The sequence below is a fragment of the Erythrobacter sp. A6_0 genome, assembly GCF_017744235.1.
GTDB lineage: Bacteria > Pseudomonadota > Alphaproteobacteria > Sphingomonadales > Sphingomonadaceae > Qipengyuania.
Genome location: NZ_JAGHQR010000004.1, coordinates 167,304 through 277,946 on the forward strand (window position 1 = coordinate 167,304; position 110,643 = coordinate 277,946).

The 110,643-nt window shown below is 64.8% G+C and carries 117 protein-coding genes and 1 tRNA gene (1 of these 118 cut by a window edge); 61 read left to right on the forward strand and 57 right to left on the reverse strand.

Annotation, left to right across the window (positions count from 1 at the left end):
• Window positions 1–24: 24 nt before the first annotated feature.
• Complete coding sequence (locus J7347_RS11985) at window positions 25–1,347, reverse strand: methyl-accepting chemotaxis protein (RefSeq protein ID WP_245174057.1); 1,323 nt, start codon at window positions 1,345–1,347, stop codon at window positions 25–27.
• 464 nt (window positions 1,348–1,811) lie between these two features.
• On the opposite strand from J7347_RS11985, the gene J7347_RS11990 reads away from it, so the two are divergent.
• The 10 genes from J7347_RS11990 (at window position 1,812) to J7347_RS12035 (ending at window position 11,225) form a co-directional block, all read left to right on the forward strand.
• Window positions 1,812–4,652 (forward strand): monovalent cation/H+ antiporter subunit A, encoded by a 2,841-nt coding sequence (locus tag J7347_RS11990; RefSeq protein ID WP_245174058.1) that lies wholly within the window; start codon window positions 1,812–1,814, stop codon window positions 4,650–4,652.
• Window positions 4,649–5,011 carry a Na+/H+ antiporter subunit C gene (locus J7347_RS11995; protein WP_067679166.1) on the forward strand — a complete coding sequence of 121 codons (363 nt, stop codon included), beginning with the start codon at window positions 4,649–4,651 and terminating at the stop codon, window positions 5,009–5,011. The genes J7347_RS11990 and J7347_RS11995 overlap by 4 nt, the downstream gene beginning before the upstream one ends.
• Window positions 5,008–6,540 (forward strand): monovalent cation/H+ antiporter subunit D, encoded by a 1,533-nt coding sequence (locus J7347_RS12000; protein WP_209162308.1) that lies wholly within the window; start codon window positions 5,008–5,010, stop codon window positions 6,538–6,540. The genes J7347_RS11995 and J7347_RS12000 overlap by 4 nt, the downstream gene beginning before the upstream one ends.
• A gap of 4 nt (window positions 6,541–6,544) precedes the next feature.
• On the forward strand, window positions 6,545–7,030 hold the full coding sequence (locus J7347_RS12005) for a Na+/H+ antiporter subunit E (RefSeq protein ID WP_348521622.1): 486 nt from the start codon (window positions 6,545–6,547) through the stop codon (window positions 7,028–7,030).
• Complete coding sequence (locus tag J7347_RS12010; RefSeq protein WP_209162310.1) at window positions 7,027–7,296, forward strand: K+/H+ antiporter subunit F; 270 nt, start codon at window positions 7,027–7,029, stop codon at window positions 7,294–7,296. The genes J7347_RS12005 and J7347_RS12010 overlap by 4 nt, the downstream gene beginning before the upstream one ends.
• Window positions 7,293–7,715, forward strand: a complete 423-nt coding sequence (locus J7347_RS12015) for a Na+/H+ antiporter subunit G (RefSeq protein ID WP_209162311.1) — start codon at window positions 7,293–7,295, stop codon at window positions 7,713–7,715. The genes J7347_RS12010 and J7347_RS12015 overlap by 4 nt, the downstream gene beginning before the upstream one ends.
• 75 nt (window positions 7,716–7,790) lie before the next feature.
• The gene (locus tag J7347_RS12020; RefSeq protein WP_209162312.1) at window positions 7,791–8,657 is read left to right on the forward strand and encodes a metal ABC transporter substrate-binding protein; all 867 of its coding nucleotides are present in this window, start codon (window positions 7,791–7,793) and stop codon (window positions 8,655–8,657) included.
• The gene (locus tag J7347_RS12025; RefSeq protein WP_209162313.1) at window positions 8,654–9,538 is read left to right on the forward strand and encodes a manganese/iron ABC transporter ATP-binding protein; all 885 of its coding nucleotides are present in this window, start codon (window positions 8,654–8,656) and stop codon (window positions 9,536–9,538) included. Before J7347_RS12020 ends, J7347_RS12025 begins: the two co-directional genes overlap by 4 nt.
• Window positions 9,535–10,392: a metal ABC transporter permease gene (locus J7347_RS12030; protein ID WP_209162314.1), complete on the forward strand. Its 858-nt coding sequence runs from the start codon at window positions 9,535–9,537 to the stop codon at window positions 10,390–10,392. The genes J7347_RS12025 and J7347_RS12030 overlap by 4 nt, the downstream gene beginning before the upstream one ends.
• Window positions 10,393–10,424: 32 nt before the next feature.
• Window positions 10,425–11,225 (forward strand): metal ABC transporter permease, encoded by an 801-nt coding sequence (locus J7347_RS12035; RefSeq protein ID WP_280635714.1) that lies wholly within the window; start codon window positions 10,425–10,427, stop codon window positions 11,223–11,225.
• 2 nt (window positions 11,226–11,227) lie between these two features.
• Here the strand turns inward: J7347_RS12035 and J7347_RS12040 are convergent, their stop codons facing one another.
• The 4 genes from J7347_RS12040 to J7347_RS12055 all read right to left on the reverse strand — a co-directional run bounded on the left by J7347_RS12040 (window position 11,228) and on the right by J7347_RS12055 (window position 13,826).
• Window positions 11,228–11,953, reverse strand: a complete 726-nt coding sequence (locus J7347_RS12040) for an EcsC family protein (RefSeq protein ID WP_209162315.1) — start codon at window positions 11,951–11,953, stop codon at window positions 11,228–11,230.
• Window positions 11,954–12,025: 72 nt separating this feature from the next.
• On the reverse strand, window positions 12,026–12,433 hold the full coding sequence (locus tag J7347_RS12045) for a DUF6691 family protein (RefSeq protein WP_082851283.1): 408 nt from the start codon (window positions 12,431–12,433) through the stop codon (window positions 12,026–12,028).
• Between the two features lie 2 nt (window positions 12,434–12,435).
• Window positions 12,436–12,879 (reverse strand): YeeE/YedE thiosulfate transporter family protein, encoded by a 444-nt coding sequence (locus tag J7347_RS12050; protein WP_209162316.1) that lies wholly within the window; start codon window positions 12,877–12,879, stop codon window positions 12,436–12,438.
• On the reverse strand, window positions 12,876–13,826 hold the full coding sequence (locus J7347_RS12055) for a calcium/sodium antiporter (protein WP_209162317.1): 951 nt from the start codon (window positions 13,824–13,826) through the stop codon (window positions 12,876–12,878). The genes J7347_RS12050 and J7347_RS12055 overlap by 4 nt, the downstream gene beginning before the upstream one ends.
• Before the next feature lie 173 nt (window positions 13,827–13,999).
• Between J7347_RS12055 and J7347_RS12060 the strand changes: the two genes are divergently transcribed.
• Window positions 14,000–15,424 carry an aldehyde dehydrogenase family protein gene (locus J7347_RS12060; protein ID WP_209162318.1) on the forward strand — a complete coding sequence of 475 codons (1,425 nt, stop codon included), beginning with the start codon at window positions 14,000–14,002 and terminating at the stop codon, window positions 15,422–15,424.
• A 34-nt stretch (window positions 15,425–15,458) separates the two neighbouring features.
• On the opposite strand, the gene J7347_RS12065 is transcribed toward J7347_RS12060, so the two are convergent.
• Both J7347_RS12065 and J7347_RS12070 read right to left on the reverse strand, forming a co-directional pair.
• A complete protein-coding gene (locus tag J7347_RS12065; protein WP_209162319.1) occupies window positions 15,459–16,241 on the reverse strand; it encodes an enoyl-CoA hydratase-related protein in 783 nt (260 codons plus the stop codon).
• A 66-nt stretch (window positions 16,242–16,307) separates the two neighbouring features.
• On the reverse strand, window positions 16,308–16,952 hold the full coding sequence (locus tag J7347_RS12070) for a flavin reductase family protein (RefSeq protein ID WP_209162320.1): 645 nt from the start codon (window positions 16,950–16,952) through the stop codon (window positions 16,308–16,310).
• Window positions 16,953–17,069: 117 nt separating this feature from the next.
• On the opposite strand from J7347_RS12070, the gene J7347_RS12075 reads away from it, so the two are divergent.
• From J7347_RS12075 to J7347_RS12095, 5 genes are all read left to right on the forward strand, one after another.
• Entirely contained in the window at window positions 17,070–18,488 is a 1,419-nt protein-coding gene (locus J7347_RS12075; RefSeq protein WP_209162321.1) for an aldehyde dehydrogenase family protein, read from the forward strand.
• Window positions 18,488–18,943: a MaoC family dehydratase gene (locus J7347_RS12080; RefSeq protein WP_209162322.1), complete on the forward strand. Its 456-nt coding sequence runs from the start codon at window positions 18,488–18,490 to the stop codon at window positions 18,941–18,943. The genes J7347_RS12075 and J7347_RS12080 overlap by 1 nt, the downstream gene beginning before the upstream one ends.
• 10 nt (window positions 18,944–18,953) lie before the next feature.
• Window positions 18,954–19,622, forward strand: coding sequence for an exopolysaccharide biosynthesis protein (locus J7347_RS12085; protein WP_348521623.1), 669 nt, complete (start codon window positions 18,954–18,956; stop codon window positions 19,620–19,622).
• 94 nt (window positions 19,623–19,716) lie between these two features.
• The gene (gene ftsH, locus J7347_RS12090) at window positions 19,717–21,681 is read left to right on the forward strand and encodes an ATP-dependent zinc metalloprotease FtsH (protein WP_209162323.1); all 1,965 of its coding nucleotides are present in this window, start codon (window positions 19,717–19,719) and stop codon (window positions 21,679–21,681) included.
• A gap of 82 nt (window positions 21,682–21,763) precedes the next feature.
• On the forward strand, window positions 21,764–22,147 hold the full coding sequence (locus J7347_RS12095) for a hypothetical protein (RefSeq protein ID WP_209162324.1): 384 nt from the start codon (window positions 21,764–21,766) through the stop codon (window positions 22,145–22,147).
• Between the two features lie 10 nt (window positions 22,148–22,157).
• Here J7347_RS12095 and J7347_RS12100 read toward each other — a convergent pair whose 3' ends face one another.
• A complete protein-coding gene (locus J7347_RS12100) occupies window positions 22,158–23,249 on the reverse strand; it encodes a DUF3667 domain-containing protein (protein WP_209162325.1) in 1,092 nt (363 codons plus the stop codon).
• 95 nt (window positions 23,250–23,344) lie between these two features.
• Here J7347_RS12100 and J7347_RS12105 point away from each other — a divergent pair, with 95 nt between their 5' ends.
• Window positions 23,345–23,578 (forward strand): DUF3072 domain-containing protein, encoded by a 234-nt coding sequence (locus J7347_RS12105; RefSeq protein ID WP_209162326.1) that lies wholly within the window; start codon window positions 23,345–23,347, stop codon window positions 23,576–23,578.
• A gap of 75 nt (window positions 23,579–23,653) precedes the next feature.
• On the opposite strand, the gene rpoZ is transcribed toward J7347_RS12105, so the two are convergent.
• Window positions 23,654–23,998 carry a DNA-directed RNA polymerase subunit omega gene (gene rpoZ / locus J7347_RS12110; protein WP_067679108.1) on the reverse strand — a complete coding sequence of 115 codons (345 nt, stop codon included), beginning with the start codon at window positions 23,996–23,998 and terminating at the stop codon, window positions 23,654–23,656.
• Between the two features lie 108 nt (window positions 23,999–24,106).
• Here rpoZ and J7347_RS12115 point away from each other — a divergent pair, with 108 nt between their 5' ends.
• On the forward strand, window positions 24,107–25,318 hold the full coding sequence (locus J7347_RS12115; protein ID WP_209162327.1) for a phospholipase D-like domain-containing protein: 1,212 nt from the start codon (window positions 24,107–24,109) through the stop codon (window positions 25,316–25,318).
• A 12-nt stretch (window positions 25,319–25,330) separates the two neighbouring features.
• Here the strand turns inward: J7347_RS12115 and J7347_RS12120 are convergent, their stop codons facing one another.
• Window positions 25,331–26,860: a replicative DNA helicase gene (locus tag J7347_RS12120; protein ID WP_067679102.1), complete on the reverse strand. Its 1,530-nt coding sequence runs from the start codon at window positions 26,858–26,860 to the stop codon at window positions 25,331–25,333.
• A gap of 158 nt (window positions 26,861–27,018) precedes the next feature.
• Here J7347_RS12120 and J7347_RS12125 point away from each other — a divergent pair, with 158 nt between their 5' ends.
• The 4 genes from J7347_RS12125 to J7347_RS12140 all read left to right on the forward strand — a co-directional run bounded on the left by J7347_RS12125 (window position 27,019) and on the right by J7347_RS12140 (window position 29,752).
• On the forward strand, window positions 27,019–27,525 hold the full coding sequence (locus tag J7347_RS12125; RefSeq protein ID WP_209162328.1) for a UPF0262 family protein: 507 nt from the start codon (window positions 27,019–27,021) through the stop codon (window positions 27,523–27,525).
• Window positions 27,526–27,531: 6 nt separating this feature from the next.
• The gene (locus J7347_RS12130; RefSeq protein ID WP_209162329.1) at window positions 27,532–28,269 is read left to right on the forward strand and encodes a glycoside hydrolase family 25 protein; all 738 of its coding nucleotides are present in this window, start codon (window positions 27,532–27,534) and stop codon (window positions 28,267–28,269) included.
• Between the two features lie 62 nt (window positions 28,270–28,331).
• Window positions 28,332–28,736 carry a cytidine deaminase gene (locus tag J7347_RS12135; RefSeq protein WP_209162330.1) on the forward strand — a complete coding sequence of 135 codons (405 nt, stop codon included), beginning with the start codon at window positions 28,332–28,334 and terminating at the stop codon, window positions 28,734–28,736.
• Window positions 28,733–29,752 (forward strand): LD-carboxypeptidase, encoded by a 1,020-nt coding sequence (locus J7347_RS12140; RefSeq protein WP_209162331.1) that lies wholly within the window; start codon window positions 28,733–28,735, stop codon window positions 29,750–29,752. The genes J7347_RS12135 and J7347_RS12140 overlap by 4 nt, the downstream gene beginning before the upstream one ends.
• A 5-nt stretch (window positions 29,753–29,757) precedes the next feature.
• Here J7347_RS12140 and J7347_RS12145 read toward each other — a convergent pair whose 3' ends face one another.
• A complete protein-coding gene (locus tag J7347_RS12145; RefSeq protein ID WP_209162332.1) occupies window positions 29,758–30,897 on the reverse strand; it encodes a M14-type cytosolic carboxypeptidase in 1,140 nt (379 codons plus the stop codon).
• A gap of 1 nt (window position 30,898) precedes the next feature.
• Complete coding sequence (locus tag J7347_RS12150) at window positions 30,899–31,513, reverse strand: hypothetical protein (RefSeq protein ID WP_233999197.1); 615 nt, start codon at window positions 31,511–31,513, stop codon at window positions 30,899–30,901.
• A gap of 287 nt (window positions 31,514–31,800) precedes the next feature.
• On the opposite strand from J7347_RS12150, the gene ykgO reads away from it, so the two are divergent.
• A complete protein-coding gene (ykgO, locus tag J7347_RS12155; protein ID WP_007165381.1) occupies window positions 31,801–31,926 on the forward strand; it encodes a type B 50S ribosomal protein L36 in 126 nt (41 codons plus the stop codon).
• Between the two features lie 87 nt (window positions 31,927–32,013).
• Window positions 32,014–32,664 (forward strand): HAD-IA family hydrolase, encoded by a 651-nt coding sequence (locus J7347_RS12160; RefSeq protein WP_245174059.1) that lies wholly within the window; start codon window positions 32,014–32,016, stop codon window positions 32,662–32,664.
• An 85-nt stretch (window positions 32,665–32,749) separates the two neighbouring features.
• Here J7347_RS12160 and J7347_RS12165 read toward each other — a convergent pair whose 3' ends face one another.
• Window positions 32,750–33,112 (reverse strand): hypothetical protein, encoded by a 363-nt coding sequence (locus J7347_RS12165; protein WP_245174060.1) that lies wholly within the window; start codon window positions 33,110–33,112, stop codon window positions 32,750–32,752.
• Between the two features lie 160 nt (window positions 33,113–33,272).
• Between J7347_RS12165 and J7347_RS12170 the strand changes: the two genes are divergently transcribed.
• On the forward strand, window positions 33,273–33,818 hold the full coding sequence (locus tag J7347_RS12170) for a helix-turn-helix domain-containing protein (RefSeq protein ID WP_209162334.1): 546 nt from the start codon (window positions 33,273–33,275) through the stop codon (window positions 33,816–33,818).
• A 56-nt stretch (window positions 33,819–33,874) separates the two neighbouring features.
• The gene (locus J7347_RS12175) at window positions 33,875–34,132 is read left to right on the forward strand and encodes a hypothetical protein (RefSeq protein ID WP_348521624.1); all 258 of its coding nucleotides are present in this window, start codon (window positions 33,875–33,877) and stop codon (window positions 34,130–34,132) included.
• Between the two features lie 17 nt (window positions 34,133–34,149).
• On the opposite strand, the gene J7347_RS12180 is transcribed toward J7347_RS12175, so the two are convergent.
• Window positions 34,150–35,658, reverse strand: a complete 1,509-nt coding sequence (locus J7347_RS12180; protein ID WP_209162335.1) for a YifB family Mg chelatase-like AAA ATPase — start codon at window positions 35,656–35,658, stop codon at window positions 34,150–34,152.
• A gap of 165 nt (window positions 35,659–35,823) precedes the next feature.
• Between J7347_RS12180 and J7347_RS12185 the strand changes: the two genes are divergently transcribed.
• The 7 genes from J7347_RS12185 (at window position 35,824) to J7347_RS12215 (ending at window position 41,782) form a co-directional block, all read left to right on the forward strand.
• A complete protein-coding gene (locus J7347_RS12185) occupies window positions 35,824–36,717 on the forward strand; it encodes an alpha/beta hydrolase (RefSeq protein ID WP_209162336.1) in 894 nt (297 codons plus the stop codon).
• Window positions 36,718–36,849: 132 nt separating this feature from the next.
• Window positions 36,850–36,984 (forward strand): 50S ribosomal protein L34, encoded by a 135-nt coding sequence (rpmH, locus tag J7347_RS12190; RefSeq protein ID WP_067678623.1) that lies wholly within the window; start codon window positions 36,850–36,852, stop codon window positions 36,982–36,984.
• A gap of 279 nt (window positions 36,985–37,263) precedes the next feature.
• Window positions 37,264–37,671, forward strand: a complete 408-nt coding sequence (gene rnpA / locus J7347_RS12195; RefSeq protein WP_209162337.1) for a ribonuclease P protein component — start codon at window positions 37,264–37,266, stop codon at window positions 37,669–37,671.
• Window positions 37,668–37,877, forward strand: coding sequence for a membrane protein insertion efficiency factor YidD (gene yidD / locus J7347_RS12200; protein ID WP_082851260.1), 210 nt, complete (start codon window positions 37,668–37,670; stop codon window positions 37,875–37,877). The genes rnpA and yidD overlap by 4 nt, the downstream gene beginning before the upstream one ends.
• 95 nt (window positions 37,878–37,972) lie before the next feature.
• Entirely contained in the window at window positions 37,973–39,751 is a 1,779-nt protein-coding gene (gene yidC, locus J7347_RS12205) for a membrane protein insertase YidC (RefSeq protein ID WP_245174061.1), read from the forward strand.
• Window positions 39,748–40,404 (forward strand): ribosome biogenesis GTP-binding protein YihA/YsxC, encoded by a 657-nt coding sequence (gene yihA / locus J7347_RS12210; RefSeq protein WP_209162338.1) that lies wholly within the window; start codon window positions 39,748–39,750, stop codon window positions 40,402–40,404. The genes yidC and yihA overlap by 4 nt, the downstream gene beginning before the upstream one ends.
• Before the next feature lie 142 nt (window positions 40,405–40,546).
• Window positions 40,547–41,782, forward strand: a complete 1,236-nt coding sequence (locus J7347_RS12215) for a methyl-accepting chemotaxis protein (protein WP_209162339.1) — start codon at window positions 40,547–40,549, stop codon at window positions 41,780–41,782.
• Window positions 41,783–41,839: 57 nt separating this feature from the next.
• On the opposite strand, the gene J7347_RS12220 is transcribed toward J7347_RS12215, so the two are convergent.
• Window positions 41,840–42,256, reverse strand: coding sequence for a VOC family protein (locus tag J7347_RS12220; RefSeq protein ID WP_209162501.1), 417 nt, complete (start codon window positions 42,254–42,256; stop codon window positions 41,840–41,842).
• Window positions 42,257–42,359: 103 nt separating this feature from the next.
• Here J7347_RS12220 and J7347_RS12225 point away from each other — a divergent pair, with 103 nt between their 5' ends.
• Together J7347_RS12225 and J7347_RS12230 are read left to right on the forward strand one after the other, a co-directional pair.
• Complete coding sequence (locus tag J7347_RS12225) at window positions 42,360–43,028, forward strand: glutathione S-transferase family protein (RefSeq protein WP_209162340.1); 669 nt, start codon at window positions 42,360–42,362, stop codon at window positions 43,026–43,028.
• Entirely contained in the window at window positions 43,028–43,894 is an 867-nt protein-coding gene (locus tag J7347_RS12230) for a S1/P1 nuclease (RefSeq protein ID WP_209162341.1), read from the forward strand. The genes J7347_RS12225 and J7347_RS12230 overlap by 1 nt, the downstream gene beginning before the upstream one ends.
• Here J7347_RS12230 and J7347_RS12235 read toward each other — a convergent pair.
• A complete protein-coding gene (locus J7347_RS12235; protein WP_209162342.1) occupies window positions 43,891–44,358 on the reverse strand; it encodes a cupin domain-containing protein in 468 nt (155 codons plus the stop codon). The genes J7347_RS12230 and J7347_RS12235 overlap by 4 nt on opposite strands.
• Window positions 44,359–44,387: 29 nt before the next feature.
• Here J7347_RS12235 and dapE point away from each other — a divergent pair, with 29 nt between their 5' ends.
• Window positions 44,388–45,521 (forward strand): succinyl-diaminopimelate desuccinylase, encoded by a 1,134-nt coding sequence (gene dapE / locus J7347_RS12240; protein WP_209162343.1) that lies wholly within the window; start codon window positions 44,388–44,390, stop codon window positions 45,519–45,521.
• A 95-nt stretch (window positions 45,522–45,616) separates the two neighbouring features.
• Window positions 45,617–46,873 carry a dicarboxylate/amino acid:cation symporter gene (locus J7347_RS12245; protein WP_209162344.1) on the forward strand — a complete coding sequence of 419 codons (1,257 nt, stop codon included), beginning with the start codon at window positions 45,617–45,619 and terminating at the stop codon, window positions 46,871–46,873.
• Between the two features lie 3 nt (window positions 46,874–46,876).
• Here J7347_RS12245 and J7347_RS12250 read toward each other — a convergent pair whose 3' ends face one another.
• Genes J7347_RS12250 through dapB form a run of 3 tightly spaced genes read right to left on the reverse strand, consistent with a single transcriptional unit; the run spans window position 46,877 to window position 48,737 of the window.
• Complete coding sequence (locus tag J7347_RS12250; RefSeq protein WP_209162345.1) at window positions 46,877–47,299, reverse strand: hypothetical protein; 423 nt, start codon at window positions 47,297–47,299, stop codon at window positions 46,877–46,879.
• A gap of 38 nt (window positions 47,300–47,337) precedes the next feature.
• The gene (nth, locus tag J7347_RS12255) at window positions 47,338–48,003 is read right to left on the reverse strand and encodes an endonuclease III (RefSeq protein ID WP_209162346.1); all 666 of its coding nucleotides are present in this window, start codon (window positions 48,001–48,003) and stop codon (window positions 47,338–47,340) included.
• A gap of 5 nt (window positions 48,004–48,008) precedes the next feature.
• Window positions 48,009–48,737, reverse strand: coding sequence for a 4-hydroxy-tetrahydrodipicolinate reductase (gene dapB, locus J7347_RS12260; RefSeq protein ID WP_067680941.1), 729 nt, complete (start codon window positions 48,735–48,737; stop codon window positions 48,009–48,011).
• Window positions 48,738–48,772: 35 nt separating this feature from the next.
• Between dapB and J7347_RS12265 the strand changes: the two genes are divergently transcribed.
• Complete coding sequence (locus tag J7347_RS12265) at window positions 48,773–49,486, forward strand: NAD-dependent deacylase (RefSeq protein ID WP_209162347.1); 714 nt, start codon at window positions 48,773–48,775, stop codon at window positions 49,484–49,486.
• Here the strand turns inward: J7347_RS12265 and J7347_RS12270 are convergent.
• The 6 genes from J7347_RS12270 to mutM all read right to left on the reverse strand — a co-directional run bounded on the left by J7347_RS12270 (window position 49,483) and on the right by mutM (window position 54,531).
• Entirely contained in the window at window positions 49,483–50,055 is a 573-nt protein-coding gene (locus J7347_RS12270) for a DedA family protein (RefSeq protein ID WP_209162348.1), read from the reverse strand. The genes J7347_RS12265 and J7347_RS12270 overlap by 4 nt on opposite strands.
• Complete coding sequence (locus J7347_RS12275) at window positions 50,052–50,837, reverse strand: HesA/MoeB/ThiF family protein (RefSeq protein ID WP_209162349.1); 786 nt, start codon at window positions 50,835–50,837, stop codon at window positions 50,052–50,054. The genes J7347_RS12270 and J7347_RS12275 overlap by 4 nt, the downstream gene beginning before the upstream one ends.
• Window positions 50,834–51,250, reverse strand: coding sequence for a DUF983 domain-containing protein (locus J7347_RS12280; RefSeq protein ID WP_067680932.1), 417 nt, complete (start codon window positions 51,248–51,250; stop codon window positions 50,834–50,836). The genes J7347_RS12275 and J7347_RS12280 overlap by 4 nt, the downstream gene beginning before the upstream one ends.
• 76 nt (window positions 51,251–51,326) lie before the next feature.
• Window positions 51,327–52,739, reverse strand: coding sequence for a chromosomal replication initiator protein DnaA (dnaA, locus tag J7347_RS12285; protein ID WP_209162502.1), 1,413 nt, complete (start codon window positions 52,737–52,739; stop codon window positions 51,327–51,329).
• 546 nt (window positions 52,740–53,285) lie between these two features.
• On the reverse strand, window positions 53,286–53,546 hold the full coding sequence (rpsT, locus tag J7347_RS12290; RefSeq protein WP_067680929.1) for a 30S ribosomal protein S20: 261 nt from the start codon (window positions 53,544–53,546) through the stop codon (window positions 53,286–53,288).
• A gap of 157 nt (window positions 53,547–53,703) precedes the next feature.
• Window positions 53,704–54,531: a bifunctional DNA-formamidopyrimidine glycosylase/DNA-(apurinic or apyrimidinic site) lyase gene (gene mutM / locus J7347_RS12295; protein ID WP_209162350.1), complete on the reverse strand. Its 828-nt coding sequence runs from the start codon at window positions 54,529–54,531 to the stop codon at window positions 53,704–53,706.
• 56 nt (window positions 54,532–54,587) lie between these two features.
• Between mutM and J7347_RS12300 the strand changes: the two genes are divergently transcribed.
• The 3 genes from J7347_RS12300 to J7347_RS12310 are packed head-to-tail and all read left to right on the forward strand — an operon-like array spanning window position 54,588 to window position 58,001.
• The gene (locus J7347_RS12300; protein WP_209162351.1) at window positions 54,588–55,337 is read left to right on the forward strand and encodes a class I SAM-dependent methyltransferase; all 750 of its coding nucleotides are present in this window, start codon (window positions 54,588–54,590) and stop codon (window positions 55,335–55,337) included.
• Between the two features lie 4 nt (window positions 55,338–55,341).
• Window positions 55,342–56,898 (forward strand): 2-polyprenylphenol 6-hydroxylase, encoded by a 1,557-nt coding sequence (gene ubiB, locus J7347_RS12305; RefSeq protein ID WP_209162352.1) that lies wholly within the window; start codon window positions 55,342–55,344, stop codon window positions 56,896–56,898.
• Window positions 56,865–58,001, forward strand: a complete 1,137-nt coding sequence (locus J7347_RS12310; RefSeq protein ID WP_209162353.1) for a hypothetical protein — start codon at window positions 56,865–56,867, stop codon at window positions 57,999–58,001. Before ubiB ends, J7347_RS12310 begins: the two co-directional genes overlap by 34 nt.
• Here the strand turns inward: J7347_RS12310 and J7347_RS12315 are convergent.
• On the reverse strand, window positions 57,952–58,371 hold the full coding sequence (locus J7347_RS12315; protein ID WP_209162354.1) for a hypothetical protein: 420 nt from the start codon (window positions 58,369–58,371) through the stop codon (window positions 57,952–57,954). The genes J7347_RS12310 and J7347_RS12315 overlap by 50 nt on opposite strands.
• A gap of 175 nt (window positions 58,372–58,546) precedes the next feature.
• Between J7347_RS12315 and J7347_RS12320 the strand changes: the two genes are divergently transcribed.
• A complete protein-coding gene (locus J7347_RS12320; protein ID WP_209162355.1) occupies window positions 58,547–60,169 on the forward strand; it encodes a bifunctional phosphopantothenoylcysteine decarboxylase/phosphopantothenate synthase in 1,623 nt (540 codons plus the stop codon).
• A complete protein-coding gene (gene dut / locus J7347_RS12325) occupies window positions 60,166–60,627 on the forward strand; it encodes a dUTP diphosphatase (protein ID WP_209162356.1) in 462 nt (153 codons plus the stop codon). The genes J7347_RS12320 and dut overlap by 4 nt, the downstream gene beginning before the upstream one ends.
• Here dut and J7347_RS12330 read toward each other — a convergent pair.
• Window positions 60,624–61,178, reverse strand: a complete 555-nt coding sequence (locus J7347_RS12330; protein WP_209162357.1) for a hypothetical protein — start codon at window positions 61,176–61,178, stop codon at window positions 60,624–60,626. The two genes, dut and J7347_RS12330, sit on opposite strands and share 4 nt — an antisense overlap.
• Before the next feature lie 147 nt (window positions 61,179–61,325).
• On the opposite strand from J7347_RS12330, the gene J7347_RS12335 reads away from it, so the two are divergent.
• Complete coding sequence (locus J7347_RS12335) at window positions 61,326–62,384, forward strand: transcriptional regulator (protein ID WP_209162358.1); 1,059 nt, start codon at window positions 61,326–61,328, stop codon at window positions 62,382–62,384.
• 62 nt (window positions 62,385–62,446) lie between these two features.
• Here J7347_RS12335 and J7347_RS12340 read toward each other — a convergent pair whose 3' ends face one another.
• The 4 genes from J7347_RS12340 to secB all read right to left on the reverse strand — a co-directional run bounded on the left by J7347_RS12340 (window position 62,447) and on the right by secB (window position 66,619).
• A complete protein-coding gene (locus tag J7347_RS12340; RefSeq protein ID WP_067680899.1) occupies window positions 62,447–63,133 on the reverse strand; it encodes a DUF4136 domain-containing protein in 687 nt (228 codons plus the stop codon).
• Window positions 63,134–63,338: 205 nt separating this feature from the next.
• On the reverse strand, window positions 63,339–64,424 hold the full coding sequence (gene trpS / locus J7347_RS12345) for a tryptophan--tRNA ligase (protein ID WP_209162359.1): 1,086 nt from the start codon (window positions 64,422–64,424) through the stop codon (window positions 63,339–63,341).
• A gap of 10 nt (window positions 64,425–64,434) precedes the next feature.
• Entirely contained in the window at window positions 64,435–66,021 is a 1,587-nt protein-coding gene (murJ, locus tag J7347_RS12350; RefSeq protein ID WP_209162360.1) for a murein biosynthesis integral membrane protein MurJ, read from the reverse strand.
• A 64-nt stretch (window positions 66,022–66,085) separates the two neighbouring features.
• The gene (gene secB, locus J7347_RS12355; RefSeq protein WP_067680891.1) at window positions 66,086–66,619 is read right to left on the reverse strand and encodes a protein-export chaperone SecB; all 534 of its coding nucleotides are present in this window, start codon (window positions 66,617–66,619) and stop codon (window positions 66,086–66,088) included.
• A 340-nt stretch (window positions 66,620–66,959) separates the two neighbouring features.
• Between secB and J7347_RS12360 the strand changes: the two genes are divergently transcribed.
• From J7347_RS12360 to J7347_RS12370, 3 genes are read left to right on the forward strand one after another with little or no spacing between them, the layout of a single operon-like run.
• Window positions 66,960–67,613, forward strand: a complete 654-nt coding sequence (locus J7347_RS12360) for a Tim44/TimA family putative adaptor protein (RefSeq protein WP_209162361.1) — start codon at window positions 66,960–66,962, stop codon at window positions 67,611–67,613.
• A gap of 41 nt (window positions 67,614–67,654) precedes the next feature.
• Entirely contained in the window at window positions 67,655–68,863 is a 1,209-nt protein-coding gene (locus tag J7347_RS12365) for a murein transglycosylase A (RefSeq protein WP_209162362.1), read from the forward strand.
• On the forward strand, window positions 68,860–69,438 hold the full coding sequence (locus J7347_RS12370; RefSeq protein ID WP_209162363.1) for a Smr/MutS family protein: 579 nt from the start codon (window positions 68,860–68,862) through the stop codon (window positions 69,436–69,438). The genes J7347_RS12365 and J7347_RS12370 overlap by 4 nt, the downstream gene beginning before the upstream one ends.
• 6 nt (window positions 69,439–69,444) lie before the next feature.
• Here the strand turns inward: J7347_RS12370 and J7347_RS12375 are convergent, their stop codons facing one another.
• The 5 genes from J7347_RS12375 to ahpC all read right to left on the reverse strand — a co-directional run bounded on the left by J7347_RS12375 (window position 69,445) and on the right by ahpC (window position 77,401).
• Window positions 69,445–70,926 (reverse strand): aldehyde dehydrogenase family protein, encoded by a 1,482-nt coding sequence (locus tag J7347_RS12375; protein ID WP_245174062.1) that lies wholly within the window; start codon window positions 70,924–70,926, stop codon window positions 69,445–69,447.
• Window positions 70,927–70,934: 8 nt separating this feature from the next.
• Window positions 70,935–72,488 (reverse strand): catalase, encoded by a 1,554-nt coding sequence (locus tag J7347_RS12380; RefSeq protein WP_209162364.1) that lies wholly within the window; start codon window positions 72,486–72,488, stop codon window positions 70,935–70,937.
• A gap of 166 nt (window positions 72,489–72,654) precedes the next feature.
• Window positions 72,655–74,874, reverse strand: coding sequence for a catalase/peroxidase HPI (katG, locus tag J7347_RS12385; protein ID WP_209162365.1), 2,220 nt, complete (start codon window positions 74,872–74,874; stop codon window positions 72,655–72,657).
• 216 nt (window positions 74,875–75,090) lie between these two features.
• Window positions 75,091–76,680 (reverse strand): alkyl hydroperoxide reductase subunit F, encoded by a 1,590-nt coding sequence (gene ahpF / locus J7347_RS12390; RefSeq protein ID WP_209162366.1) that lies wholly within the window; start codon window positions 76,678–76,680, stop codon window positions 75,091–75,093.
• Window positions 76,681–76,834: 154 nt separating this feature from the next.
• Window positions 76,835–77,401 (reverse strand): alkyl hydroperoxide reductase subunit C, encoded by a 567-nt coding sequence (gene ahpC, locus J7347_RS12395; protein WP_209162367.1) that lies wholly within the window; start codon window positions 77,399–77,401, stop codon window positions 76,835–76,837.
• A 252-nt stretch (window positions 77,402–77,653) separates the two neighbouring features.
• Here ahpC and J7347_RS12400 point away from each other — a divergent pair, with 252 nt between their 5' ends.
• Window positions 77,654–78,169 carry a hypothetical protein gene (locus J7347_RS12400; RefSeq protein WP_209162368.1) on the forward strand — a complete coding sequence of 172 codons (516 nt, stop codon included), beginning with the start codon at window positions 77,654–77,656 and terminating at the stop codon, window positions 78,167–78,169.
• Window positions 78,170–78,202: 33 nt separating this feature from the next.
• Here the strand turns inward: J7347_RS12400 and J7347_RS12405 are convergent, their stop codons facing one another.
• Both J7347_RS12405 and aroC read right to left on the reverse strand, forming a co-directional pair.
• Window positions 78,203–78,763 carry a ferric reductase-like transmembrane domain-containing protein gene (locus J7347_RS12405; protein ID WP_209162369.1) on the reverse strand — a complete coding sequence of 187 codons (561 nt, stop codon included), beginning with the start codon at window positions 78,761–78,763 and terminating at the stop codon, window positions 78,203–78,205.
• A 13-nt stretch (window positions 78,764–78,776) separates the two neighbouring features.
• Window positions 78,777–79,844 (reverse strand): chorismate synthase, encoded by a 1,068-nt coding sequence (gene aroC, locus J7347_RS12410; protein WP_209162370.1) that lies wholly within the window; start codon window positions 79,842–79,844, stop codon window positions 78,777–78,779.
• Between the two features lie 113 nt (window positions 79,845–79,957).
• Between aroC and ruvA the strand changes: the two genes are divergently transcribed.
• The 3 genes from ruvA (at window position 79,958) to ruvB (ending at window position 82,255) form a co-directional block, all read left to right on the forward strand.
• Window positions 79,958–80,557 carry a Holliday junction branch migration protein RuvA gene (gene ruvA / locus J7347_RS12415; protein ID WP_209162371.1) on the forward strand — a complete coding sequence of 200 codons (600 nt, stop codon included), beginning with the start codon at window positions 79,958–79,960 and terminating at the stop codon, window positions 80,555–80,557.
• Between the two features lie 11 nt (window positions 80,558–80,568).
• The gene (locus tag J7347_RS12420) at window positions 80,569–81,078 is read left to right on the forward strand and encodes a DsrE family protein (RefSeq protein WP_209162372.1); all 510 of its coding nucleotides are present in this window, start codon (window positions 80,569–80,571) and stop codon (window positions 81,076–81,078) included.
• A gap of 136 nt (window positions 81,079–81,214) precedes the next feature.
• The gene (gene ruvB, locus J7347_RS12425) at window positions 81,215–82,255 is read left to right on the forward strand and encodes a Holliday junction branch migration DNA helicase RuvB (RefSeq protein ID WP_209162373.1); all 1,041 of its coding nucleotides are present in this window, start codon (window positions 81,215–81,217) and stop codon (window positions 82,253–82,255) included.
• Window positions 82,256–82,745: 490 nt separating this feature from the next.
• On the opposite strand, the gene J7347_RS13355 is transcribed toward ruvB, so the two are convergent.
• Window positions 82,746–83,153: a hypothetical protein gene (locus J7347_RS13355; protein ID WP_245174063.1), complete on the reverse strand. Its 408-nt coding sequence runs from the start codon at window positions 83,151–83,153 to the stop codon at window positions 82,746–82,748.
• A gap of 255 nt (window positions 83,154–83,408) precedes the next feature.
• Window positions 83,409–83,657 (reverse strand): hypothetical protein, encoded by a 249-nt coding sequence (locus J7347_RS13360; RefSeq protein WP_233999461.1) that lies wholly within the window; start codon window positions 83,655–83,657, stop codon window positions 83,409–83,411.
• Window positions 83,658–83,697: 40 nt separating this feature from the next.
• On the opposite strand from J7347_RS13360, the gene J7347_RS13365 reads away from it, so the two are divergent.
• On the forward strand, window positions 83,698–83,769 hold the full coding sequence (locus J7347_RS13365; protein WP_233999463.1) for a hypothetical protein: 72 nt from the start codon (window positions 83,698–83,700) through the stop codon (window positions 83,767–83,769).
• Between the two features lie 126 nt (window positions 83,770–83,895).
• Here J7347_RS13365 and acnA read toward each other — a convergent pair whose 3' ends face one another.
• A complete protein-coding gene (acnA, locus tag J7347_RS12435) occupies window positions 83,896–86,571 on the reverse strand; it encodes an aconitate hydratase AcnA (protein WP_209162375.1) in 2,676 nt (891 codons plus the stop codon).
• Window positions 86,572–86,800: 229 nt separating this feature from the next.
• Here acnA and J7347_RS12440 point away from each other — a divergent pair, with 229 nt between their 5' ends.
• A complete protein-coding gene (locus J7347_RS12440; RefSeq protein WP_209162376.1) occupies window positions 86,801–86,989 on the forward strand; it encodes a hypothetical protein in 189 nt (62 codons plus the stop codon).
• A gap of 11 nt (window positions 86,990–87,000) precedes the next feature.
• Here the strand turns inward: J7347_RS12440 and J7347_RS12445 are convergent, their stop codons facing one another.
• Complete coding sequence (locus tag J7347_RS12445) at window positions 87,001–87,882, reverse strand: DMT family transporter (RefSeq protein ID WP_209162377.1); 882 nt, start codon at window positions 87,880–87,882, stop codon at window positions 87,001–87,003.
• A 188-nt stretch (window positions 87,883–88,070) separates the two neighbouring features.
• Between J7347_RS12445 and J7347_RS12450 the strand changes: the two genes are divergently transcribed.
• Window positions 88,071–89,558, forward strand: coding sequence for a L,D-transpeptidase family protein (locus tag J7347_RS12450; RefSeq protein WP_245174064.1), 1,488 nt, complete (start codon window positions 88,071–88,073; stop codon window positions 89,556–89,558).
• Between the two features lie 99 nt (window positions 89,559–89,657).
• On the opposite strand, the gene J7347_RS12455 is transcribed toward J7347_RS12450, so the two are convergent.
• From J7347_RS12455 to ispG, 3 genes are all read right to left on the reverse strand, one after another.
• Window positions 89,658–90,374 (reverse strand): murein L,D-transpeptidase catalytic domain-containing protein, encoded by a 717-nt coding sequence (locus tag J7347_RS12455; RefSeq protein WP_209162378.1) that lies wholly within the window; start codon window positions 90,372–90,374, stop codon window positions 89,658–89,660.
• A 167-nt stretch (window positions 90,375–90,541) separates the two neighbouring features.
• On the reverse strand, window positions 90,542–91,084 hold the full coding sequence (locus J7347_RS12460) for a retropepsin-like aspartic protease (protein WP_209162379.1): 543 nt from the start codon (window positions 91,082–91,084) through the stop codon (window positions 90,542–90,544).
• Window positions 91,085–91,128: 44 nt separating this feature from the next.
• Entirely contained in the window at window positions 91,129–92,280 is a 1,152-nt protein-coding gene (gene ispG / locus J7347_RS12465) for a flavodoxin-dependent (E)-4-hydroxy-3-methylbut-2-enyl-diphosphate synthase (RefSeq protein ID WP_067678843.1), read from the reverse strand.
• 192 nt (window positions 92,281–92,472) lie between these two features.
• On the opposite strand from ispG, the gene J7347_RS12470 reads away from it, so the two are divergent.
• Entirely contained in the window at window positions 92,473–93,258 is a 786-nt protein-coding gene (locus J7347_RS12470; protein ID WP_209162380.1) for a hypothetical protein, read from the forward strand.
• Between the two features lie 44 nt (window positions 93,259–93,302).
• Window positions 93,303–94,304, forward strand: a complete 1,002-nt coding sequence (locus J7347_RS12475; protein WP_067678837.1) for a zinc transporter ZntB — start codon at window positions 93,303–93,305, stop codon at window positions 94,302–94,304.
• Between the two features lie 87 nt (window positions 94,305–94,391).
• On the opposite strand, the gene J7347_RS12480 is transcribed toward J7347_RS12475, so the two are convergent.
• Window positions 94,392–95,672, reverse strand: a complete 1,281-nt coding sequence (locus J7347_RS12480; RefSeq protein ID WP_067678834.1) for a mechanosensitive ion channel — start codon at window positions 95,670–95,672, stop codon at window positions 94,392–94,394.
• Between the two features lie 103 nt (window positions 95,673–95,775).
• Between J7347_RS12480 and J7347_RS12485 the strand changes: the two genes are divergently transcribed.
• Window positions 95,776–96,858 carry an isoaspartyl peptidase/L-asparaginase gene (locus tag J7347_RS12485; protein ID WP_209162381.1) on the forward strand — a complete coding sequence of 361 codons (1,083 nt, stop codon included), beginning with the start codon at window positions 95,776–95,778 and terminating at the stop codon, window positions 96,856–96,858.
• Between the two features lie 18 nt (window positions 96,859–96,876).
• Here the strand turns inward: J7347_RS12485 and bla are convergent, their stop codons facing one another.
• A complete protein-coding gene (bla, locus tag J7347_RS12490) occupies window positions 96,877–97,800 on the reverse strand; it encodes a class A beta-lactamase (RefSeq protein ID WP_209162382.1) in 924 nt (307 codons plus the stop codon).
• Window positions 97,797–98,711, reverse strand: coding sequence for a prephenate dehydratase (locus tag J7347_RS12495; RefSeq protein WP_209162383.1), 915 nt, complete (start codon window positions 98,709–98,711; stop codon window positions 97,797–97,799). The genes bla and J7347_RS12495 overlap by 4 nt, the downstream gene beginning before the upstream one ends.
• 160 nt (window positions 98,712–98,871) lie before the next feature.
• Between J7347_RS12495 and J7347_RS12500 the strand changes: the two genes are divergently transcribed.
• Entirely contained in the window at window positions 98,872–99,579 is a 708-nt protein-coding gene (locus tag J7347_RS12500; protein ID WP_209162384.1) for a cytochrome c family protein, read from the forward strand.
• Window positions 99,580–99,650: 71 nt separating this feature from the next.
• Here the strand turns inward: J7347_RS12500 and J7347_RS12505 are convergent, their stop codons facing one another.
• A complete protein-coding gene (locus J7347_RS12505; RefSeq protein ID WP_209162385.1) occupies window positions 99,651–100,316 on the reverse strand; it encodes an RlmE family RNA methyltransferase in 666 nt (221 codons plus the stop codon).
• The gene (locus J7347_RS12510; RefSeq protein ID WP_209162386.1) at window positions 100,313–101,518 is read right to left on the reverse strand and encodes a Ppx/GppA phosphatase family protein; all 1,206 of its coding nucleotides are present in this window, start codon (window positions 101,516–101,518) and stop codon (window positions 100,313–100,315) included. Before J7347_RS12510 ends, J7347_RS12505 begins: the two co-directional genes overlap by 4 nt.
• 205 nt (window positions 101,519–101,723) lie before the next feature.
• Here J7347_RS12510 and J7347_RS12515 point away from each other — a divergent pair.
• Window positions 101,724–101,797 (forward strand) — tRNA-Gln (locus J7347_RS12515).
• Window positions 101,798–102,147: 350 nt separating this feature from the next.
• Here the strand turns inward: J7347_RS12515 and J7347_RS12520 are convergent.
• From J7347_RS12520 to J7347_RS12550, 7 genes are all read right to left on the reverse strand, one after another.
• Complete coding sequence (locus J7347_RS12520; RefSeq protein WP_209162387.1) at window positions 102,148–102,369, reverse strand: hypothetical protein; 222 nt, start codon at window positions 102,367–102,369, stop codon at window positions 102,148–102,150.
• A gap of 82 nt (window positions 102,370–102,451) precedes the next feature.
• Window positions 102,452–104,626: a prolyl oligopeptidase family serine peptidase gene (locus J7347_RS12525; protein WP_209162388.1), complete on the reverse strand. Its 2,175-nt coding sequence runs from the start codon at window positions 104,624–104,626 to the stop codon at window positions 102,452–102,454.
• Between the two features lie 124 nt (window positions 104,627–104,750).
• Window positions 104,751–106,856 carry a TonB-dependent siderophore receptor gene (locus J7347_RS12530; protein ID WP_209162389.1) on the reverse strand — a complete coding sequence of 702 codons (2,106 nt, stop codon included), beginning with the start codon at window positions 106,854–106,856 and terminating at the stop codon, window positions 104,751–104,753.
• A 14-nt stretch (window positions 106,857–106,870) separates the two neighbouring features.
• Complete coding sequence (locus J7347_RS12535) at window positions 106,871–107,101, reverse strand: hypothetical protein (protein ID WP_209162522.1); 231 nt, start codon at window positions 107,099–107,101, stop codon at window positions 106,871–106,873.
• Complete coding sequence (locus J7347_RS12540) at window positions 107,098–108,255, reverse strand: PepSY-associated TM helix domain-containing protein (RefSeq protein WP_209162390.1); 1,158 nt, start codon at window positions 108,253–108,255, stop codon at window positions 107,098–107,100. Before J7347_RS12540 ends, J7347_RS12535 begins: the two co-directional genes overlap by 4 nt.
• Window positions 108,256–108,322: 67 nt before the next feature.
• Window positions 108,323–108,859, reverse strand: coding sequence for a group 1 truncated hemoglobin (locus J7347_RS12545; RefSeq protein ID WP_209162391.1), 537 nt, complete (start codon window positions 108,857–108,859; stop codon window positions 108,323–108,325).
• Window positions 108,860–108,877: 18 nt separating this feature from the next.
• Entirely contained in the window at window positions 108,878–109,885 is a 1,008-nt protein-coding gene (locus J7347_RS12550; protein WP_348521625.1) for a DUF3034 family protein, read from the reverse strand.
• 141 nt (window positions 109,886–110,026) lie between these two features.
• Between J7347_RS12550 and J7347_RS12555 the strand changes: the two genes are divergently transcribed.
• Both J7347_RS12555 and J7347_RS12560 read left to right on the forward strand, forming a co-directional pair.
• A complete protein-coding gene (locus J7347_RS12555) occupies window positions 110,027–110,638 on the forward strand; it encodes a methylamine utilization protein (protein WP_209162392.1) in 612 nt (203 codons plus the stop codon).
• Window positions 110,635–110,643 carry the beginning of an EAL domain-containing protein gene (locus J7347_RS12560; RefSeq protein ID WP_209162393.1) on the forward strand. The gene runs 2,307 nt beyond the window's last position, so the window shows 9 of its 2,316 coding nt (coding positions 1–9); the start codon lies at window positions 110,635–110,637; the stop codon falls past the right edge of the window. The genes J7347_RS12555 and J7347_RS12560 overlap by 4 nt, the downstream gene beginning before the upstream one ends.

A 110,643-nucleotide genomic window follows, 5' to 3' on the forward strand; every position in this document is an offset into this window, starting at 1 on the left:
AAAGCTTCCTAGTATAGCCGATCCTTAACGCCTGCCTCCGACGACGCGCAGTTCGTGCCCGCTCTGCACTGTCGAAACATTGGTGCGGCGGCTGGTGCGGAAAGTTTCGACGGACTGGATGAGGTGATCGGCCTCCTGAGCGAGGTTTCGAACGGCTGCGGTCGTTTCCTCGACCATCGCGGCATTCTGCTGGGTGATGCCATCCATATCGCCTACCGCCAGGTTGATCTCGCCAAGCGTGACGGCTTGCTGACGGGTGGCCTCGCTGATTTCCGCGATCAGGGCGCCCAGCTCGTTCGTCTGGCCGACGATGCATTTGAACGCCTCGCCCGTTTCGGAAACCAAGGCAACGCCGCGATCGACTTGCTGTACCGATGCCTCGATGCGAGCCTTCACATCCTTGGCTGCATCCGCAGAGCGCTGAGCCAAGGCGCGAACTTCCGAGGCGACCACTGCGAAACCGCGCCCAGCCTCGCCGGCTCGGGCAGCCTCGACACCGGCATTCAGCGCCAGCAGATTTGTCTGAAATGCGATCCCGTCGATCACCGAGATGATCTCGCCGATCTCCCTGGAGGCGCGTTCGATATTGGCCATCGCCTGCGTCGCGTCGTCCACCGTTTTGGTGGACTTGTTCGCATTGTCGTTCGCTTCCTTCACGAGCTTTTCGGTCTGGGAAGCCGTGTCGGCGGAAGCGCGAACGGTCTGTGTGACCTGCTGCATCGCGGCGGCGGATTCTTCGAGGCTGGCAGCCTGCCGCTCCGTGCGGCTCGACAGATCGTCCGATGCTTCGCGGATGTCCCTGCACCCGGATTGGAGCGCGTCCGCAACCTCGGTTACCGACATCACCGATTGCATGATCTTTTCGGCGGCGCTGTTGTAGCTGATCCGCAAGGGCTCGAATTCGGGACTGAAGGCGGTGTCCAGCCGCGCGGTCAGATCGCCCTCTTCCAGGCGGGCCAAGCCGTGTGCGACCGCATCGATCATTCGACCGGTCTCGGAGAAATCCTGACACTGGACGAGCAGGGCGTCCGCGCCTTCCTGAGGAAGCGGGATCAGAGTGACGATCATGCGTACGCGTTCTCCGCCACGCACATTGAACCATTCGAAGCGCGCGAAGCCTTCGGCAAGTGCTTGCTGGACCCGTTCTCCGACGTGCTCCATACTCGGGCGGCCATCCGCCTGGGTTTCGGCGGAAAAGACCGCCGGGTTTTGACCGATCAGTTCAGCGCGCGGGACGCCGTAGACCTGTTCGGCTGCGGCGTTGCATTCGACGAAAGCGCCTTCCTTCATCAGCAGGATGGCATCTGGCGAAAACCGGTAATTCGCAAGCGCGGCACGGGTTTTCAAATCGGGCGTTGGGCGGCGAAAGATCATGTGCGCGAATTCGCATATTACGTTTAAAAAATGGTTTCCGGTATCCGACAAGAGCGCTGACCCCGGCGCATTCTCGATTTGGTGCGGCGGCCTTGGTGAGCCAGCGAATGGAAATCGAAGCATCAATTCGCCCGGAAAGAGCGACCGGGGTTCGCTCCTTGAGGCTCTCCTGTTTTGCGATCCTCGCGCCAGGGAAGCCCGGTTTCGTACGCGCGCTCGGGCGCTGAAAGGGGCTTGGGAAGGTGAATTCGACGCGTTTCTGCTGCGCTTGCTCTTGCGATGGAGCGGTATGCGTGTGTAACGGGGAAAACCACGCTCGCGCTGAATTTCTCTCCGGACGCTTCCGCTGAAAAGCGAGCGGAGAGGCGGCGCACTAACAGTCAAATGCCAGCAATGGGTGATCGCTCCTGCCGATGGTTGTTCCATTGACACTGTTCTTGCTCATCGCGCTCCCTTTCGTGGCTTCGCTGGCGATTGCCGTTCTGGGCGGGCGCGGGCGGGTCTGGCATTCAGGCATCGCCGCGCTGGCGAGCGCGATCGGCCTTGCGGTTATCGTCTCTCTCGCGCCGTCGATCCTGAGCGGACGAACCGCGACGGCTTCGGTCCCCTGGGTGCCCGCTCTCGGCCTCGATCTGTCGCTGATGATCGATCCGCTGGGGTTGATGTTCGCCGGAATGATCCTGGGCATCGGATTGCTGGTGGTAATCTTCGGCCATTTCTACCTCGCCGCGGGCGAAGCGACGGGGCGGTTCTTCGCCAGCCTGATGCTGTTCCAGGGCGCGATGCTGGGGATCGTGATTTCCGGCAACGTTTTGCTGCTCCTGATCTTCTGGGAGCTGACGAGCCTGTCCTCCTTCCTCCTCATCGGGTTCTGGCGCCACAAGGCGGAGGCGCGGCAGGGTGCGCGCATGGCGCTGGCCATTACGGGCGGGGGCGGCCTGTTGCTGATCGCGGGCGTGGTCATGCTGGGCCTGACGGTCGGGTCGTTCGATCTGGCGACGATTTTGGCGAGCGGAGATGCGGTGCAGGGCTCGCCGCTCTACCCCGCGATCCTTATACTGATCCTGCTCGGCTGTTTCACCAAGTCGGCCCAATTCCCGTTCCATTTCTGGCTGCCGCACGCGATGGCCGCGCCCACGCCCGTCAGCGCCTATCTCCATTCCGCCACCATGGTGAAGGCGGGCGTGTTCCTGATCGCGCGTTTCTGGCCGGTGCTGTCGGGCACCGATCTCTACACGATCATCGTAACAAGTGTGGGCCTCGTCACCATGACGTTCGGCGCGTGGGTGGCGCTCTTCAAGCATGATCTGAAGGGCATCCTCGCCTATTCGACCATCAGCCAGCTCGGCCTGCTTGTCATGCTGCTGGGCTTCTCGCTCGAAGCGGCGGCAGCCGTCGCGGTGCTGCACATTCTCAACCACGCGGCGTTCAAGGCCGCCCTGTTCATGTCGGCGGGCATCGTCGATCACGAGACCGGCACGCGCGACATCCGCAGGCTGGGCGGGCTTGCCAAGGTGATGCCGGTCACCGCGACGCTGGCGACGCTCGCCGCCGCCGCGATGGCGGGCCTGCCGCCGCTGGGCGGCTTCATCTCGAAGGAATTGATGCTCGGCGAAACGCTGGAAGTGGGCCTGTTCGGCCTGCCCTGGCTGGTGCCGGTGGTGGCGACGATCGCCGCGACGCTTTCGGTCGCCTATTCGCTGCGTTTCGCCCTGTTCCTGTTCTTCGGGCAGGCGCGCGATCCCGAACCCCATGCCCGCGCGCACGATCCGGGTGGGGGAATGTGGCTGCCCGCCGCTCTGCTGGTGCTGATCGCCGTGCTGCTGGGCCTCATACCCGGCCTGCTCGCCGGATCGCTGGTCGCGTCGGTCAGCGCGGCGGTGGTCGGCGGCGCTGCGCCCTATGTGGGACTGTATCTATGGCACGGCATCAATCCCGCGCTGGGCATGAGCGTGCTGGCCGTGGCGATCGGGCTCATCGTGCTGTGGCGTTATGCGCCGATCCTGCGCCGCTACGAAGCGGTGCGGCATCTCGACGCCAAGACCATTTTCGAAAGCGCTTTGGGGCGGATCAATCGCGCGGTGCGCAGGCTGACCGTGGCGATCCATGCGCCCTCGCTTCAGCGCATGCTGATGCTGGTGGCCGCCGTAATGGTGCTGTTCGCGATCGAGGCTATCGGGGCAGGGGGCGTCTTCACCGGGCCGCGCGAGGGGGTCGAGGCATCGCCTGCGGCGATTCTCGCTTGGGCATTGCTGATCGCGGCGACGGGCGCGGTGCTGCACGCACAGCACCAGCGATTTCGCGTGCTCATCTATATCAGCGTCATCGGCCTCGTCATATCGCTCGCCTTCGTGCACCTGTCCGCGCCCGACCTTGCGCTCACGCAGATCTCGGTCGAGGTGGTGACGATCCTCCTCCTGCTGCTAGCGCTCAATCTTCTTCCCAAGACGCCGCCCGCATTGTCGAGCGTGACGCGCCGCGTGCGCGATGGCGCGCTGGCCGTGATGGGTGGGACGGCCATGGGCGCGATCGCCTGGGCGATGCTGACGCGAAATCCCAACGATCCGATTTCGCAATATCACCTCGCCAACAGCTATTCGGGCGGGGGCGGCACCAATGTGGTCAATGTCACGCTGGTGGATTTCCGTGCCTTCGACACGCTGGGCGAGATCATCGTGCTGGGTATTGCGGGCCTCGCGATCTTCGCGCTGCTGTCCACCACCTCGCGTGGCCATGCCGGCCATCGCCTGCGCACATGGCAGGAGGACATGCCGCATTCGCCCGAAAGCCATCCGGTGATGTTCGTGATGGCCACCCGCATCCTGCTTCCGCTCACGCTGACGGCGGGGATCTACATCTTCCTGCGCGGCCACAACCAGCCCGGCGGCGGCTTCATCGCGGCCCTGGTGGTGGCGATCGCATTCATGCTGCAATATCTCGCTTCGGGATACGACTGGACGACCCGGCGTCGCCGCATATCGGAACACACACTGATCGCCTTCGGGGTCCTGATCGCGATGGCGACGGGATTGGGCTCGCTGCTGTTCGGCGCGAATTTCCTGGCCAGTGCCTTTGATCATTTCACGCTTCCGCTGGTCGGCAAGTTTGAGCTTGCGACGGCCCTGCTGTTCGATATCGGCGTGTTCTCCGTGGTTCTGGGCGCGATCATGCTGGCACTCGCCCAGTTGAGCCACATCGCCAAGCGGGCCGCGCGGGCCCATGCCAAGCGAAGCGATTCAACCGAACGGTCGGGCGATCGTGGGGAGCAGGCGCAATGACGCTCGAATTCCTCATTGCAAGCGCCATCGGCGTCCTCGTCGCCGGCGGGATCTACCTGATCCTGCGCGCGCGGCTCTTCGCGGTCGTTCTGGGGCTGACTCTCTTCTCCTACGCGGTGAACCTGTTCCTGTTCGCGTCGGGCCGGCTGGTCGTCGATGCGCCGCCGATCTGGTCGTATGACGTGGACACCTATACCGATCCGCTGCCTCAGGCGCTGGTGCTGACGGCCATCGTCATCACCTTCGGCATGACCGCTTTCGTCGTGATCCTCGCTCTGCGCAGCTTCCTCGAAACCGGCAGCGACCATGTCGACGGGCATGACGTGCCGACCGACGATCAGGCGGGAGGCGGCGAATGAGTTTCGCGTCCTCTTTGGCCTCCCAACTGGTGCTAGCGCCGATCGCGCTGCCTGCCCTCGCGGCGCCGCTGGCGGTGTTGCTGATGCTGCGCCGCCGTGCTGCCGGAGTGGCGGTCAGCTTCGCGTCCTGCCTCGCCGTTCTCGGGGTGGCGATCGCGCTGCTCGTCCTGTCGGCAGACGGTACGGTCAGGACTTACGAGGTGGGCGACTGGCCCGCGCCGTTCGGCATCGTGCTCGTTCTGGATCGCCTGTCCGCCATCATGCTGACGCTGACGGCGGCGCTGGCGCTGATCGCGCTGGTGCACGCCACTGTCACGCGGGTCGATCGGGACGGCTGGCATTTCCATCCGCTGTTCCAGTTCCAGCTGATGGGCTTGAACGGCGCGTTCCTGACCGGCGACCTGTTCAACCTGTTCGTGTTCTTCGAAGTGCTGCTTATCGCGTCCTACGGCCTGATGCTGCATGGGCAGGGTCCTGCGCGGTTGAAGGCAGGGGTCCAGTACGTCGTCGTCAATCTCGTCGGATCGTCGATCTTCCTGCTCGCATTGGGCCTGCTCTATGCGCTGACGGGTACGCTGAACATGGCGGATATGGGCGTTCGCATTCCGGCTATCGGGGCCGACGATCAATGGCTGCTGCGCATTGCCGCGCTGCTGCTGTTCGTCGTCTTCGCGATCAAGGCGGCGATCGTGCCGCTGCATCTGTGGCTGCCGCGCACCTATGCCGTCGCAACGCCCGCCGTCGCCGCCCTGTTCGCCATCATGACCAAGATCGGCGTCTATTCGATCATCAGGGTCACGCCGCTGATCTTCGGGGACGATGCCGGATCGGCCGCCTGGGCGCCCGCGCCTTATCTGCTGCCCGCCGCGATGGTGACGGCGCTGCTGGGCTTTGGCGGCGTGTTCACCGCCCGCAGCCTGTCCGAACAGGCGGCCTATGCGATCATCGGCTCCACCGGCACGTTGATGATCGCCGTCGCCGGATGGCAGGCCGATACTGTGGGGGCGGCGCTGTATTACCTCGTGCATTCGACGCTGGCCGGAGCCGCGCTGTTTCTGATCGCGGACGTCGTCGCGCGCCGACGCGCGGGCTTCGTCGATCATGCCACGCCCGGCCCGGTCTTCGCGCATCGGCAGAGCGTGGCGATCCTCTTCATGGTCGCCGCGATCGGCGTGACCGGCCTGCCGCCGCTGTCCGGCTTTATCGGCAAGCTGCTGATCCTCGACGCCGTGGCCGACCTGCCGCTATGGGGTTGGGCGTGGACGGTGATCCTGCTGACCACGCTGATCGGAGTGATCGGTTTCGCGCGTGCGGGCAGCACGGTGTTCTGGAAGGACACCCCTCTGGATGAAGGAGACGGCGCCATGGCAGTGCCTTCGCGCGCGGACATGATCGCGCCCGGCGCCCTCCTCGTGCTGCTGGCCGCCCTGTCGGCGGCGGCCGGTCCGGCAACCGCCTATGCGGACGCGGCGGCTGCGCAATTGCTCGATTCCGCCGCGACCGCGCGCGCCGTATTGGACAACGGATAGCATCGTGCGGCGCATCATTCCCCATCCCGGCCTGTCGGTCCTGCTGCTGATCGTATGGATGCTGCTGCAGAACACGCTCAGCTTCGGTGCGCTGGTGGTCGGCATCGTTATCGGCATTCTCGTTCCGATCTTCACCGCGCCGTTCTGGCCCGGCCGCCCGAAGATCGGCTTCCTCCACGGCCTCGCCTATCTGGCGCTGGTGCTGTGGGACATCGTCGTCGCCAATTTCGAAGTCGCCTGGATCATCCTGTTCAAGCGCAATCGCGATCTCAAGTCGGCCTGGCTGGTCATTCCGATCGAGCTGGATACGCCCGAAGCGATCACCGTGCTTGCCGGTACGATCAGCCTGACGCCAGGCACGGTGACGTCAGACGTTTCCGCCTGCGGCGATTTCCTGCTGGTCCACGCGCTCGACAGCGCGGATCCTGCCGCAGATATCCAGCGGATCAAGACCCGCTACGAAGCGCGCCTGAAAAAGGTGTTCCGATGATCCAGTTCGCCATCGTCTTCGGCTTTGTCGCCCTGTCGCTCTCGCTTGCGCTCAATCTGTGGCGCCTGCTGCGCGGGCCTTCGGTGGGGGATCGCATCATCTCGCTCGACACGATGGTGATCAATGCGATCGCCTTCATCGTGCTGATCGGGATCGCTCTGGCGGACGACACCTATTTCGAAGCGGCTCTCCTTCTGGCGATGGTCGGTTTCGTCGGCACGGTGGCCTATTGCAAGTTCATCCTGCGCGGGGACATCGTCGAATGAGCTGGCTGGCACCAATCGCCGAATTCGTGGCTGCGTTCGTGATCGTGCTGGGCGCGGCCTTCGCGCTGATCGGAAGCTGGGGGCTGGTGCGCCTGCCCACGCTGATGGAGCGGTTGCACGGTCCGACCAAGGCGACGACTTTGGGTGTCGGAGGGATATTGGTCGGCTCGATCCTGGTCTCCCGGCTTGAGCAGGGGGCGTGGAGCGGCCATGAATTGCTGATCACGCTCTTCCTTTTCATCACCGCGCCGATCGCCGCCAACATGATGGCTAAAGTGCACCTGCACCGTCTGCGGCTGCGCGACGCGGCGATCTCGCCCGGGCCAGCCGGCGCCCCGCCCGAGCCCGGCGGCGAAGCGGGCTGGGCGACGTACGAAGCGCCCCAGCCGGACACGGCGGTCGCGACGTCGCGGGAATAGGCATTGCAAACACGATCCGGCTCAGATCGAAAAGCCGTTGCGACGCGGCGCAAGGTCCTGGGCCTGGGACTGGGCATGGCCTTTACCGCCGCGCTTCCCGCATGCAGCCGAGAGAGCGGCGATGGCCGCTTCAAAGTGGTCACCAGCTTCACCGTCATTGCGGATATGGCGCGCAACGTGGCGGGCGATGCGGCAGTGGTTGAATCGATCACCAAGGCCGGCGCTGAAATCCACAATTACCAGCCCACGCCGCGCGATCTCGTCGCGGCGCAGGATGCGGATCTGATCCTGTGGAACGGCCTCAATCTGGAACTGTGGTTCGGCCAGTTTCTCGACAATCTCGGCGATATTCCCGATGCGGTGGTGTCCGATGGCGTCGAACCGATCGGGATCGGCACCGGCCCCTATAGCGGCAAGCCCAATCCGCATGCTTGGATGTCGCCCGACGCGGCGCTCGTCTATGTCGACAATATCGCCGCCGCCTTCGCGCGGCATGATCCCGAAAACGCCGCCAGCTATGCCGCCAATGCGGACGCCTACAAGCAGCGCATTCGCGAGGCCATCGACCCGATCCGCGCCCGTTTCCGCGAGATTCCGGCCGAACGCCGCTGGCTCGTCACCAGCGAAGGCGCCTTCAGCTATCTCGCGCGCGATTTCGGCCTTCGGGAACTGTATCTCTGGCCGATCAACGCCGATCAGCAGGGCACGCCGCAGCAGGTGCGCCGCGTGATCGACCGGATGCGCGAAAACGCAATCCCCACCATCTTCAGCGAAAGCACCATCTCGCCCGACCCCGCCAGACAGGTCGCACGCGAGACGGGCGCGCGGTACGGCGGCGTGCTCTATGTGGATTCGCTCAGCGAAGCCGGGGGCCCGGTGCCGACCTTTATCGATCTGTTGCGCGTAACGTCGCAGCGGATCGCGGACGGGCTGACCGGTTGAGCGTCGAGGGAACCGAACCGGGCTCGGGCATCCGGGTCGCCAATGCGAGCGTGACCTATCGCAACGGCCACACGGCCCTCGTCGATGCGAGCTTTGCCATTCCGACGGGATCGATCACTGCGCTGGTCGGCGTGAACGGGGCGGGCAAATCCACTCTGTTCAAGGCGATCATGGGCTTCGTGCCGGTATCGCAGGGATCGGTCGCGGTGCTGGGCCGCCCCGTGCGCCGGGCGCTCAAGGAAGGGCTGGTCGCTTACGTTCCACAAAGTGAGGATGTGGACTGGAACTTTCCGGTTCTCGTCGAAGATGTGGTGATGATGGGCCGCTATGGCCGCATGGGTCCGCTCAGGATCGCGCGCGCAGCCGATCGCGCCAAGGTTGCCGAAGCGCTCGACCGGGTGGGCATGACCGATTTCGCGCGCCGCCAGATCGGCGAGCTTTCGGGCGGACAGAAGAAGCGCGTCTTCCTCGCCCGCGCATTGGCGCAGGATGGGCAGGTGATCCTGCTCGACGAACCCTTCACCGGAGTGGACGTCACCACCGAGGATTCGATCGTCGCGCTGCTCAAGGAATTGCGCGCGGAAGGGCGCGTGATGCTCGTGGCGACGCACAATCTCGGCTCGGTGCCCCGGTTCTGCGACCGGGCGGTGCTGATCGATCGCACCGTGCTCGCCGCCGGGCCAACGGGGGAGGTCTTTACCGAAGACAACCTGCGCCGCACCTTCGGCGGCACGTTGCGGCGGTTCTCCTTGCGGCCGGACGAGGCCGAAGCCGACCGCGCGCAGAGGCCCGCGGCATCGACTCTCCTCTATGACGACGAGCATCCGCTGGTCCTCTACGATGATGACGATGACAGCGAGAACGAGAGCCCCACCCGATGAGCGGCGCGGCTATCGAACCCTTCGCTTACGATTACATGGTCAATGCGATGTGGGTGAGCGCGCTGGTGGGCGGCGTCTGCGCCTTTCTGTCGGCCTTCCTGATGCTCAAGGGCTGGTCGCTGATCGGCGATGCGCTGTCGCATTCGATCGTTCCGGGCGTGGCGGGCGCCTATATGCTCGGCCTGCCGTTTTCGCTCGGCGCTTTCCTGTCCGGCGGGCTGGCCGCGGGCTCCATGCTGTTCCTCAACCGCCGGACGAAGCTGAAGGAAGATGCGATCATCGGCCTGATCTTCACCTCCTTCTTCGGGCTCGGCCTGTTCATGGTCTCGATCTCTCCGACCTCGGTCGATGTGCAGACCATCGTCCTCGGCAATATCCTGGCGGTGACGGCGAGCGATACGGTGCAGCTCGTCATCATCGCGGGCGTCTCGCTCGTGATCCTGACCGCGAAATGGAAGGATCTGATGCTGGCCTTCTTCGACGAGAACCACGCGCGCGCGGTCGGCCTCGATCCCTCGCGGCTGAAACTCCTGTTCTTCACTCTGCTCGCAGCCTGCACGGTCGCGGCCCTGCAGACGGTCGGGGCCTTTCTCGTCATCGCTCTGGTCGTGACGCCGGGGGCGACCGCCTATCTCCTGACCGATCGCTTTCCCCGCCTTATCGCGATCAGCGTGGCGATCGGCGCGGTGTCGAGCTTTTCGGGCGCGTATCTGAGCTATTTCCTCGATGGAGCGACCGGGGGCGTGATCGTGGTGTTGCAGACGAGCCTGTTCCTGCTGGCGTTCGTCTTCGCGCCCAAGCATGGCCTGCTCGCCGCGCGGCGGCGGCGTCTGTCCGCGAGCGCTCCAGCGTGATGGACCCGCTTGCCCCCTTCGCCTTTGGATTCATGCAGCAGGCTTTCGTTATCGGCGTCTGCGTCGCGGTGCCGGCGGCGCTGCTATCCTGTTTTCTGGTTCTGAAGGGCTGGTCGCTGATGGGCGACGCGGTCAGCCACGCGGTCCTGCCCGGCATCGTGCTCGCCTATGTCGCGGGGCTGCCGTTGGCGATCGGGGCGTTCGCGGCGGGGATGAGCTGCGCGCTGGGCGTCGGCTATCTGAAGGAAAACAGCCGGATCAAGGAAGACACGCTGCTCGGCGTGGTTTTTTCCGGCATGTTCGGCCTCGGCATCGTGCTGATGACCAAGATCGAAACCGATGTGCATCTCGACCACATATTGTTCGGCAATATGTTGGGCGTAAGCGATAGCGAGATGATCGAGACGGGGGCCATCGCGCTGGTCGTATGCGGCGCGCTGCTCGCGAAATGGCGCGACCTACTTCTCCACGCCTTCGATCCGCAGCAGGCGCGCGCCATCGGCTTGCGAACCCGCTGGCTGCATTACGGGTTGTTGTGCATCCTCGCGCTGACCATCGTCGGTGCCTTGCGGGCCACCGGCATTATTCTGACCATCGCCATACTGATCGCACCGGGGGCGATCGCCTTTCTGGTGACCGACAGATTCGCCCGCATGCTCCCGATCGCGGTGGTCGTGGCAGTCGGGGCGACGATCCTGGGCGTGTGGCTCAGCTTTTTCCTCGACAGCGCGCCTGCGCCCACCATCGTCCTGCTGCTGACTGCGATCTTTATTGTCGCATTCGTCGCCCAAACCATGCGAGCGTCGCGCACGGCGTCAGCGGCTTCGCCCTAGGGTCAGACCGTTTCCGTTTTCAGGCGACGGGCCTGGAACGCGAAGCGCGCGGCCTTGCCGACATCGTTCTGGAACGAGGAATTGACGATCCCGCCGACCACCGATCCGACCAAGGGCACGATCATGCCCGCCCGGCTGCGGAAGCTGGCGAAGGCGATGGCGCGCGAGATGCGTTCCACCGCCTGGTCGACCATCGGCACGATCTGTTCGTGTTCGGCATCGACGAGGTTGCCGTCCGGCCCGATCGCCGCTTCGAGATCGGCGATGCTGGTGGTCCGCTCTTCGGGATCGTCCAATGCCGCGAGTTCGAGGATCTGGAGGCGGAACAGCTTTTCCGCCGGACCTTCGCCGTCATATCCGTAAGCGCGGCCGGTATCGCGGATCGTGCGCAAGGCGATGCCGATGGTGGCGGGGATATCCGCGCTCATCGACAGCGCGCCGCCGAGGCCCGCCGCCGCGCCGGTGCTGGCGCTGATGGTGCGGGCAGTGCGCGCGACGCTCTTGGCGGCTTCATGGGCGGCGGTGAGATCGCTCGGGTCGTGATTGAAGCGGACGAGCTGCGGCATACCGACCGCGCGGTCCAACCCTTGCAGCACGGCCTCGACCGCGCGTTTGGGAATGACGCTGGCGATCGCCTTGCCGAAGGGGTGGGTCAGCCGCTCGATCCCGCGCCCGAGGCGTGAAGGCTTGGCGGTGCGGAAGCGGCGTTGTTCGCGTTCTATATCCATGGCAATCGAATGGATGGCGGCCCATCGCGTTCCCCGAAACTGTTCGAGGTCAGGGACTTGCGCCCGAGCGACTCAGCGATCGGTCAGCTTGAACAGCCCCATCCCCGCCAGCATCGCGGCCACGAAGATCGCAGCGGGGGCGAGGGCGGTGCCGAGCGAAGCGATCGCAGGGCCGGGGCACAGGCCCGCCAGACCCCAGCCGATCCCGAACAGCACCGCGCCTCCGATCAGGCGGGCATCGACGAGGGCCGTGCCGGGCAAGTGAAAGTCGGATCCAGCCGCTGGTGCGGCCATCCGCCGCTGGACTATCCAGGCGACGGCCATGACCAGCATCGCGCCGCCCATGACGAAGGCAAGCGTCGGGTCCCAATCCCCGAACAGGTCGAGAAAGCCGCGCACCCGCGCCGGATTCATCATGCCTGACAATGCCAACCCTGCGCCGAAGATCGCTCCCGAAACGAGCGCCAGAAACGCCCGCATCATCACCAGCCATATCCCAGTGCATTCACCAGCGCGACGGTCGCGATCCCGCTCGCCATGAACACTCCCGTCGCGACCAGCGATCGCGGGCTCAATCGGCTCATCCCGCACACGCCATGCCCGCTGGTGCAGCCCGATCCCAGCCGCGTGCCGTACCCCACGAACAATCCACCCGCGACAAGCCAGCCCCAATGCGGCGGGAACACCGCCTCGATCGGTTCCACCGCGCCGAACAGGATCGCGCCGAGCACCAGCCCAGCCACGAACAGGATCGCGACAGGCCAGGGCGCGCCGCCGCGTTCGATCAGCATCGCCCGGCTCGCAAGGCCCGACACGCCCGCGATGCGCCCAAGGCCGAGCAGCATGATCGCTGCGGCGAGGCCGATCATCAGGCCGCCGAGAAACCCGTCGAGCGGGGCGGCATCAGGAAATCCGGGCAAGGTCATGAGGCAAGCACCACCAGCGTTGCGAGATAGGCCGCATAGGATAGCACCATCAACGCGCCCATCCACCGGGTCACCCGCTTAGCCGCCCAGGCGAGCACGAGCAGGAGCAGCGCGGCTCCGGTCATCACGCCCAGATCGAGCGGCAGCATTTCGCGCGTGATCGGTTCCGGCGCGAGGACCATGGTCGCGCCGCCGATGAACAGGATGTTGTAGAGGTTGGAGCCCGCGACATTGCCGAAAGCCAGCTCGCTCTCTCCCTTGCGCGCGGCCAGAACCGAAGCGACCAGTTCGGGCAGCGACGTCCCGATCGCGACCACGGTCAATCCGATCACCGTTTCGCTGAGGCCGAAAAGGCGCGCCAGGTCGATCGAACCGCTGACCAGCGCCTGGCCGCCGGCGATCAGGATGGCGAGACCGGCGATCGTCAGCAGGGACGGTTTGGTCCAGCCCGTCGGGGTCAGGTCGGCGCTTTCGGGATCGAATTCGGGATCGACGGGTGCGGTGCGTTCCGATTTCAGCGCCACGACGAGATAGATCGCCAGCGCCACCAGCATCGCGGCGCCGAGCAATGTCCCGGCCCAGGCGAACAGGGTCGCGCCCAGAAGCAGCAGGGCCGCCACCGCGCCCACCAGCGGATCGCGCAGCGCGCCCTTGCCGTCCAATACGAAGGGCGAGACCAGCGCCGCGCCGCCGAGGATCATCAGCGTGTTGGCGATGTTGGAGCCCACGATATTGCCCCAGGCGAGTTGCGGCGAATCCGCCAGCACCGCTTCCACGCTGGTCGCCAGTTCGGGCATCGACGTACCGAAGCCGACCACGACCACGCCGATCGCGAGCGAGGACAGCCGCGCCTTGACCGCCAGCAGGACCGAACCGCGCACCAGCAGCTCGCCGCCGAACACCAGAGCGGCAAGGCCGATCACAACGAGGAAGAGGGCGAATGCCATGGTGCAAGCCTATGAGAACGATTGAACCGGGTGCCGCGTCCGAACCGCTGTTCCGGCCGCGTTCGTCGCTCCTAGCCTCTCGATGCGCGCTGCGCCAGACTGCGGACACGCGCTGGCATCCAAGCCTCGAATGCCCTAATCTTGCGAAAAGAACGACCCGACAGGAGAGAGATATGACCAAGACCTACGCCAATCTGATCGACGGCGAGATGGTGACGAGCGAAGCGACGATCGACGTGCTCAACCCGGCGACGGAAGAGGTCATCGCCAAGGTTCCCGCCTGCGGAAAGGATGAGCTCGACCGCGCGGTCGATGCGGCGCGCGCTGCGTTCAAGAGCTGGCGCAAGACGACGCCGGAAGAACGCCAGAAAGTCGTTCTCGGCATTGCGGCGGCGATCAGGGACAATGCGGACGAATTGTTCCGCCTGCTCACCAGCGAGCAGGGCAAGCCGCATGCACAGGCGCAGCAGGAGATTTACGGCGCGGCAGGACTTGCCAAGGCGCAGTCGGGCCTGACGCTGGACGATGTCGTCAATCAGGATGACGATACGCGCCTGTCGCGCACTCGCCGCGTGCCCGTGGGCGTGGTCGGCGGGATCGTGCCGTGGAATTTCCCGATTATGATGGCGATCCAGAAGATCGTGCCCGCTCTGGTGGCGGGGTGCACCATCGTGCTCAAACCTTCGCCCTTCACGCCGCTGACGACGCTGCGCATCGCCGAACTGATCAAGGATGTGGTGCCCAAGGGCGCGGTCAACATCATCACCGGCGAAGACAGTCTCGGCCCGCTCATCACCGAACATCCCGGCATCGACAAGATCACCTTCACCGGATCGACCGCGACGGGGAAGAAGATCATGGAAGGCGCGGCGCGCGACCTCAAGCGCATCACGCTGGAGCTGGGCGGCAACGACGCCTCGATCGTCCTCCCCGATGCCGATGTCGAGAAGGTGGCAGAACAGCTGTTCTGGTCGAGCTTTTCCAATGCCGGCCAGGTCTGCATTGCGGCCAAGCGGATTTACATCCACGAAGACATCTACGACGATTTGTCGAAGGCCATTGCGGACTATGCGAAGGGCGTGACCGTCGGCGATGGATCGCAGCAGGGCACCGGGGTCGGGCCGATCCAGAACAGGAAGCAGTTCGAGCGGGTCTGCGAATTGATTCAGGATGCCAAGGACAATGGCTACAATTTCCTGACGGGCGGGGATACCGATCCTTCGGGTACCGGCTATTACGTGCCGATCACCATCCTCGACAATCCGCCGGAGGACGCGCGCATCGTCGCCGAGGAACAGTTCGGCCCGGTCATGCCGCTGATGAAATTTTCAAGCGTCGATGAAGCGATCGCGCGCGCAAATGCGTCGGAATACGGTCTGGCGGGCGCGATCTGGTCGAAGGACACTGACGCTGCGGTCGAAATCGCCGAACAGCTCGAAACCGGCACGGTGTGGATCAACGAATTCATGCACCTGTCGCCCTTCGCGCCCTTCGGCGGGCACAAGCAGTCGGGCTTCGGCGCGGAATACGGGATCGATGGGTTGAAGGAATTCACCTATCCGCAGGTCATCACGGTCAAGCGGGACGCGGTGGTCTGAGCGGAACGCTCGTCGCGGAGTTCAAGGGCGCAGCCTACGCCCCCTTGAACTCCGGCTTGCGCTTCTGGAGGAAGGCCATGCCGCCTTCCATCGCATCCTTGGAATTGCCCGCCACGCGTTGCGCTTCGGCTTCGTATTGGAGCGTGGTGGCGAAATCGGCTTCGAGACCGCGGCGGATCGCTGTCTTCATCTCGCCGAGCGCCACGGTCGGCCCGCCCGCAAGCTTCGCTGCCAGCGCCTTCGCCTCGTCCATTAGCGCATCGTCGGCGACGGTCTTGTAGATGAGGCCGATCCGCTCGGCCTCTTCGGCGGGGATCTTTTCGCCCAGCATCATCATCCGCGTGGCCTGCGCCTTGCCGACGAGGCGCGGCAGCATCCAGCTCGCCCCGCCATCGGGCACGAGGCCGATGTTGACGAAGGCCTGGAGGAAATAGGCGCTCGATCCGGCAATCACGAAATCGGTCGCCAGCGCGATCGAGCAGCCGATACCCGCCGCCGGGCCGTTGACGGCCGCGACCACGGGCACGGGCAGGCTTGCGAGCGCCATGACCATCGGATTGTAATGGCGGCCTAGCGCGGTGAAAGCGCCTTCGCCGCCGCCCAACGATCGTTCGCCCCGCGCGGCGAGATCCGCGCCCGAACAGAAGGCTCGGCCTGCCCCGGTGATCAACACGGCGCGCGCGCCGTCTAAATCGCGGATCGCGGCGAAGATCTCGTCCGCCATGTCGGGCGGGCAGGCGTTGAGCCGATCGGGCCGGTTCAAGGTGATCGTCAGCACGTCGCCTTCGCGCGCCGTCGTAATCAATTCGAAGCTCATCCTGTTCTCTCCCGCTCGAACGGTTTCAGGCCGCAACCTATCGTCGCGGCCCGGCCACGCAAGGGATCAGTTCGAAAGATCGACGATCCGCCGCATCAGCGCGCGCATTTCCTCCACGCGCCCGGACGGCAGATCGCCACGCGCGACCTTTTCCAGCGCGTGTTCGACCGCGATGATCTCATTCAAAATATCCTGCGCCGCATCGCGCGCCTGGAAGCGGCGGCGCGCATAGGCCCCGGCATGAAACAGCAGCGGCGGGACGTCATGCGCTTCGAAAGCGACGACTTCGCCCACCAGAATGACATGATCGCCGCCTTCGTATTCGTGCCGGGTCCGGCATTCGAAGCGGGCGGCGAAATCGGCGAAGAGCGGCGATCCCAGCTCGCCCGCCTCCCAATCGAGCCCCGCGAACTTGTCCGCGCCGGAGCGGGCGAAGCGATCCGACAGGTCCTGCTGGCTGGCGGCGAGGACGTGGATTGCGAAGTGACCGCTCTTCGTGAACGCCTCGCGCGATTGGGCGGATTTGGCCAGCGACCACAGCACCAGCGGCGGGTCGAGGCTGACCGAATTGAAGCTGCTCGCCGTAACGCCCACCGGCGCGTCGTCCTCAGCCAGCGTGGTCGCGATCGTCACGCCGGTCGCGAACGAGCCCAGCGCATCGCGAAAGGCGCGGCGCAGGGTTGCGGGATCGGATGGCTCGGCGGGCTGCATCGCGCCACCCGGTGGGGATTTGCGGGCCGATTGGCAAGCCCGCTTGCGCATGAGGGGCGCCCTCATTGCAGCGCCGGTCCCGCATCGCTACCTGTCCCTCGCAAGAGGAGATAGACCATGCGCGACTGCACCAAATTCTACATCGACGGCCAGTGGGTCGACCCTGTCGGCGAGGATACCCGCCCGGTCGAGAACCCGGCCACCGAAGAGACGATCGGCCATGTCAGCTTCGGCACCAAGGCCGATGTCGACAAGGCGGTGAAAGCCGCGCGCCGCGCTTTCGAAAGCTTCAGCCAGACCAGCCGCGAGGAACGCCTGACGCTGCTGCGCGCCATCCAGGCTGAGATCGAGAACCGCAAGGAAGAACTCGCGACCGCCGTCAGCGACGAGATGGGCGCGCCGATGTCCCTCGCCAACGGGCCGCATGTCGGCCTGCTCGCCGGGCACTGTGCGACTGCGATCGAGATCCTCGAACGCTTCGAATTCGAACGCCAGGACGGGCCGACTCTCCATGTCTGGGAGCCGATCGGCGTCGTGGGCATGATCACGCCCTGGAACTGGCCGCTGAACCAGATCGCCTGCAAGGTCTTCCCCGCGCTGGCGACGGGCAACACGATGATCTTGAAGCCCAGCGAGATCGCGCCCTTCAACGCCTATATCTTTGCCGAGATCTTGGATGCGGCGGGCGTTCCGGCGGGCGTCTTCAACCTCGTCAATGGTGACGGGCCGGGCGTGGGCGAGGCGATCAGCGGCCATCCCGATATCGACATGGTCAGCTTCACCGGATCGACGCGCGCCGGTGTCCTCATCGCCAAGAACGCTGCCGACACGGTCAAGCGCGTCGCGCAGGAACTGGGCGGCAAGAGCCCCAATATCGTGCTCGACGACAGCGCCTTCACCAAGTCGGTTATGCGCGGAACCACCGCGATGATGGGCAATTCGGGCCAGACCTGCACCGCGCCGAGCCGCATGCTGGTGCCGCACGCGCGGATGGAAGAAGCCAAGGCCGCCGCCAAGGAAGCCGCCGAGGGCGTGATCCCCGGCGATCCCAAGGGCAATGCCGCGATCGGCCCGGTGGTGAGCCGTCAGCAATGGGACAAGATTCAGGGCCTGATTGAAAAGGGTATCGAGGAAGGCGCGACGCTGGTCGCGGGCGGGCCGGGCAAGCCCGAGGGCCTCGAAACCGGCCATTACGTCAAGCCCACCGTCTTTGCCGACGTCACCAACGACATGACGATTGCGCGCGAGGAAATCTTCGGACCCGTGCTGACCATCCTGGGCTACGAGGATTACGACGACGCCATCCGCATCGCCAACGACACCGAATACGGCCTCGCCAGCGCGATCACGGGCGAGGATATCGAAACCGCCCGCAGCCTTGCCAAGCGCATCCGCGCAGGGCGGGTGGCGATCAATGGCGGCTACGACATGAATGCGGCGTTCGGCGGCTACAAGAAATCGGGCAATGGCCGCGAATGGGGCGAATTCGGCTTCCACGACTTCCTCGAAGTCAAAGCCGTGATGGGTCATAGCTGATGGCGGGCCGTCATTTCGACGAATGGGAACTCGGCGACCGGATCGAGCACGAGATCCGCCGCACGGTCACGGAGACGGACAATCTGTTCTTCACCACCATGACTCACAATCCCCAGCCGCTCCACCTCGATGCGGAAGCGGCGAAGGGCAGCGAGTTCGGACAGATCCTCGTCAACGGCACCTACACCTTCGCGCTGATGGTGGGCCTGAGCGTGGGCGACACCACGCTGGGGACGCTGGTGGCCAATCTGGGCTACGACAAGCTGGTCATGCCCAAGCCGGTCTTCATCGGCGACACGCTCCATGCCACGAGCGAGGTGATCGGTTTGCGGCCCAGCAAATCGCGCCCCGAAACCGGGATCATCACTTTCCTGCACGAGGCGATCAACCAGCGCGGCGAAGTCGTGTGTCGCTGCGAACGTTCGGCCCTTTTGAAAAAGGCCGAGCAGGCATAACCTTTTGTCCGTGGACCCCTTCTCCTCCTCGCTCGTTGACGGGCGCAGGAGGAGAAGCAGACTGGACCATGAACCCACCAGCGTAGGCGACGTCCTCGACGAACTCGACGAGCTTGCCGACAAGGGCGATCAGGTCTGCGTGCGCGACGTACTCGACGATTTCGGGCGGCGCAGCTTCGGCCCGTTCATGATGATTCCCGCTTTGATCGAGATCAGCCCGCTCGGCGGAATACCCGGCGTGCCCACCGCGCTGGCGCTGTTCATCGCTGTGATCGCGGCGCAATTGGTGATCGGGCGCGAACATATCTGGATGCCCGAATTCGTTCAACGGCGCGCGGTCGAAAGCGGCAAGCTGCACAAGGCGGTCGAGAAGCTGCGCGGTCTCGGCCAGTGGCTCGACGAACACAGCCAGGACCGGTTGGAAAAGCTGACCGTGGGCATCTGGTTGCGCTTTGCGGGCGTCGTCGTGATCGCGCTGTGCTGCACCGTTCCCCCGCTGGAGCTCCTGCCCTTCGCCAGCACTTTGCCCATGCTCGCCATCATCATGATCGGGCTCGGCCTGACGGTGCGCGATGGGGCCCTGCTGCTGAGCGCGCTGCTCTTCGCAGGGCTCGCGGCGGCAACCGGCGTCTATCTCTATCTCGGATCCGATAAGACGGGCAGTTTTCTCCCCTTCTGAAGGCTGCGCCGCACTGCTGCTGCCTTCGCGCGCGGCAACTTGCCATTCATCCCTTCGCGCCTACATTAGGACCGATGAAAGGAACCGTCCTGAAATGAGCGATCAGAATCAGCCGCAAGATCCCCAAGGCAACGGCCCCAACCCCTGGGTGAAAAGCCTGATGGTGTGGGGCGGCGTCTTCCTGGCCTTGCTGGTGGTGGTGTCGGTGTTCGGCAATAGCGGCCAGCCTGCGGGCGAGGCGATCGGCTATTCCGATTTCCGCGACCGCGTTGCCGAAGGCAGCGTGCGCGACGTCCAGATCGCGGAAGACCGGATTTCCGGCACGCTGACCAATGGCGATGCCTTCAGCACGATCCCCGTCGCGAACGATACCTCGCTGACGACGCTGCTCGACGAAAACGGCGTATCCTATTCGGGCACGGCGAAAGAGGAGATGGGTGTTCTCACCTACATCCTCATCAACTCGCTGCCCTTCATCCTCATTCTCGGCATCGCCTTTTTCGCGCTGCGCCAGGTCCAGAAGGGCGGCGGCGCCAGCGGCGCGATGGGCTTCGGCAAGTCGAAGGCAAAGCTTCTGACCGAGCGTCAGGGCAAGGTCACCTTCGACGATGTAGCGGGCATCGACGAGGCGCGCGAGGAACTGGAAGAAATCGTCGAATTCCTGAAGGATCCATCGCGCTTCTCCAAGCTGGGCGGCCAGATCCCCAAGGGTGCGCTGCTGGTCGGATCGCCCGGTACGGGTAAGACGCTGCTCGCGCGCGCCATTGCAGGCGAAGCGGGCGTGCCCTTCTTCACCATTTCGGGTTCGGACTTCGTTGAAATGTTCGTCGGTGTCGGCGCGAGCCGCGTGCGCGACATGTTCGAACAGGCCAAGAAGAACGCGCCCTGCATCCTCTTCATCGACGAAATCGACGCGGTCGGCCGTTCGCGCGGCCACGGCCTCGGCAATTCGAACGACGAGCGCGAGCAGACGCTGAACCAGCTCCTCGTCGAGATGGACGGTTTCGAAGCAAACGAAGGCATCATCATCATCGCGGCGACGAACCGCCCGGATGTGCTCGACCCCGCGCTGCTGCGTCCGGGCCGTTTCGACCGCCAGGTCGTGGTGCCGGTGCCCGATATCGAGGGCCGTGAGAAGATCCTTGCCGTGCACATGAAGAAGCTGCCGCTGGCGCCCGACGTCAATCCGCGCACCATTGCGCGGGGAACGCCGGGCTTCTCGGGCGCGGACCTCGCCAATCTGTGCAACGAAGCCGCCCTGCTGGCCGCGCGCCGCAACAAGCGGCTGGTCGCCATGCAGGAATTCGAAGACGCCAAGGACAAGGTCATGATGGGTGCGGAACGCCGCAGCATGGTCATGACCGAGGACGAGAAGAAGATGACCGCCTATCACGAGGCGGGCCACGCGCTCGTCTCGCTGAACGAGCCGGCATCCGATCCCATCCACAAGGCGACGATCATTCCGCGCGGCCGCGCGCTGGGTATGGTGATGCGCCTGCCGGAGCGGGACAATTACTCGTATCATCGCGACAAAATGCACGCGAACCTCGCAGTCGCCATGGGCGGGCGCGTGGCGGAAGAAATCATCTTCGGCCACGACAAGGTGTCGAGCGGTGCATCGGGCGATATCCAGTACGCCACCGACCTTGCCCGCAACATGGTCACCAAATGGGGCATGTCCGACAAACTGGGCCCGCTTCAGTACGAGCAGAGCCAGGAAGGCTATCTCGGCATGGGCCAGACAGCGCGCACCATGTCGGGGTCCGAGACCAACAAGCTGATCGATGAAGAGATCAAGCGGTTGGTCGAAGAAGGCCTCAAGCGGGCGACCGACATTCTGACCGATCAGGAGGACAAGCTCCATCTGCTCGCTCAGGCCATGCTCGAATACGAGACGCTGACCGGCACCGAGATCGACCAGCTTCTGAAGGACGGCAAGCTCGACCGGCCGGACCAGCCCAAGGGGCCGATCGCGGTCAAGCCGGTGGGCGGATCGACCGTGCCCAAAGCGGGCCGCAAGTTCGGCGGTTCGGGCGAGGGTTCGCCCGCAGGCGCCTGACCTTCCGTAAAAGAGCGCTTCAAGCGGCGTTCATCGAAAATCGAGAAAGAGCCCCGTTCGGATCGATCGAACGGGGCTTTTCATGCACGCATTTCTCTTGTCGGTGGGCGCGCTTGCGCTCGCTTCCACGGCGGCTTGGGCCGCACCCGCCGACATCAACGCGCAAAGCTTCTATCTCGATGCGAGGGATCTGGAAGCGAAGGGCATGAAGGCGATGTTCGACAAGCGCGCTCGCCCGGCCATGGCCGCGATGAAGGATGCGGGCGAACGCGTCCGTGCGGAAAACGAAGCGGCGACCAAGCGCGGCGAGCCGATCTATTGCGTCAGCGAAGCCCAGCGCAAGAAGGGCATGACTCCCAAACTCGTCATCGGCATGCTCGGGCGCGTTCCCGAAGCCCAGCGCAAGCGATCGACTCTGACGCAGGCCTGGCGCGCGGCGCTGGTGCGTGATTTTCCCTGCGGTTGATGAAACGCCGTCAGAACGCGCCGAGGATCAGTAACAGGTTGAAGAACACGACGGCGATCACATTGACGAAGAACAGCAGCACCAGAAGCCGCCAAAAGGCTGAAAACCGCGAGAGCGAGTAAGCGCCGCGCAGCTGTTTGTAGATATGGATCGGCGGCACGAGAAACAGCAGCGTGCCGTATAGCCATTCGGGCGCACCCGCCTTGATCATCAGCGAAAGCGCGATGAAAAACAGCGACATGAACGCGATCGAATAGGTCACGAAGATGGCGTGATCATAGGCCCGGAAGTGGCGTTTCCACGCGAACAGCAGCCACACGAAGGGAACCGAGATCGGGATCAGCAGCCAGCTGAATTTGTAGCCGTTGGCCTGCAATTTATAGAGCATCAGGCCCGGGTTCTCGCGCCATTTCTCCACCCCCTTGTCGATGAAGCCGATGCCCGTCGCGGGGCTCGTGAAGCTTGCGCTGTCGCCCGCATTCTCGACCAGCGCGGCCTCGCCGCGCTGCAATTCATCGAGCCGGGTGCGCAGTTCGGCTACGCGGGCCTCGGCAGCGGCGCGCTCGGGCGCTTCCGGAGCAAGGGCGGCCAGCTCGGCGCGGGCTTCCGCGCTCTCGGTTTCGAGCGACTGCTCGGCGGATTCGAAGGTTGCGCGCATCGGCGCGCCGGTATCGATATCGGTCGGCGTGGTGAGCCCGATCGCCTGAAATATCGCGAACATCAGAAAAATCGTGAACAGGAACAGCGCCATCGGCGAGACGAAGCGCTCGCGCTCGCCCTCGATATAGCGGCGCGTCAACTCGCCGGGCTTTACCGCCAGCATGGGCAGCGTGGCCCAGGTCTTGCCCTCGAAATGCAGAGCCCCGTGGAGAAGATCGTGCAGGAAAGCGCCCAGCGTGCGGTGCAGATGCGCCTGCTGGCCGCATTGGTGGCAGTGCGGACCTTGCAGCGGCGTATGGCAATTGAGACAGATGCTTTCCGCGAAATGCCCGCGATCGAGCGGCTGGCCGCTCGCGGCATTCGCTCTGCTTCCCGCACTCACCGCCCGCGCGAACAATCCGCCTTCCACGGCCGTGCCGATGCTTTCGCCGAAATCGCTCATAATACCCTCCGCCGTCTCCCTACCGTGGCATGGCCCTGCGCGTCGAGGTGGAACATTGATGGAACATCGGCGTTGATCGGGAAAGGAGCACAAGCATGACTGCCACCCAACCCAACGAGCGCCCCAAGTCCGACCCGGTCTCCAATGCGGAAAAGGATCCCGACAACTGGACCACGGGCGACGAGCGCATGACCGGCGCCCAGGCGAGCTACCTCAAGACGCTGTGCGAGGAGGCTGGCTGTCCCGAGCGCTACGACACCGAGCTGACCAAGGCCGATGCATCGAAGATGATCGACGAATTGCAGGGCCAGACCGGTCGCGGCCAATAGGCTGAACCGACAGCGCCCGAACGAAAAAGGCCGCCCGGTGAGGGGCGGCCTTTTTCCTGTCGTGTTCGGAAGCGATCAGCCTTCGTAATCGGCGCCGATCGAGGTCGAACGGGTGGGCGCCGAGGCGGTGATCCGCAGCGCTTCCGCCGACTGGCTGAGCGAGCCGACTTCATCCGCATCGTCCTCGTCGTCCGGCAGGATCTTCTGCAGGTTGACGATGGAAGCTTCCATCAGATCCTTCGGCTTGACGGTCTGTTCCGCGATTTCGCGAAGCGCAACAACCGGGTTCTTGTCGCGATCACGCTCGATCGTCATTTCGGCACCGCCCGAGATCTCGCGCGCACGCTGGGCAGCGAGCAGCACCAGATCGAATCGGTTGGGAACCTTGTCTACGCAATCTTCGACGGTGACGCGCGCCATGCAGCACTCCAGAAAGTCAGGAATTCCAGGGAAGCGGGCGAATTAAGGCCTTACCGCCCCGGAGTCAAGGAATTGCGCCCGGGCACAGGCTTGCCCTAAGGCTACCCGATGGCGCAACCACTTTCCAGATCGGATCGCGACGAACATGATCGGGAGGCAGCGCCGACCGAATGGCGCGATCCCGAACCTTTCTCGGTCGAGGCGCAGGGCCAGTCGCTCAGCTTCTATCCCGCCGGCAAGGACCGACTCAACGCGCTGGTCGAACTGATCGACGGCGCGCAGACCAGCTTTCGCGCCTTTTACTACATGTACGGGAACGATGCGTGCGGTGAGAGAGTGCGCGATGCCCTTGTCCGTGCGGCGCAGCGCGGCGTCGACGTGTCGCTCGCCATCGACGGATTCGGGTCGGACAAGGTCGAAGACGATTTCTTCGCGCCGCTGATCGAAGCGGGCGGCCGGTTCGAACGGTTCCAGGCGAAATGGAGCCGCCGTTATCTGATCCGCAACCACCAGAAGCTGGCCATCGCCGACAGGAAGCGAGCGATGATCGGGGGCTTCAATGTCGAAAAAGGCTATTTCGCGCCGCCCGATCAGGATGGCTGGCACGATCTCGGCCTGATCGTCGACGGCTCGGCGGTGGACCTGCTCGATGCCTGGCTGGACGAACTCGACACCTGGATCGCCGATTCGAGCGCCCAGTTCCGCTCGATCGTGCGCACCGTAAAGCGGTGGGACGGGGGCGAGGGCGCGGTCAGGCTGTTGATTGGCGGGCCGAGCCGGCACCTTTCCAGCTGGGCCCGATGCGTCCAGCGCGATCTGGAACGCGGAAGCCGCCTCGACATGGTGATGGCCTATTTCTCCCCGCCGATGAAGCTCCTGCGCCGGATCGGACGGATCGCGCAGAAGGGCGAGTCGCGGCTGATCATGGCGGCGAAAAGCGACAATGGCGCCACGATCGGCGCTACGCGCTCGCTTTACGACTTCCTGCTGAAGAAACGGACGCGGATCTTCGAATTTGCACCCTGCAAGCTGCATATGAAGATCGTGGTGCTGGACGATGCGGTCTATGTCGGCAGCGCGAATTTCGACATGCGCAGCCTCTATATCAATCTGGAACTGATGCTGCGGATCGAGGACAAGGGGCTGGCGGACCGGATGCGCGAATTCATCGACGCGCATGAGGACGGATCGAACCGCATCACCCCCGCCGAACACAAGCGCGAGGCCACCTTGTGGAACCGCATCCGCTGGAACGTCAGCTGGTTCCTGGTGACGGTGATGGATTACAACGTCTCGCGCGGGCTCAATCTGGGGCTGTGAGCCGAAGGGGCCTTACCCTTCGCCCCAATCCGAATAGTCGCGCTTGGCGGGCGAGGTGAACTTGGTGATCTCGCTGTGGAAGTGCAGCGGGACGTTGCCGGTCGAACCGTGGCGCTGTTTGGCGACGATCAGCGTCGCCTTGTTGCGCAGCTCCAGATAGCGTTCTTCCCAGATCCGGTATTTCTCCATCACGTCGGGCGAGCTTTCGGGGCCCGGCATGTCGGGGCGCAGCGCCTCGTGATAGTAATCGCCGCGATAGATGAACCACACCATGTCGGCGTCCTGCTCGATCGAGCCCGATTCGCGCAAATCCGACAGCATGGGCCGCTTGTCCTCGCGCTGTTCGACCGCGCGGCTGAGCTGCGAGAGCGCGATGACCGGAACGTTGAGTTCCTTGGCGAGCGTCTTGAGACCGCGGCTGATCTCCGAAATCTCGTTGACCCGGTTGTCGTTCGCGCGGCCCGACCCCTGCAGAAGCTGGAGATAGTCGACCACGATCAGCCCGATATCGTGCCGCCGCTTCAAGCGCCGCGCGCGCGTGCGCAGGGCCGCGATGGTAAGCGCGGGCGTATCGTCGATATAGAGCGGCAATTCGGCGAGGCGCTGGCTGGCAAAGCTCAGTTTCTGGAATTCGTCGCGCGTGATCTTACCCGATCGCAGCGCCTCGCTGGTAATCTCGGCCTGTTCGGCCAGAATACGCGTCGCGAGCTGATCGGCGCTCATTTCCAGGCTGAAGAAGGCGGTCGGCGCGCCGTAATTGAACGTGCCGCCATCGCGCTGCCACTCCATATGCGCTTCGGCGCAATTGAAGGCGATATTGGTGGCGAGCGAGGTCTTGCCCATGCCGGGACGCCCGGCAAGGATGATGAGATCGGACCCGTGGAGCCCTGCGGTCTTGTCGTCGATGACTTCGAGACCGGTGGTCTTGCCCGACAGGCCTCCGCCCGAATTCATCGCCGCTTCGGCCATCTTGAGCGCCGCGATCGAGGCGCTGCGGAAATCTTCCGCCTGCGTGCCGCTCGTCGCGCCTTCGGCCACCTGGAACAGGCTGGCTTCCGCCTTGGCGATCTGGTCCATCGGGGCGACTTCGTCCGACGTGTCGAGCGCATTTTCGACCAGAGTGCGGCCCACGCTGACCAGTTCGCGCAACAGAGCGAGATCGTAGATCTGGCCCGCCAGTTCGCGCGGGGCGAGCAGGCCCTGCCCGTCGGCGGTCAGCTTAGCGAGATAGGTGATGCCGCCGAGCGCCTTCAGCGCCTCGTCCTGCTCGAAATAGGGCTTGAGCGTTACCGGCGTGGCGATCGAATTGCGCTCGATCAGCTTCAGCACGCGCTCGTAGATCCGCTGATGCACCGGTTCGTGGAAATGGCCCGGCTGGATCGCGGTCTGCAATTCCTCGATCACCTTGTTGTCGATCAGCACCGCGCCCAGAAACGCGGCCTCCGCCTCCAGATTGGAGGGCAGGGTGCGCGCGCGGTCGGGGTTGTCGGGCGCGTCGGGCTTCGAATCGGAAGGGCGCAGCAGGAGATCAGTTTCGGGCATCCCTTCATCATGCGGGATGTGGCGGCGGGGCGAAAGGGTGGGCCGGGGCCTCGCGCGAAATCGGCTGTGGGTTGGTGTGGAAAGGTCGCAAAACGGCATCGGCCTGCATCAACCCCTTGTCCCCGACCCGCTCCGTCTGCGATGGCGGCACGAGCATCATGGACGACTCAACGCCCTCCACCCCAGCGGACTTCCGCATCGCCCGGATCGAACTGGACGAAGATACGATCATCTGGCGCAATGCCGATATCGAGCAGGAGCGGCGCGTCGCCATTTTCGATCTGATCGAGGAAAACAGCTTCAAGCCGCTGCGCGCGGTGGAACGCGGGGCGATGGGCCCGTACGATCTGACCCTCGCCGTGCAGGACGGGCGGCTGGCGCTCACCATCGCGCAGGAAGGTGGCAACACGGTGGAACAGCTGGTGTTGGGCCTCGCGCGCTTCCGCCGTCCGATCCGCGACTATTTCGCCATCTGCGACAGCTATTACCAGGCGATTCGCAAGGCCACGGCTGCGGAGATCGAGACGATCGACATGGCGCGGCGCGGCGTCCACAACCGGGCTGCCGAGCTGTTGATGGAACGGCTCGAAGGCAAGGTGGAAACCGATTTCGCGACCGCGCGCCGCCTGTTTACGCTGATTTGCGTCCTCCACATCAAGGGCTGAGCGGACGTGGCGCGCCCATCCCGCCGGCGGCCCAGCCGCGCCCGGCGTACCCGCAGCAAGGGCACCAGCCGCTTCGCGCGCATTCTCGCCGTGCTGGTGCTGCTGGCGTTTGTCGGCGGGGCCTGGGCCTGGTGGGAGGCGCGCGGCTGGCGGCCCGACGAAGCGGCCTGGCCCGATCAGGGCGCGATGGTCACGGCTGAGGACGGCCCCGTGGCCTTCGCGACGCTGAAAGGGCTGGGCGCGAATTTCGCCTATTTGAAGGCGAGCGAGGGCGCGCGGACCAAGGATCGCAGCTTTCCGGACAATGTGGAGGCCGCGCGGGCTGCCGGTCTCCAGGTCGGCGCGGTCCTCGTGTTCGATCCCTGCGTGCCCGCCGATGGGCAGTCCGCCAATTTCGTCACCATGGTCCCGCGCGATGCCGACATGCTGCCGCCTGCGATCGCTCTGGAGCGTACGGCCAAGGATTGCCCGGAGCGCGTCAGCCGCGCCGCGATCCAGAGCGAATTGATGACGCTGGTCAACCAGATCGAGGCCCATGCGGGCCAGCCGGTGATTCTGAAGGTCTCGCCCGCCTTCGAGGAGCATTACGGGATCGCCGCCCGGATCGAGCGCAATCTGTGGCTGGAGCGGGACTGGTTCGAACCCGATTACGGCGGGCGGCCCTGGCTGCTCTGGACCGCCAATGGCGAGTTGCAGACCGAAGCGGCGGAGGAGCCGCTGCGCTGGGTGGTGGTTCGCCCCTGAACGTGGCCCCAGGGTATGACTGGGCTTCGACAAGCCGGGCCGGACCCTATACGAGCGAAAGCATGACAGACGACGATCTCATCGCCGCCGCCCGCAAGGCCGCGACGCAATCCTATTCGCCCTATTCCCGGTTTGCTGTGGGCGCGGCCTTGCGCTTCGCCGATGGCAGCGTGGTGACGGGCACCAATATCGAAAACGCAAGCTACGGCCTGGCGCTCTGCGCGGAGACGGTGGCGGTGGCCAAGGCCATGGATGGCGGCGTGCGCGGCGGGCTGGAAGCGGTCGCGGTGACGGGGCCGGGCGACATGCCGATCACCCCCTGCGGGCGCTGCCGCCAGGTGCTGAACGAATTGGCGCAATTGGGCGGCACCGATCCCGACGTGCTCTGCGTAGGGCCGGACGCGGTGCAGCGCGTGAAATTGTCCGATCTGCTCCCCCACGCTTTCGGACCAGCGAGCCTGACGTGACCACACGCCGCGCCGCGCTGGGCGGATTGGCGGCGCTTGCGGCGAGCCCGCTGCTGCCCGCGCCCTCGCTGGCGCGCGGTTTGCGCAAGCCGTCACGCCTTCGCCTGGGCGACACGGTCGGCCTCGTCGCCCCTGCCAGCGCGGTGTCCGAGCGCCAGATCGCGAATGCGCTGTTCACCGTGCGCGGGATGGGTCTGGTGCCCCGGCTGGGTAAGCATGTCGCCGACACCTCCGGCTATCTTGCAGGGGACGATGCCGCGCGGGCGAGCGACCTCGACACGATGTTCGCCGATCCGGACATCAGCGCGATCTTCGCAGTGAGGGGCGGCTGGGGCTCGGCGCGGATCCTGCCTTTGCTCGACTGGAAAACGATCCGCCGCAATCCCAAGCTCCTGATCGGCTTCAGCGACCTCACCGCGCTGCACCTCGCAATCGCGAAGCGGGCTGGCTTCATGTCGCTGCACGCGCCCAATGCGGCGAGTTCTTGGCCTGAGAATAGCTGGAACAGCCTGTGGCGGATGGCTTTCACTGGCGAGACGCCAGTGCTGGGCGGAACACAGGAAGAGCCCGGTCGACCGCTGCCGCTCGGCCGCACGATCACGCCGGGCCGTGCGCGCGGTCGCCTGCTGGGCGGCAATCTCACCGTCCTGACCTCGTTGATGGGCACGCCCTGGCTGCCCGATTTCGACGGTGCGGTCCTTTTCCTCGAAGACATCGCAGAAGCGGAGTACCGGATCGACCGGATGCTCCAGCACTTATCGCTCGCAGGCGTACTGGGGCGGCTTGCAGGCGTGGTGTTCGGCCGTTGCAGTGCCTGTGCAACGACCGATCCCGATTACGAGGGCTTTTCGCTCGACGAGGTGCTGGACACGCACCTCGCGCCCCTGGGCATTCCCGCCTTCGTCGGCGCGAATATCGGCCATCTGAGCAATCAGCTCAGCCTGCCGCACGGGGGCGAGGTCGAAATTGACGCGCAGGCGCGCACCATCCGGCTTCTGGAGCCGATGGTGGCCTGAGCGCCCTATTTCGCGTCGGTTTCCAGATATTCGAGCAGGCTGGCGAGGCAGTCGCGCGCCAGCATCTTGCAGCGTTCCGGGCTCCAGCCCTGATCGAGCTCGGGATTGGCCGGATTGTCCTTATAGGGCATTTCCAGCGTCATCGCACACGCGCCGAAGCGTTCCGCCACCTGATTGGTGCTTATCTTCAGATTGGCCGTGCCGGGTTTCGATTTCACATAGCCCTGTTCGGTCTGGAAATCCGGGCTGCGCCGGTCGAGGATTTTTTCAAAGCGATAATATTTCTCGCCCTGCTCGTCCGTCCAGCTCGGAATGCCTTCGAACCCGGCGAGGAAGGCCACCGGGATCGCCTCGTCGCCGTGGACGTCCATGGCGAAATCGACGCCGGTCTCGTCCATCGCATTGCGGATCGCGAGAATTTCGGGCGAGCGTTCGGCGCTCGGCTCCGCCCATTCGCGGTTCAAATTCGCGCCCACGCCGTTGACCCGCAGATTGCCGTTGCGCGATCCGTCTGGATTGCAGTTCGGTACGATATGGAAGCAGCATTTCTGCCGTAGATTGCGGCCCACGCTGTCGCTCGGATCGGTGAGCACTTCGAGCGCGCCTTCCATCCACCATTCGGCCATCGTTTCGCCGGGATGCTGGCGGGCATAGAGCCAGACCTGCATATCCCCATCTCCGAGGCTGAGGCAGTCGATCGGCTGTCCATCGAGCGAGGAGCCGAGCGTACGGTGGGAAACGCCCTCGCTCGCCGCCGCTTCGGATACGAGATCGTGGTGCCGTTCCATCGAATAGGGCGCGAAATAGGCGAACCAGGCCAGGTCGCTGGCGGGCGTATAGCGGATCGTCAGCGTGCCGTTATCGGCATCCTTGTCGAAACTGGAGCGCGCGCGGCCCCAATAGTCGCGATCTTCCGACACCACGGCGTCATAGTCCGGCCAGCCGCCGGGATAGGCGCTGTCGTTGAGTCCGGTGATCTTGAGCTCCAGCTCGCGCCCTTCCGCGCCCGACACGCGGAAGTGAAACCACTGCTTGAACTCGGAATGATCATCCAGCGGGATGGCGAGTTTCGCACTCGCCCCGTCGATCGAGAGAACCTCGATATTGCCACTGTCGAATGCGGAATCGATGCGAATATCGCTCACGTTACGGGACCTCGACCTCTATCGTTTCGCCATTATTGCCGGGAAAATCGCTGAACAGCGCGGCGGCGACCGTCTGGGCGCTGGCAGCGCGTTCCGCAAGGGGCGAGTTTTCCGATGCGGTGAAGTCGGCACGGCCTTCCCACAACACGCGCCCGCCGCTCGCTTCGCGAATGACGACGGCCATTTCGGTGCCGACTTGCGCGCCGCCTCCGCCGCCCAGATTGATTCCGATGCCGAGTCCGAGGCCCGACCCGTAGGTGCCCGTCGATCCGCCGACGCCCACGTTTACCGGGCTGCGCTGGCCGTTGCGGCCCAGCTCGTACCGCGTGACCCGCACTTCCGCGATCTGGCCCGCGCTGGTGCGCGCGGTTTCGTTATAGCCGGCCTGCGCCAGTTCGCGCGCCACCGCCGCCTTGTAGGGCGCGAGTTCGAGTGTGTCCTCTGCGCCAAAGCCGGTCACGAAGATCGAACCTTGGCCCAATTGCGCGCGCGCTGCCGGATCGAGGAAACGCGTGACTTCGACGGGGCCTGCGCGGGTCGATGCGCAGGCGGAAAGGGCCAGCGCCGAACCCAGCAGGGCTGCGGCGAGAAGGCGAGTGGGGACAGATCGGTTCATCATGCAATCCTTCGGTCGGGCGTGCGGAGCGAAAAGAGTTATAGGGACCGAACGCCCGAAGGCGTTACAATGTCCCGGCGGCGATCATGCGACGCCCGGGGCCCCGCGTTGAGCGTGGGCGGGGCATCGGATTGTGCGGGGGATAGAGCGGACCGCGCCGCTAAACGATTGACGTGGCGGCCCGGCGCGGCTAACCGCCCGGCTTGAAATCCGCGCGTCGGAGCCTATCTCCGGCGCGCGCTTGTTTTTGAGAGCGGCCCGCGCGCTGCACAGACTCGAGAGAACCGATGAAGATCCGCAACAGCCTCAAATCGCTGAAGAACCGCCACCGCGATTGCCGCGTGATCCGTCGTCGCGGTCGCACCTACGTCATCAACAAGACCAATCGCCGCTTCAAGGCCCGCCAGGGCTAAGCGATTCGCGCGGACCCCGTATGGGTCTGCGAGCGACAGGAACGGCCCGCCTCCTTCACGGAGTGCGGGCCTTTCGCATTTGGAGACATGATGTTGCAAACAAAGCAGCAAACCGGGCGCGATCGGGACGTCGAGGCAATCGTATTCGATGTGGGGCGCGTGCTCTACCGCTGGAACCTGCGCAATCTGTTCGAAAAAATGATCGATGACGAGGAGCGGCTGGACTTCCTGCTGTCCGAAGTCGTCACGGAGCAATGGCATTTCCAGCACGACGCCGGGCGTCCGCTGAGCGAAATGGTGCCCGAGCGTCAGGCGGAATATCCCGACTATGCCGACGCGATCGGGGCCTATGCCACACGCTTCAATGAGACGATTCCCGGCCCGGTCCCCGGCAGCCTCGAAATCGTCCGCGACCTCGACGCGGCGGGCTTGCCGCTGTTCGCGATCACCAATTTCGGCGCGGAGTTCTGGGACGGGTTTCGCCCGACTGCGCCGATCTTCGACCTGTTCCGCGTGATCGTGGTGTCCGGCAAGGAGAAGATCGCGAAGCCCGATGCCGCTATCTTCGCGCTGGCGGCGGAGCGATTCGGCCACGATCCCGAGGCCACGCTCTTCATCGACGACGATGCGGACAATATCGCCGCGGCGCGCGCGCTCGGCTGGCAGGTCCACCATTTTCGCGATGCGCCGACCCTGCGCGCCGATCTCGAATCGCGCGGATTGCTCGGCCCGCAATAAAAGGTCCCGGTCGTTCGCGATGCGAACGCCGGGACAGGGTCTCGCTTCTCTGGGAGAGGGAGCGGTTACGCGATCGTGGCGGTGATCAGCCGTTGCAGCGAGCGAGCGCCTCGGCGTCCAGAGCCTCGCCCTTGGCGGTGAAGCTGGCCAATTGGCCGACCTTGCGCTGCAATTCGCGGCACACCCGCAACGGACGGCTCGACGCCTTGGGCGCGACGCAGGTCGTCTCGGCACAGCGCCACGCGACGCCGCCCGCCACGGCGCGCGTATCTTCGACCGGTTGGGCGAGCTCGGCGACGTAATACGCGCCGGACTGCGCCGCAGCGGGGGAGGGCGCAAGCACCGCACCGAAAGCGGCGAAAGTATAGCCGAGGGCGAGCGTGGCTGCGGAGAGGTGGGCGACCGGGGCGAAACCGGCACAATGCGGACGAGACGCGAAGAAAGCCATGAGAGTGGTCCTTTCAAAAGCCAGTTGCATTATGCAACCAGTTGCGAATCGCTACTTACTTAGATAGGTCTCGATTTGCAACCTTAAATGTGCGATAATTTTGCCAAGGCGCAAAATCCGTTTAGGTTGCCGGTTTGGCGTGATGCGAATTGAGGATGAGATGGGCGAAATTCGGGAACCGCTGCGCGAACTGACCGAATGCGGTCTGCCGATGGCGCTCGAGGTGATGGGCGAGCGGTGGAGCTTCATGATCCTGCGCGCCAGCTTCAACGGCCTGCATCATTTCGAAGAATTTCTGAGCGAGCTGGGGATCGCCCGCAATATCCTGTCGAACCGCCTCGGCAGGCTGGTCGAACACGGGATTCTGGGGCGCCAGCCGATGGCGGAAGATCGCCGCAAGATCGAATACCGGCTGACCGACAAGGGGATGGACCTTTTGCCCGCGATGATCGCGCTGCGCCAATGGGGGCAGAAATACGGTGCCGAAGTGGTCGAGAACCCGGTTCTTGTCGACGAGCGGGACCGGTTGCCGATCGGCCCGGTCTCGATCCTGTCGCAGGAGGGACGCATTCTCGGCCCTGAAGACCTTGCGCTGGTCGAGAGGGCGAATGTCGGCAAGCGCGCCGATGGCTCGCAGGCGGAGCCGGTCGCTCCGGTATCGCGCGGCGACATGGCGACCCGTGACGGCTTGAGAGGCGCTGCCTGAGCGAAGGGGGTTCGTCTGATGGACCCGAGCGCACGCCCGACGGCCGCTACATCGTCGTGCGCGGTAGGCTGTGGCGGTCCAGCGACCCCTCGCTGGACGAGGACGAGCGCCAGCGCTGGGTCGATGCCCTGATGGATGCGCGCCGTTCGGTCGCTGCCACCAAACGAAACGGCGACGCGGAGGCTGAAAAAGCCGCACGGGCAAAGGTGCACGAGGCGAAAATCGCCCTCGGCGAACGCGGCCCTGTCTGGTGGGACGATGGCGCGCCGGATTACACGCGCAAACTCCTCAAGAACACGCCCTATGCGGATTGATCAGGCGCTGGGGATACTCAGGCGCGGGGAGCTTGGCGACGATAGCTGAGCGCTTCGGCGATATGGATGCGCCCCACAGTCTCTGCGCCTGCCAGATCGGCGATCGTACGGGCGACGCGCAGTATCCGGACATAGCCGCGCGCGGACAGGCGCATGGCGTCGGCGGCCTGCATCAACAATTTGCGCCCCGCTTCGTCGGGTTCGGCGAAGCGGTCGAGCGCGTCCCCATCCAGTTCCGCATTGCTGCGCGCGCCGCTGTCTTCGAATCGCGCTGTCTGCCGCTCGCGCGCTGCGCGGACCCGTGCCGCGACCTCGGCGCTGCCTTCGGCGGGCGGGGGAAGGGCGAGGTCTGCGGCGCTGACCGGATCGACTTCCACATGCAGATCGATCCGGTCGAGCATCGGCCCGGATACCCGCGACTGGTAGTCAGCCGCGCAGCGCGGCGCCCGCGAACACGCCAGCGCCGGATCGCCGAGATGCCCGCAACGGCACGGATTCATCGCCGCGACCAGCTGGACGCGCGCCGGGAAGCTCACATGCGCATTGGCCCGCGCCACATCGACCTTGCCGGTTTCAAGCGGCTGGCGCAGCGAATCGAGCACCGGGCGCTGGAATTCGGGCAATTCGTCGAGAAAGAGCACCCCGAGATGCGCCAGGCTGACTTCGCCCGGCTTCACTTTCAGGCCGCCGCCGGTCAGCGCCGCCATGCTCGCCGAATGATGCGGTGCGCGAAACGGGCGCGCGCGGCTGATCCGGCCTTCTTCGAGCGTGCCCGCGACTGACTGGACCATGCTGACTTCCAGCGCCTCGGCAGGCGAGAGGTCGGGCAGAATACCGGGCAGACAACTTGCCAGAAGCGATTTGCCTGCACCCGGCGGCCCGATCATTAAAAGATTGTGTCCACCCGCCGCCGCGATTTCCAACGCGCGCTTGGCGGTTTCCTGGCCTTTGACGCGTTTCAAATCCGGCCCCGGTGCGTTTGCCTCGATCTCGCCGGGCTTCGGATCGGGTAGTCTTTGCGTGCCCTTCAGATGATTTAACAGGCTGGCAAGATCGGGCGCGGCGATGACCGGAACCTCGCTTGCCCATTTGGCTTCGGCCCCTTGGGCGCGCGGACAGATCAGGCCGCATTCTTGCTCGCTCGCATGGATCGCGGCGAGAAGCGCGCCGGGCGAGGGCACGATCCGCGCATCGAGTGCGAGTTCCCCGACTGCGATATATTCGGTCAGCTGCTCGGCATCGGTAACACCCATCGCCGCGAGCAGCGCCAGCGCGATCGGCAGATCGTAATGCGATCCTTCCTTGGGCAGATCGGCTGGAGACAGGTTCACCGTGATCCGTTTGGGCGGCAGCGCCAGCCCCATCGCGGACAGCGCGGCCTGCACCCTCTCGCGGCTTTCGCCCACCGCCTTGTCCGGCAAGCCCACCACCGCGAAGCGCGGCAGACCGGGCGCGACTTGGCACTGCACCTCCACGGCGCGCGCCTCCAGGCCGAGATAGGCCACCGTACGAACCAGTGCGACCAAGCGAACCCCCCGAAAAATATCCCCTGTTAATCATCCTTGTGCGGCGCAAAGCGCGGCCTGTCGAGAGGGGACGCGGTCGAAGACGGATGCTTTTGAAAGCAAGGTAAAAACCCGTTAGCCAAAGGCGTTGGCAGCTTTGCAAGTCCGCACGGCGATACCGGATGCATGACCCGCTCCGCTCCTATCGCTCTCGCCGCCTTCGCCGCTACCTTCATCGGCACGTCGCCCGCCGCGGCTCAATCGCTCGGCATGATCTACCTTCCCGGCCAGCCGGTAGTGCAGGAAACCTTGCAGCCCCGGATCGCCTATGCTCGGCCCAACGTGCCGCTGGCCGGACAGCCACTGCTTTACGCCGCCGAGCCAGCCGATCTGCCAGTCTGGCGCCCCGCGCAGAGCGTGCGCGCTTCTGCGCCCCAGCCGCACACTCAGCGTTTCGTCGAATCGCACCGAGTGCGGCCGAGCTATGGTGCGGTCGAATACGGCCCCTTCCGTGTGGTCGATGGCCAGACAGTCATGTTGTTGGGCGAGACCGATTCGCGCAGCCCCGCGCAGTTCGCGCGTTTGCTGCGCGATCATCCAGGTCTGGCTCGCTTGGAAATGGTCGAATGCCCGGGGACGCTGGACGATCGTGCCAATCTGGAGTTGGGGCGCATGATCCGGCGCGCGGGCCTGTCGACCGTGGTGCCTGCCAACGGCTCGGTCCGTTCGGGCGCGGTGGAACTGTTCCTGGCGGGCGTCGAGCGCCGCATCGACAATGGGGCGGAATTCGCCGTCCATAGCTGGCGCGACGAATACGGTCGCGAGGCGGACGATTTCGCCATGGATGCGCCGCAGAATCGCACCTATCTCGACTATTATCGCGAAATGGGCATGGACGATCGGCAGGCGCGTGCCTTCTATGCGATGACCAATTCGGTGCCCCACCATCGTGCGCGGTGGATGCGCGCGGCAGAAATGCGCGACTGGGTCGGTTATCGCGCCCCGGTCGAGCGGGCTTCGGCTCCGCAACCGCGCGTGCAAAACCCGCGGATTGCCTACCTCTCGCTCGAAGTGTCGTGATCTGTTAGAGGCTTGACGGAGGGGCGCGGCTATTCTAAGCGCGCCTCCTGTCAGCGGTCGCCTCGACGGGCGGCCCTTTTTGTTGGCGCGGCATATCCGCGCCTCGAACCCGATTTTTTTAAGGACGATCCGATGAAGCGGACTTTCCAGCCTTCGAACCTTGTACGCGCCCGTCGCCACGGCTTCTTCGCCCGCAAGGCGACTCCCGGTGGCCGCAAGGTTCTGCGCGCTCGCCGCAAGCGCGGCCGCAAGAACCTCTGCGCGTAATCCAGAAGCGCCCGCTTCGGCGGGTGCATTACCTTCGCGCCCGACGGCGTCGATAGCGGCCAATCGGCCTTGCGGGCTCCCCATGGAGCCCGTTTTCGTGCGCGTGTCAGCCGCGAGCGAGATGGTGGCCGGTGACCGATCCCGACCGGTGACTAGCCGGTCGCAAGCGCGCTCGCAGTCGCCCGAAGCGAAGCGGAAGATCAGCGCCGAGGACTAACCCGCGCAGGCGGGTTAGCAAAACCCAAAGACTCTCCCTTCGCTCCAAGCTATCCTCACGAAATGCCCGCTCCGCCCTCCACCATCCGCAAGCGCGCCGACTTTCTGGCCGCGAATCGCGGATTGCGCGTGGCGCGGCCCGGCTTTGTGCTGCTGGCCCACCCCAATGGAGGGCGGGGTAAGCGATTCGGGATCACGGTGACCAAGAAGGTCGGCAATGCCGTGGTCCGCAACCGGATGAAGCGGCGCTTCCGCGAATTGCTGCGCGCGGCTTTGCCGGAACGCGGTCTCGCCGATCACGATCATGTCCTCATCGGGCGTGACGGCGGGATCGAGCGCGATTTTACAGCGCTGTCGGCCGAGCTCGACGAAGCGCTGGCGCGCGCCGCTGCGGGCAAGGGGGACCGGCGACGGCCTCCGCATCGCGGCCCACGCCGCAAGGGCGGGCGGCCCGCCAAGGCCTTGGCATGAAATATCCGCTGATCTGGATCGCGCGTGCCTGGCAATGGGGGCCGAGCCGCATCCTGCCACCTACCTGCCGCTACTCCCCGTCGTGCAGCGAATACGCTGTGCAAGCGCTCAGCAAACACGGTGCAATCAGGGGTGGATGGCTGGCGACGAAGCGTATACTGCGCTGCCACCCGTGGGGCGGCCACGGCCACGATCCGGTTCCCTGACCGGCTCGCTAGGCCCGGGGCTTCGTTTTCTCGGACTGATATACCTTGCCAATACACCTGCCGGCCCCCATCTCGCCCGGCAGGCAAATCGACGGATGGGATCGATCTTGAACAATTCGCGCAACCTGATCCTGGCAGTGGTCCTTTCGGCGCTGCTGCTGTTCGGCTGGGACGCTGCCATGGGCTGGCTGTATCCGCAGCCGGTCGAGGTCCAGCAGGCGGAAAAGGCGGATACGCCCGCAGAAAACGCCGCGGTCGCCGATGGCGGCAATGTTGGCACCGTCGGCACGGGGCCGGTAGCGCGCCCGGTCGATCTCGCGACCGCCTTGCGCGGCGGCAATCGAGTGCGGATCGATGCGCCGAGCGTGCAGGGCTCGATCAATCTGGAAGGCGCCCGGATCGACGATCTGGTGCTTACGCATTATCGCGAAACGACCGAGCCGGGGTCCGACTACGTCCGCCTGTTTTCGCCCGAGGGGACCGAGACCCAGCAATGGGCCGAATTCGGCTTCCTCGCCAACGGACAGCGCGCCGGGATGGGCGCGACCTGGCAGGCCGATGGCGACGTGCTCTCGCCCGACAGCCCGGTCGTGCTGACGCGCACCGGCGAGGATGGCCTGCGTTACCGGATCGAACTGTCGATCGACGATGAATACATGATCACCGCTCAGCAGACCGTCGGCAATGCGGGCGCGGGCGCGGCGGTGGTTCAGCCCTTCTCCTATATCGCGCGGACGAGCGAGACCGCGACGCAGGATATGTGGATCGCGCATTCCGGCCCGATCGGCGTGTTCGACGGATCGGCGGATTACGACAATGATTACGACGACGTCGCCGAAGCGGGCACCGTGGCCGCTCCGGGTCGCGCGGCGTGGCTCGGCTTCACGGACATTTACTGGCTCTCTGCTCTGGTCCCGGTCCAGACGGCGGAGTTCCGCGCCGATTTCCGCAGCCTCGGCAACGACCTGTTCCGCGCCGATCTGATCCATGATCCGATGACGGTCGGCGCGGGTCAGCAGACCTCCAGTACCACGCGCCTGTTCGCGGGCGCCAAGGAAAGCTCGGTGCTCGACGCCTATCAGGACGCGGGCATCGCGCAGTTCGGCCTCGCGATCGACTGGGGCTGGTTCCGCTGGTTCGAAAAGCCGCTTTTGTGGCTGCTCAAAACCTTCAATGGGCTGGTCGGCAATTTCGGCGTCGCGATCATTCTTCTGACGGTGGTCGTGCGCGGGTTGATGTTCCCGGTCGCGCAGAAGCAGTTTTCCTCCATGGCCGCGATGAAGGCGATTCAGCCCAAGATGAAGGCGGTGCAGGAAAAATATAAGGACGACCGGACGAAGCAGCAGCAGGAGATCCAGAAGCTGTTCAAGGACGAAGGCGTCAATCCGCTCGCCGGCTGCCTGCCCTTGATCCTTCAAATTCCGATCTTCTTCGCGCTCTATAAAGTGCTCATCCTCGCGATCGAAATGCGGCACGAGAAGTTCCTGTGGGTCCACGATCTCTCCGCGCCCGATCCGTGGAACCTCGCCAACGGACTGGCGGCTCTCGGCATCGAAGTGCCCGGCTTCCTGATGATCATCTTCGGCATCGGGGTGCTGGCCCTGCTGCTCGGTTTCACCATGTGGCTCACCTTCAAGATGAACCCCAGTGCGATGGACCCGGTTCAGCAGCAGATTTTCTCGATCATGCCGTGGATTCTGATGTTCGTGATGGCGCCCTTTGCCGCCGGCCTGCTGCTTTACTGGAACACCAGCAACATCCTGACGCTGGCGCAGCAGAAATATCTCTATTCCAAGCACCCGCAGCTGCGCGCGGCGGCGGAAAAGGAAAAGGCCGAGAAGGAAGCGGCTGCCGCCGCCAAGGCGAACGGGTGACGAGCGAAGCGGAACAGGCCGAACAGGCGGCCCTGGTAAAGCGGGCGGGAAAGCTGTTTTCCGGTCGGGTGGATTTCCTCCTCTCCGCGCCGCAGCTCAAATTCCTGCCCGATCCGGACGTGCCGGAAATCGCCTTTTGCGGGCGCTCCAATGTGGGCAAGAGCTCGCTGCTGAACGCTTTGACCGGCCGCCGCGCGATCGCGCGTACCTCGGTGACGCCGGGCCGCACGCAGGAGCTGAACTTCTTCGAAGTGGGCGAGCCGACGCTGTTCCGCCTCGTCGACATGCCCGGCTACGGTTTCGCCAAGGCACCGGTCGCGGTGGTCGAGAAATGGCGCAAGCTGGTCCGCACATATCTGCGCGGGCGGCAGGTGCTGGCCCGCAATCTGGTCCTCGTCGACAGCCGCCACGGGCTGAAGGATGTCGACCGCGAGATGATGACAATGCTCGACGAGGCGGCGGTCGGCTATCGCGTAGTCCTGACCAAGGCCGACAAGATCAAGGCGAGCGAGCTGGCGAAAGTTGTCGCGGCGACCGAAGCCGAAGCCAGGAAACACGTCGCCGCCTATCCGCATGTCCATGTGACCAGCAGCGAGAAGGGCATGGGCATCGACGAACTGCGCGCCGCGGTGCTGAGCGACGCAGGGGTCTAAATCGTCGGATAAGCCGACAGATTCACGTATTCTCCGGTATTTTTTGCGCGTTTGCACGCAGCAAGGTTTTAATCCGTGTTAACCGCCGTGTGCCATTAGAATGGGCCCCGAAGCCGGGTTCACCGATCGAAGAGACACGCGAATGAGCATGAACGAAGTCTGGGCCCGCGCACTTGCCCATATTGGGAACGGCGTCGTGATCCTGGACGAAGCCGAGATCATCCAGCTGATCGGTCCGAAGGCCCTCACCCTGTTCGGTTGCGACGCGAATTCGATCGGTAAGGGGAGCAGCCTCGGAGAATTCCTGGCCTGTATAGGCCGGAAGGTCGGCTGGTCCGAAGAGCGGATCGCCAATGTCCACGAAAATCACCGGACATGGAAATCGGCTGACGAGGACAAGGAGATATTCCATCATTTCGACGATGGCATGATCCTCAGAATTTCCTATTTTCCTTCCCACGGCAACGGCGCCGTCCTGACTTACGATGACGTCACGATCGAGCGGCAGCTCGCCGGAATGATGGAAGCGCGCCAGACCGACGCCGACCTTTTTCACGAACAGGTCCAGTCCACGATTTCGTCCGTGGCCGACGCGTCGAAGGACACGCGCAGCCAGCATGGCCAGGGGCTGTCGGCGGCACGCGAAGCGTCGGCCTCTATCACCGAACTGGCGACGGCTTCGGAACGATCGGCGAACTCCCTGAACGATGCATCGGCCATCACCGGCGAGATCGGCGCGCTGTTCGAGCAATTGGTTTTCGATCTGGACGGCGTTGCGTCGGAAACCCGCATCGCCGTCGAGAGCGCCCGGGCAGGAAAGAGCATAGCAGACACGTGCGTGACGCGGGTCGACAGCGCCAACGATGTCCTCGGTATCATTCGCTCGCTCGCCGACAAAAGCCGCCTTCTCTCGCTCAACGCAAGGATCGAGGCTGCCTTGGCCGGAAACGCCGGTACCGGCTTCGCCGTGGTGGCCCAGGAGGTCAAATCGCTCGCTCAGCAGATCGACGAAGCTGCGGCAAAGACAGAATCCGATCTCGTCGAGATGCGGGAAATGGTCGGGCAGGCCTTGGCCGCCAACAATACGATCGAAGCGGCGATCGTCAGTATCAACGATCTTTCCCAGGCCCTTCGGAGCAAGACAGCCGACCAGAAGACCAAAATGCGATCCGTGACGCGTACGATCGATGAAACGGCGGCAACGGCATCCTCCATGCGGGACATGAGCCGGAGAGCGGATCGGGACGTCGGCAAACTCGTCGCCACGCTGGATGGGACGGAGCAGCGTTTCCGCAGCGTCGATCAGACGGTTTCGGTGCTCGTGAACGGTGCCACGCGCTTCAAGGAAGCGCATCTGGCGAGAAGCGAAGCCGCTTAGGCGGGAGGCGAAGCAGCTGCTCGCCCGCGTGCCGTGCGCAGGCGCGCGGCTTCCGCGCTACTTCGCGAAGATCATCGCATCGTCGGCAAACGCCTTGAACTCAAGCGCGTTGCCGCTGGGGTCGCGGAAGAACATGGTGGCCTGTTCGCCCGACTGGCCCTTGAAGCGGATCGTCGGCTCCATCGCGAAAACCGTGCCCGCTGCTACCAGCCTGTCCGCCAGTTTCTGCCAGTCGTCCATCTCCAGCAACACGCCGAAATGCGGAACAGGCACGTCGTGGCCGTCGACGGAATTGCTTGCGCGGTCTCCGGCCTCGCCGCCCGTATGCGCTACCAATTGATGGCCGAAGAAATCGAAATCGACCCATTCGTCGGAGCTTCTCCCCTCTGCGCAGCCGAGCAGGTCGCCGTAGAAGGCGCGTGCCTCCGCCAGGTCGCGGACGGGGAAGGCGAGGTGGAAGGGGCGCAGTGTCATGATGCTTTCATACAGCTGGCCGAGCGATGCGCCTAGAGCCTGCATCCACCTCGACAGCGTCCCGGCGAGCCTTTACCGCGCGACCAAGCAAACGGGGCATCCCATGAAACTGATTATCGGCAACAAGAACTATTCCAGCTGGTCGCTGCGCGCCTGGCTCGCGGTCAAGCAATCGGGCCTCTCCTTCGAGGAGATCACCGTGCCGATGTTCGGCGAACAGTGGGAAAGCGCCAAGCAGCAGGACGGCTTCCAGGCCTCGTCGGGCAAGGTGCCGATCCTGTGGGACGGCGAAACCGTCATTTGGGACAGCCTCGCCATTCTCGAATATTGCGCGGACAAGGTCGGGCGCGAGCGGTTCTGGCCCAAGGACGATACCGCGCGCGGCATGGCCCGCGCGATGGTCGCCGAAATGCATTCGAGCTACCATGCGCTGCGCAGCGAATGCGCGATGAATATCAGGAAGCGCTTCGAAGGCGTTCATCTGTCCGATGCCTGCAAGCACGACATCGTGCGCATTCTCGGCCTGTGGGCGGAGGCGCGGGCGCGCTTCGGCGATGGCGGGCCGTTCCTGTTCGGCACGTTCGGCGCGGCGGACGTGTTCTATGCCCCCGTGGTCAGCCGCTTCATCAGCTACGGCATCGGCGTGCCCGGTTTCGCCGCGACCTATATGGAAGCGGTGTGGGAGCATGACTGGATGCAGAGCTGGATCGCCGCCTCCGAGAACGAGGAATGGGTGATCGAACAATACGAAACCGCGCCCGGAGAAGCCTGATGCGCCTGTTCGCACTTATCGCCGCCGCCTTCGCGCTGGCGCTGCCCCAGACGGCCTCCGCTTGGGGGTTCTACGCCCACACCATCACTGCCGACATCGCCGAAGCGAATGTGAAGCCCGAAACGCGCCGCGCCATAGAGCGGTTGATGCGGGTCGAAGATCAGATCGGCACGCCCGATTGCCCGCTGGCGAGCATCCAGGACGCGTCGGTATGGCCCGACTGCCTGCGCGGCGAAGGCTGGCGCTGGGCCTATACCTTCCCCTGGCACTACCAGACCGAACCGATCACCGAGGAATACAGCGACCGCAAGAATTGTTCGGGCGGATCCTGCGTCAGCGCGCAGGTCACGCGCAACCAGCGCGTGCTGGCCGATGAGAGCCTGCCCGCCAATGTCCGCCTCGAAGCGCTCGCCTTCCTCGTCCATTTCGCGGGCGACATCCACATGCCGCTCCATTCGGGCGATCTCGACGATCGCGGGGGGAATGACCGGGTGGTCGATTACGGGATCGTGCCGGAATTGAACCTGCACTGGATCTGGGATGGGCCGCTCGCGGAGCGTGCGATCAGCGGCAATCCGCCGGTGGTGCGCCGTTACACCGCCGCCGAACGCGCGGAACTGGCAGGCGGCGGTCCGGCGGATTGGGGCCGCGAAAGCTGGCAGCTGTCGCGCGACTTCGTCTATCCCAACGCCTATGGCTGCGATCCATGCACGGGCGACCTGGCAGAGCGGACCATGCTCGACCAGCAGGCGATCGATCGCGCCATTCCGATCGCACGGCGGAGAGTTTTGCAGGCTGGGCTGAGGATTGCCGAAGCGCTCGACGCCGCGTTCGCGCCGGGTCCGCTGGCGGTGGACGAACGCTAGGCCGGACGTTCCGCGTCGTACCGAGTGCCGTCCTTGCGGGCATACCCCTCGGCATCGAATACGAGATCGATATCGGAATATTCGCCCGAATCCTTCGCGCGGTCCCCGCCGCTGATTGCCACGTACACGCACGGCTCGTCGGAGGGGTTGTGGAGCCGATGGCCGTCTTCCACGCCCGCAGGCCAGGCGAGGACATCTCCGGCCCGTACAAAGGTCTCGCCCGCATCCTCGATCAGCACCGCTTCTCCTTCGAGCATCACAACCAGCTCGTCCTGCCCGCGATGCCAGTGCCGCTGTGACGAATACGCGCCCGGCTCCAGCGTCACATGGCTCGCGCCCAGCTTGGTCAGCCCTGCGACGGGCGCGAGGCGGCGATACCAGCGGCCCGCCACGTCCTCGTCGAAAGGCGTCGGATAGCCGGTGAGATTGGTTTTCGGGATGGCGTCGAGATCGAGCTTGGGCATGGGCGCGCACTCCTGCTAGCGCACCAAGGATGACCGATGTTCTCGACTTCGCCAAGCGGCTGATCGCCGCGCCCAGCGTCACCCCCGCCACCGGCGCGGTGTTCGACGCGATGGAAGACATGTTGGCTCCGCTCGGCTTTACAGTTACGCGTTTCACGCGGGGCGATGGCGAGGCGGGATCGCCGGAGGCGCCGGTCGAAAACCTCTTCGCGGTGCGCCGCGGTCCGCCGGGCTCCAAACATTTCGCTTTCGCAGGCCATCTCGACGTGGTCCCTCCGGGTGAGGGCTGGGCGAGCGGAGCGTTCGAGCCGGAAATCAGAGGCGATCTGCTTTACGGGCGCGGCGCGGTCGACATGAAGGGCGCGATCGCCTGCATGGCGGCGGCGGTGGCGGATGTGCCGGAGGATGCGGGGACGGTCAGCTTCATCATCACCGGCGACGAGGAAGGCCCCGCGCTGCACGGAACGCGCGCGCTGATCGACTGGATGCGCGAGCACGGCGAACAGCCCGATCTCTGCCTCGTCGGCGAACCCACCAGCGTCAATCGCCTGGGCGACATGATGAAGATCGGCCGCAGGGGCTCGGTCAATATCTGGCTGGAGGTCGAGGGGACGCAGGGCCACGTCGCCTATCCGCATCTGGCCGACAATCCCATCCCGAAGCTGGTCGCCATGCTGGCCGAACTGGACGCGCTGGTGCTCGACGAAGGCACCGACTGGTTCCAGCCCTCCAATCTCGAAATCACCGATCTGGAAGTCGGTAACACCGCGCACAATGTCATCCCCGCCGTGGCAAAGGCGCGCATTTCGATCCGCTTCAACGACACCCATTCGGGCGCCTCGCTATCCGACAAAGTGGTCGCCATCGCGAAAAAGCATGGCGGCACCGCGCTGCCCATCGTCTCCGGCGAGCCGTTCCTGACCCCGCCTGGCGAGTTTTCCGCCATCATCGCCAACGCAGTAAAGGCGGAAACCGGCGTCGATCCCGAGCCTTCCACCACCGGGGGCACGTCCGATGCGCGCTTCCTGCGCGCCGTATGTCCGGTGATCGAATTCGGGCTGGTCAATGCGACCATGCACAAGCGCGACGAGGCCGTGGCGGTCGAGGATCTGCACGTCTTGGCCCGTATCTACGCGCGTATCGTCAAAGCGGCCCTGGCCTGACCTTCCCGCTTTCGGGGAGGATTCCTGCAAGCACGCTTCCCTTCCCTCCTCGCTTTGCGTAGCTTCGCGCGAAATACGGGTAGGGAAGCCAAAACATGAAAACCTGGTTCGCCATTCCGCTGTGGCAGCGCGTCATCGCGGCGCTCGTTCTCGGCGTGATCGTCGGCTTCGTCTGGGGGCCAGGCGCGGAAAGCATCAAGATCATCGGCGATATCTTCATCGCCTTCATCAAGATGCTGGTGGTGCCGCTGATCTTCTTCAGCCTCGTCGCGGGCGTCGCCAGTATCGGGGATTTGAGAAAGCTCGGCAGCGTCGGCTGGCGCGCGCTGTTGCTGTTCGTCGTAACCGGGCAGATGGCGGTGTGGCTGGGCCTTGCCATCGGCAGCTTCTTCACCCCCGGTTCGCGCATCGATGGCAGCACGATGGCGCTCGATCAGGGCGCGCTCGAAAACGCGCAGGCGCGGCAGGAACAGGCGGTCGGTTTCCGCGACATGATTCTGGAAGTGGTGCCCGACAGCCCGGTTCAGGTGATGGCGGACGTGAATGTCCTGCCGCTGATCGTGTTCTCGCTCTTGATCGGCATCGGCATTCTGATGGCGAAGGAAGAGGGCAAGCCCGTCCTCGCCATCTTCGAAAGCGGATCGGTGGTGATGCAGAAGGTCACCATGATCGTGATGGAACTGACCCCGTTTGGCGTGTTCGCGCTGATGGCGTGGGTAGCGGGTACGCTGGGGCTGCAGGCGCTGCAGGCGCTCGGTATCCTCGTCGCGCTCAACTATTTCGGCTGTCTGCTGATAATCGGGCTGATCTATGCCGGGATGATCAAATTTCTGGCCAAGCTGCCGGTGATCGATTTCTTCCGCGGGATCACCGATGCGATCGCGGTCAGCTACTCGACCGCCAGCTCCAATGCGACCTTGCCGGTGACCCTGCGCTGTGCGGAGCGAAATCTCGGCGTGTCGAAATCGGTCGCCGCCTTCGTGATCTCGCTGGGCGCGACGATCAATATGAACGGCACGGCCATGTATCTCGGCCTCGCCACCATCTTCGGGGCACAGGCCTTCGGCGTGGACCTGACCTGGAACGATTATTTCCTGATATCCATCCTCGGCACGCTGGGCGCAATCGGCGCGGCGGGCATTCCGGGTGCGGGCCTGATCATGATGGTGCTGGTGTTCGGCGCGGTCGGCGTGCCGCTTGAAACCATCGCTCTGGTCGCGGGGATCGACCGGATCATGGACATGATGCGCACCACGACGAATGTCAGCGGTGACGCGGCGGTGGCCGTGACGGTGGCAAGCATGACGGGAGAGCTGGACCGCGCGGAGATGATTTCGGCGGACGACGTTTAGGGATCAGGAGCCCATCGCGTCTTTCGTCCGATCGACATATTCGACCGGGACGAAATCGCCCAGGCCGCAGACTGCACCCTGCGATGCGCCGCCGTCGATCGGATCGATCACGCGGACCGTCTGATTGGCGCATAACTGACCCGCCAGCGGCTCGTAGGCGATCGAGCGCAGCGATCCCAGGCGCGGGCAGGGCGAGGGGAGCGTGTTGCGATAGATGGTCGAGCCCAGCCGGAAATCGATCGTGCGGTCGTCCTGAACCGTCTGGCGCGAGATCAGCGAGGTGTTTATGCAGCGCTGCGCCTTGCCCACCGCAGCGGCGGGGCGTGCATCGCTCACAAAGGTGCGGCTGGTGCCGAGCGGGGCGCAGCCCGATACCAGCGCGAGGCTTGCCGAGATGAAGCCGGAGTAAAGTACGGAGCGGAGCATCGGTCGTCTCCTCGAAAGGCGGCTTCGCCGTTTGAAGCCTACTCCTTTCGAACCGGCGCCTTGCGGGCAGGTTCCGGAGTCTTCTTCCGATAGCTGCACAGATCCGCCACCCGGCAGCGCCAGCATTCTGGCGTGCGTGCCTTGCAGACATAGCGGCCGTGCAAGATCAGCCAGTGATGGGCATGCAGGCGGAAGGGCTGGGGCACGCGCTTCTCCAGCTTGGCTTCGACCTGTTCCGGCGTCTTGCCCTTGGCGAGGCCGGTGCGGTTGCCGACGCGCAGTATGTGCGTGTCGACCGCGAAAGTCTCCTGCCCGAACCAGCAATTGAGCACGACATTGGCGGTCTTGCGCCCCACGCCGGGCAGGCGGACGAGATCCTCGCGCGTGCCGGGCACCTCGCCCCCATATTCGTCGACCAGAAGCTGCGAGAGCGCGATCACGTTCTTCGCCTTGGAATTGAACAGGCCGACGGTCTTGATGTGCTGTTTCAGCCCCTCCTCCCCCAGGTCGAGCATCTGCTGTGGCGTCTCGACTTCGCGAAACAGCGCGCGGGTCGCCTTGTTGACGCCGACATCGGTCGCCTGCGCGGAGAGCGCCACGGCCACGACGAGCTGGTAGGCATTGCCGTATTCGAGCTCGGTCTCGGGCGCGGGATTGTCTTCCGCCAAGCGGCGGAAGAATTCGAAGATCTGGTCCTTGGTCATGCGCGTCAGAGGCCCAGGACGTCGTCCATCCGGTACCGCCCCGGCTCGCGCCCGATCAGCCAGCCCGCCGCGCGGATGGCACCGCGCGCGAAGATCGAGCGGTTTTCGGCGCTGTGGGACAGAGTGATGCGCTCTTCCTCGCCCGCCAGAATCACGCTGTGCTCGCCCGCCACGGTGCCGCCGCGCAGGCTGGCGAAGCCGATCGCGCCTTCCGCCCGCGCGCCGGTCTGGCCGTCTCTCCCCCGTTCCGAATTCTCGGCCAGCGTAATCTCGCGGCCCTCAGCTGCCGCCTCGCCCAACAGAAGCGCGGTGCCGCTGGGTGCATCGACCTTGCGACGGTGGTGCATTTCCAGAATCTCGATATCCCAGTCCGGCCCCAGACGCTCAGCCGCCTCGCGCACCAGATGGGCAAGCAGCGTCACGCCGAGCGAGGTGTTGCCCGTCTGAAGCACGGGCACCGCGCGCGCGGCATTGTCGATCGCCTGATGGTGGCGCGCTTCCAGCCCCGTAGTGCCGATCACCAGCGGAATGCCTGCCCCGATCGCCGCGTGGAGATTGGCGTCCAGTGCCTGGGGCGCGCTGAAATCCACCAGCACGTCCGACCGGTCGGCAAGCCCTGCCGGATCGCCACCGCGATCGATCCCGCCCGACAGCTCGTGGTCCGATCGCTCCACGACGGAGATCAGGGCCGCGCCCATCGCTCCTTCGCTCCCAATGATACCGATCCGCGCCATTGCCACTCCCCGCTCGCCTGTGCTTGAACGCCCGCATGGCCGACCGATCCGACATACGCAATATCGTCATTCTCACAGGCGCGGGTGTGAGCGCGGAAAGCGGGATCGACACCTTCCGCGCGGAAGGCGGGTTGTGGGAGCAGCACCGGGTCGAGGATGTCGCCACGCCCGAAGCGTTCGAACGCGATCCCGACCTGGTGCTGCGCTTCTACGACATGCGCCGCGAAGCGATCCAGACGAAGCAGCCGAACCCGGCGCATCAGGCGCTGGCGAAGCTGGACCGCGAATGGAGCGGCGAGCTGTTGATCGTCACGCAGAATGTCGACGATCTGCACGAACGCGCCGGGGCGAACCGCATCCTGCATATGCATGGCACGCATCTCAACGCCTGGTGCACTGCCTGCGATGTACGCAGTCCATGGCGCGGCACGCTGATCGACCGGCCCGCCTGCCCCGCATGCGGCGAAAAGGCCCTGCGCCCCGATGTCGTCTGGTTTGGCGAGATGCCTTACGAGATGGACCGCATTTTCGCCGCGCTGCGCGAAGCGGATCTGTTCGTCTCGATCGGCACGTCGGGCGCGGTATATCCCGCCGCCGGTTTCGTCCGGAATGCGCGCGATCTCGGCGTGAAAACGCTCGAACTCAATCTCGAAGCCAGCCAGGGCTCCCACTGGTTCGACCAATCCCGACACGGCCCGGCGAGCGTGCTGGTGCCCCAGTGGGTGGAGGAGATGCTGGCTGCGGGTTAAAGCGGCGCGCGCCTTCGCAGTCGGTTTCGCAGCCATAGGCCGAACGCCGCGAAGACGATTCCCAGGCCGGCAATCGCGATGAGATAATGCGGCAGACGTTCGAGCCGCGCTCCGAGCCCGGCAAGGGTCGCCGCAAGCGCATAGCCGACCGTCGCCACCAGCCATGCCCATAACACCGCAGCTATGGCGTTCAGCAGGGCGAAGCGATGCCAGGCGATGGCGCTGGTGCCGAGCGCGATGGGGCTGACGGTGCGCAGGCCCCACAGGAAGCGGAACGCGAAGACGAAGCCGGTCGGATGTCGCTCGATCAGGCCCATCGCGCGCTGAAACGCAGGGCGCGCGGTCCAGCGGCGCAGGCGGGGATGATCGCGATAGCGCCGCCCGATCTGGAAGAAGCCCTGATCCGCGAGGAACGAACCGGACGCTGCGGCCAGAATGACGAGCGGCATGGACATGAGGCCGCGATGCGCGATCAGGCCGCCTGTCGCGACCACGGTTTCCCCTTCGATGGCGGCCCCTGCGAAGATCGCGAAAAGGCCGTAATGCGCAATCAGCGCCTCGATCGTCATCCTTCCGATCCGCATCCCTTGCAGGCCGGATCCTTGGCAATGCGGAAACTGCGCATGGCGGGGGCCATCCCGTCCATCAGATGCACCGTCCCCCATTGGGCGCCGCCGAAATCGGTGACCCCGTCGAGCAGGACGCGTACTGCCTGCATCGCGGCGAAGCTCGCGGTCCAGCCTGCCATCGCGCCCAGCATCCCGTCTTCGGCGCAGGTGTCGCAATCGTCCGCGTCGAACGCATCGCCCACGAAGCAGCGGTAGCAGGGCTGATCCTCGCGGTGCCCGGCAAAAGCGCCCACCTGGCCCTGAAAACGGCCGACCGCTGCGGCGAGCAAGGGCACACCCGCGCGCACGCAGGCGTCCGACACGGCGAGGCGAGTAGCGAAGGTGTCCGTCCCGTCGAGCACGAGATCGGCATCCTCGACCAGAGCCTCGGCATTGGCGGCATCGATCCGGCGATCGCTGATCGTCACGTCGAGGTCGGGGTCGAAGCCGGTGATCCAGCGCTTGGCGATCACTGCCTTGCCATGGCCGATATCGCGCGTCGTATAGAGCGTCTGGCGCTGGAGATTGGACAGTTCGACCCGGTCGTCGTCTACCAAAGTGAGCTTACCGATACCCGCCGCCGCCAGATATTGGAGAGCGGGGCTACCGATCCCGCCGAGCCCGATAAGAACGAGATGCCTGCCCGCCAGCGCAACCTGGCCCGCGCCGCCGATTTCGGGCAGGACGATATGGCGCGCGAAGCGGTCGAGGCGGGCTTCGGACAAAGCGGGGCCGCGAGTCATGGTTCGCCGTCTTCGGAAAGGGCTCGCTCGCGCTTGAATCCATGCATCCCGTTCCACCATTGCAGCGCGATCACCGCGCCCTTGGACGGCTGGATCAACGCCATCAGCATCGCGATCGCCATGGCGAAAACGATGATGGTCAATGCGAGGATCGAAAGCTCGAAATCCAGCACCAGCATGATCAGGATGGGCGCGAGGACGTGGCCGGTGATGAAAATGGCGACATAGGCGGGAAAATCGTCGGAACGCTGCTCACGCAGGTCGAGCGCGCAGCACGGGCAATGATCCTTGGGCTTCAGCCAGGCGCGGAACAGCCGGCCCTCACCGCACCGCGGACATTTGCCGAGAAAGCCGCGCAGGATCGCGGCCAGGAAGCTGTGCGGCAAGTCGTAAGATGGTGGGGAGGGGGCCATGCGCCTGCCCTAGGCGTTCGAAGGCCGCGCCGGAACCCAATTTTCCGGCGCGGAGTCAGCGCTAAGATCGAATCCCTCAGCTTTCCAGCTGGCGCAGCAGGCTGCGCACGTCTCCGTCCATATCGGCATCGCGCTGACGCAGATCCTCGATCAGGCGGACGGCGTGGATCACGGTCGAATGGTCGCGCCCGCCGAATTTGCGGCCGATCTCGGGATAGCTGCGCGGCGTGAGCACCTTCGACAGATACATCGCCACCTGGCGCGGGCGCACTACGGCGCGGGCACGGCGCTTGCTGCTCATTTCGCTGCGGTCGATGCGGTAGAACTGGCAGACGGTCCGCTGGATCTCGTCGATCGTTATCCGGCGGCGATTGGCCGACAGGATATCGGTGAGCTGTTCTTCGGCCAGCTGGAGCGAGACTTCCTGTCCCGTCAGCTGGGCATAGGCGATCAGCTTGTTCAGCCCGCCGACCAGCTCACGGACATTGCGCGTAATGGTGCGGGCGAGGAAATCGATCACATCGCCCGGCACTTCGAGCGGGGCGAACTTGGTCAGCTTCGATTCCAGGATCGTCTTGCGCAATTCGATATCGGCGGGCTGGATGTCCGCGACAAGGCCCATCGAAAGGCGCGAAAGCAGCCGCGGCTCGACGCCGTCGAGCGCCTGGGGCGCGCGATCCGCGGCAAAGACCAGGCGTTTGCCTTCGGCCAGCAGCGCGTCGATCGTATAGAGCAGCTCTTCCTGCGCCGAAGCCTTGCCGATGATGAACTGGATGTCGTCCACCAGCAGGAGATCGAAGCTGCGCAGGCGCGCCTTGAATTCCATCATCTGGTTCTGTTTCAACGCCTGGACGAATTCGACCATGAAGCGTTCGGCGCTGCAATAGAATATCCGGCTGCGCGGATGGGATTTCAGAAAGCTGTGGCCGATCGCGTGCAGCAGATGCGTCTTGCCCTGACCGGTGCCCGCCTTGAGATAGAGCGGGCTGAACTGGGGCTGCTCGGGTGCGGCCATGCGCTGGGCGGCGTTACAGGCCAGCACGTTCGCTTCGCCGGTCACGAAGGCTGCGAAAGTGAGCGAAGCATCCAGTCCGACATGCGATGTGAAACCAGCATCGCCGATCGTGTCGGCGGCTATCGCCATCATGCCGGTGTCGGCACCGTCATTGGCGGCGCGTCGCCCATCGGAATGCAGATGCAGATCGGCGACCTTGCGGCGACCGGGGTGCACGCTGATGCGGACATTGCGAACTTCGGCGGATGCGATCTTCCACGCAAGAGACAGGCGATCCGCAAACCGGTCCTGCACCCATTTCGCCGAGAATTCGGTGGGCAGGAACAGGTCGAGCGTGCCGGTTTCGCGGTCGATCCCGCCGATTTGGATCGGCTTGATCCACTGGCTGTGCAGCTGGTGGCCCAGATCCTTGCGCAGGCCCTGACTGATATCCGCCCAGTCCGCCGCGAGATTGATAGCTTCGAGGTCTTCCATTAAATCGTCCCGACCCTTCTGCCGTTCCGGCTGGCGCTCTTGCGCCCCGCCACTTGTTCTACCCATCGTACGCACACCCGTCCCGTCACCGGAAACGCACGCGTTTCCAGCGCCCCAAGCCCCCGAGAAGGCATTTCGATAAAGCTTCGCATTGCCCCGGAATCGCTGATCCGGCGGCTCCCCCGCTCAATCAGATTGTGAAGCCGGGCGCTGTCCAGTCGCCCGGCGTGGCCATGTTGTAGGTCGGTCTCGAAGCGAGTCGCAAGTGGGGACAAGGCAAAAAATCTGAAATAAAGCGCTTGACCCGCCAAGACCCGCAGGCCGCCGTTCAAGCCAATGAATCGGTTCGTTTTTATCCGCTCGGACGCTCGCGAATCATGGGATTCCGGAGGCTTGCGCGCGGAGCATGTGACAGGGTGGTTACGGGTCTGCGATGCCGTATGACGAAGGGTGCTCAGACGCGAAAAGGCCGCTGCGATTCCTCGCAACGGCCTTTTCGAATATTCGTGGCTTGCCGACCCGCAAGGGCCGGTGCAGCCGCTCGCCTTAGAGGGCGGCGACGCGCTTCGACAGCCGGCTCATCTTGCGCGCGGCGGTGTTCTTGTGGATCACGCCGCGCGACACGCCGCGGGCCAGTTCGGGCTGCGCGGCCTGAAGGGCATCGCTCGCCGCTTTCTTGTCGCCTTCGGCAACCGCGCTTTCGACCTTCTTGAGGTGCGTGCGGATGCGGCTCATGCGGGCGGTGTTCACTTCGGCCCGGCGCTCGTTGCGGCGGATGCGCTTCTTGGCTTGCGGCGTATTGGCCATGTCGGTCCTTGTCTGGCTCGTAGCTTGGGCGCCTGCCTGATGGAGCGGCGCGTTGGTTGATCGAATCTCGAATTAAAGAGACGGCGCATTACCGCCGGAAAGCGGCGCACATACGGGGACGGGCGCGAATCGTCAAGGAATTTACCGCGCGGCCGGATCAGCGCTGACAGACCGGGCAGAACCATGTGCTGCGTCCACCCTGTACCACGCGCCGGATCGTGCCGCCGCAGTCTTCGTCATCGGCGCGATGGCAGGCCTGCCCTTCGCGCCCGTAGACGTCGAAGCGGGTCGCGAAATAGCCCAGCTCGCCATCGGGCTGTGCAAAATCGCGCAGGGTGGAGCCGCCGTCGCGGATCGACTGTTCGAGCACGTCGCGGATCGCGGGAACGAGCCGTTCGAGCTGGGGCCGGGTGACCTTCGCCCCGGTCTTGCGCGGATCGATGCGCGCGCGCCACAGCGCTTCGCAGACATAGATATTGCCGAGCCCGGCGACCACGCGCTGGTCCAGCAGGAGCAGCTTGATCGCGGGTTTGCGTCCCGCGGTTGCGCTGCGCAGATGCGCCGCCGTCAGCGCATCGCCCAGCGGTTCCGGACCGAGCGCGGCGAAGGGTTTCCAGAGATCGAGCTCGGGCACCGTCAGCAAATCCACCGATCCGAAGCGGCGCGGATCATTGAGTGCGAAGCGGTGCGCGGCGGTTTCGAGCACCAGATGGTCGTGCGTCTCCGCGCTTTCGGGATCGATTCGCCAGCGCCCGCTCATGCCGAGGTGAAACACCATGACGTGATCGCGATTGGTATGGATCAGCCCGTATTTCGCCCGGCGCGACAGGCCAGATACGCGCGCACCGGTGAGCGCCTGGACGAGGTCGGGCGGGAAGGGGCGGCGCAGATCGGGGCGGTTCACGGTCACCCGCGTGATCGTTTCGCCGTCGAGATAGCGCGCCAGCCCGCGCACGGTGGTTTCGACTTCGGGAAGTTCCGGCATGATCTGCCTCTGACACCCCTTTGCCGTCCCGGCAATTCCCCCTAAGGCTTCGCGTCATGGATCAGCCCACGACCGACCACGACACCGTCTCCTTCGGATACGAGGATATCGCCGCGGACGAAAAGGCCGCCCGCGTCGGCGCGGTCTTTTCGAATGTGGCCAGCAAATACGACATCATGAACGATGCGATGTCGGGGGGCATGCACCGGCTGTGGAAGGACCGCTTCGTCAAGCGGGTGAAGCCCCAGCACGGCGAAGCGGTGCTCGACATGGCGGGGGGCACGGGCGACATCGCTTTCCGCATGGCGGAACGCGGCGCGGAAGTGACCGTGGCCGATATCAATCAGGACATGCTCGACGTTGGGATCGAACGCGCGATGGAACGCGGCATCACCGGCCTGTCCTGGTCGTGCCAGAACGCGGAAGAGCTGAGTTATCCCGCGCGCCAGTTCGACGCCTATACGATCGCCTTCGGTATCCGCAACGTCACCCGGATCGACAAGGCGCTGAGGGAAGCGCATCGCGTGCTCAAATTCGGCGGGCGGTTCTTCTGCCTCGAATTCAGCACTGTCGAATGGCCCGGCTTCAGGGAAGCTTACGACCTCTATTCGCACAAGCTGGTGCCGCAGATCGGCAAAATGGTGGCGGGTGACGAGGACAGCTATCGCTATCTGATCGAATCGATCCGGCGTTTTCCGCCCATGCCGGAATTCGAACGCATGATCCGCGATGCGGGGTTCGAAAACACGCGGGTCGAGCCGATCATGGGTGGCCTCGTCGCGATCCATTCCGGGTGGAAGGTCTGAGCATTTGACCAGACCCGCGACGCATATCTGGCGACTCCTGAAATGGGGCCGCACACTGGCGCGACACGGGGCGCTGCGCGGGATCGAGCGCGATCCCAATACGCCGCCTCCGGTCAAGCGCCTGGCGCGGATCGCGCGGTTCGGCACCATCCAGCCGCGAGAACCCGATTACGCCGGTGCCTTCCAGGCGATCGGTCCCGCCGCGATCAAGCTCGGCCAGACGCTGGCGACCCGGCCCGATCTTGTGGGCGAGGATGCGGCGCAGAACCTTCTCGGGCTGCAGGACAGCCTGGCGCCTGTGCCCTTCGCGCAGATCGAGGCGGCGATGGAGGCTGCCTTCGGCCAGCCGCTCGACACGCTGTTCCAGTCGATCGAACCCGATCCGGTGGGCGCGGCTTCGATCGCGCAGGTCCATCGCGGCGTCACCATCGACGGACGAACGGTTGCGATCAAGGTTCTTCGCCCCGGCATTCGCGAACGCTTCGCGCGCGACATCCAGACCTATGAATGGGCGGCGGCGCATCTGGAAGCGATGGGGACGGGCGAAGTGCGCCGCCTGCGCCCGGCGTTGACCATCGCCAATTTCAAGCGCTGGACTCTGCGCGAACTCGACCTCAGGCGCGAGGCGGCGAGTGCGTCGGAACTTTCCGAAGCGATGCGGGGCACGCCGCGCTACATGATTCCTCAGGTCGATTGGGATCGCACCAATGGCCGGGTGATGACGATCGAATGGATCGACGGCACCAAGATATCGCGTACCGAAGAGCTGATCGCGCAGGGGCATGATCTGCCCGATCTTGCCGAACGGCTGGTGCTGGCCTTCCTCAAACAGGCGATCAGCTACGGCTATTTCCACGCCGACATGCATCAGGGCAATCTGTTCGTGAAGCCGGACGGGACGATCGCCGCGATCGATTTCGGGATCATGGGCCGGATCGACCGGCAGGCGCGGCAGTGGCTGGCGGAAATCCTCTACGGACTGACCACGGGCGATTACCGGCGCGTCGCCGAAATCCATTTCGAGGCACAATATGTGCCTTCCCACCACTCGGTCGACGAATTCGCCACCGCGCTGCGGGCGGTTGGCGAACCGATGCGCGGCAAGCCGGTGAGCGAATTAAGCGTCGGCCAGATGCTCGACGGGCTGTTCGCCATTACGCGCGATTTCGACATGCAGACCCAGCCGCATCTTCTGCTGCTTCAGAAGACGATGGTGATGGTCGAAGGGATCGCCACCCAGCTCAATCCCAAGATCAATATGTGGGATGTGAGTGCTCCCTTCGTGCGCGAATGGATCCGCGATGAGCTGGGCCCCGAAGCCGCGCTGGCCGACCGGATCCGCGAGGATACCGAGACGCTGCTGCGCGTGCCTGCGCTGATCCGGCGGCTGGAAGAGATGTATCCGCCGCGCGGCGGTGCGCCCGAGCCGCCGCCTCTGCCGGAGATCGAGCTTATCGGCGAGCGGCGCAAGCGCGATCGGGGCTGGTTCGGCTATCTCGTCGCGGCTCTTGGCGGAGGGGGACTGGCATGGCTGGCCGCGGCGCAGGGCTGGATCGGCTGATTTCGGGGCGTTTCGGCGCGCTGCCGGAGCGTCCGCTACGCCTTTTCCCGCGCTGGGCGGGCGTTCTCCTGCTGATCCTGACGGCCATCGCTTGCATCGCCAATGCAACCAGCCTGCAAACGCTCGACCAGCGGCTGCAAACCCAGAACACCGCGCGCAGCGAAGAAGGCGCGCGAGTCGACATGGATCTCTACCGCACGATCAATGCGCGCGTGGCGGCGGGCGAGGAATATTACGCGGTCGCGACCGACGAACATCGGCGCACGAAATACCCCACCGCTCCGTTCGTTACCGTCCGTACGCCGGTGCTGGCCTGGACGACGGCGCTATGGGATGCTGCGGGATGGCGGGCCATCGCGATCCTGTTGTGGGTCGCCGATATCCTGGCTTGGCATGCGGCTCTCAAGACGCGCGGCTCGCGGTCCGAGCGGATGGGGGCGGCAGGGCTGGTGGCGCTGTTCGGCGTGGTCGCGCTGATCCCCGAAATCGCGACCAGCCACGAAGCACTTGCCGGGCTGATGATCTCGCTCGCGCTGGCCCTGTCGGAACGATTTTTTCCGGCCGCGCTGGCTCTGGCCTTCTGCGCCAGCGCGCTGCGGCTGCTCGCCGTCCCGTTCCTGCTTTTGTGGACCGCGCTGGCGATTTTACAAAAGCGATGGTCGCGCGCGATGGCGTTGGGGGCCGCTCTGGCGGTCCTCGCGATCGGAGTGGTCCTCCACGCGAATGCCGTGGCGGCGGAGCGCCTTCCGGGCGATCTCGTTTCGGAAGGGTGGCAGGCTCTGATCGGCCCGGCCTTGCCGCTTTACGGGATCAACCTGCTGACGATTCTGCAGGAGCTTCCGGCCTGGATCGCCGGGCCGCTCGGCGTGCTGCCCCTGCTCGGCTGGGCGGCGCTGGGCGGGCGGATGGGGACGCTGGCGCTCGGCTGGTTTGCCGGGTTCTTCCTGTTCGTCGCCCTGTTCGCGCGGCTGGAGAATTTCTACTGGATGGGCCTCGTTGTGCCGGCCTACGGCGTAGGCCTTGCCTTCGTGCCGCGCGCCATTGTGGACGCGCTCAGCCTGCGCGAAACTTCGAGCGACGCCGCCGCCACGGCCACACCCTGATGGCCAGCGCCAGGATCGCGACATGGCCGAGCTCCACAGCCATCGGCAGCCACCAGCCTTCATAACTACCCACCACCAGCAGATTGATCAGCCGTCCGGTAAAGGCGATTGCGAACAGAGCGAGCGGCACAGTCAGCACGTCGCCCCGGCGGCGCCATGCGCCAAGGCCCATGAAACCGGCAGCGACGAGGAAGAAGGCCGTGAAGTCCGCCCGCATCGCCGAAAGCCCTTCGGCTCCGCCATTCAGTAGATCAACCGCCGACAGTCCGAAATCCGCGCCCGATGCCGCCGGATTCACGAGAAAACCCATGCCCAGCATCAGATCGAGCAGCGCCAGCAAGGCGACGAGGGCGCTCAAGACGAAATGCATTGTTTTCTCTCCCGATCTTTCGATTCGCGCGTTAGGCCTGCGCGCACCCGCTACGCAAGCCCGCTGGCCTTCGCGATCCGGGCGCGCTAGCAGGCGGAGCGATGAGATATCGGTTTAATCGGCAGCGCGTTGCGCCTCTTCGACGAGCGACCGGCATGACGGGCGGATCGCGGCGATGAGCGGGCCGCGCATCCTGTTGGTGATCGGCGGCGGCATCGCGGCCTACAAATCCTGCGAACTCGTGCGCCTGATCCGCAAGGCGGGCGCCAGCGTGACTTGCGTACTGACCGAAGGGGGCGCGCAATTCGTCACGCCCATGTCGCTGGCCGCATTGAGCGAGAACAAGGTCTATACCTCGCTGTTCGATCTCAAGGACGAGGTCGAAATGGGCCACATCCAATTGTCGCGCGAGGCGGATCTCGTCGTCGTCTGCCCGGCGACCGCGAACATGCTGGCCAAGATGGCGGCGGGCATTGCCGACGATCTGGCGACCACGCTGATTCTCGCCACCGACAAGCCCGTGCTGGCCGTGCCTGCCATGAACGTGCGGATGTGGGAGCATGAGGCCACGCAGCGCAACGCGGAATGGCTGCGGCAGGCGGGCGTCACTGTGGTCGACCCCGACGAAGGGCCGATGGCCTGCGGCGAATTCGGACCCGGACGCCTGCCCGAACCGCCCGCGATCCTGCGCGCCATTGCCGACAAGCTCGATCTCGACATCGAAATGCCGGGCCTTCCCGCGCCCGATCTCGGCGGCGAATGGCTGGAGGTTCCGGAAGAAGACCTCGCTGCGCCACCGGCGCGCGGCGGCGGGCTGGGTTCGCTCCTGTCCGCGATTATCCCGCGCAGCACCGAACGGCGCAGCCATGACGATCTGGAGGCCGAGCTCGACGCGCTGCCGGATTTCGATGAAGCCGCGCCGGAAGCTGCGCCCGAAATCTCGCTCGAATTCGGCCCATCGCCCGACTCGCTTGATACCGGGCCCCTGTTGGCGACCAAGGGCAAGGCCGCCGCCGCACCGCCGACCGATCGCGAGGCGATCAATCACGAAGTCGGCCGGCAGGTCGCGCCCGAACCCGATCCCGTTTTCGATCCTCTCGACGGGCAGGCGGAATTCGACACCGATCCCGCGCATCGCCCGCTTTACGGGCGGCATGTGCTCGTGACCGCCGGGCCGACTCACGAAGCGATCGATCCGGTGCGCTACATCGCCAATCGCAGCTCGGGAAAACAGGGCTTCGCCATCGCCGCCATGGCTGCGGCGGCGGGCGCGCGCGTGACGTTGATCGCCGGACCGGTGCATCTGCCGACCCCGCTCGGCGTCGACCGGGTGGATGTCGAAAGCGCGGAAGAAATGGCCCAAGCGGTGCGCGCGGCGCTGCCCGCCGATGCGGCCTTCATGGTGGCCGCCGTCGCGGACTGGAAGGCGAGCCTGCCTGCCGGACAGAAGATCAAGAAGCGCGGATCGCGCCCGCCCGCGCTCGAACTCGCGGTAAATCCGGATATTCTGGCAAGCCTCGGCCAGGCCGAAGATCGCCCCGCATTGTTGATCGGGTTCGCGGCGGAGACCGAAAACGTCGTCGACAATGCGGTCGCGAAGCGGGCGCGCAAGGGAGCGGACTGGATCGTCGCCAACGATGTCGCCGATACCGGGCAGGGTTCGGTCATGGGCGGCGATCGCAACCGCGTCCACATCGTCACGAAAGATGGCGTCGAGACTTTGGACGAGATGCCCAAGCAGGATGTCGCGCGCGAACTGGTGCGCCGCGCGGCTGCGGTGCTGGAGGCACGCGCATGAATGAACCGGTGGGCGTGAAGATCAAGCGTCTGGCGCATGGGGCGGGGCTGGCGCTGCCTGCCTACGCCACCCATGGCGCGGCGGGCATGGACGTGCTGGCGGCGGAAGGATGCACGATCGCGCCCGGCGCACGCCATGCGGTGGCGACCGGTTTCGCGCTGGCGATCCCCGAAGGCTACGAAATTCAGGTCCGTCCGCGTTCGGGCCTCGCGCTCAAGCATGGGATCACCGTGCCCAACACGCCGGGCACTATCGATTCAGACTATCGCGGCGAATTGAAGGTCATCCTGATCAATCACGGTGGCGAAGATTTCGCCATCGCGCGGGGCGACCGGATCGCGCAGCTCGTCCTCGCCCCGGTGGTGCAGGCACGCTGGAGCGAGGTTGAGGAGCTGGACGAGACCGCGCGCGGGACGGGCGGCTTCGGATCGACCGGCGGCCACGCGAAACTGGGCTAGACGCTCGCCGCGCGGTGGAAGCCCAGCGCCGCCGTGCTCCAGATGCCGGCAAAGACGATCAGAATGCCCCATTCGACTTCGTGGCCGGGCATGGCGCTCGTCGCGTAGATTCCCGACGCGATCTGCCCCAGCGCGACGCCTGCAAACACGAAGCGCAATATTTTGGGGCGAAAACGCACGGCGAGCGTGACGATGGCTGCGGCGACGACCATCAGGCTGATGGCGATATTCACCGGCTCCCCTTCGGCCCCGATGAACCCGACCGCCGCATTGGCCCACAGAGTGAGGAAGCCCGCGACCGCCGCGATGGCGAGGCCGAGCGTATGCATGCCGCCGCGTCCGACTCGCACTGCAATCTCCAGCCCCATGCCGAGCGAGAAGAGCAGCACGCCGGCAAAGACGAAATCGAGCGCGGTCCACTCTACCTCGTCGGTGAAGCGCATAGCGATGGCGGGCAACAGCAGCAGCGCCAGCGCCGCGCTCCACCCGGCGATGCGCCAGCCGTTGAAGAAGTGTGATTGGGACGAGGGGGGCTGGGGCGAGTCGATCATGGTTCAATTCCTGCGGTTTCGATGGCGATCCTATGCCTTGCCATGCGCCTGAGCGGCATGAGCAATTCCTGAGGAAAGCCGAAGCTAGGCGTGAAAACCTTCCCGTCGCGACTCCTTTGGCATAGGCCGAAGCGCGAAGAGGGGAGCATGACCGACACTTTGCCCATCCTGTGGTTCGATGGATTCGCGCTCGATCGCGCCGACCGGCAGGTCTGCCGCGATGGCGCGCCGCTCGATCTCGGCAGCCGCTATTTCGACGCTCTGGTCCTGCTGGTGGAAGCGCGCGGGGCGCTGGTGTCCAAGGACCGCTTCATGGACGAAGTCTGGCGCGGCATTCCGGTGACGGACGAGGCGCTGACTCAATGCATCCGCACTCTGCGCCGCGCTCTGGGCGACGAGGCGGGCAATCCGCGCTTCATCCAGACCGTGCCCAAGCACGGCTATCGCTTCCTGGCCGAGGTCGAGGAGGAAGCTGACGCGCAAAGCGTGGTTGAGAGCGCAAACACCTCTGTACCATTGCAGCAAGAACCCGGCCCCGGACGCCTCGCCGCGGCGACCACTCTGGGCGGCGCGCTAACGGGCGTGATCGGCGGTCTGTTCTACGGCATCGCTGGGGCGTCGGGCGGCGCATCGACCGTGCTGGTGCTGACAGCGCTCGTCACTCTGCTGGGCACGCTCGCGGGGGCTGGCATCGGGCTTGGCATGGCGAGCGCTTTTGCATGGCGGGGGCGGATCGATGCGGTGCTGATCGCTGGAGCCATGCTGGGCGGCATGGCGGTGGGCGCGCTGGGTGGGACGATGGGCAGGGACGGCGTGGGCCTCCTGACCTCGCAATCGATCGGCGCGGTGGCGAGCCTGGTCGAAGGATTGATTATGGGCGGCGCGATCGGCTGCGCGCTCTGGCTGGCATGGATCCGGCGGAGCGGAATCGCGGCGGCGGCGCTTTTCGCGCTTCTCGTGGGCGCGCTAGGCGGGTTCGCGATCGACCTTGTCGGCGGGCGTCTTCTGGGCGGGTCGCTTTATGCCTTGCAGCTGGGGCTCGGCGATACGCGGCTCGAGATGGAAGGCCTTGGGACCGTTCTCGGCGAAAAGGGCTTCGGCCCGCGCACGCTGTCGGTCGCGACTATTGTGGAAGGCGCGATCCTCAGCGCCGGGACCATCGGCGCGGTCCGGTTCGCGTTCAGGGGCCGATTCGGGCAAGACTAGATACGAAAAGGGCGGCACCTCGCGATGCCGCCCTTTCGATAGATATTTCGGCTCCGGCCGATTTAGCGGCGCGCTGCCTTGTCTTCCGGTGCGATCGAGATGCGCACGGTCTCGCCCGAATTGCCGGGGAAATCGGTGAACATCGCTTCGACCAGATTCGGCACCAGATATTGCAGGCGGTCGGAGGTCGAGACCGCTTCGGCCTTGCCTTCGAACAGACGCTCGCCCGACGCCGCGCGGTCGATCTTCAGATCGATGCCGCTGGTGTAGACGGTGTAGCTGCGGATGTCCGAGCCGCCGAACCACGGATCGTAGAACCCGTATCCCCAGGGCCGCCCGTAAAAGCCGCGATAGGCGAGCCGCGAACGATAGGGGCTGAAGCGATACCACGGATCGTAGAACGGATCGCGCACGCCGGTGCTGCGAATGCGCTCGCGCCCGTTATCGACACCGTAATCGAAGCGGACCAGCAGGCTGGCGGCTTCGGGAGAGGCGGCCTGCGCGTAGCCCAGGCGCTGCATTTCTTCCTCGACCTCGTCGGCATAGAGCGCGAATTCGAGGCCGCCCGCCAGAGCGGGATCGTCGGCGACGACGAAGAAGCTTTCGCCCGTCGGCGCGGGGAGCTGGGTCTGGAAACGGGATACGTCCGCCTTGAATGACGGCGTCGCGCACGCCGCGAGGCTGGCGAGAAGAAGAGGTACGGAGGCTTTCCTGGCGATGCGCCCCCAACCTTGCGATGCGAAGGTCATAGATAGTCCTTTCGAAGTTCGAATCGCGCTGCGCGGGCCCTTTCCCCTGCCTGTCACTACCTGTCACGGGTCGATCGGCGGCCAATCTGTCAGCGAATAGGCACGGTCTATCGCAGCCGGGCTGAACCCGGTTTGAATGATATATCCGTCTCTTATCGAGCGCACTTGCGCGCTTCCGGTTCCCGAAGCGGCTCGCCCCGAACGCTCAGCCGCGCACCAGACCGAGCGCATCGTAGGTCGCATCGAGCGTCGCGACCGCCCGCTCGCGCGCCTGGGCCGCGCCGCGCGCCAGAATCGCGTCGAGCGCCTCGCGGTCCTCCAGAAGCTGCGTAAACCGCGCAGATATCGGTTTAAGCGTCTCGACCAGCGCTTCGCCCAGAAGCGGTTTGAAATGGCCGAAACCCTGCCCACCATGCTCTTCGAGCACGGCGTCGACGCTGCTGTCTGTCAGCGCGGCATAGATCGTCACGAGGTTCAGCGCCTCGGCCCGGTCTTCCAGCCCCTTGCGATCGGATGGCAAGGGCTCGGGATCGGTCTTGGCCTTCTTGACCTTCTTCATCACTTCGTCCGGATCGTCGGCGAGGTTGATGCGGCTCATATCGGAGGGATCCGATTTCGACATTTTCTTCGTCCCGTCGCGCAGGCTCATGATGCGCGCGGCATCGGGCGGCACGATCGGATCGGGCAGAGTGAAGACCGGCGCATCTTCAGTTGCGAAATCGTGGTTGAATTTCTGCGCGATGTCGCGCGCCAGCTCGAGATGCTGCTTCTGATCCTCGCCCACTGGCACATGAGTCGCCTGATAGAGCAGCACGTCGGCGGCCTGCAGCACGGGATAGGCGAACAGGGCGACGCTGGCGCCTTCGCGGTTCTTGCCCGCCTTGTCCTTCCACTGCGTCATGCGGTTGAGCCAGCCCATCCGCGCCGTGCCGTTGAGCAGCCATTGCAGCTCGGCATGCTGGGGCACCTGCGCCTGGTTAAACAGGATCGAGCGTTCGGGATCGATCCCGCAGGCAACCAGTGCCGCAGCCATCTCCAGCGTGCCCTGATGGAGCTGAGCCGGATCGTGCGGCATGGAAATGGCATGCAGGTCCGCGAGGAAGAACAGAGCCTCGTTCTTTTCCGCGCCACCGCCTGCGGCTGCTTGAGCGCCGTTTTTCTCAGCGCTACCGCCTTCGGCTGCGTGAGCGCCGGTAATCTCATCCTGCATCCGCACCCAATTGCGGATCGCGCCGAGATAATTGCCGAGGTGGAGATTGCCTGTCGGCTGGATGCCGGAAACGACGCGCATGGTTTTGGGCCTATTGCTCTGGTTCGGGGGATTTGGGTGCAGGGGCGCGGCGGCGCAGCGCCTTTAGGTCGCTTAGCCGGAAGGCGCCGGTAAGGAAACTCGCCGCGATATAGACGGCCGCGCCCGCACCGACCGTGACTGCCAGAGTGAGGCCGCGCATCACCATGTCACCCGCCATGAACGGTGCCATCAGCGGGCGCGAGAGCGCCAGCGCCCCGCCCATGATCGCCGCCGCTAGCGCCAGCCGGGGCAGACGGCGCAGCAGGCGCGCATCGGCGGCGAACTGGCCGCGCTTGCGCAATGTCCAGAACAGCAGCGCAGCATTGATCGCGGCGGATACGGCGGTGGCGACCGGCGGGCCGAGATAGCCGATGGTCGGGATCAGCGCGATATTGCCGATGATATTGACCACGATCGCGATGATGGCGAAGCGCACCGGCGTGCGCGTGTCGGAACGCGCATAATAGCCCGGCGTCAGCACCTTGATCAGGATATAGGCAGGCAGGCCCAGTGAGAAGGCGGCCAGCACCAGCGCGGTCGCCCGCGTATCCTGTGCGCTGAACGCGCCATATTCGAACAATCCGCGCACGATCGGTTCTGAAATCGTCAGGAAAGCGGCGGTGGCGGGCAGCGTCAGGAACAGCGCCAGCTCGATGCCGCGGTTCTGCATGTCGAGCGCTTCGTCCACCTGATCGTTGCTGAGCAGGCGGGAAAGCGTGGGCAGCAGGATCGTGCCGAGGCCGATCCCGATCAGGCCGAGCGGCAACTGGTTCAGCCGGTCCGCATAATAGATAAAGCTGATCGCGCCCGGTGCCAGCAGCGCGCCTGCCAGCGCAGTCGAGATGAGAAGGTTGATCTGCGTCGCCCCTGCGCCCGCGGCGGCGGGCAGGATCAGCGCCATCAGCCGTTTGATGTCCTTGTCGATCCGGGGCAGGCGCAGCTTCAATTTGATGCCTGCCCGACGGCAGCCCCAAATCAGGAATACCAGTTGCAGCGCCCCGCCGACAGTGACGGAGACGGCCTGCACCATGGCGGTCTCGTAAGGGTTTTCGCCATGGAACAGCGCTAGGCCGGCGACCATCGCGATATTGAGCAGGATCGGGGCGGCAGCGTTGACCCAGTACCGCTCCAGCGAATTGAGAATACCGCCGAGCAGCGACACCAGCGAGATCATCAGCAGATAGGGCAGAGTGATCCGCGACAGCATCACGGCGTAGCTGAATTGTTCCGGCGTCGGATCGTTGAACCCACCCGACAGCGCATAGGTGAGCGGCCAGGCCGCGATCATCAGCGCGATCGTGAAGACCACCAGTACCGGCAGCAGCACGGCCAGCGCCCGCTCCGCGAAATCGACGCCGGCGGGCTTGCCGCCGCCTTCGGCAACCTGACGATTGAACATCGGGATGAAGGCGGCGGAAAACGCCCCTTCCGCGAACAGGGCGCGGAACATGTTGGGCAGGCGGAAGGCGACGAGGAAGGCGTCCGACGCGAAGCCCGCGCCGACGTAACGTGCCTGCAAGGCGTCGCGCACCAACGCGAGAACGCGGCTGGCAAGCGTCAGCGACCCGATCGAGCCGAGCGCCTTGACCAGTTTCATCGGCTGCGTCCTTCCCCGGCGGTCATGTCACACATTTAGGCCGGGGCGCGGCGCGAGCGCCCGATCAGTTCTCGCCCGTGGGCATGGCATCGCCGGTCTGGCCCTGCTGCTGCGCGCGCGCGGCAAGCTGCTGTTGATAGAGCGCGCCGAAATCCATCGGGTCCATCATCAGCGGCGGGAAGCCCGCATCGCGGCTGGCATCCGCGATCACGCGGCGCACGAAGGGAAACAGGATGCGCGGCGCTTCGGCGAAGAGGAAGGCGTGGGCCTGCTCGTCGGGCAGATTGCGCATGCCGACGAGGCCGCAATAAGACAGCTCGATCAGGTAGAAATCGCCCTTTTCGCCCTTAGCGGTGACGTTCACCTTCAGCTCGACTTCGGACAGTTCCTGATTGACCGTGTTGGCGCCGATATTGACCTGAAGGTCGATCTGCGGCTGCTCGTTCCACTGGAAGCAATCGGGCGCGTTCGGGTTCTCGACCGAGAGGTCCTTGATATATTGCGTCACGATGCCCGCCGCCGGGCGGTTGTCGGCCCCGTTCGGTTTCGCGTTCGGGTCCATGTTCAGATCGGTGAGGATGTCGCCTTCGTCGGCCATTGGGCACACTTTCGGTTCGATGTTATGACGGGCGATACGCCAGGTAAAAGCGTGCGCCGGTTCGACCGCGCGCCTAGCACCTGCCTCGGACCCCGGCAACCGAGCCGATGGCGGCCAATTGATGGCGGCCGGTCGATGGCGGCCAGTCGATTGCTGACGGGCGGTCGAAGCGGGCAGGTGCGGAATCTGCGCCCGCCCGGGCACTCGGGCCGCTCAACCGCGTTGCCGATTTGTAATTCTTACCTATGTAGGGCAGGTTACGAAGACATATCCCGCGCGCTGCCACAGGTGCCCTGTCGAAGGCACCCGGTGCGCACGCAAAGCTGCAGGTGCACGCATAGTGATTCTCGAAATCGTCATCCTCGCCGCCATCGCCGCCTTTCTGGGGCTGCGCCTCTATTCGGTGTTGGGCCGCAGGGCCGAGCATGAGGAGGAGCATGCGCCCCAGCGGTTCGAGCGCCCCGACGCGATCGCGCCGCAGGGCGATGACCGCGCGCGGCGGACCCAGCCGGACGTCGCGCTGCGCCAGGCCGATCTTCCCGCCGGGACCGAAAACGGCGTGCGCGCCATCGCCGCCGCCGATCCGCGCTTCGACGTGCTCGGCTTTCTCGACGGGGCGAAGGGCGCCTATGCGATGGTGCTCGAAGCCTTCTGGGAAGGCGACAAGGAAACGCTGCGCGAATTGTGCGACGACGATGTCTATGAAAGCTTCGCGGGCGCAATCGACGCGCGCACCGAAGCGGGCGAGACGCTGGAAAACCGCCTGATCCGGATCGAGGACGCGACGATCAAGTCCGCCGACATGGACGGGCGGATGGCGCGCATCGCGGTCCTGTTCGTCTCCGACATCGCGGCGATCACGCGCGACCGGGACGGGACGGCCATTGCCGGTTCGCTGGACGACGCGGTCGAAAGCCGCGACATCTGGACCTTCAAGCGCAATGTCGACGCGGCGGATCCGAACTGGGTTCTCGCCGAGACCGACCAGGGCTGATCGTTCTGCCCGCTTTGGCGGCGGGCATTCGGGGAGGGATAATGCAAGTTGCGACAAGGGCCCTGCGCGGTCTTATCCTGAGCGCGGGGCTTGCGCTTGCCGGGTGCCAGGCCGTCCCGAAGGCCGAACCGCCGCGCACCGCCACGCCGTTGCCGCCGATCGTCCCGAAAGTCGAAAGTGCGGCCTTTTCCGGCCTGTCCGCAGGGCCGAATATCGGCTCGCTCGGCATCCAGTCGGGCGATGCGGGCACCGCGCTTGCCAGCTTTCTGGAGTCCTGCCCCAAGCTCGTCGCGCGCCACGATCAGAGCGGGCTGACCAATCGCGAGGATTGGCGCCCGGCTTGCGATGCGGCGCGGACCTGGCCCGCCAGCGATGCGCTGCGGTTCTTCACCACCTATTTCGAAAGCGCCCGGATCGGTGACGGCAAAGCCTTCGCCACGGGCTATTTCGAGCCCGAAATCCTGGGCAGCCGCACGCGCCGCCCCGGCTATGAGGTCCCCGTCTATCGCCTACCGCCCGATCTCGTGCGCGACTGGCCCGCCGACATGGCGATGAGCGAGCGGACCGGGCGCGCGCCGCTGGGCCGCAAGGATGCGAGCGGCAACCACGTCCCCTATTACGAGCGCGCCGAGATCGAGCGGGGGGCGCTCGCCGGGCGCAATCTCGAAATCGCCTGGGCCGCCGATCCGATCGAGTTCTTCTTTCTTCAGATCCAGGGTTCGGGACTGCTGCGCCTGCCCGACGGATCGTTGATGCGGATCGGCTATGCCGGGCAGAACGGGCGCGAATATGTCGGCATCGGATCGGTCATGCGCGAGCGCGGCCTGCTGGGTGACGGGCCGGGCCAGTATGCCGGATCGATGCAGGGCATCGTCCAATATCTTCGCGACTACCCCGAAGCAGGCGCGGACCTCATGCGGCTCAACAAGAGCTGGATATTCTTCCGCGAGTTGACGACGGATGGGCCGTTGGGTGCGCTGGAAGTGCCGGTGCGGCGTGGATCGTCGGTTGCGGCTGACCCGGCCTACGTGCCGCTGGGCGCGCCCGTCTGGCTCGATCTCGATCGCGACGTGGCGGACGGCTTGTGGATCGCGCAGGATACGGGCGGCGCGATCAAGGGTGCCAATCGCTTCGACACGTTCTGGGGCAATGGACCGCAGGCGCGCGAAATCGCGGGCGGGATGAGCGGACGCGGACAGGCGCTGGTGCTGCTGCCCAAGGGGACGCTCGCCCGCCGCCAAGGGCAATGAGCGCGCCGCGCGGCCTCAGCAGCGAAGAAGCCGAGGCGTGGGAAAAGGTCGCGGCGACGGTCAAGCCGCTCGATCCCCAGCCAAAGGCGGTGGCGGCAAAGAGGCTCCACGCCGCCTCGTCTCAGCCCGAAGCTAGACCCGTGCCGTCCAAGTCCACTGCGGCACCGAAGCAGAAAGCACCGCAGCGCTCCAATTCTGCCGCGAGCCCCCCTCCGGCACAGGCTCGCCAGGCGGGTCTCGATTCGCATTGGGAACGGCGGCTGAAGGGCGGAACGCTCGCGCCCGATTTCACGCTCGACCTGCACGGCCATGGGCTCGACGCCGCCTATTCGCGGCTGATGAGCGGCGTCGCTCAGGCGCGCGCGATGGAGGCGCGCACGATCCTGTTGGTGACGGGGAAGCCGCGCCCGGTCGCCGCAGCCGATCGCGGGTCGAGCCGGGGAGCGATCCGCGCCAAGGTGCTGGACTGGCTGGCGGCATCGAGCCACCATTCCGCCATCGCAGCGGTCCGCTCCGCCCACCGCAGGCATGGCGGGGAAGGGGCGCTCTATATCGTCCTGAAGCGCCCCCGCTGATCGCTCTCAGCCGAGATCGTCGGCGCTGAAGGGGAATTGCCGTTTTTCGTGCTGGACGCTGATCCAGTGCGCCTTCGTGAATGCCTCCACCGCCCAGCGCCCGTTGAACCGCCCGAGGCCCGAATTCTTGGCACCGCCGAAGGGGCTGAACGGACTGTCGTTGACCGTCTGGTCGTTGATATGCGTCATCCCCGCCTCGATCCGCTTGGCGAAGGCCAGAGCGCGGCCTTCGTCGCGGCTGAACACCGCGCTCGACAGGCCGAGATCGGTCGCATTGGCGAGTTCGAGCGCGTGTTCTTCGTCCCGCGCGCGCTGGATCGGGGCGACGGGGCCGAAGATCTCGTTGGTGACGAGGCAATTGTCTTCGCCGACATCGGTGAAGACATGCGGCGGAATGACCAGCCCATCGGGCTCGCCGCCCAGCGCGCAGGTCGCACCCTGATCCTTGGCCTTGGCGATCATATCGTTGATCTTGTCGAACTGGTCGCGATTGACGATCGGCCCGATCATGCAGGCCGGATCGTCGCGCTGGCCCACGATCAGTTCCTTCGTGCGGGCGACGAATTTCTCCACGAATTCATCGTAGATCGCATCCTCGACCACAAGGCGATTGGCGATCATGCAGATCTGGCCCTGATGGACGAACTTGCCCCAGACGCTGGCTTCGACCGCATAGTCGATATCGGCATCGTCCAGCACCACGATCGGGGAATTTCCGCCAAGCTCCAGTTCGAGCGCCTTCAGGCGCTTCGAATCGAGCGCGGCCTTGCCCACACCGCGCCCGACAGGCGTCGATCCGGTGAAGGACACCACCGAGGGTATGGGATGCTGGACCATGGCATCGCCGATCTCGGAACCCGAACCGGGCAGCACCGCGACGAGGCCGGGCGGAAGCTCCGCCTCCTCGCAGATCGCGGCAAACAGGGTTCCGCCGGTGACGATCGAATCGCTCGCCGGTTTGACGACGACGCCATTGCCCAGCGCGAGCGCGGGAAAAAGCGTGCGGGCGGTCAATTGCAGTGGGAAATTCCACGGCGAGACCAGTGCGACCACACCGGCAGGCTGGCGATAGGCGCGGCTTTCCTTGCCGGGCAGACTTTCCGGCAGGATCGCCCCTTCGACCATGAAGGGGAGAGCGGCGGCCTCCTGCCGGGCGACCTGCGTCACCAGCATCAGTTCGAGCGCGGCCTTCAGCTTGGTGCCGCCGACCTCGCGCACGATCCAGTCCGCGATCTCGTCCTTACGCGCGTCGAGAATATCGGCGATCGCGTGCATCTTGGCCGAGCGAGCGGCGGGCGGCAGCTTGGCCCATTCCTTCTGCGCTTCGGCACTGGCGCGATAGGCTTCGTCGACATCGTCGGCAGTCGCACCCTTCATGTCGAAGATCGCGCTTTCGTCCCAGGGGCTGACATTCGTCAGCGCTTTGCCGCTGCCGTCGCGCCATTCGCCCGCCAGATAAAGGCGATCGAGTTTGTCGTATTTCGCCATGATCGGCCTTACTCCGCCGCTTCGCGGAGGTCGGCGGCTTCGCCCGAGATCGACTTGGCGCTCGCAAGGCCGGGAGCCTCCGATTTTCCGCCGATCATCTCACGCACCTTGTCCTCGATCCGCTTGCCGATCGCGCTGTCGACATTCTTCCAATAGTCGAACGCGCGGACCAGCACGTTTTCGCTGACTCCGTCGGCGAGATGGCCCGACACGTTCGAGACGAACCGATCGCGCTGCGCATCGTCCATCACCTCGTTGATCAATGCGCGAGCCTGGCTCCAGTCGTCATCGTCCTCGCGCAGGGTATAGGCCTCGCGCACCATGTCGCCATCGGCATACCACGTCGCCTCGCCGCCGACCTCCGGCTGCGCCGCCGGGCCGCCATAGCTGTTGGGAGCATAAACCGGATCGACCGCGTTGACCGTCCGCATGGCGCCCGCGCGCGAATAGGAATTGACCTGATCGGCGTTTTTCGGGGCGTTGACCGGGATCTGCTTGTAATTGACGCCCAGCCGGTGGCGGTGCGCATCGGCATAGGAAAAGCCGCGCGCCAGCAGCATCTTGTCCGGGCTGAGGCCGATGCCGGGCACCATGTTGTTGGGCTCGAAGGCGAGCTGTTCGATCTGCGTATCCCAGTCGACCGGGTTTTCGTTCAGCACCAGTTTGCCGACCTCGATCAGCGGGTAATCGGAATGCGGCCAGGTCTTGGTGAGGTCGAACGGATTGATGCGGTAGGTCTTCGCATCCTCATACGGCATGATCTGCCATTTGAGCGTCCAGCTCGGGAAATTGCCCTCGTGGATGGCATCGAACAGGTCGCGGCGGTGATAATCGCTGTCCTCGCCCGCTTTCTTGACCGCTTCGTCCTGCGTCAGGTGAGCGTTGCCGCTTTCTTCGCCGACATCGGTCATGAAGTGGAACTTGACCCAGAATTTCTCGCCCTCTTCGTTGATGAGCATGTAGGTGTGCGAGCCGTATCCGTTCATCTCGCGCCAGTTCTTCGGCACGCCGCGATCGCCCATCAGATAGGTGACCTGGTGCGCACTTTCCGGCGAAAGGGTCCAGAAATCCCACATCATGTCGTGATCGCGCAGGCCGTTATCGGCGCGGCGCTTCTGGCTGCGGATGAAGTGCTGGAATTTCAGCGGATCGCGGATGAAGAAGATCGGCGTGTTGTTGCCGACCATGTCGAAATTGCCGTCTTCGGTGTAGAATTTGACCGAAAAGCCGCGCGGATCGCGCCAGGTGTCGGGGCTGCCGCGTTCGCCCGCCACCGTGCTGAAGCGCATGGCGGTGTCGGTCTTCACGCCCTTCTGGAAAACCTTGGCCTTGGTGTATTTGGACACATCGGCGGTCGTCTCGAAATAACCGAACGCGCCCGAACCCTTGGCGTGCGGCTGGCGCTCGGGAATGCGCTCGCGATTGAAGTTCGCCATCTGCTCGATCAGGTAGTGATCGTTGAGCACGATCGGGCCGTCACGACCGAGGGTCAGCGAATGCTCGTCGCTTTGGACGGGGATGCCTGCATCGGTGGTGGTGGGGGGAACGGTACGGTCGGCCATGGCGACGCCTTTCGAAATTTTGGGAGGTTACGGTGATGAACGCCCAAGCAGAGGCGCGCGTTCCACCGCTTCGTCGCAATTGCGCTGCGGCTGGTGACGCTCCCAAACGAAGAAGCCCCCGGCGTTTGCGCGCCGAGGGCTTCCCGCGTCCCGAAGGGTTTGCCCCTTACGAGTGGTATTGCTGATAGCTGAGGTCGAACCGGTCCGCGTCCATGACCTTGGTCCAGGCCTTGACGAAGTCCTTGGCGAACTTCTCTTCGTTCCCGTTCTCGGCATAGACTTCCGCGACCGAGCGCAGCTGCGAGTTCGAGCCGAAGACCAGATCGGTGCGCGTGGCGTGCCACTTGGCGTGACCTTCCCGTCGGCACTTGCCGACGAATTCCTCGTCCCCGCTCTCGTCGACCACTTCCCACAGCGTGCCCATGTCGAGCAGGTTCTTGAAGAAATCGTTCGACAGCGTGCCCGGCTTGTCGGTGAGGACGCCGATGCTGTTGCCATGCTCCGTATGGGTGGAAACGGCGCCGAGAGCGCGCATCCCGCCGACCAGCACGGTCATTTCGGGGATCGACAGGCCGAGCAGGTTCGCCCGGTCGATCAGCATGTCCTCGGTCTTCACCGAAGCCTTGGTCTTGAGATAGTTGCGGAACCCGTCGGCGAAGGGCTCCAGCGGCTCCCAGCTCTCGGCATCGAACTGGTCTTCCGTCGCATCGCCGCGACCGGTGGTGACCGGGACGGAGATGTCGTAGCCGCCGTCCTTGGCCGCCTTCTCGATCGCCGCCGCGCCGCCGAGCACGATGGCGTCGGCCATCGAGATGCCGCCGCGCAGCTCGTCGAGCTTGTTGAGGACCTTGGTCAGTTCTTCCGGATCGTTGACCTTCCAGTTCCGCAGCGCATCGAAGCGGATATGTGCGCCATTGGCGCCGCCGCGATGGTCGGACTTGCGATAGGTGCTGGCCGAAGCCCACGCCGCCTTGACCAGTTCGGCCACCGTCAGACCGCTATCGAGAACGGCCTGCTTGAATTCCGAAACGGCACTGTCGGAAGGCTTGGTCCCGGCAGGGATCGGATCCTGCCAAATCAGGTCTTCGCTCGGCACGTCGGGGCCGAGATAGCGGATCTTGGGGCCCATATCGCGGTGGGTCAGCTTGAACCAGGCGCGGGCGAAGGCATCGTCCAGCGCCGCCTGATCGTCGCGGAACCGCTCGGAAATCTTGCGATAGGCCGGGTCGCGCTTCAACGCCATGTCGGCGGTGGTCATGATGGTTGGGACCTTTTTGGAAGGGTCCCGCGCATCGGGGGCCATGTCGGCTTCTTCCGGGTCGATCGGCGTCCACTGATAGGCACCTGCCGGGCTCTTCACGAGCTCGTATTCGTATTTGAACAGCAGGCGGAAATAGTCGTTGCCCCACTCGGTCGGATTTGGAGTCCACGCGCCTTCGATGCCCGACGTGGTGATGTGGCCCCTACCGATTTCTTCCGGATCGGTCATCCAGCCGAAGCCCATCGCGGTCATGCCTTCGGCTTCGGGCGCCTTGCCGAACGTGTCGGACGGCTTGGCGCCATGGCACTTGCCGAAGGCGTGGCCGCCAGCGGTCAGCGCGACGGTTTCCTCGTCGTTCATGGCCATGCGCGCGAAGGTTTCCTTCATGTCGCGTGCCATGCCTTCGGGATCGTGCGGATTGCCGCCCGGACCTTCGGGATTGACGTAGATCAGGCCCATCTGGATCGCGGCGAGCGGGTTTTCGAGCGCCTTGCCTTCATCGGGGATGATGCGCGTTTCCGCGCCGGTATCCACCCACTCTTCCTCGGTGCCCCAGTAAACGTCCTGTTCCGGCTCGTAGACGTCCTTGCGACCGCCGCCGAAGCCGAACACCGGGCCGCCCATCGATTCGATGGCGACATTGCCGGTCAGCACGAACAGGTCGGCCCAGCTGATGTGCTTGCCGTATTTCTGCTTGATCGGCCACAGGAGGCGGCGCGCCTTGTCGAGATTGCCGTTATCCGGCCAGCTGTTGAGCGGAGCGAAGCGCTGCTGGCCCGAAGAGGCACCGCCGCGCCCGTCGCCGGTGCGATAAGTGCCCGCCGCGTGCCAGGCCATGCGGATGAAGAACGGGCCGTAATGCCCGTAATCGGCCGGCCACCAATCCTGGCTGTCGGTCATCAGCGCCTTGATGTCGGCCTTTAGGCCTGCGTAATCGACCGCGTTGAACGCTTCGCAATAATCGAAATCCTCGCCCATCGGATCGGGCGATGTACCGCCCTGGGTCAGGATGTGCAGGTCGAGGCTGTCCGGCCACCAATCCTTGTTGGTCCGGCCGAGCAGGCCGCGAAAGCCTCCATCGCCGTGGAAGGGGCAGCCGCTGATATCTCCGGTCTTGGCGTCCATGATCTTTGATCCTCTCTCGAATGCGAAATTTACAGCCTGCGCGAACGATCGCGCGGGCATCCAAAAAGAGAATGCCTCGGACCCCATGATGGGTCCAATCGATTAATTGCGTCGAATTGACAGCCTTAGACGATCACAGTTTCAAGCGCTCACCGGACACGAAAACGCCGCCGCCCAGAAGGGCGACGGCGCAATTTCATCAGCAACTGGCAGGTTTTACGCGGCCTGCGCGATCTCTTCCGCCGGTTCGGTGCGGATGAGATAATCGAAGGCGGACAAGCCGGCCTTGGACCCTTCGCCCATCGCAACGACGATCTGCTTGTATGGAACGGTCGTGACGTCTCCCGCCGCGAACACGCCGGGGAGGTTGGTGCGGCCTTCCTCGTCCACCGCGATCTCGCCGAATTTGGTGAGGTCGAGGCCGCTATCCTTCAGCCATTCGGTATTGGGGACGAGGCCGATCTGGATGAACACGCCTTCCAGCCCCACGCGGCGTTCCTCGCCACCGGCGCGATCCTTCACCACCAGTCCGTCGACCTTGCCGTTCGAACCGGTGATTTCGGTCGTCTGGCCGTTCGTCACGATCTCGACATTGGAAAGGCTGCGGAGCTTGGCCTGAAGCACTTCGTCCGCGCGCAGTTTCGCATCGTATTCGATCAGCGTCACGTGGCCGACGATCTTGGCGAGATCGATCGCCGCTTCGACGCCGGAATTGCCGCCGCCGATCACCGCGATCCGCTTGCCCTTGAACAGCGGGCCGTCGCAATGGGGGCAATAGGCCACGCCCTTGTTGCGATATTCCGCTTCGCCCGGAACTCCCAGATTGCGCCAGCGCGCGCCGGTGGAAAGGATCAGGCTGCGGGTCTTGAGCTTTGCCCCATTGCCGAATTCGACCGTATGGAGGCCGCCTTCCTCGCGTGCGGGAACGAGCTTCACCGCCTTGGCGAGGTTCATCACGTCGATATCGTATTCGCCGACATGCCGTTCCAGCTCGCCTGCCAGCTTCGGCCCCTCTGTATAGGGCGTGCCGGGCAGGTTCTCGATGCCGAGCGTGTCGTGCAGCTGGCCGCCGAAGCGTTCCGCTGCGACGCCCGTACGGAAGCCTTTGCGCGCGGTGTAGATGGAAGTCGCGGCACCGGCGGGCCCGCCGCCGACCACCAGAACCTCGAACGGGTCCTTGGCCGACATCTTGTCAGCCGCCTTCTTTTCGCTGCCGGTATCGAGCTTAGACAGGATCTCGGCCAGCTCCATCTTGCCGTTGTAGAACGGCTCACCATTCAGGAACGTGGCGGGCACGGCCATGATCTCGCGACTTTCGACTTCGTCCTTGAATGTGCCGCCTTCGATCAGCGTCGCGGTGATGCGCGAATTTTCGAGCGCCATCAGCGTCAGCGCCTGCACCACGTCCGGACAATTGTGGCACGACAGCGAGAAATACATCTCGAAATGGAAATCCCCTTCGAGGCCGCGGACCTGTTCGAGCAGGTCGGCATCGACCTTGGGCGGATGGCCGCCCGCCCAGAGAAGCGCGAGCACCAGCGAGGTAAATTCGTGCCCCATCGGGAGCCCGGCGAAGCGGACCCATTTTTCCGCGTCGCTGGCGCGGCGCACGATGAAGCTGGGCTTGCGATCGTCCGTCCCGTCGAATTGCGCGCTCACCATATCGTGGAGCGCGGCGATCTCTTCGAGCAGTTCGCGCGTCTGCTGTGATTTCGGATCGTCGCCAAGCGAAGCGACGAGCTCGATCGGCTCGCGCAGATTGGCGAGATAGGTCGAAAGCTGTTGCGTCATAGTGGCGTCGAGCACGGGAAGACTCCGAAAGGCTAAAAATAGGGGAGATGAAAAGGCCCGGGGCGAGGGGGGGGGGGAGGGTGCCCCGGGCCTTCCAGCGACCCGAGCGGGGCTCGGGCTCTGTCCGCGCTCCGCAGGAGGAATTAGCGGGCGCGGTTATGCGTTGAACTCAGATCTTGCCGACAAGGTCCAGCGACGGTGCAAGCGTGTCCTTGCCTTCTTCCCAGGCTGCCGGGCAGACCTGGCCGGGATTGGCGCGGACATATTGGGCCGCCTTGATCTTGCGGGCGAGTTCGTTGGCGTTGCGACCGACACCTTCACAAGTCTGCTCCATGATCTGGACTACACCATCGGGATCGACCACGAAGGTGGCGCGATCGGCGAGGCCGACGCCTTCACGCAGCACGTCGAAATTGCGCGCAAGGGTGTGGTTCTGATCGCCGAGGAACGGGAAGGTCAGCTTGCCGATGCGTTCGCTGGTATCGTGCCAGGCCTTGTGGCTGAAATGCGTATCGGTGCTGACGCCGTAGACTTCGACATCCATCTTCTGAAGCATACCGTACTGCTCGCCGAGATCTTCGAGCTCGGTCGGGCAGACGAAGGTGAAGTCCGCCGGATAGAAGAAGAACACGGCCCACTTGCCGCGCACGTCCTGATCGGTGACTTCGTAAAAGTCTTCGCCGGCCTTGAAGGCGGTGGCGGTGAACGGTTTGATTTCGGTTCCGATGATACCCATGGGATGGTCTCCGTTTGTTTTTCAAAAGGTTCAGGTGAAACTGCTGGGTAAGAGATAGGCGCTGTTGCAGCGCACAAAAGCGATTATGTGCGATTGCGAATATCGAAATTTTCCATCACCGGACTGGAACTTTCGAAAAGTGCGACGATCCGCGATCCGGAGCGCGCGACTTCCCCTCACATCGGTGGCTTTACCGGTTTCGCTCGAGCTCTTTCGGCGCTAGTGCGAGGCATTCGCAAAAAAGGAATCGCCATGCGCATAGTTTTCGCCACTCTCGCCCTTTCCGCATCCGCGCTCTCTCTCGGCGCCTGTTCCGAACCGGCGGACGAAGCCCCCGCCGAGACGACCGCCGCCTCTTCGGAAGCAGAGCCCGCCGCGATGGACCAGGCCGCGACCGACACCGCCGTCCTCAATGCGAGCCTCGTCACCATCGATCAGCTTCAGGCCCTGACCGGCGTGAACCCCGAACTCGCCCAGGCAATCGTCGACGGCCAGCCTTACGAGAGCGCGACCGCGTTCAACGATGTGCTGATGCAGTCGCTGTCCGCCGACGAAGCGGCGCAGGTCCGGGAGCGCGTTTTCGTGCCGATCGATCTCAACAGCGCCACGCGGGAAGACATCGCACTCGTCCCCGGGATGAGCGATCGGATGGTGGGCGAATTCCTCGAATACCGCCCCTACGAAGATATGGCCGAATTCGACCGCGAGATCGGCAAATATGTCGACGAAGCGGAAGTCGCGCGCCTGCGCCAGTACGTCACGCTCTGACCCTTTTGCGCTTGGGCGGCCCAGCCGCCTGCGCTACCGCTTGAGCGCGAACCGGGAGATCTCGATCGCGGCCAGTATCCCGATATGGATATAGGCCGTGATCGGATCGAAGGCCGTCAACGCCCAGTGGACGAACACCAGTACGGCGGCGGGATGCACCAGCATGTGCAGCCGCTTCCACCCGCGTTTCATCGCGCGCACGGACCGATCGTTCGACGTGATCGCGAGCGGTAGGAACAGGATCAGCGCGAGCCAGCCGGTCAGCAGATCGAACCCCGCCGCTTCTTCCAGTATCGCGCCGAGATCGGCCTTGTTGACGAGGTAGATAGCGGTGTGGATCGCCGCATAGGCGAAGCTGGCGACGCCGAGATCGCGCCGCCGCTTCATCAGCCATAGCGTCCAGGTGCTCTTGCGAAAGGCGAGCCGTAGCGGCGTGACCGCGAGCGTTGCCAGCAACAACCAGGCGGCCCAATCGCCGCTATCCTTTACGGCATGGCCGAACCCGTAAGTCTCGGGCGTCGCGATCCACTGCCAGCCGATCCACAATGCGGGCAGGGCCAACGCCAGCCACAACAGCCATCGCTCCCGGCTCATGCTCGCTTCCCCCTCAGCCGCATTGCGCGCGGTGCAGCAATTTGTGATCCGCGAGCACCAGAGCCATCATCGCCTCCACAACGGGAGTGCCGCGAATGCCGACGCACGGATCGTGGCGGCCCTTGGTGCGCACTTGGGTGGCCTGCCCGTCGCGCGTCACGCTTTCGACCGGCGTCAGGATCGAACTGGTCGGCTTGAAGGCGACGCGGCAGGTGACCGGCTGGCCGGTGGAAATGCCGCCTGCGATGCCGCCGGCATGATTGGCGAGAAATTCGGTGCCGTCATCGGCGGGCCGCATCGGATCGGCGTTTTCTTCGCCGGTCAATCGCGCGGCGGCGAACCCGTCGCCGATCTCGACGCCCTTGACCGCGTTGATGCTCATCATTCCTGAGGCGAGGTCGGCATCGAGCTTGGCGTAGAGCGGTGCGCCCCATCCGGCGGGTACGCCCGTCGCAACGCATTCCACCACCGCGCCGAGCGAGGAGCCGGATTTGCGCGCCTCGTCCACTTGGCTTTGCCAGCGCTGCGCGGCTGCGGCATCGGGGCACCAGAAGGGGTTCCGCTGGATTTCCGCCGCATCGAAATTCGCCGGATCGACGGCATCCCCGCCGATCTCGGCGACATAGGCGGTGATCGTCACTTCGGGGATCGCCAGCCGCGCCACCGCGCCGGCCGCCACGCGGCTCGCCGTTTCGCGTGCGCTGGAACGCCCACCGCCGCGATAGTCGCGGAACCCGTATTTTGCGTCATAGGCGTAATCGGCGTGGCCTGGGCGATAGGTGTTGGCGATCTCGGAATAATCCTTCGACCGCTGATCGGTGTTCTCGATCATCAGCGCGATCGGCGTGCCGGTCGTCTTGCCCTCGAACGTGCCCGACAGGATACGGACGAGATCGGCTTCCTGCCGCTGCGTCGTATACTTGTTCTGCCCCGGCTTGCGCGCGTCGAGAAAGGGTTGGATGTCCGCTTCCGACAGCGCGAGACCCGGTGGGCACCCGTCCACCACCGCGCCGATCGCGGGGCCATGGCTCTCGCCCCAGGTCGTAAAGCGCAACACGCGCCCGAATGTGTTCCAGCTCATGGCTCTCTTCTTGCCTGCAATTGTGGGCTTGTGTCCATTCGCGCTGGACCAATTCCTTCTTGAGGGCCAAGAACAAACCATGCCCGGAGAAACCGCTTGCCCGTAGAAATCGTATGATAGCCAAGCTGAAAGGCCTGCTCGACGAAACCGGCGCCGATTGGGCGGTGATCGATGTCGGCGGGGTAGGCTATCTGGTCCATTGTTCGGCCCGCACGCTCAGCCAGCTGGGCGAGGCGGGGGAGGCGTGCACGGTTTTCACCGACCTGCAGGTGAGCGAGAACGACATGCGCCTGCTGGGCTTCGCCGACGGGGCGGAGCGGGACTGGTTCCGGCTGTTGACGCAGGTGCAGGGCGTGGGAAGCAAGGTCGCGCTGGCGATCCTTTCGGCGCTGTCGGCGGATGAATTGCAGGCGGCTTGCGCCAATGGCGATGCTGCGATGGTGGCGCGCGCGAACGGGGTCGGGCCCAAGCTTGCCGGGCGCATCGTCAACGAGCTTAAGGACAAGGCCGGGGCGCTGCCGGGTGGCGGCGGCACTGGCGCGGTCGCAGCCCCCAGGGGTGGTGCCAGCGCGGATGCGGTCAGCGCGCTCGAAAATCTCGGCTTCAAGCCCGCCGTTGCCGCGCGCGCGGTCGCTCTGGCGCAGGGGGAGCTGGGCGATGGCGCGGGCGAGGGCGAATTGATCAGAGTGGCCTTGAAGAAGGCGGCGGGGTGAGGAAGCGGTTCATGCGTTTGATTTTGGCAAGTCTTGCAATGACGCTGGCGGCGCCGCTCGCCGCGCAGGTGCCAGAGGTGCGCTATGGCCCGGTCTTTGAAGAATTCGGCCCACATTACCTGGTCGAAGGGATCGATCGCGTGCCCCAGGATGCGGAGTTCGCAGTCGTCTTCGAAGTGGCGAGGGCGGCGGAGGATGGCACGCGCAATCGCGGGTTCGAAAGTGCCGCGCGCTTCATCAACATGCACGCTGCGGCGGGCGTCGATCCGGACAACATCCGCATCGCCGTGGTGGTCTATGGCGGGGCAGTGAAGGACTTGCTGGCGAGCGAGGACAATGCCTCGCGCGAAATGGTCGAACGAATGCTCGAAGAAGGTGTGCGCTTCATCGTCTGCGGTCAGAGCGCGACGGGATCGGAAATCGCACAAGGAGACCTGATCCCCGGCGTCGAGATGGCGCTCTCCGCCATGACCGCGCACGCCCTGCTCCAGCAGCGCGGATATACGGTGAACCCGTTTTGAGGCAACCAGTCGTCAAGATTACGGTGTTTCTACTGGGATGTCTCGCGGGTTGGCACGCAAACGACTGGCTATCGATCGATGCCTGTCTTGATGCTGGTGGCGCTTGGAATTACGAACGCGACCTTTGCAGCCTACCATGACCAGTCCCGTCCCCCTCCATTCCCCCGCCCGCCAGCCGGAAGACCCTGACGCCGCCCTGCGTCCGAAATCGCTCGCCGAATTCGTCGGGCAGAAAGCTGCGCGCGAAAACCTGCGCGTGTTCGTCGAGGCGGCGAAGGCGCGGGGGGAGGCGATGGACCATGTGCTGTTCTTCGGGCCTCCGGGGCTCGGCAAGACCACTCTGGCGCAGATCGTCGCGAAGGAACTGGGCGTCGGCTTTCGCGCCACGTCCGGCCCGGTGATCGCAAAGTCGGGCGACCTCGCCGCGCTGCTGACCAATCTCGAACCCAACGATGTCCTCTTCATCGACGAGATCCACCGCCTCAATCCGGTGGTCGAGGAAGTGCTCTATCCCGCGATGGAGGACCGCGCGCTCGACTTGATAATCGGTGAGGGGCCGTCTGCGCGGAGCGTGCGGATCGATCTGCCGCCTTTCACGCTGGTCGGCGCGACCACGCGGCAGGGGCTGCTGACGACGCCTCTGCGCGATCGCTTCGGCATTCCGGTGCGCCTCAATTTCTATACCGAGGACGAGCTACTGCGCGTCGTCACGCGCGGGGCAGGCCTGCTCGGCATGGGTATCGACGAGGGCGGCGCCCGCGAGATCGCGCGGCGCAGCCGGGGGACGCCGCGCGTTGCCGGGCGATTGATGCGGCGCGTGCGAGATTTCGCGCATGTGCTGGGCGAGGGGACCGTCACGGCGCAGGTGGCGGACGATGCGCTGACCCGGCTGGAAGTGGATTCGCTCGGCCTCGATGCGATGGACCGGCGCTATCTCACCATGATCGGTACGACCTATAAGGGTGGCCCGGTGGGCGTCGAAACGCTGGCCGCAGGGCTCAGCGAGCCGCGCGACACGGTGGAGGAGGTGATCGAGCCCTATCTGATCCAGCTGGGCCTGATCGCCCGCACGGCGCGTGGGCGCTGTCTCAACGATGGCGGCTGGGCGCATCTCGGCCTCGCGCCGCCTGTCGAAAGAGGGCGCTCTCAGGGCGAGATGTTCGGAAGCGAAGATTAATCCGCGTAAGGGCAGGAATCGCGCCGGGATCTTAACATCTCCGGTCACCCCGGTCCCGTTTCGGGACGCGAACCGGAGAAGGACTCGCAATCGAAAGGAAAATTTACATTTAGGGTGCAGAGCGAGTATTACGCGAATCTTATAGCAGTCGGCAGGGCCACCAAATTGGCGCCTGAGAAGCCAACAGGAAGACACATATGTCGGTCAAAGCAGCCCTAGCAAAACTTTCGGCCACCGCGGCGGGCGGTGCTTTGCTGGCCGGCGGTGCCGTCCACGTCGCCGAAAAGCCGGTGACGGATGCGCCGAGCTACAAGTCGGCGAAGGGCGCCAAGACGCAGCCGCGGATGATCAAGCAGGCCAAGGCCACACCGCGCGCGACGCGTCCGGCCCCGCCGCCCCGCGCCGCGCGCGTCATTCCGCGCCAGGTAGAATGCGTGCCTGCCTCATCCCCCCAAGCGACCTATCAGGGCGCCAATGTCTGCCCGCCGGTCTATCGCGCGGCTCTCGCCCCGGTTCCGGTACCTCCGCTTCCCGACGCGCGTCCGCTGGGCGGTGGCGGCACCGCTGCCCGTTCCATCCCCTCGGCGGGGGGCGGTTTTGGCGGTGGCGGCTTCGGCGGCGGCTTCTTCGGCGGGTTCTTCGGATCGAGCGGCGGTGGCGGCAGCACGAGTGTCGTCGTGAATCTCGGCCAGAACCAGGGGCAGGGCCAGGACGGCAATGGCAGCTCGTCGTCCAGCACGTCGAGTTCGTCGAATGGCCAGCCCGGCGGCAGCACCACGACCACCACCACGACCACGTCGACCGGCGGCTTCGATGGCAATATCGACATCGATATCGAAAACTCGAGCGGCGGCTCGTCCACGTCGACGTCCAGTGGCGGTTCCTCCTCGTCGACCACGACGGGGGGCGTCTCGACGTCGACCGGTCAGGTCTCGAGCACGACCAGCTCGGGCAACGTATCGAGTTCGACGGGGCAGGTTTCTTCGTCGACAGGCCAGGTTTCGACGTCGACCGGTCAAGTTTCGACTTCGACAGGCCAGGTCTCGACATCGACCGGTCAGGTTTCGACGTCCAGCTCGACCTCGACAAGCTCCGGCAATGTGACGAGTTCCGGCAATATCAATCAGAACCAGAATCAAAACCAGAACCAGAATCAGTCGAGCACCACGTCCACATCGGGCAACGTCTCGAGCAGCACGAGCTCTTCCACATCGGGCGACGTGTCGAGCAGCACCAGTTCCTCGACCTCTGGCGACGTTTCGACGAGCAGCAGCACCAGCTCTTCGACTTCGGGCGATATCACGTCGAGCACCAGCAGCTCGACATCGTCCTCGAGCTCGACTTCGTCCTCGACCTCTTCGTCGAGCTCGACCTCTTCGAGCACCAACAGTTCGACCAGCACCAGCACGTCGAGCGGGACCGAAGTGCCCGCGCCGCCGATGATGGTCCTGTTCGGCCTCGCAGCTGCCGCGCTCCTGCGTCGCCGCAAGGTCGCGCCACAAAAGGCGGCCTGATCCGCCGAGGTTTCACGGTTCCCAACGCAAAAAGGGCGGCCTTCCCGATTGGAAGGCCGCCCTTTTCGTATTCGCTTCGATAGCGTGTCGAAGCCCCCCCATTTGCGGGGGCGGGCCTAACGTGCCTCAGTCTGCGGCGAGCTTGCGCAGCACGTAATGGAGGATGCCGCCGTTGCGGTAATATTCCATTTCGTTCGCGGTATCGATCCGGCACTTGGCCGTGAAGGTGAAGGTATCGCCGTTTGCGCGCGTCACTTCGACTTCGACATCTTGGCCGGGCGTCAGATCGGCAAGGCCCTTGATCGTGAAGCTGTCGTCCGATCCGAGGCCCAGCGTCTGGCGCGTATCGCCCGCCGCGAATTGCAGCGGCAGCACGCCCATGCCGATCAGGTTCGACCGATGGATACGCTCGTAGCTTTCGACGATCGTCGCGCGCACGCCCAGCAGGATCGTGCCCTTGGCCGCCCAGTCGCGGCTGGAGCCGGTGCCGTATTCCTTGCCCGCAACCACGACGAGCGGCGTGCCGTCTTCCTTGTGCTTCATCGCCGCATCGTAGATCGGCATCTGTTCGCCCTTGTAGGTCGTCTCGCCGCCTTCGACGCCGGGGACCATTTCGTTGCGAATGCGGATATTGGCGAAGGTGCCGCGCATCATCACTTCGTGGTTGCCGCGGCGCGAACCGTAGCTGTTGAAGTCCGACTTCGAGACCTGGTGATCGCGCAGATACTGGCCTGCCGGGCTGTCTTCCTTGATCGAACCGGCCGGGCTGATGTGGTCGGTCGTGGTGGAATCGCCCAGGATCGCCAGCGGCTTCGCATCCACGATGTCGGTGACGGGCGCGGGCGTCATGCTCATGCCGTCGAAATAGGGCGGGCTGGCGACATAGGTGCTGGTGGGATTCCAGCGATAGGTGTCCGACGCTTCGACCTTGACCGCCTTCCAGTGCTCGTCGCCTTCGTAGACATTGGCATAGCGGTTCACGAACATGTCGCGATCGATATTGGCGGCGCGGTGGTCGGCGATTTCCTGATTGGTCGGCCACAGATCGGCCAGCATCACGTCATTGCCTTCACGGTCCTGACCGATCGGGGTCGTGGTGATGTCCTCGGTCACCGTGCCCTTGAGCGCATAGGCGACCACGAGCGGGGGCGAGGCGAGGAAGTTGGCGCGCACGTCGGGCGAGACGCGGCCTTCGAAATTGCGGTTGCCCGACAGGACGCTGGCAGCGACCAGATCGTTGCCGTTGATCGCCTGGCTGATCGGCGTGGCCAGCGGGCCGGAATTGCCGATACAGGTGGTGCAGCCATAACCGACCAGATCGAAGCCGATCGCGTTAAGATCGGTCTGGAGGCCCGACTTCACGAGATAGTCGGTGACGACCTGCGATCCCGGCGCGAGGCTGGTCTTCACCCAGGGCTTGGGCTTCAGGCCCTTGGCGTTGGCCTTTTGCGCCACCAGTCCGGCGGCGATCAGCACGTCCGGGTTCGAGGTGTTGGTGCAGCTGGTGATCGCCGCGATCACAACGTCGCCGTCGCCGACATCGTGGTCCTTGCCTTCGACCGCCACGCGGCGCGGCTCGTCCTTGCCGTAGACGGTCTTGAGGTCGGTGTTGAACAGCTCGTCCACCTGGGGGAGTGCGACCTTGTCCTGCGGGCGCTTGGGACCAGCGAGGCTGGGGACGACCTTGGCCATGTCGAGTTCGAGCGTATCGGTGAAGATCGGCTCGTTCTCGGGCGTGAACCACATGCCCTGCGCCTTGGAATAGGCTTCGACCAGTTCGATCGTGCTTTCGTCGCGGCCCGTCAGGCGCATGTAGTCGAGCGTCTTTTCATCGATGCCGAAGAAGCCGCAGGTCGCGCCGTATTCGGGGGCCATGTTGGCGATGGTGGCGCGATCGGCGAGGCTGAGATTGGAAACGCCCGGACCGTAGAATTCGACGAAACGGCCCACCACGCCCACTTCGCGCAGCATCTGCACGCAAGTCAGAACGAGGTCGGTGGCGGTCACGCCTTCGGCCAGCGCACCTTCAAGCTTGAAGCCGACGACTTCGGGAATCAGCATCGAGATCGGCTGGCCGAGCATGGCCGCTTCCGCCTCGATCCCGCCGACGCCCCAGCCGAGCACGCCCAGGCCGTTGATCATCGTGGTATGGCTGTCCGTCCCCACGCAGGTGTCGGGATAGGCGATCGCGTGACCGTCGGGATCGTTGGTCGACCACACGCCCTTGCCGATATATTCGAGATTCACCTGATGGCAGATGCCGGTGCCCGGGGGCACGGCGGAGAAGTTCTCGAAGCTCTTGGATCCCCATTTCAGGAAGTCGTACCGCTCCGCATTGCGGGCGTATTCGAGTTCCATGTTCTGTTCCATCGCCTTGGGATGGCCGAATTCATCCACCATCACCGAGTGATCGATGACGAGGTTGACCGGAACCTGCGGATTGATCTTGGCAGTGTCCCCGCCGAGCTTGGCGATCGCGTCGCGCATCGCGGCGAGATCGACCACGCAGGGAACGCCGGTGAAATCCTGCAAGAGGACGCGCGCCGGGCGGTACTGGATTTCCTTGCCGGTGACCGGGTTCTTCTGCCAGTCGGCGATCGCCTGCGCATCGTCGGTCGAGACGGTGAAGCCGCCATCCTCGAAACGCAGCATGTTTTCGAGCAAGACCTTCAGGCTGAAGGGCAGGCGCGACACGTCGCCAAGTTTCTCCGCCGCTTTCTCGAACGAGTAATAGGCGTAGTCCTTGCCACCGACGGTGAGAGTGGAGCGGGTTGCGAGCGTATCCTGGCCGACCTGGGTCATGCGGATCTGGTCCTTTCTGTTCGGAGCCTGCACCCGAATGCGGGGAGGCAAAAATGTAACGCGCTCGTGAGCGAAAAGGCTCCGAATTGCAAGGGTGGGCGCTTGCGGAGGGAACAATCGGGAACCTGGGTCGGTGCTTATCGGTAATTATGGCATAATGAAGGCAGCCATACGCTTCGAAACCATCATCTCGGATGGGTTCGAACGAGGCGCCCCGGTGAGATTGCCAATGCGTTCCGACACGACTGCTGCCACGCCGCAAGCGAAGGCTGCAAAACCGCATGCAAAGCGCCGCGCGCCGATCCGCGCTGTGGTAGTCGCGGCAGCGCTGGGCGTTGCGGCCTGTTTCGCGGCGGCGGCGAGCTTTTCCGGCGATCCGGCGGTCGCCGCCGAAGCGAAAGCGACTCAGAACCCTTAAGCCGATAACCGTTACGCGGAGCCGGCCCCGGCATCGCGCCGGGTCGCGATGGCGCACCCGATAACGATCAGCGCGGTTCCCGCCAGCACTGTGGGTGTGACCGTCTCTGCAAAGAACAGCCAGCCGAACAGGGCGGCCCACAGGAAGCCCGAATATTCCATCGGCACCAGAACCTGCGCCTCTTCGCGGGCATAGGCCCAGCCCAGCACGGCGGCCCCACACACGGTAAGGAGCGAGGCGGCTCCGATCGCGAGAAACGTCTCGCCATCCGGCAAGGCAAGCAGCCACGGCGCGCCGAGCGCCAGCACCGCCGCGCCGACTCCGCTGTGGAAGCTGGCGATTTCGAGCGGCCCGGCGGTCTGCGCCTGCTGGCGCGCGAGAATCAGATTGTAGGCATAGAGCAGCGCCGAAAACAGGATCGCAGCCAGGCCTGCGGCGGCCCCGTCATTCAACGTCTCGCGCCCGATCCTGCCGCCCACGATCACCAGCGTCCCCGCCAGTCCGAACAGGCCGGCGGCAATGGCGCTGCGCCGGATGCGCTCTTTCAGGATGATGGCGGCGAGGTAGAGCGACAGGATCGGCGCGAAGAAGGAGATCGCGATGGTCTCCGCGATCGGGAGCCGGGTCAGCGCGAAAAAGAAGCTGAGCGCCATGAAGGCCGAGACCACACCGCGCACCAGATGCAGGCGCAGCGCCTGCCTGCCCGGCCAGCCCCCGCCCGCCGCCAGCCATACCGGTGCGATCAGGCAGAGGCCCAGAGCGGAGCGCAATAAGGCCGCGCTATAGGCCCCGATCGCGAGCGAGGCGCCTTTCATGAACGCATCCATCAGCGCCAGGGCCGCAACGCCTGCAAGAGCGGCAAGGATCGGCCGATAGGAGCGCGGAGACGGCATGGTGCGCGGATGGGGCGCGGCTCCGCGCCGGGCAAGCGCAAATTCAGGCACCAGTCAGCCATGGCAGTAGAGAACGAGGACGAAACGAGCTATACAGGCTCGCTATGGATATTCGCGCGCCGAACGCTTCGTCTGGCATTAGGACCGGCGGGGCAGGGGCGCTTAAGATGGTGGTAAAAGAGATGGGTATGCGCAGTCTGAAGGCAGGAACGGCGGGCATCGCCTTGGCGGCGTTCGCTCTCGTATCGAATGGCGTATCCGCGCAGTCGAGCGGGCCGGAAAACCTGCTTCCGCCCGAACCCGCCAAGGTCGAGCGGGCGATGCCCGACTATACGCAGATGCAGGCCCAGCAGCCGCGTCCGGTCGCACCTACCCCCGCTTCCAAGCCCGAGGCCGCGCAATCCAAAGCCGCTCAGCCCAGCGTCGCCGATAGCTTCGGTGACGTTGAGATGGTTTCGGGCGAAGTGGTGCAGGAAATTCCCTCGCTGGTCGGCGAATGGTCCCTGGCGGAGGCGCAGGCGCTTGCAAAATTCATCGACGGAATCGGTGCGGAAGGGCTGATGCCCAAGGATTACGGCCGCGAAGCGCTCGCCGGCGCGATCGCGCAAGGGCCGGGGCCGGCGCTGAACGCGGTTGCCAGCGAACGCTTCGTCTGGCTGGTCGAGGATATGCGCGACGGGCGCACTCCGATGGACGGGCGCAAGCAATGGTTCGCGATGGACCCAGATGCGGACCGGATGCCGACGCATATCCTGCTCGAACGCGCGCTCGAAACCGGCGACATCGCGGGCACGCTGACCGCGCTCGATCCGGTGCATCCCGATTACGCGCTGCTGAAGGCCGAGCTCGCTAAGACTCCGGCCAGCAATTCGGCCAAGCGCAAGCTGATCATGGCGAACATGGATCGCTGGCGCTGGCTGCCGCAGGATCTCGGCAAGAAATATCTGATGACCAATGTCCCCGAATATCAGTTGCGGCTGACGGTGAACGACAAGATCATCAAGAATTACCGCACCATCGTGGGCAAACCGGGCCGCACGGCAACGCCGCAGCTTGCCGAAATGGTCGAAGGGGTGATCTTCAACCCGACCTGGACGGTGCCGCAATCGATCGTGAAGGGCGAAGGGCTGGGCGCGCGCGTGCTCGGCAATCCGGCCTGGGCGCGCCGCAATGGCTATACCGCGACGCGCGCCGATAACGGCTTCGTCACCGTGGTGCAGCAGCCGGGGCCGACCAATTCGCTCGGCCTGATGAAGCTCGACATGCCGAACCGCCACGCGATTTTCCTGCACGACACGCCTTCGCGCAATCTGTTCGCGCAGGATGCCCGCGCCTTGAGCCATGGCTGCATCCGCGTGCAGGGCGCGCGCGAGCTGGCGATGACGATGGCGATCCTCGGCAATATGGAGAGCAAGGACGATATCCCCGGCATCCAGCAGGAGGTGCAGGATATCGCCGCGTCGGGCGAATACACCTCTTACCCGATCACGAATCAGTGGCCGGTCTACATCACCTATTTCACCATGGCGCGCGACGTCGATGGCAAGATGGCGACCTTCGACGATATCTACGACCGCGACGGTGCCGTGCTCGCGAGCTTCGATGCACCGCGCAAGGCGAACCGCAGCCGGGTGCAGGATGAAGAGATCATTCCGCTCGAAGCGCCGGGAGCGTAAATTCGAGCCCGGAGTTACGACCGGCTAAAACAGGATATGGGGCGGGGCGCACTTCAAGTTCGTTCCGCCCTTTTCGGTCGTGAATTACGAGGCGGCCGCTCAGTAAACGCCCGGATTGGTCCTCTCGAACGTACCGCCGCGATCGCTGCGCAGCAGGTCGGTCTGGACGATCGGCGGCCTCACGATGCTGCCATCGGCGGCAAGGCCATAGCTGCCCGCCACCACCAGCCGCCCGCCCGACAGGTCGATCAGCGCGCGATCGAACTGTTCCGGTCCCATGGCGAGGCAGCCATTGGAGCGGCCGAGCCGACCCCACCGCTCGACATGTTCCGGCGTCGCGTAATCCGCCTGGTGCATCACGATGGCGCGCGGCAAAGCGTTGGAATTGGTAGGATCGAGCCCGTCGAGCCGCAGGGACGTGCCGTAGCGGCCCTTGTACCAGCTGCGCGTGAGATAGGCGCCGCGGCTGGTCGCTTCGGAGCCTTCGATGTTCGAATAGCGCTTGAGCCAGCCGTCATGCTGCGAATCGGAGCCGGTGCCGTGGCTGACATGGTAGCTTTCGACGCGTTCCTTTTCGAGATCGACGAAATGGAAGCGGCGCTGGGAGGAATGGAGGCCGAAATCCGCAATTCCTACGATGTCGGTCCGCCACACGTGATTGCCGCCGTCGATGGCGCGCGCGATTTCCTCGCGGGCGATCGAGAGCAGCTTGCTGTCGCGTGCGGCAGTCCCGCCGAACTGCGCAAGCGCGCCGGTCGGGGCGGCCATGACGGCGCCCGCGGCCAGAGCGCTGGTGATGAGGGTACGACGGTCCATGATCCAGGCTTAGCAGCCCTGGCGTGGCCGGGCCATGAACGATGGCGATTCGCGGCGCGCGATGCGGACGAAGCTTGTCGAAAACGCGATCAACTGCCGATGACCATACGGTCCCCTTCGATCCGCATCGCGGCGCGCGATGCGGACGAAGCTTGTCGAAAACGCGATCAACTGCCGATGACCATACGGTCCCCTTCGATCCGCATCGTGCCCATCTCCGAAAGGTAGCTCTGGCCGAGCAGCGACACGGGTAGTCCCTGCGGGACGATCACCGCGTTCAGATTTCGAATTTCATGATTGCCCAGGTCGATCGCGTCGATCGTCACGAGCACGCCTTCGACCGGGCCGCTCGCCCCTCGGGCCACGGTTTCCAGATCGGTCGGCGACCAGAATATCCCTGCGGCGCGCGCATCGTCGCCGGTCAGCGCCACGCCATTGGCCCCGGTATCGACGAGGAAGCGGATCGGACGGTCGTTGACGCCCACTTCGGCGTAGAATTGCCCGTCGGCAGAGCGCGGAACCGCGATTTCACCCGGCGCCAGATAAGTCGGCGTGGGCGAAGGTTCGGCAAGTTTGCCCGGTTCGGAAAGTGTTTCGGAAGGCGGTGCGGTCTGCTCGGGGCGGGTCGCCGTATCGATCGCCCCGCCCGGCACGAAGGCCGAGGCGATGAAGGCCGCTATGGCCACGATCAGGAGGGCAGATTCCCGCATGCCTGCCGATATAGACCGACAGGGTTAGCGGACCGTTAAGGATATTATTCGGCGGCTTCGCGCTGATTGGCCGCATGCGGATCGAAAGCGGTCGCTTCGCCCGCTTCGATCAGTGCGGCCTTTTCCTCGACCAGCTTGACGATGTGATCGAGCATGTCGTCGGACTGGACGTGATGGTCCGTCACGCCGGACAGATAGACCATGTGCTTGCCCGCACCGCCGCCGGTGATCCCGATATCGGTTTCCCGCGCTTCGCCCGGTCCGTTGACCACGCAGCCGAGGACCGAGAGGCTCATCGGGGTCTTGATGTGTTCGAGGCGCGCTTCCAGTGCTTCGACCGTGCGGATCACATCGAAACCCTGGCGCGAGCAGCTGGGGCAGGAGACGACGCGTACGCCGCGGGTTCTGAGGCCGAGCGCCTTCAGGATCTCGAAGCCGACCTTCACCTCGCGCTCGGGCTCTGCCGACAAGGACACGCGGATCGTATCTCCGATCCCGGCCCATAACAGGCTGCCGAGGCCGATCGAGCTCTTGACCGTGCCGCCGATCAATCCGCCCGCTTCTGTAATGCCGAGATGGAGCGGGCAATCCACCGCGTCCGCCAATCCGTGATAGGCAGCGACCGCCAGGAACACGTCGCTGGCCTTCACCGCCACCTTGTATTCGTGGAAATCGTGGTCCTGCAAAAGCTTGATGTGGTCGAGCGCGCTTTCGATCAGCGCTTCGGGGCAGGGTTCGCCGTATTTTTCGAGCAGGTCCTTTTCGAGAGACCCCGCATTGACGCCGATGCGGATGGCACACCCGTTGGCCTTGGCGGCGCGGACGACTTCGGCAACGCGCTTGCTGTCGCCGATATTGCCCGGATTGATGCGCAGGCAGGCCGCGCCCTTGTCCGCGGCTTCGAGCGCACGCTTGTAGTGAAAATGGATGTCCGCGACGATCGGGACATTCGCCGCTTTGGTGATCTTGTCGAAATGCGCGGTCGATTCGGCTGTGGGGCAGGACACGCGGATGATGTCCGCGCCCGCATCTTCGCAGCGGCGGATCTGGTCGAGCGTGGCGCCGACATCCTCGGTCGGCGTGTTGGTCATTGTCTGGACCGAAATCGGCGCGTCGCCGCCCACGGCGACATTGCCGACCATGATCTGGCGCGATTGGCGGCGCTCGATCGAGCGCCAGGGACGGATAGAGGACATGGCCCTCTTATAGGGCGGATCGCGGCGGAACTAAAGGCGTGGATCGCATGGCGGGCCCAGACGGTAAGACTTGGCCGGCGGAATGTCCCGAAATGGTCAGATGCGTTCATCCGGGCTGCGCGGCGGTCCCGATCGGTCTAGTCGGGCAGATCGGTCGCTCGATCGCAGACCCAGACACGCAGGCAACCCGCCATGACGCTTTCCGAGATTTTGAGCCAGTCGCGCCACTTCCCGACCCTGCTGCGCGATCTGATCCGCTCGCCCGCCTTCCGGAATTCCGCGCTCCTCGTCCTACCCTACGCCAGCCTGCTCGTCGGGCTCGACATCGCGACGCGCTATGGCGAGCTGACGGGGGCGCTCTTGCCCCGCGATTTCATGCTTTCGCAGGATCGCAGCTTGGGCGAATATCTCGAATACGGGCTGATGACCGCGATGGCGATCATGCTGCTGCGCATGTGGCGGCGTGACGGGTCTCCTCTCTATCTCGTCAACGCGATCCTGTTCGTGGTCCTGACGCTCGATAATGCGCTGGAGATCCATGAGGCGTTCGGTTTCTGGATCGCCCCGATCCTGCCGCAAAATCTGCCGATTTCTGCGCATCATTTGGGTGAGCCGCTGATGTTCGCCGGGATCGGCGTGCTGTGGCTGGCAGGTCTGGGTCTGGCGCTGCGCGCGGCGCGGATCGATTCGGTGCTCAATTCCCTGATCATCGTCGGCTGCATCGGTGCGACCGCGATGTTCGGCGTGGTCGAGGATGCGGTGGTGAGCTACGGGACGCACAGCGATCTGATGATCGTCACGGAAGCGTTCATCGAAGATGCGGGCGAATTCGCCATGATCATCCTCGCCTTTCTGTTCACCGTGGCGATTTACGATGCGGCGCGGCGGCGGTGGCTAGCGGAGGAAGAGGTCGGATCGGCCGCACGCGAGACGCGCGCAGCCGGCATGCCCTTGATGGGATCTCCCCGCGCCGTCTGAGCGAGGCCATTCCCAAACGCGGCGATCCGCGCCATGACCGGCGCATGCCTGTTCAGACCGACGATACCGAAACCGATACGCCCCTGCTCTTCGGCCGTGTGCTTGACGGGCAAGGGGGCGGCCGCCCGATCCTGTGGGACGAGGCGAAGCAATGGCGACCCGGCGCGCCGGGCGAAGTCCTGTGGCTCCATCTGTGTCGCAATCGGCCGGGCGTACAGGACTGGCTCGAAAACGCCCTGTCCATACCCGAGCCCACCGCCGAACTCTTGACCAGCGACGAAACGCGACCGCGCGCCTTTCGCGAGGGCGAGGCGCTGGTTGCGACCCTGCGGGGCATCAATTTCAATCCGGGTGCCGAGCCCGAGGACATGATCTCGATGCAGGTCTGGTCGGACGGGGAGCGCCTGATCACGCTGCGCCGTCATCCCCTCCAGACCCCGCGCGACGTGCTGGCCCAGGTGGACAGGGGCCACGGGCCGCCCGATGCCGGCGCCACCATCACGCTGCTCGCCGAGCTGCTGATCGGGCGGATGAGCCAGTCCATCGTCGATATGAACCGGGTGCTGGATACGCTGGAGGAGACCGATCCCGACGAAATGGCCGAATCGATGCTGACGCAGATTTCGATCATCCGGCGCAATTGCCTCGGCCTCAAGCGGCACATGGCGCCGCAGCACGAGGCGCTGGAACAGATCAGCCGCGATGCGCCCGCCTGGTTCGAGGACCACGATCGCCGCGAGATCGCCGAGAGCATCGCCCGGCTGCGCCGCTATCTCGACGATATCGACATCAGCAAAGAAAGCGCCGTCGTTCTTCAGGACGAAATCCGGTCGCGCAGCGCCGCGTCGAGCGAGCACGCGACCTATATGCTGACGATCGTGGCGGGCATCTTCCTGCCGCTCGGTTTCCTGACTGGCCTTCTCGGCATCAATGTCGGCGGAATGCCGGGCATGGACGATCCGCATGCCTTCTGGTTCGTGGTGGTCGGCTGCGTGATCCTGATGGTGGGCTTGGTTGCCATCTTCCGGCGCTTGCGCTGGCTGTAGATCGGACAGCTCGAACGGAAAACTCCGTTGGGACGAGAAAAGGGCGCGAAGAACCGGTCTTCGCGCCCTTTTTTGATGGAATGGCGATCAGGCGCCGGGCGGCAGCGGATCGTCGTCCGTCGAAGCGGCGGCGGGCTTGTTCGTGCTGCGCGCGGCAGGTGTCGAGCCCTTGCGAGTGCCGGACGTATCCGATGTCGAGGCGCTGGCGATGCTCTCGTCCAGCTCTTCGAGCTTGCGCGCGGCCCATTGCCGCCCGCCAAGCCCGAAAGCGAGAGCGAAGGCCACCGAGACGCCCGCGACCAGAATGGTCAGGGCGGTGCCGGGGATCATTCCGCCGATGCCGGTGAATTGCAGGCCCATGAAGACGAACAGCACGATGGTCGCCCATTTCACGATCAGCGCAGCCGTCCCTTCGCCGCTTTCGCCCCCGATGAGGCGCGCGAGCAAATTGGCGATGAAGAACCCGAAGGCGATCACCACCGCACCGAAGATCACGCGTCCGCCCAGTTCGAGCAATTGGTCGAGGATGCTCGTCAGCTCGGGAAAGCCCAGCAGGCGAGTTGCCGCGATGGCGAAGAACAGGATGATCGCGACCTGCACCACGCGGGCGATGATGCCCGAAGCGGTGGTGGATGTGCCGACCATGCCGGTTTCCGCCAGCGCGCGATCGACACCCAGGCCCGGCAGCACTTCCTTCAGGATCTGCACCACGAACTTGCTGATCAGATAGCCGATCCCGAGCAGGATCGCCGCGCCGATGATGTTCGGAATGGCATAGAAGATCATCCGCAACATGTCCGAAGCCGGTTCGCTGATGGCGCGAATGTCCAGCACGTCCAGAGCCATGATCGCGACGAAGATCACGATCAGCGCATAGACGATGGTGGCCACGGTCTTGCTGATGGCGTGATTGCCGGTGACGGCGTCGACACCGCCGCGATTGGCCCATTTGTCGAAATCGACCGTCTGCAACGTCGTGCTCACGATGTCGCGCACGATGCGCGCCACCATCATGCCGATGAAGAAGATCAGGCCTGCACCGACCAGGCGCGGAATGAATTCGATGAAGTTTTCGAGCAGGCTGTCGATCGGTCCGGCGACGGAGCCGAGGCCGAGCACGGTGAGAATGATCAGCAGGCCGAACAGCCAGATCACGAGACCGACGATCTTACCGAGCGATTCGCCCAGCGAAGAACCCGTTCCGGTGCCGCGCTGGAAGAAGGAGATGTTGTCGACCAGCTTGGCAAAGGCCCATTGGGCGGCCTTGGCCAGCGCCCACGTAATCAGCAAGACGAGGAGCGCCAGCCCCACTCGTTCGAGCAGCATCATCGCCACATCCTGATCGTAGCGGTATCGTCCGACTTGCATGATTTTTCCCCTGTATCCCTGTCAGCAGGCGCTTGTTGGCGCTCTATGCTCCCAATCGAAATGCATGGGTGATGGCGATGGTTCCGCGTGCTATCGTCGGCCCATGACTCACAAAGCCCTCCGTTCTCTTTCGCCGCTGCCCGCCGCACTGCTCGCTCTTGCTGCCGCGCTGTCCTTTCCAAACCAGGCCTTTGCGCAGGAAACCGGGCGTTGGTCTCTGGCGATCCACGGCGGGGCGGGCACGCTGACTCGCGATGCGATGACGCCCGAGCGCGAGGCGGAGTATGAAGCCGCGTTGCAGGCGGCTCTCGATGCCGGTGCAGCGGTGTTGCGCGATGGCGGCGCGGCGATGGACGCGGTCGAAGCGGTGATTGTGCGGCTTGAGGACGATCCCAAATTCAACGCCGGGCGCGGCGCCGTCTTCACGTGGGACGGGCGCAACGAATTGGACGCAGCCGTGATGGACGGACGCGATCGCTCGGCAGGCGCGGTGACGGGTGTCACTTCGGTCAAGAATCCGATCCGCCTCGCACGCGAAGTGATGGCCGATGGCCGCCATGTCTTCCTGAGCGGGGCGGGCGCGGAAGAATTCGCACGCGATCACGCGTTGGAAACCGCAGGCCCCGAATGGTTCGCGACCGAGGCCCGGCGCGAGGCGCTGGAGCGGATGAAGGCGGAACAGGTCTCCGCGCTCGATGTGGACCGCAAGTTCGGTACTGTCGGGGCCGTCGCGCTCGATCAGAACGGCAATCTCGCGGCAGGCACCTCGACCGGCGGGATGACCGGCAAACGCTGGGGCCGGATCGGCGATGCGCCCGTGATCGGCGCGGGCACCTATGCCGACAATCGCAGCTGCGCGGTCTCGGCGACGGGCTGGGGCGAATATTTCATCCGCGTCGGCGTGGCGCAGGAAATCTGCACCCGGCTGCGCCTGTCCAGCGAAACCTCGCTCGAAGACCTCGCCGAGGGGAACGAGGCAGGCGGCGATGTCCAACTGACCGACGCGCTGGTCCAGCGTGTATCCGATGCGGTTCTCGACGAGGTCGCCGATCTCGGCGGCGATGGCGGCGTGATCGTTGTCGCCCCGTCGGGCGCGGCGATCTACAGCTTCAACACCGCAGGCATGTATCGCGGGCGCGCGACCAGCGAAGGCATGAACGAAGTGGCGATCTTCGGCGAGGAATAGCAGGCGGTTCACCGCCCCCTAGCGAGCGAAGACCGCCGCAATGGTTCTGCCGACCTCCGCGAGGACCGCTTCGGCTTGCGGGTCCATATCGTCATGGACGGCTTCGACCATGTAATAGGTCGCAAATGTCAGCGGGCCGCGTCCATCGGGGACGACGAACCCGATATCGACATAGGCGCTGCCCATGCCTTCGATCATCGCGGTGCCTGTCTTGTCCCCGGCACGCCATCTGTCGGGCAGGCCTGCGCGCACGCGGCGCGATCCGGTTTCGGTCTTCGCCATCCAACTCGCAAGGCGTTCGGAAACCGAAGGGTGAAGGGCATCGCCATAGAGGATCGTCGCCATCGTCCGCGCCATGGCATCCGGCGTGGTAGTGTCGTGGACTTCGCCGGGCAGGACGCGGTTGAGGGCCGGTTCGGTCCGGTCAAGGCGGCTCGTTCCATCGCCGAGCGCGCGCCACCATGCCGTGAGCGCTTCCGGCCCGCCAAGTTCGCGCAGGAGTACGTTCGCGGCCGTATTGTCGCTCGTTACCTGCGTGGCGCGGGCCAATTCGAGGAAAGTCGCGCCCTGGCCGAGGCGGCGTGTCGTGAAGGGGGAGACCCACATCAGATCCGCCTCGCTCCAGTGCAGCAGCCGCTTGCCGTCGATCTGCCCGCGGGCCACGAGGTCGAGCACCATGGCGGCGAGCGAAGCCTTGAAGCTGGAACAATGGGGGAAGCGTCTGTCACCGTCCCACGAAGCGAATGCGCCGCTGCCGGGATCGAAGACTGATGCGCCCAAAGTGCCCTCAGCGCGTTCACCGAGTTCGGCTAGGCGTGCGTATATCTCTTCGGCCCAATAGCCAGTCTTACCTTCGGACGAATTCGTGACCGGAGCGCAGGCCAGTGCCGCCAGGCTGGCCGAAGCCGCGATCAATTCGCGCCGGCTGAGACGCCCTTTCATCCCCGCTTTCTCGCCTGCGCGTAGCTGCCGAGCAGGCGTACGCTGTTGCACTGAAATTCCAGTTCCTCCAGCGCCGCATCCACGCGCGGATCGCCCGGCGCGCCTTCCGCATCGGCATAGAACCGCGTCGCGGCGAAGCTGGCGCCCTTCTGGTAGCTTTCCAGCTTGGTCATGTTGACGCCATTGGTGGCGAAGCATCCCAGCGCCTTGTACAGCGCGGCGGGCACATTCTTCACTTCGAAGACGAACGTCGTCATCGCGGTCTCTTGCCCGCCCGTAAGCTCGGCGGGATCGCGCGGCTCCTTTGCCAGCAGCACGAAGCGCGTTGTGTTGTCGTGCGCGTCCTCGACTGCGTCCTCCACGATTTTCAGCCCGTAAAGCTCGGCCGCCATGGGCGGGGCGAGGGCGGCGAGGTTCGGATCGCCCTTCTCCGCAACGAACGCCGCCGCGCCTGCCGTATCGGCATGGCTCATCGGCACGATATTGCGCGCCAGCAGGTATTCGCGCGACTGGCCCAATGCCTGGGGATGGCTGTAGGCAGCCTGGAACGGCCCGAAATCACCGCGCTCGTTCGGCAGTGCCATCAGCGCATGCGTGATGCGCATGAAATGTTCGGCCACGATGGAAAGGCCGCTTTCGGGCAGCAGGAAATGGATGTCCGCCACGCGCCCGTGCTGCGAATTCTCGATCGGGATCATGGCCGCGCCGGCCGCGCCGCTCCTCACCGCATCGAGCGCGTCCTCGAATCCGTAGCAGGGCAAGGGGAGCGCTTCGGGCGCGAATTGCATCGTCGCCTGGTGGGAATTGGATCCGGGCGCTCCGCCGAAGGCGATGGCGCGCATCGGATCGGCGGCGGCGGCGGCGCGCATGGAATCGACCATGGCCAGAGCGGGGGCGGGAAACTTACGCATATCCGCCTGCTATCCAGCGACGGAATCCGCCGCAAGCGGTTTGCAAGCATCCGGTCCACGCACGCGCCCTTTCGGCCATGCCACTTGCGCCGCGCCCCCCGTCACACTAATGCCACCCCGAACACCTCGAAACAGAACAGATACGCGGACCTTTTCTCGCATGGACGACAAGTTCAACACTGCCGCCGGTTGGGTGCTTTTTGCAGGCATCGTCGCATTGGGATCCTCGATTGCATCGGGCATGTATTTCCATGCCGATCGTCCCGAAAGCCCTGAAGAACCCGGCTATTTCATCGACGCGCCGGAAGAAGGCGCGGGCGAGGATGCAGGCCCCGATCTCGGTACGCTGCTCGCCAGCGCCGATGCGGCGGCGGGCGAGAAGGTCTTTGCGAAGTGCACGGCCTGCCACACGATCAACCAGGGCGGGGCCAACGGCATCGGTCCGAATCTTTATGGGGTGATGGGCACTGCGATCGGCGCGCACGCGCCGGGCTTCGCCTATTCCAGCGCGCTTGCCGATCATGGCGGCCAGTGGACCTGGGAAAACATGAACGAGTGGCTGAAGAGCCCGCGCGCCTTCGCCAGTGGCACCAAGATGAGCTTCGCGGGCCTCTCCAGCCCCGAAGACCGCGCCAACGTCATGGAGTATCTCGCGGCCAATGGCGGCGCGCCCGCCAAGCCCGCGCCTGCGGCGCCCGAAATTCCGGAAGGGGGCGAAGAGGTCGACGGTGCGGCTGAAGGGCCCGGCGCGATCGCAGGCGGCGATACCGGTTCCGTCCAGGCCGCAGGCTCCATGGGCGACGATCAGCCCGTGCCCAGCGAGCAGACGGCGACCACCAATGATGGGACCATGAAGGCGGGCGAATGACGCTTGGTTTCGAGCCGGACAATTCCGGCTGTCTGTAACCGGCGAGTTGCCTGTGCGGGCGGGATTGGCTTTCAGTCTCGTCCCTTGAAGCCTTGGGCGATCACGTACCACTCGCTCGATCCCTTGCGGCTCGCGGGTGGCTTGGCGTGCTTGACCGTGCGGAAATGCTTCTTGAGCAGCGACAGCAGATCGGCATCGGTTCCGCCCGCCAGTACCTTGGCAACATAGGCGCCGCCGGGCGCGAGATTCTCGGTCGCGAACCACGCCCCCGCTTCGACCAGGCCCATAGTGCGCAAATGATCGGTCTGTTTATGGCCGACCGTATTGGCGGCCATGTCGCTCAAAACGAGATCGGGCGGCCCGTCCAGTTCCGCTTCCAGAGCGGCGGGGGCGGCATCGTCCATGAAATCCATCTGCAGGATCGCGACGCCTTCGATGGGTTCGACTTCCAGCAGGTCGATCCCGACGATGGCGGCCTTGGGCGCGCGCTTGCGCACCACCTGGCTCCAACCACCGGGCGCGATGCCGAGATCGACGACGCGCGATACGCCCCTCAGAAGTCCGAACTTGTCGTCAAGCTCGATCAATTTATACGCCGCGCGGCTGCGATAGCCTTCGGCCTTGGCCTGCTTGACGTAAGGGTCGTTCAACTGCCGTTCGAGCCAGCGGGTGGAGGACGCGGTCCGCCCACGCGCCGTCTTCACGCGCTTGCCCATGTCCTTGCCGCTTCTGCTCATGCCGATGGTCCTTCGCCGATGTCGTGGCGCGAACGCTGCAATTGGTCGCGGCTGCGTTCCCCTTCAGCATCGGCTGCGATCAGGCTGCGCAAAATGCCTTCGCGAATACCGCGATCGGCGACTGCCAATTCGCGCGCCGGCCAGATGTCGAGGATCGATTCGAGGATGGCGCAGCCTGCAACGACCAGATTGGCGCGATCGTCGCCGATGCAGGGCAGAGTGCCGCGCTCGGCTTCGCTCATGGTCGAAAGGCGCGTCGAGATATTTCGCATGGAGGCGGAGGGGACGATCAGCCCATCCACCGCACGGCGATCATATTGCGGCAATTCGAGGTGCAGGCTTGCCAGCGTGGTCACTGTCCCGCTGGTGCCCAGCAGGCGGATGCCGTCGCGGGCCTTGCGATACGAGGCAATGCGACGCGCGAAGGGCGCGAAGCTCTTGTCCACGATCTCGCGCATCGCGGCGTAGCGCGCGGCGCGCCCTTCGGCAGTCCCATCCGGCGTAGCCACGCTGTCGGTCAACGAAACGACGCCCCAGGGCACGCTCATCCAGTCCAGAATACGCGGCACGGGGCCGCCCGGCTCGATCAAGACCAATTCGGTCGATCCGCCGCCGATATCGAAGATGACTGCCGGGCCCTTGCCATCTTCCAGAAGGATATGGCAGCCGAGCACGGCAAGGCGGGCTTCCTCCTGCGCCGAGATGATGTCGAGGACGATGCCCGTCTCTTCGCGCACGCGTTCGATGAAGCGTTCGCCATTGGCGGCGCGGCGGCAGGCTTCGGTCGCGACCGAGCGGGCGAGATGCACATTGCGCCGCCTGAGCTTTTCCGCGCAGACATGCAGCGCCGCCAGAGCCCGGTCCATGGCCACATCGGACAGCCGCCCGGACGCGGCCAATCCTTCGCCGAGGCGCACGACCCGGCTGAACGCGTCGATGACGGTGAAGTTCTCACCCGAGGGGCGCGCGATCAGCAGGCGGCAATTATTAGTCCCGAGATCGAGCGCGGCATAGGCCTGGCGTCGCGGGCCCCTGGCGCGCATGGCCGCCGGAAGCGGTGCCGCGTGGCCGGAGCGCGCATCGCGGCGCTTGTGTTCGGGCTGGGCGGGGCGCTTGTAGCGGAAATCGGCTACCTTGCCGGACGTGCCGCCCCTTCGCTTGCCAGCCCCTGATTTCAAGTCCGGCGGAGGAGCGTCCGCCATAAATCGTATCTTTCCAATATCCTCCCGCACCGCGAGGTGCGACGCGGGGACCTGACAAAGATGCTACAGGCGAAGCGCGACAAGGGCAAGCCGCGGTGGGATCGCAATGAAATGGACCCTCTTGACCGCTCGACGCCGTTTTCCTAATGGCCCCGCTCGCATCGCTTCCCGGTGGGATTCACCCGCTAGGCAGCCCCGGTGCCGATGCCCCGTCGTCTAATGGCAAGACTACGGACTCTGACTCCGTCAATCGAGGTTCGAATCCTCGCGGGGCATCCATTTTCGGCTCAGTAGATCGACAGCGCCGGTCAGGAAGACCGCGCATCGCCTGTATCCGAGACTATTGCCTAATGATCGCACGCTTTTTCGGGCCATAGACCCTGCATGTCATACTTGGAAAATGTAGCAGCAACGATGCCGGGATCGCGTGGTGGCTATCGGAGGCGATAACGTGAAGCGGCCCGAAGGCCGCGAGTTGGCGCGCTAGTCCGCAGTGCGCGGCATGGTATCGATCTGTGGGGCCGGCGATGGCAGCTTCGGTCGTCGCATTCAGAGCCAGCATATTGGTCTGATTGGCCAAATCATGGATCGTGTCCAAAAAAGGTGACAATCCCGGCGGCGCGATCCCGTCATTCCTTCAACGGATGGTGCGCGGTGCCAGCGGTTGCATTGGCATTCTCGCTCAATTGCACCTGTTGCGAGACGGCGGCCGCAATGGTCGAGATCGACGAGGACAGCTCGCTCGCGTGCTCCGCAAGATCGCGAATTGCGAAATATCGTCGCATCGCGCAGCTTCGGGGCAGGCGGAACGCGCGGCCGGACGCCATCCGGTCGTGCAGCAGATATCCCACTCCATCCGGTCCGTGACCGCGTTTTTCATCGGTTAGGCGGCGCGGCACGCCTTTTTGTGGGCCGCACAGCCTCTTGAACGGACTATTCCTCGTCGTAACCGCCGCCTTCGTCCATCAGCTGCTGCATCAGATAGACGTGTTGCAAGGCCAGCAGCTTGGCGCGCTGATCGTTATCGACGCCGCCCGAATGGCCGCCGGTCATGTCCTCATAATAGTAATAGGCCTGGCCCTGCGCGCTCATCCGGGCCGCCGCCTTGCGCCCGTGGGCGGGGTGGGTGCGGTCGTCGGCGGTGCTGGTGATATAGAAGGGCGTCGGGAAATCGGTGTCCTGCGTCAACTTCTGATAGGGCGAGTACGGCTCGATCCAAGCGCGCTGCTCCGCAATGCGCGGATCGCCATATTCGCCGATCCACGATGCGCCGCGCCCGATCTCGTGATAGCGCAGCATGTCGAAGAGCGGGATCTGGACGATTGCCGCATTATAGAGGTCGGGGCGCTGGGTGAAGGCGGTGCCGACCAATAGGCCGCCCTGGCTGCCGCCCTGAATGCCGAGATGCTGCGGGCTGGTAATCCCGCGCTTTACCAGATCTTCGGCGATGGCGATGAAATCGTCCCAGGTGCGCTGCTTGTTCTCGCGGATCGCGGTCTGGTGCCACTCGGGGCCGAATTCGCCCCCGCCGCGCATATTGCCGAGCACATAGGCCCCGCCGCGCTCCAGCCAGAGCTTGCCTGTCGTGCCGAGATAGCCGGGAAGCCGCGGAACCTGGAAACCGCCGTAACCGGACAGCAGCGTCGGCGTGGTCCCGTCCATTGTCATCCCCTCTGGCTTGACCACGAAATAGGGGATGCGCGTCCCATCCTTGCTGATGGCCTCGAACTGTTCGACCTTCATCCCCTCGGCCGAAAAGCGCGCAGGGCTGGTCTTGAGCACTTCCGGCGCGCCGCTGCCGTCCGAATAATAGAGCGTGCTGGGCGTCAGGAAGTCGGTGACCGAATACATGATCCGGTCGCTTTCATTGTCCGATGCGGCGACGCCGACCGTGGCGTTATCGGGCAGGGCGACGCGGCGGCTGGTCCATTCGCCGTCCTCGTAATCGAATTTGAGGACCTGGCCGCGCACATTGTCGAGCAGGTTCACGAACATCGAATTGGCGGTGATCGAGGCGCCCTGCTTGGTCTGGCGCTCGGCAGGCGCCCAGACCAGGGATTTGGCCGCGCCATTGGGATCGGCCTTCCATTCCGCGAGATCCGCGGCGACGATCGAGTCTGCCGGGAAAGTGGTGCCGCCGACCGTCCAGGGAACGTCGGTGCTGAACAGGACATGCCCGTCGACGATCCCGAACAGACCGGATTTTTCCGGCATATCGAGCCGGGTCCATTCCTCGCCCTGTTGCAGGTAATAGGCACGCTCGTGGAAGCTGAGGCCGCGATAGGCGGCGCGGGCCTGGACCGTTCCGGTCGAATCGCGCAGCAGGATCGCGCCCGCCGACACGTCGGACGGCTCGCCGCGGAAGATCTCGGGCGCGTCCTCGATCGCCGTGCCGCGTTTCCAGAGGCGGGTGGTGTACGGATAGAGGCTTTCGGTCAGCGTCCCTTCGCCGAAATCGCGGCTGACGAGCAGTGTATCCTCGTCGATCCAGCTGACGCCGCCCTGACTTTCGGGCAGGCGGAACCCGCCATCGACGAATTGCCGCGTTGCCACGTCGAATTCGCGCATTTCGTTCGCGTCCTTGCCCCCATCGGACAGGCCGACCATGCAGCGATTGCCTTCGGGCGGCAGACAGTTGAACCCGGCGAAGACCCATTCGCGGCCCTCCTCGCGCGCCAGCCTGTCGATATCGAGCACGGTTTCCCATTGCGGGTCGTCGGTGCGATAGCTGTCTAGCGTGGTCAGGCGCAGCACGCCTTTGGGATTGTTCGCATCCTGCCAGAAATTCATCAGCCCGTGCGGGGTGAAGCTGACATAGGGAATGCGATCCTCGCTATCGAGGATGGCAAGCGCTTCGGCCTTGAGCTCGGCAAAGCGCGGGTCTTCGCCCAGCGTCTGATCGACGCGCTCGTTTTCCGAGCGGACCCAGGAAAGGGCGGGCACGCTGCGCGCCTCTTCCAGCCAGATGAAGGGATCGTTTTCGCTTTCGAACGGCGCTTCGGCGTCTTCGGCCATGGTGCTGGTCTCCTGTGCCCGCAGCGCTTGCGGACCCATCTGTGCCGCCATGGCTGCTGCCAGCGCGAGCGCGGAAATCGTGTTTGTTTTCATGATAAACCCCTTACCCGAACAGTCGCACAGATCGTGCGGCGGGATCGCCGCCGGGGCAAGGCGAAACTCGACGAAGACACCATCCAAGCGGTCGGATGACGGGCGCGCCGCCACCCGGACCCTGTCAGAAGTCGGCGGAGATCGAGGCTTTTACAGCGCGCGGGCCGCCTTGCAGCAGAGCAGGAGAGAAGGCGTCGAACGCACTCGCCCAATAGCGCGCGTTGGCGACGTTATCGACCGAGAGGCGAACGGTCACCGGCGTCTCGCCCGCCGCGAAGACGTAGCGCGCGCCGAGATCGAAACGCGTCCAGCTGTCGAGCTCCAAAGTGTTGGCCTGGTCCACCCATTGTTCGCCGGTCCGGACCACGCGCCCGGTCAGCGTGAGGCCGGGGACGAAGCCCAGATCCCATTCGACATTCGCATTGGCAGTGTATTCGGGCACGCCTGCCACTTCGTTTCCGTTCACGAATTCGGTGTCGGTCAACGCCGCGCCGCCGATCAGGCGCAGACCGGGTGCGATTTCGCCATTGGCGGTGAATTCGATCCCCTCGTGGCGCTGATTGCCGAGATAGCCGAAGCTGCCATCGGAAAGCACGCCTTCGCCGGGCCGTTCGATGCGATAGGCGCCGAGGGTGAGGAACATGCCGCCGATCCCAAGCTTCCCGCCGATTTCATACTGGACCGACTTACGCGGAGCGAGCGACTGGCCGAAATTGGTGGTCGGGTTGTTTGGATCGACCGGCACGCTCGGCCCCTGCTGGAGCGCTTCGATACGGTTGGCGTAGAGTGACAGGCGCTCCACCGGTTTGACGACGATACCGGCGACGGGCGTCACCGCGTTTTCGTCATACAACGTACCCGGTGATCCGTCGTAATTGGTATTCTCCTGCCGAATGGTCTGTAGGCGCAGGCCGCCGGTCAGAAGCACGCGATCGCCGAACAGGCCGATCGTGTCGCTGGCAAAGGCGCTCCACAGCGTGGTGCGCGCGGTCGGATTCGGATCGTCGAGATCGCCGCCGACGAAGCCGGGGCCGATGGGCTCGGGCACTTGCGGCGTCGCATAGAGATTTGTGGCGTATCCGGGCAGGAAGTCGAAGGCGGTGCGGAACACCTGCCAATTGGCGTTGCCGCCGAAATTGAACTCGTGCGTAATCGTGCTGCCCAGCTTCACACGAAGGCCTGCCTCGATCGCTTCGTTATTGGTGGTGGCGGGCACGAACAGGGCCGAGCCGGAGGCTGCGCCGGTTGTCGCGTCGTTCACGGTGATGCCGCCATAGAGGCCCGCCTCGTCGCCATCGCGTGCGCCGCCGCGCGCATAGAGCAGCGCATTGTCGGCGATATCGTATTCGAGGCTCAGCGTCCCGAACACGTCGCGCAATTCGCTATAGGTGAAATTCTGGGCGTAATTGGCGTCCGCTTCGGGAACGCTCGGTACCGTGGAAGTCGCGACCGTCACCTTAGGGCGCAGCGCGTCGACGCGGATTTCCTGAAAAGCAAGGTCGAGCACGGCGCGGAACGGCCCGCTATCGTAATCGAGCGCGCCGCCGATCACGGCGGTGCGGCGATCCTCGCGGTCGATTGCGGTCTCGCCGTCGCGATAGGCGCCGTTGACGCGCAGGCCCCATTCACCGCTCGCACCGAACCGGCGCGAGATATCGACCGCACCGCCGAAGCGCGCGCTCTCTTCCGCGCTGGCGGTGACGCGAACGAAATCGCGCGCCTGCGCCCGCTTCAACACGAGATTGACGTTGCCGCCCAGGCCCGAGCCGCCCGGCGCGGCCCCGTTCAGGAATGCGCTGGCCCCGTTCAGCACCTGCACGCTGCCGAACAATTCGGGCGCGACGAGCTGGCGCGGGCCGATCCCGTAGAGCCCGTTCACGCCGACATCGTCCCCGAACAGGCTGAAGCCACGCACGATGAATTGTTCGGCGGCGTTGCCGAAACCGTACGTTGTGCGGATGGTCGGATCGTTTTCCAGCACGGCACCCAAAGTCTGGGGCTGCTGGTTGCGGATCAGGCTCTCGTCATAGGAGCGCAGGTTGAAGGGCAGATCCTCTGCGGGTTTGTCGCCGAGAACGCCCGCTTGGCCGCCATTGACCACTTCGGTCGCGTTGCGAGCTTGCGCGGTGACGACGATCTCTTCGACCTGCTCGGTAGCCTCCTGCGCATGCGTCGCAGTTGCAAGCGATGCGATCAGGGCGAGCGAAGAAATGCGGTAAGCGAGTGCCATGAGGGAAGATCTTTCTAGCGATTTGACTGATAGCGGCGGCGTGCGAGCGCCCCGATGATAACGAGCGGTACAAGGCCAAGCAGGACCCAGCAGATAAGATCGCGGATGCCGTCTCCGGTCAGGCCGGAGATCAGGCCGAGCAGGCTCGCAAGGGCAAGAGCGAGCGGCCAGGCGAACACTTGCGCGTTGGTGCGGCGGCGCGTGAGGCGGCGCGGACGGACCGGATCGGGCGAAAAATGGATCATGCGCGGACCTTCCTGAAACCTCCCGACGCGATTTCTTCGATCCGGCGGTCCAGCGCGCCGGGGCGGCGGCGAAGCCACAACAGCACGCCGGTCCACAGCACCCAGATCGTCGCCAAGGTCAGCACCGCCCAGATAATCTTGAGCGGAAGGCCGCCGTAATCGCCGAAATGCAGCGGCTTCGACATCATCAGCGCCTGGTTTAGCGCCGGCATGGTGCGCGCATCGGTCAGCTCGCCGGTTTCGGCATCGACCAGCGCCGGTGTGAGGAGATTTTCGGTCAGCGGGCGATCGCCCTGAAAGAAGATCGCGTAATGATGCCCGCTCGACCAGTCGCCACCGGGAAAGCCGATGAATTGCGGACGGCGGCCGGGAAGGGCGGCTTGCGCCGAGGCCATCGCCGTGTCGAGCGAGCCATAGCGTGACGGCGGCAGGGGCGCTTCGCCCTCATAAGCGGCGGCCATCGCGGCGACCTCGCCATCGCGCCAGCTATCCGTCAGCGGATCGGCAAAGGCATTGATGGCACCCGTCAGCCCGATCACTGCCATCCAGGCGAGAGCGACGATCCCGATCAGATTATGCTGGTCCAGCCGCTTCACCCGAGGGCTGCGCTCGGCCCGCACGGTTCCGAAGGCGATCCGCCGCATGAAGGGAGCATAAAGGACCGTGCCCGAGACGAGAGCGACCACGAAGAGCAATCCCATCGCGCCCAGGACCCACATGCCCGGCAGCCCGAGAAACATGTCGGTGTGGAGCTGGAGGAGGAAATCCATCAGCGGATTGCCCGGCGCTGGCCCCAGCGAGGCACCGCTCGCACGGTCGAGGAAGAGCAGGCTCATATCCTCGCCCGCCGCATCGGGTGTGGGGCCGGTGGTCACGGTCAGCAGGGGCGAATCGGGGCTGAAAGCCATGAACAGCGGCACTTCGCCGGGCCGTTCGGCCAGAGCGGCGGCGAGCATCCTGTCGAGCGGGAGGCCCCCTTCGGCGGACGGCTCGCCCGCCAGCGCGTTCGCGGAATCCGCGCCCATCGCGGCATCGATCTCGTCGTGGAAGATCAGCGGCAGGCCGGTCACGCACAGCATCAATAGGAACACGGTCGGGATCAGACCGCTCCATTTGTGGATCAGATACCAGATCTTGATCGTCCCGCGCGACATGGCGAGGCGGCTAGCCGGGCTGGTCTATCCCGTCAATGCGAATAACTCGCAATAGCAGAATATAGGTTCAGCGCTCGATCACATCGCCCGACATGGGGGCGAGCTTCGACAGGAAGCGGTTCTGCGACCGGAAATCCACGCCTTCTTCACGCATGGCCTTCTGCAAATTCTCGACCAGCGCGTTTATGTCGCCCCGGGTGGTGCCCATGCCGGAATGCGAGCTTTCCATGTCCCGCCCGGTATAGGTGCAGCCCGCGTTGAGGATGTAGCAGAACTGTTCGAACAGCACGCGCCGCAGACGGACCATGTCATGCCCTTCGAACACCGCGGCGATGCGCGGGTCGGAGGTGTTGAGCGCTACCAGGCGATCGGTGATGCGGCGAATACCGTCCTGACCGCCGAAAGCGTGCGCCATCGCATCGCCGGAGAAGGGCTTGGCACCGGCATTGGCGTTGCTCTGTCGATACTCCTCTACCGGCAGCTCGCCCGTCACGGGATCGCGCTCGACCTTTTCGACGCCGAATTCGGCATCCCAGTCGACGTCTTCCGCAGGTGCCTGCTGGAACAGGAGAGCAAGGGCGATAGTGGCGGCGTTCGATAGCATGCGAAAATTCCAGTCGGATCAGAAGGCCAGCTGGGCCTGGAGAAACGCGCCGCGCTGGTCTTCGAAGGTCGCGATCGAGCCGAGATCGGCATAGGCGGCGGTGAGCGTGAGAAAATCGGACGGCGCGTAGGCGGCGAACAGGTCCATCCAGTCGTCTTCACCGAGGCCCAGATTGTCCGGCTTGGTGCGAACCTCCGCGCCCACGACCGCGCGACGCGAAAGCTGGTAGGCGAGCGAGCCTTCGAACTGGAGCGAGTAATCGGGGTTCGATGCGCTCCCGAACCCGAGCAGCCCCGTCTGGTTCGCCTTGGTCAGCCGCACGGCTCCGCCGAGCAGAATGCTTTGCGCCAGCAGAAGCTTGGTCGCGGAAAGCGAGATATCGGTGCCGCTATCGTGCAGTGCGCCGACCGCGCGCACGATGTCGCCATCGCGGTTGCGCTTGTGCTGCACGGAAAGGCTGACCTGCGGCAGCATCGGGTTTCCGTATACCAGGTCGCCGAACAGGCGCAGTTTCGCGCCGAACACGTCCTGGTCGAACGTGAAACCCTGTCCCAGCCTCAGCGCCGCGCCGACATCGCCCGTGTCGAAGCGCTGCCGGGCATAGGACAGCTCGATCCGGTTGGCATAGCTCACGCCCGCGCCGAAACTTTGCCAGTCGAAATCCGGCAGCAGCACGGCGGTCGCATGGACGCCGCCGCCGAGGCCGCGTTCCTGCATCCCGGCGAGGATCGCCCAATTGGCGATGCCCCCGCCGCTGGCGCCTTCGAGACTGGCGATACCGTTGGTCAGCAGCAATTTGCGCGAATAGCCATCGGTGAAGGACGGCATGTCGAGAGGCTGAGTCGGCCCGGCGCTCTCATCCGAATGCGCAAATTGCGTAGCGCGCGTGTCATTCGAAGAACCGAGCTCGGCCGTCGTTTCGGGTGCCGTGGCCGCTGCGTCGAACGCGGTCGGCGAAGGCGCATCGAAGCCATCGCCGAAGCTCGACGTATCGTAGGCGATCCGGGGCTCCGAAGCGTGGGCCACGGATGCGCAAAGGAAGACGGCAATCGCTGAAGCAGAGGGGAAAAGGCGATGCATCATGGCCGCCCTCTCCCATGGAATGGTTAAGTTTCGATCAAGGATGACAGCAGGGAATCTTAAGGATTTTCGCGATAGTGCGGGGTCATGTTTCGTATCCTCTCCGCCCTCGCCGTTCTGATCGCCATCCCGCTCACCGCCGCCTGGGCCGCGTCGAGCGTGCCGGTGCGCGTGCAGATCGTGGATGCCAAGGGCGTGCCCGTACGCGATGCCGTGGTCGAGATCGATGCGGCGGGGCCTGAAACCGGGCGGATCACCTTCCCCTGGCGCATGGCGATGGCGCAGCGCAACGAACAATTCGTGCCCGGTACGCTGGTGATCGCGCGCGGCAGCACGGTGGCGTTCCCCAATCTCGATACGGTGCGCCACTCGGTCTACAGCTTTTCGAAACCCGCACGTTTCGAGATCGACCTGTTCGGCCGCGATCAGACGCGAACGCAGAAATTCCCGATCGCGGGCGCGGTCGCGCTGGGATGCAACATCCACGATCAGATGCGCGGCTACATCCGCGTGGTGGACACGCCTTACGCAGGAAAGACCGATCATAACGGCATGCTCGCAATCGACGCCGTGCCGAGCGGCGCGGCCAAGATTACGGTCTGGCACCCACGCCTTCGCGCTCCGGGCAACGAAATGCAGCGCGCGGTTGAGATTTCCGGCGGGTCCAACCGCCACCGCCTCGCGGTCACTCTGAGATGACGAGA

Coding starts and splice junctions, on each gene's coding strand:
- J7347_RS11995 (WP_067679166.1), top strand. CDS start 4,649: ATGACGCTCGAATTCCTCATTGCAAGCGCCATCGGCGTCCTCGTCGCC.
- J7347_RS12000 (WP_209162308.1), top strand. CDS start 5,008: ATGAGTTTCGCGTCCTCTTTGGCCTCCCAACTGGTGCTAGCGCCGATC.
- J7347_RS12010 (WP_209162310.1), top strand. CDS start 7,027: ATGATCCAGTTCGCCATCGTCTTCGGCTTTGTCGCCCTGTCGCTCTCG.
- J7347_RS12015 (WP_209162311.1), top strand. CDS start 7,293: ATGAGCTGGCTGGCACCAATCGCCGAATTCGTGGCTGCGTTCGTGATC.
- J7347_RS12020 (WP_209162312.1), top strand. CDS start 7,791: ATGGCCTTTACCGCCGCGCTTCCCGCATGCAGCCGAGAGAGCGGCGAT.
- J7347_RS12030 (WP_209162314.1), top strand. CDS start 9,535: ATGAGCGGCGCGGCTATCGAACCCTTCGCTTACGATTACATGGTCAAT.
- J7347_RS12035 (WP_280635714.1), top strand. CDS start 10,425: ATGCAGCAGGCTTTCGTTATCGGCGTCTGCGTCGCGGTGCCGGCGGCG.
- J7347_RS12040 (WP_209162315.1), bottom strand. CDS start 11,953: ATGGATATAGAACGCGAACAACGCCGCTTCCGCACCGCCAAGCCTTCA.
- J7347_RS12045 (WP_082851283.1), bottom strand. CDS start 12,433: ATGCGGGCGTTTCTGGCGCTCGTTTCGGGAGCGATCTTCGGCGCAGGG.
- J7347_RS12050 (WP_209162316.1), bottom strand. CDS start 12,879: ATGACCTTGCCCGGATTTCCTGATGCCGCCCCGCTCGACGGGTTTCTC.
- J7347_RS12055 (WP_209162317.1), bottom strand. CDS start 13,826: ATGGCATTCGCCCTCTTCCTCGTTGTGATCGGCCTTGCCGCTCTGGTG.
- J7347_RS12060 (WP_209162318.1), top strand. CDS start 14,000: ATGACCAAGACCTACGCCAATCTGATCGACGGCGAGATGGTGACGAGC.
- J7347_RS12065 (WP_209162319.1), bottom strand. CDS start 16,241: ATGAGCTTCGAATTGATTACGACGGCGCGCGAAGGCGACGTGCTGACG.
- J7347_RS12070 (WP_209162320.1), bottom strand. CDS start 16,952: ATGCAGCCCGCCGAGCCATCCGATCCCGCAACCCTGCGCCGCGCCTTT.
- J7347_RS12075 (WP_209162321.1), top strand. CDS start 17,070: ATGCGCGACTGCACCAAATTCTACATCGACGGCCAGTGGGTCGACCCT.
- J7347_RS12080 (WP_209162322.1), top strand. CDS start 18,488: ATGGCGGGCCGTCATTTCGACGAATGGGAACTCGGCGACCGGATCGAG.
- ftsH (WP_209162323.1), top strand. CDS start 19,717: ATGAGCGATCAGAATCAGCCGCAAGATCCCCAAGGCAACGGCCCCAAC.
- J7347_RS12095 (WP_209162324.1), top strand. CDS start 21,764: ATGCACGCATTTCTCTTGTCGGTGGGCGCGCTTGCGCTCGCTTCCACG.
- J7347_RS12100 (WP_209162325.1), bottom strand. CDS start 23,249: ATGAGCGATTTCGGCGAAAGCATCGGCACGGCCGTGGAAGGCGGATTG.
- J7347_RS12105 (WP_209162326.1), top strand. CDS start 23,345: ATGACTGCCACCCAACCCAACGAGCGCCCCAAGTCCGACCCGGTCTCC.
- rpoZ (WP_067679108.1), bottom strand. CDS start 23,998: ATGGCGCGCGTCACCGTCGAAGATTGCGTAGACAAGGTTCCCAACCGA.
- J7347_RS12115 (WP_209162327.1), top strand. CDS start 24,107: ATGGCGCAACCACTTTCCAGATCGGATCGCGACGAACATGATCGGGAG.
- J7347_RS12120 (WP_067679102.1), bottom strand. CDS start 26,860: ATGCCCGAAACTGATCTCCTGCTGCGCCCTTCCGATTCGAAGCCCGAC.
- J7347_RS12125 (WP_209162328.1), top strand. CDS start 27,019: ATGGACGACTCAACGCCCTCCACCCCAGCGGACTTCCGCATCGCCCGG.
- J7347_RS12135 (WP_209162330.1), top strand. CDS start 28,332: ATGACAGACGACGATCTCATCGCCGCCGCCCGCAAGGCCGCGACGCAA.
- J7347_RS12150 (WP_233999197.1), bottom strand. CDS start 31,513: ATGAACCGATCTGTCCCCACTCGCCTTCTCGCCGCAGCCCTGCTGGGT.
- ykgO (WP_007165381.1), top strand. CDS start 31,801: ATGAAGATCCGCAACAGCCTCAAATCGCTGAAGAACCGCCACCGCGAT.
- J7347_RS12160 (WP_245174059.1), top strand. CDS start 32,014: ATGATGTTGCAAACAAAGCAGCAAACCGGGCGCGATCGGGACGTCGAG.
- J7347_RS12165 (WP_245174060.1), bottom strand. CDS start 33,112: ATGGCTTTCTTCGCGTCTCGTCCGCATTGTGCCGGTTTCGCCCCGGTC.
- J7347_RS12170 (WP_209162334.1), top strand. CDS start 33,273: ATGGGCGAAATTCGGGAACCGCTGCGCGAACTGACCGAATGCGGTCTG.
- J7347_RS12185 (WP_209162336.1), top strand. CDS start 35,824: ATGACCCGCTCCGCTCCTATCGCTCTCGCCGCCTTCGCCGCTACCTTC.
- rpmH (WP_067678623.1), top strand. CDS start 36,850: ATGAAGCGGACTTTCCAGCCTTCGAACCTTGTACGCGCCCGTCGCCAC.
- rnpA (WP_209162337.1), top strand. CDS start 37,264: ATGCCCGCTCCGCCCTCCACCATCCGCAAGCGCGCCGACTTTCTGGCC.
- yidD (WP_082851260.1), top strand. CDS start 37,668: ATGAAATATCCGCTGATCTGGATCGCGCGTGCCTGGCAATGGGGGCCG.
- yidC (WP_245174061.1), top strand. CDS start 37,973: ATGGGATCGATCTTGAACAATTCGCGCAACCTGATCCTGGCAGTGGTC.
- J7347_RS12215 (WP_209162339.1), top strand. CDS start 40,547: ATGAGCATGAACGAAGTCTGGGCCCGCGCACTTGCCCATATTGGGAAC.
- J7347_RS12220 (WP_209162501.1), bottom strand. CDS start 42,256: ATGACACTGCGCCCCTTCCACCTCGCCTTCCCCGTCCGCGACCTGGCG.
- J7347_RS12225 (WP_209162340.1), top strand. CDS start 42,360: ATGAAACTGATTATCGGCAACAAGAACTATTCCAGCTGGTCGCTGCGC.
- J7347_RS12230 (WP_209162341.1), top strand. CDS start 43,028: ATGCGCCTGTTCGCACTTATCGCCGCCGCCTTCGCGCTGGCGCTGCCC.
- J7347_RS12235 (WP_209162342.1), bottom strand. CDS start 44,358: ATGCCCAAGCTCGATCTCGACGCCATCCCGAAAACCAATCTCACCGGC.
- dapE (WP_209162343.1), top strand. CDS start 44,388: ATGACCGATGTTCTCGACTTCGCCAAGCGGCTGATCGCCGCGCCCAGC.
- J7347_RS12245 (WP_209162344.1), top strand. CDS start 45,617: ATGAAAACCTGGTTCGCCATTCCGCTGTGGCAGCGCGTCATCGCGGCG.
- J7347_RS12250 (WP_209162345.1), bottom strand. CDS start 47,299: ATGCTCCGCTCCGTACTTTACTCCGGCTTCATCTCGGCAAGCCTCGCG.
- nth (WP_209162346.1), bottom strand. CDS start 48,003: ATGACCAAGGACCAGATCTTCGAATTCTTCCGCCGCTTGGCGGAAGAC.
- dapB (WP_067680941.1), bottom strand. CDS start 48,737: ATGGCGCGGATCGGTATCATTGGGAGCGAAGGAGCGATGGGCGCGGCC.
- J7347_RS12265 (WP_209162347.1), top strand. CDS start 48,773: ATGGCCGACCGATCCGACATACGCAATATCGTCATTCTCACAGGCGCG.
- J7347_RS12270 (WP_209162348.1), bottom strand. CDS start 50,055: ATGACGATCGAGGCGCTGATTGCGCATTACGGCCTTTTCGCGATCTTC.
- J7347_RS12275 (WP_209162349.1), bottom strand. CDS start 50,837: ATGACTCGCGGCCCCGCTTTGTCCGAAGCCCGCCTCGACCGCTTCGCG.
- J7347_RS12280 (WP_067680932.1), bottom strand. CDS start 51,250: ATGGCCCCCTCCCCACCATCTTACGACTTGCCGCACAGCTTCCTGGCC.
- dnaA (WP_209162502.1), bottom strand. CDS start 52,739: ATGGAAGACCTCGAAGCTATCAATCTCGCGGCGGACTGGGCGGATATC.
- rpsT (WP_067680929.1), bottom strand. CDS start 53,546: ATGGCCAATACGCCGCAAGCCAAGAAGCGCATCCGCCGCAACGAGCGC.
- mutM (WP_209162350.1), bottom strand. CDS start 54,531: ATGCCGGAACTTCCCGAAGTCGAAACCACCGTGCGCGGGCTGGCGCGC.
- J7347_RS12300 (WP_209162351.1), top strand. CDS start 54,588: ATGGATCAGCCCACGACCGACCACGACACCGTCTCCTTCGGATACGAG.
- J7347_RS12310 (WP_209162353.1), top strand. CDS start 56,865: ATGGCTGGCCGCGGCGCAGGGCTGGATCGGCTGATTTCGGGGCGTTTC.
- J7347_RS12315 (WP_209162354.1), bottom strand. CDS start 58,371: ATGCATTTCGTCTTGAGCGCCCTCGTCGCCTTGCTGGCGCTGCTCGAT.
- J7347_RS12320 (WP_209162355.1), top strand. CDS start 58,547: ATGAGCGGGCCGCGCATCCTGTTGGTGATCGGCGGCGGCATCGCGGCC.
- dut (WP_209162356.1), top strand. CDS start 60,166: ATGAATGAACCGGTGGGCGTGAAGATCAAGCGTCTGGCGCATGGGGCG.
- J7347_RS12330 (WP_209162357.1), bottom strand. CDS start 61,178: ATGATCGACTCGCCCCAGCCCCCCTCGTCCCAATCACACTTCTTCAAC.
- J7347_RS12335 (WP_209162358.1), top strand. CDS start 61,326: ATGACCGACACTTTGCCCATCCTGTGGTTCGATGGATTCGCGCTCGAT.
- J7347_RS12340 (WP_067680899.1), bottom strand. CDS start 63,133: ATGACCTTCGCATCGCAAGGTTGGGGGCGCATCGCCAGGAAAGCCTCC.
- trpS (WP_209162359.1), bottom strand. CDS start 64,424: ATGCGCGTCGTTTCCGGCATCCAGCCGACAGGCAATCTCCACCTCGGC.
- murJ (WP_209162360.1), bottom strand. CDS start 66,021: ATGAAACTGGTCAAGGCGCTCGGCTCGATCGGGTCGCTGACGCTTGCC.
- secB (WP_067680891.1), bottom strand. CDS start 66,619: ATGGCCGACGAAGGCGACATCCTCACCGATCTGAACATGGACCCGAAC.
- J7347_RS12365 (WP_209162362.1), top strand. CDS start 67,655: ATGCAAGTTGCGACAAGGGCCCTGCGCGGTCTTATCCTGAGCGCGGGG.
- J7347_RS12370 (WP_209162363.1), top strand. CDS start 68,860: ATGAGCGCGCCGCGCGGCCTCAGCAGCGAAGAAGCCGAGGCGTGGGAA.
- J7347_RS12375 (WP_245174062.1), bottom strand. CDS start 70,926: ATGGCGAAATACGACAAACTCGATCGCCTTTATCTGGCGGGCGAATGG.
- J7347_RS12380 (WP_209162364.1), bottom strand. CDS start 72,488: ATGGCCGACCGTACCGTTCCCCCCACCACCACCGATGCAGGCATCCCC.
- katG (WP_209162365.1), bottom strand. CDS start 74,874: ATGGACGCCAAGACCGGAGATATCAGCGGCTGCCCCTTCCACGGCGAT.
- ahpC (WP_209162367.1), bottom strand. CDS start 77,401: ATGGGTATCATCGGAACCGAAATCAAACCGTTCACCGCCACCGCCTTC.
- J7347_RS12400 (WP_209162368.1), top strand. CDS start 77,654: ATGCGCATAGTTTTCGCCACTCTCGCCCTTTCCGCATCCGCGCTCTCT.
- J7347_RS12405 (WP_209162369.1), bottom strand. CDS start 78,763: ATGAGCCGGGAGCGATGGCTGTTGTGGCTGGCGTTGGCCCTGCCCGCA.
- aroC (WP_209162370.1), bottom strand. CDS start 79,844: ATGAGCTGGAACACATTCGGGCGCGTGTTGCGCTTTACGACCTGGGGC.
- ruvA (WP_209162371.1), top strand. CDS start 79,958: ATGATAGCCAAGCTGAAAGGCCTGCTCGACGAAACCGGCGCCGATTGG.
- J7347_RS12420 (WP_209162372.1), top strand. CDS start 80,569: ATGCGTTTGATTTTGGCAAGTCTTGCAATGACGCTGGCGGCGCCGCTC.
- ruvB (WP_209162373.1), top strand. CDS start 81,215: ATGACCAGTCCCGTCCCCCTCCATTCCCCCGCCCGCCAGCCGGAAGAC.
- acnA (WP_209162375.1), bottom strand. CDS start 86,571: ATGACCCAGGTCGGCCAGGATACGCTCGCAACCCGCTCCACTCTCACC.
- J7347_RS12440 (WP_209162376.1), top strand. CDS start 86,801: ATGCGTTCCGACACGACTGCTGCCACGCCGCAAGCGAAGGCTGCAAAA.
- J7347_RS12445 (WP_209162377.1), bottom strand. CDS start 87,882: ATGCCGTCTCCGCGCTCCTATCGGCCGATCCTTGCCGCTCTTGCAGGC.
- J7347_RS12450 (WP_245174064.1), top strand. CDS start 88,071: ATGCGCAGTCTGAAGGCAGGAACGGCGGGCATCGCCTTGGCGGCGTTC.
- J7347_RS12455 (WP_209162378.1), bottom strand. CDS start 90,374: ATGGACCGTCGTACCCTCATCACCAGCGCTCTGGCCGCGGGCGCCGTC.
- J7347_RS12460 (WP_209162379.1), bottom strand. CDS start 91,084: ATGCGGGAATCTGCCCTCCTGATCGTGGCCATAGCGGCCTTCATCGCC.
- ispG (WP_067678843.1), bottom strand. CDS start 92,280: ATGTCCTCTATCCGTCCCTGGCGCTCGATCGAGCGCCGCCAATCGCGC.
- J7347_RS12470 (WP_209162380.1), top strand. CDS start 92,473: ATGACGCTTTCCGAGATTTTGAGCCAGTCGCGCCACTTCCCGACCCTG.
- J7347_RS12475 (WP_067678837.1), top strand. CDS start 93,303: ATGCCTGTTCAGACCGACGATACCGAAACCGATACGCCCCTGCTCTTC.
- J7347_RS12480 (WP_067678834.1), bottom strand. CDS start 95,672: ATGCAAGTCGGACGATACCGCTACGATCAGGATGTGGCGATGATGCTG.
- J7347_RS12485 (WP_209162381.1), top strand. CDS start 95,776: ATGACTCACAAAGCCCTCCGTTCTCTTTCGCCGCTGCCCGCCGCACTG.
- bla (WP_209162382.1), bottom strand. CDS start 97,800: ATGAAAGGGCGTCTCAGCCGGCGCGAATTGATCGCGGCTTCGGCCAGC.
- J7347_RS12495 (WP_209162383.1), bottom strand. CDS start 98,711: ATGCGTAAGTTTCCCGCCCCCGCTCTGGCCATGGTCGATTCCATGCGC.
- J7347_RS12500 (WP_209162384.1), top strand. CDS start 98,872: ATGGACGACAAGTTCAACACTGCCGCCGGTTGGGTGCTTTTTGCAGGC.
- J7347_RS12505 (WP_209162385.1), bottom strand. CDS start 100,316: ATGAGCAGAAGCGGCAAGGACATGGGCAAGCGCGTGAAGACGGCGCGT.
- J7347_RS12510 (WP_209162386.1), bottom strand. CDS start 101,518: ATGGCGGACGCTCCTCCGCCGGACTTGAAATCAGGGGCTGGCAAGCGA.
- J7347_RS12525 (WP_209162388.1), bottom strand. CDS start 104,626: ATGAAAACAAACACGATTTCCGCGCTCGCGCTGGCAGCAGCCATGGCG.
- J7347_RS12530 (WP_209162389.1), bottom strand. CDS start 106,856: ATGGCACTCGCTTACCGCATTTCTTCGCTCGCCCTGATCGCATCGCTT.
- J7347_RS12535 (WP_209162522.1), bottom strand. CDS start 107,101: ATGATCCATTTTTCGCCCGATCCGGTCCGTCCGCGCCGCCTCACGCGC.
- J7347_RS12540 (WP_209162390.1), bottom strand. CDS start 108,255: ATGTCGCGCGGGACGATCAAGATCTGGTATCTGATCCACAAATGGAGC.
- J7347_RS12545 (WP_209162391.1), bottom strand. CDS start 108,859: ATGCTATCGAACGCCGCCACTATCGCCCTTGCTCTCCTGTTCCAGCAG.
- J7347_RS12555 (WP_209162392.1), top strand. CDS start 110,027: ATGTTTCGTATCCTCTCCGCCCTCGCCGTTCTGATCGCCATCCCGCTC.